Below are 115,343 nucleotides of genomic sequence, written 5' to 3' on the forward strand. Positions count from 1 at the left end.
GCGAAGGCGGTGACTCCTGCGGGAACGCACGCATAGTAAGACGCAACAGACCGCGCGTTAGCGAGGGTTGCGGCTTACGGTGTGCCCGCGGAAAGCAACCGCCGTAGCGGACATCAACAGCATAGCAAAAAAAGTGTTAGATTGACCGCAGTCAATCTAACACTTTTTTCTTTTCTCTAGCCTTTTTAACTAATTAATACCACGCATCGCTTTAGAAATAATAGGTGAAAGTACTAATAAGAGTATGCCAATAACAATTGACAATGATCCTAAGAATCCGAAATACGTGAATTCGCTTACAACTTCGTATACCTTTACTAGCTGAGCGTTAATCGCTTGAGCCGCAGCACTCGTTAAGAACCATAGTGACATTGTTTGTGCAGCAAAAGCTTGTGGAGCTAATTTCGTTGTTGCAGACAGACCTACTGGAGACAATAATAATTCCCCAACTACAACTAAGAAGAATGATAATACTAACCACAATGGACTTACTAAAGCTTGTCCATCTGAAAGATGTGCAGGAATCATCATCACTAAAAATGATAGTCCGGCAAAGAATAGTGAATAAGAAAACTTACGTGGTGTCGATGGTTGCTTATCGCCCCATTTTAACCATAGCATCGCAAATAATGGAGACATGGTAATAACGAATAATGGGTTTAGCGATTGGAACCAAGACGATTCAAGACGAAAACCACCTATATTTAATTGTGTACGCTCATCTGCATACGTTGCTAAAATTGTTGCACCTTGTTCTTGAATAGCCCAGAACATAACTGCTGCTAAAAACAATGGTATATATGCAAGAAGGCGAGATTTCTCATCTTTTGTTGTTTTCTTACTGCGATACATATAAATAAAGAACGCTGCTGGTATTAACACACCAAGAGCAGTAATAATTAAGCTAAAGACATCCATTGTTAGTACACCAGTTTTAATACCAATGCCACCTAAAACAATAATGATTAATGCTACAATACCAAATTGCGTAAAGACTTTTTTACGTTCCTCTGGTTTTAACGGGTTATTTACTTGTAAGCCCGCTAAGCCTAAATATTTTTTCTCTGTTACTTTAAAAACAATTAATCCGATTAGCATACCAACCGCTGCTAAACTGAAGCCTAAATGGAAACTATACTTTTGTCCAATTGTTCCGACAATAAACGGCGCAATGAATGCACCCATATTAATACCCATATAGAAAATCGAGAATCCTGCATCACGACGGCTATCTGTTTCAGCATAAATATCCCCTACAATACTTGAGACATTCGGTTTTAATAAACCAGTACCGATAACAATAAACGCCATTGAAGCAAATAACATTGTTACACCGCCAGGGAATGCTAGCAGTAAGTGACCGATCATAATTAACACGCCACCATAAAAAATCGTTTTACGTGTCCCTAAAAGTCGATCGGCTATCCAGCCACCAATAATACCTGACATATAAACAAGCGAACCATAAATAGCCATAATTGAATTCGCTGTACCGCGATCAAGACCTAATCCACCTTCATTTAATTCATAATACATGAAGAAGATTAGAATCGCTCGCATACCGTAGTATGAAAAACGCTCCCAAAATTCTGTGAAAAATAATGTAAAGAGCCCTCTAGGGTGTCCGACAAATCCATTTTGAGGGACAGATTTTACAATTTCATCTTTAGTAGACATACAATTTCCTCTCCCACTTTCATTATTCCTTAAAAATATTGTTCCCCATTGATAAGGATAAAAAACTATGTTTCATCATACTAAAGCGTTTTTATTACTTTCGCAAGAGTTTTAAAAAATGTTGAAAATTTGTCATTTTTCTTTATATTCAGACTCATTAAACAATATTTTATTAAATATATTGAAATATCTACGTTTTCTCACTCTTCCCTATCCTCTAAAAAATAGTATTTAATTTAAAGTTAGAAAATAGTAAATATACAGATATTTAAACAAATAAAAAATCAACAGCGATGATTGCTGTTGATTTTTCAAACAATGCTATTCAAATTGACTACCGTAACTGCAATCCAATCCGCGCATTGATTATCTTATTGCTATTTAACAACAAATTGTTGATATTTTGCGTAATCCGCTTCTTTTACTTCAATCTTAAGTAATGTGCCATTTTCTTCATATGCCGTTTCATAAATCGTTGCATTTTCATTTAAATAAGAAACTACATTGCCCTGCTCATATGGTATAAGCATTTTACATGTGACATAATCAGAAAAAATGTGCTGTCGTATAATTTGTAATAGTTCATCTAAACCATTACCCTGCTTTGCAGAAATCCAAATATTATCTCCACTAATGACAGGATACGGAACATTTGCTAAGTCTGCTTTGTTATAAACATATATAGTAGGGATTCCCTCAACGCCAACTGCCTTTAACGTTTCGTTTGTAACATCCATCATAAAACCATGCTCTGCATTTGAGACATCTACAACATGAAGCAATAGATCAGCATCACGTGCTTCTTCTAGTGTCGAGCGAAACGCCTTCACTAGATGATGCGGCAATTTACTAACAAAGCCGACTGTATCTGTTAATAAAAATGACTTCTTATCATGTAATTCAATATAACGGACAGACGTTTCAAGTGTCGCAAACAGCATATCCTTTTCAAATACTTGTTTGTGATCTTCTTGACCAATTTTAGCGAGTAGTTGGTTCATAATTGTCGATTTGCCGGCATTCGTATAACCTACAATAGACACAACAGGTACGGCATTTTTCCGACGTTGTTTTCGTTGCGTCTCTCGCTGCTCTTTCACTTGCTCTAACTCTTTTTTGATTTTTGAAATCTGATCTTCAATTTTACGACGATCTAGCTCAAGTTTCGTTTCACCAGCTCCACGGTTTTTAAAACCGCCTCCAGTACCTCCGCCTTGTCGGCTTAACGAAGCATGCAAGCCGACTAAACGAGGAAGCATATATTGAAGTTGCGCCAACTCTACCTGCATTTGCGCTTCACGTGTTTTTGCACGGCGCCCAAAAATATCTAAAATTAACATCGTACGATCGATTACTTTCGTCTCTAAATCGCGCTCTAGATTACGAATCTGGGAAGGTGATAATTCATCATTAAAAATCACCAGATTGGCTTGCACTTCTTCAAAAAAGCTTTTTATCTCTTCGATTTTACCTGTTCCAACATAATGTGAAGGTGTGACACGCTCTAAATTTTGTGTAACAACACCTAAGACTTCCACATTTAATGCTTCAGCTAAATTTGTTAACTCTTCCATAGAATACTCAAAATGCTTATCATTACGTAAATTTACGCCAACAAGAATAGCTTTTTCTAGTAAAACATCTACTTCTTTCAATTTTTCCACTCACAATCCTCCCACCAACGCCTTGGTGACGCTACAGCAAATTTTCTCCATCTTACCATATAATGCCCGAATCTGTGTCTTTTAGTCGAGTTCTTTTAATTCCACCAAAGCGCTATTTATTTAATAAAATCATTCTAGCGTTGAGTTTTAATTACTAAAAACAAATGCGCCCTAAAATTGGGCGCATGCGAACTGTAGATAAACTCTTTTTATTTTCTTAACTATTATAATGAATAAATCTACATGAAACTTTTCCACAATATTTTACGGGCTTAACCTGCATTATATAAGAAACGAACAATATTCACTCTTTAAAGTATTGTTCATCATTTCCCTCGTTCTTCTTTTAACAATGATACGCTACGATTGAATTCATCTTCAATCTCTTCATTTCTTTTATATGTCATCATACTAACAATAACGGCTACTACTAAACAAACTATGAAGCCTGGTACAATTTCGTAAAGAGCCGTTGAAAGCGATTCTATTTTTCCCCAAACAAAAGCTGTTAATGCACCCAACACCATCCCACTCAACGCTCCGTAATTCGTCAATCTCTTCCAATATAATGATAATAAAATAATTGGTCCAAACGCAGCTCCAAAGCCAGCCCAAGCAAAACCTACTAAATTCAAAATAGAATTTTCAGGGTTCCAAGCTAAAATTGCCGCAATAATTGCTACTACTAATACGGCCATTCGACCAATAAAAACATAATGTTTATCGGTAGCTGTCTTATTAAACAACGCTTTGTATATATCCTCCACAAGTGCTGAAGAAGTGACAATTAATTGCGATGAGATTGTACTCATAATTGCCGCTAAAATAGCTGCTAACATAATACCTGCAATAAATGGATGGAACAAAATTTGGCCAAGTACAATAAACACCGTTTCAGCGTCCTTTAATTCGCCAGCATTTTGCTGGTAGTATGCAACGCCTACTAATGCGGTTGCAAGTGCACCAGCAAGACTTAAAATCATCCATCCAATACCAATCCGGCGAGCCTGTTTTGTCTCCTTCACAGAACTAATCGCCATAAAACGTACGATAATATGTGGTTGCCCAAAGTATCCTAATCCCCAAGCAAGAGAAGAAATAATCGCGGCAGCAGTTGCTGTCGCAGGTAATAAACTTAAATGCTCTGGGTTAACCGCCTTAATGGACTCTACTGTTTCACTAAGTCCACCAGTTAAAAATACCCCGAATAACGGTACTGTTATAAGTGCTAAAAACATAATTAATCCTTGCAAAAAGTCTGTATAACTCACCGCTAAAAATCCACCAAACAATGTATAGGCAACAACTACGCCTGATACTATTAATAAACCTGTATGGTATTCATAGCCAAATGAACTATCAAAAAACTTGCCTCCAGCTACCATTCCTGAAGATACATAGAATGTAAAAAATATAAGTATGATTAGCCCAGAAGCAATTCGTATTAATTTCGTATTATCACGTAATCGATTATCCAAATAACTTGGAATTGTAATAGAGTCATTTGATACTTGCGTATAAACTCGTAATCTCGGTGCGACAAACATCCAATTTAAATAGGCACCGATTGTTAACCCAATTGCAATCCACGCCTCAACAAGTCCTGATACATAAATCGCACCTGGCAACCCCATTAAAAGCCAACCAGACATATCCGCAGCACCCGCACTAAGGGCTGTAACAGCAGGTCCTAACGAGCGTCCCCCTAGCATGTAATCCGTTAAATTTGAAGTTTTTACAAATGCATACCATCCGATTCCTAGCATTGTAATCATATAAATAATAATAGCGATTAGCTGATAAGTGTTGTCCGACATAAGTCTTCCTCCTATCCACAATTATTCTTTACCTTCAAAAAACTTTTCACTATAAATATACCGTAAAAATTATTAAAAATAAAATCGTTTATCTGAATATTCGGTATACCGATTGTTTAAAATTGAAAACAACAATGAATTAATAAAATTGTGTTACACTAATGCCATCTATTACACAACGAAGAAGGCGAAATAAATGACATTTGAAGAAATGAAAGCACAGCTACAAGAGCAATTTTCACAACAACAACTCGTTGCAGCTACAATCAGTCAACCTCGTATGAAGTCTAATGAAGTAAAGCGTATTAAACTAAAGCCCATCATGCTGAAAGATGCTTATCATATACAAATTGAATACCAATATGAACGTATTTTAAAACATGAGAACGTCATACTAGCTGATTTCCCTCCTAAGCTCGAACTATTTTTTGCTGACTTCCGTCAAGCACATATCGATTTTATTGACGAAAAAGTACAGGTGCAACTATCGAAAAAGAACAAAGTATTATGGAAGTCTGATAAAGTAGCTACACCAAAGGAAGTAAACTTATCACATAACCGCAAGAAAAACTATTTACTTGATGAGTCCACCCCCTACCCTTTTTTAATTCGCTTAGGTGTACAAAGTGAAGAAGGAAAAGTAAAAAAACAAAAATACGATAAATTCAAGCAAATTAATCGCTTCATTGAATTTATCGACGATGCCTTAGCCCATTTGCCAAAAGATCGCCAAGTGCGAATTTTAGATTTTGGTTCAGGGAAATCCTATTTAACGTTTGCCTTATATCATTACTTAAAAATTGAAAAAGGTTTGGATATTCGTGTCACTGGCTTAGATTTAAAAAAAGAGGTTATCGAGGAATGCTCACGTATTGCACAGGATTTAGGCTACGAGCAACTTGAATTTTTAGTTGGGGATATTAATGACTATAATGATGAATCAAATGTAGACATGGTAGTGACTCTCCATGCCTGTGATGTAGCAACAGATATGGCATTATCACGCGCAGTGAAATGGGGAGCAAGTGTTATTTTAAGCGTGCCATGTTGCCAGCATGAGCTAAACCGTCAACTTGATACACCCGCACTCGACATCATGCTACAGCACGGTCTTGTCCGCGAACGCTTTGCTGCATTGGCTACCGATTCGATTCGCGCAGAGATTTTATCGCTTGTTGGCTATGAAGCACAATTACTGGAATTTATCGACATGGAGAACACACCGAAAAATATTTTAATTCGAGCGTATTATACTGGTAAAAAGCCAAGTGCACAGCAACGTGCTAAGTACGACGCTTTTGTCACACTGTTGAATGCGAAGCCATTTTTGGCAAATGAATTAACATCTTATTTATAAACTATGAGAACCCGAGGCGCATTATGTGCCTCGGGTTCTTTTTATAGCTCTTGTCGCAATGCTTGGATAACATCGATTTTTGTTGCTTTACGAGCTGGTCGGTAGCCAGAAACCATAGCAACACCAATACTGATAGCAGACGCAATAAGAACGAGCTGCCATGGAATAAGTGAAAATGTAATATCAGACGAACCAAACGCATCTTCACCTGTTGCCGCTTTTAAAATTAACGGTAAAATCGCATTTGCTGTAAAGCTAATAGCATACGAAATCACTACGGCAATGATTGTTCCAAAAATGCCGATAAATGTACTTTCCATTAAAAATAATCGTTGAATAAGCTTTGGACTCGCTCCGATTGCCTTTAATACGCCAATTTCACGTGTACGCTCTGTAACCGCCATAGTCATCGTATTAAAAATCCCAATAGAGGCGATTAATACGGCAATTGTTCCAACAAAAATTAAGCCAATCTTTAATACAAGGAAAAATACATCCATTTGATCTAATTGCTCAGTCACTGAATACACATTGTAGCCTTTGTCTTTTAGCTTTTCCAAAATAGGCTTTACGTGCTCTAAACTGTCTGCATATATATTAAATTCCGAATTAAATACTTCATCTTCTGGTACATCATCTAATGCCGCAAAACTGCTACCTATTGCCTCTTTCTGTTTTGAATCCATATAAACTGTATTGTCAATCATCCAATCATAAGAAGGCTTCTTCGTCACACCGACAATCGTATATTTCACCTTTTCAGTTTCAGATGTTCCATTTGAATTAGATATTAAAGATAACTCAATCTCTTTACCAATGACAGACTGTTTATATCCTTCTTCATTACCATCATAATACGTTCCCTCTGCCTCAGCCTTTTTACTTTTTTCTTTAATCTTATCGCGATCAGCGTCGTTTAATAAAGTTTGGCCGAAATGATATCCAACAATAATCTCATTCGGCTTTGTTGGATACTGTCCTTGCGCAAGTTTCCCAGTTACATCTTTAAAATCTTTCATATTCGTTAAGATTAAGTTTGAATTTGCATCACGATCTTCAAAATAAGAGTGTGCACTTGCATTAACTGTAATCGTTTCAAGCACTGTGTTAACATTTTCTATCGACTTTATTTCATCTTTCTGTTGCTCTGTAAATTGTGAGCCATCATATACTTGTATTTTTGTTACATTTTCATCCGAAAGTATTTCGTTACGAATCGAATCCTGTAGTCCAAACCCTACGGATGCCAGGACAATTAAAAACGCACAACCCATTGTTGCAGCCAGCACCGTCATAAATACCCGTAATTTATTTTTCTTTATATGTTGTATAACAAAGTCTAGTTGATCTTTCCATATCATGTTATTCTACCTCCTTTACAAGCTCGCCATCATACATTCTGAAACGTCGATGAGCAATAGTCGCCACTTCTTCATCGTGCGTAATAATAACAAAAGTTAAGCCAAGCTCACGATTTAAGCTTTGAATTAGGAGTAAAATATCTTGTTCTGTTTCAGAATCCAAACTCCCCGTTGGCTCATCTGCAAGCAATATTGGAGGATTGGTAATCAATGCTCTTGCAATACTTACACGCTGTTGTTGACCGCCTGATAATTCATTTGGATAATGGTCAGCTACTGCAGTTAATCCAACCTTGTCCATTATCTTCTTCACTTTTTCTTTACGTATAGCTTTGCTAGCACCTTGCAATTTCAAAGGCAATTCAATATTCTCAAATGCCGTTAAACCTGGCATGAGTTGAAAGTTTTGAAAAATAAAACCGAACTGTCGCAATCGAAAAGCTGCACTCTCTGTTTCATTAAGTTTGGCTGTCTCTTGCCCATTCACCTTAATAGAGCCTTGTTCAGCCTTCATAAACCCTGCTAAAGTTTGAAGCAATGTTGATTTTCCCGAGCCACTTTTGCCGACAATTGCGACAATCTCTCCTTTCTTCACTTCAAAATTGACACCCTTTAATACAGGTACATGCTTTTCCTTGCCTTTTTTCCCAATTAAAAATGTATGTTGTAAGTTCTCGACTTGAATCATTTTGTCTTAATGCCCCTTTCTCGTACTTTCTAATTGTAGAAAATAATTCTTAAAAATATGGAAGGATAAAAATGAAGATATTCTTAAGAAAATAGGGAACACTATGTTTAAGGGGCGTTTCTTTACAATACCTTTACAATTCAATTTTACACGCAAGTATAATCGAGTGATTGTAAATGCTACATTCTGTACTAAACAGACTATATTTTTCTCAAAAATACTTATTATATAGGCGTTTTTCTGTACTAATAGGAATAAATACACATACAAAACAGCATATTTGTGAACAAATTGTATATTACAGGATTGTAAAGTTTTATGTAGAGAAGATAAATTTTATGTAGATAAACGAAAGATTTTGTTATGATAGTAAAGTTTAAAGGTTGATTATTTTATATACATCCAGGAGGATTTCATTTACATGCTTAACTCAAAAAAACAAGACCCTTTCTTTATAGCATTGCATAAAATTGCAGAAAACATGAGAGAGGCCGTACATTACGCAAATGATTTTCGTATTACAAGTGTAGCTGACTTAAAAGAGATTAGCATTACAATGAAGAATTACGAAACAGCTGGCGATAAACTTATTCATGAACTTATCGTGATGCTAAACAAATCATTTATGACACCGATTGAGCGCGAGGATATTTTAGAATTCGCAATCCGTATGGACGACGTGTTAGATGGTACGGAGCATTGTATCGCTCACTTTGAAATGTTCTCCTTAACAGAAGTTGACGAAGCGATGCGTATTTTCTTAGGCTATATTTCAAAAAGTGCCGACGAAATTGTTAAAGCTACTGAAGAGTTAAAGAAAAAAAATCTTATCGGCATGCGCCCACATGCAATTTTAATAAAAGACTATGAGCGCGAATGTGACGAAGTACAAAGAACTTCGATTAAGCAATTGTTTTTAAATGAAAAAGATCCAATCCGCATTATTAAGTTTAAAGATATTTATGAACAACTAGAGGATATCGCTGATTATTGTCAAAACGTTGCAAACACAATGGAAACAATTATCATGCGTAACGCGTAATTAGGAGTGGGTCACTTACAATGAATACAATAATTATACTAACCGTATTGGTCGTCATCTTTGCCCTAACATTTGACTTTATCAACGGTTTCCACGATACAGCAAATGCTATCGCAACTTCGGTTTCAACTAGAGCATTGCCTCCACGCGTTGCCATTATTATGGCGGCGACGATGAACTTCATCGGTGCTATTACTTTCGTTGGTGTAGCAAAGGCTCTAACAAAAGATATTGTAGATCCATTCTCTTTAAATGCATTTCAAGGAGATACAACAGGTTCTGTCGTTATTTTAGCCGCATTAATTTCGGCTATTATTTGGAACCTACTTACTTGGTACTTTGGTATCCCATCAAGTTCTTCACATACATTAATCGGTTCAATTGCCGGTGCAGCAGTTGCTTCTGCAGGCTTTGGCGTACTTAACTACGGTGGTTTTACAAAAATTATTATGGCTTTAGTATTTTCACCAATCATCGCGATTTGTGCCGGCTTTCTTATGATGTCTCTGTTTAAATTATGGTTTAAAAACTTAAATCTATATCGTACGAATAAAGGCTTCCGTACAATGCAAATTTTTACAGCGGCTATTCAATCGTTTACACACGGTACAAATGACGCGCAAAAAGCAATGGGTATTATGACAATGGCGTTAATTGCTGGAGGCTTACACACTGGGGATGATATTCCTTTCTGGGTTCGAGCTGCTGCGGCAATTGCCATGGGTCTTGGTACTTCTATTGGTGGCTATAAAATCATTAAAACAGTCGGCGGTAAAATTATGAAAATCCGTCCTGTTAATGGCGTTGCAGCGGATTTAGCTTCTGCTACTGTTATTTTCGGTGCGACATTAGTTCACTTACCAGTATCGACAACACACGTTATTTCTTCATCAATCATGGGCGTTGGTTCAGCACAGCGTGTTCGTGGTGTAAACTGGGGAATGGCACGTAAAATTGTGACAACATGGATTATTACAATGCCAATTTCAGCTGTTATGGCATCCGTTATTTACCTTATATTATCTTTATTCTTCTAGATGTTACGGCACTTTCTACTCACAGAAAGTGCCTTTTTTAGTGACCTTTTTTAGTGACAGGCACTCACACAATTCTCACACAATTAGGCGTAACCCTTTGCAAACATTTTTAATATCCAAGTAAAAATCCACGAAGACGGTTGCGTCTAACGTCGTGCCCGCGGAAAGCGCATTGTTTTTTACACTTTAGGAAAATTGTCGTTTGAGTAGGAGTTTTACTTTGTCACACGACAAAAAGCGACACATCCTTTACACTGGTTTAAAAGGGGGATGCTTTATTATTATGAAAACTTTTTCAGCTTTTATCACTGCACATGCGAAAGCTATCGTTGCAATTTGGGTTGTTATTTTTATCGCAATGGCTGTGTTTGCTATACAGCTTCCGAGCAAACTGCATGGAGATGGCTTTTTTGTTGAAGCTGATCATACCTATGTCACAAATGAACTAGCAAAAACATTCGACTTACCTGCTGAAACTATAATGGTTGTCTTTGACCAAGTAGACAATAAAAAAATCGAAGACACCTTACAAAAACTCGATGACATTCAAGAAATCCATTCAATCCAGTCACCATTGGATGATTCTTCGCTACAAAAGAACGGCATCGCCTATGCCATGGTACATTTTAAAAATAACATTGAAAATTTGCCCGATACAGTAAAAGAAGTTCGCACATTAGTTGAAGAGGATGGCATTAGTATTACAGGTGGACCTGTGATTTCTGAGGATATAAATGAAGCTAGCCAAAAAGACTTGGCTTCTGCTGAAGCAATTGGTTTACCAATCGCCATCGTCGTACTATTACTAGCCTTTGGTACCGTTGTAGCTGCAATTTTGCCAATTATAATTGGTGTCGTTACGGTTGTCACAGCATTCGGACTGTTGACACTACTTAGTGGTAGCGTTAACTTATCTATTTTTGTGTTAAACATTGTGCCAATGCTAGGACTTGCCCTCAGTATTGACTTCGCTCTACTATTTATTAATCGTTATCGCGAAGAACGTGGTCATTCTACAGTTGCCGATGCGATACAAATTGCAATCCAGACAGCTGGCCGTTCAATAATCTTTTCTGCTGTTTGTGTCATGATTGGTCTTGGGGCCATGATTGTTATTGACGTTGAAATTTTCCGCAATATTGCACTAGGCGGCACAATTGTCGTGTTGTTCGCAGTGTTGTCAGGTCTCACTTTATTACCTGCTACAATGATGGTGTTGGGAGACCGTCTAAATAAGTGGCGCATAATACGCGTAAAGCCAGGTGGGACAAATCGTTGGCGCAGTTTTGCTGGCTTTGTTATGAAACGACCTGTATCGATTGTCATTGTCGCATTATTGTTACTTGGTATCGGTATGATTCCATTGAAGGATATTAAACTAGCTATACCTCAAGTGGATTCTTTACCAACTAAATATGATGCACGTGCAGCGTACGATAAATTAGATGACACGTTTGGGCTCGGTGATACTTCGATTTTATATTTACTCGCTGAACGTAAAGATGGCTGGGAGGATGAGAAGGCAAGAGAGCTACTGTTTGATATACAAGAACAGCTTCTTGACGATCCACTCGTTGATCAAGTATCAACTATTTATACGGCTTCTAATATAAAATCGCCAGAGGAATTAACAGCATCTTTACAAATGCCACAAGTTGCAGAACAATTAAAACCACTTATTGATACCTTTTCGAAGGATACACAATTGTTTATCCCTATTACATTAAATGTAGCTGGTTCGTCCTCTGCCGCACAAAAATTTGCAAGAACATGGATGGACAAAGATTTACACGTCGATTTTAAACTAGGTGGACAAGGTAAATTCAATCAAGAGATTTTCGATGAAATTGCGGATAAAATTGTATTCGCTGTTTTGATTATTATCGTGTCAACGTTCTTTATTTTAATGCTTGCTTTCCGTTCGGTTTTAATTCCTCTCAAAGCAATCATTATGAATATTATTGGGTTATCCTCAGCGTTTGGGATACTCGTATATATATTCCAATATGGACATTTCGGAATAGAGGCTGGCACAATTGTCCTCATCATTCCGGTTATTGTATTTTGCCTTGTATTTGGTTTGAGTATGGACTATGAAGTATTTTTAATATCTCGAATACAAGAGGAATATCAAAAAGGTGCGGATAATACTCGTGCAACAGTAGAGGGACTTACATCTACTAGCCGTATCATTACATCTGCTGCGCTTATTATGATCGTTATTACTGGCGCATTTGCTTTTACCGACGTTATGCCTGTAAAGCAAATCGGTGTTGGTATTGCCATTGCAATCGCGATTGACGCTACAATTATTCGCCTTATGCTTGTCCCAAGTCTTATGAAGCTATTTGGCGACTGGAATTGGTGGCTACCATTTGCTAAGAAGAAGTAATTTCTACAAACAAAAAACCGAGAACGCTAATTTACAGCGTTCTCGGTTTTTTCGTTTAAAAATATTTACGATACCACTCTCTTGCTGAGTCTACTTCAGGCATTGTAAGCTGGTGACCATAGTTAAACCATGCTGTTGTTACATTAGCGCCTGCACCAGATAAAAGTGACTCTAAATCCTCTGATTCCTGTGCTGAACATAACGGATCATTTGTTCCAGCCGCAATAAATACAGGTGTATTAGCTAACACAGGTAGTTCGAATCCACGTCTTGGCACCATCGGATGATGTAGAATCGCGCCTGCCAACGCATCTTCAAAATGGAATAATAAACTTGCTGCAATGTTTGCGCCATTTGAGTAACCAATAGCTACGATACGTGTACGATCAAAACCGTATTGCTCTGCTGCTGTTGCCAAAAAGCTTTGTAATTCTTGCGTACGGAAAATTAAATCTTCTATATCAAAAACACCTTCTGCTAAACGACGGAAAAACCGAGGCATACCGTTTTCTAATACATTACCGCGTACACTTAAAACATTAGCTGTTGCATCAATTTCTTTTGCAAGGCTAACTAAAGAATGCTCGTCTCCACCTGTACCGTGTAATAACAATAAGGTAGGCTTTGTTTCATCTGTTCCTTTATGAAATATATGTTGCATGAACACATCACCTTTCAATTATCTTGAATTCGAGATAATTGTAGCTTGTGGTAAAATTAAATTCAAACTTTTTGACTTATTAACTTCACGATTTTCGCTATTTGGCTGTTCTTCATTGTTTTTATAGAAATTTTGAATCGTAAAAACTGAAAATAAGCATGCAATTACTAAAACAATAAGTACAACCCCCACCAATTTTTTACCACTCATTACGCGTTTTCCCCCATATTACTTAGTTCTTTTTACGAAAGCCTTCTTCCAATAAATATTCTTTTGCCGCATCATACGTGCCAAAGGCTTCTTCTAGATTATCTCGATGATATACATTCCATGAACGTTGTTCAAAAGCAAGCTCTAATTGATCACCTTCACGATTACGCCAAGTCTCAATAATCGGTTCTTCTTCCTCTTGTTCCTCGCCTAAATACGTAATCGCATCTTCAATAATGGTACGCAGCTGTTGCTCATCGTAATCACGAATATTGACTAATCCTTTATCATTTGCCTCATTTTCGTAGCGCAATAAATCCCCTACAAAGACAAAACCATTTCCGTTTGGATGCAATTTTTCAACGACAATCGTTTTTTCAAACAGACTGTCCATAAAATGATAATTCACTCGTTTCATCGAAATTTCTTTTCTCGTTAATTCTGAAAACGATTCAATTATCGCTTGTTTTTGTTCAAATGTTAGCATGTATATGCTCCTTTTCTTTCATTGTAATTACAAGTATAGCTTATTTTCTACACAAATTAACATATAGACATAAAATGCTCATAAAAATAACTTCAATTCATTTCGAAGTTATCTTTATGAGCCACTATGATTATATACATGCGAATTAGCACTGTTTCTTACCATACTTCATTGTTTTTCATATGCGTAATCAACTAGCGGGTAATTAAGCTATTCTATCGACTGTACATTGAATTTTTTACAAAATCTATTACATCTGCAACATACAACTCACGATATGGAACAAATTGCGCAGTGCTTACAGGTCTCACTACCCGTGCACGTTGTCCATCTGGAAAATATTCATATCCTTCAATATTCAGCGTGACGGTTTTTCCTAAAAAGAAATCTTCGGCTTCATCAAGCTTTGCTCGAACAACACCCGAAACTTCCTCATATTGCAACTCAAAAGAATCCCAATTGTCTTCAAAAGGGTACAAATAAACATGACAAAATTCATTATCAATCATTTTTTCGGATACGATACTACATGAAGTCATACCCATTTTCACGACTTCATTAATATCGATTGTTAATCCTAATTCTTCTCTTACTTCTCGTATGCCCGCTTCCACTGTCTCAATGGCTAGTAAGTGACCTGCTGCTGTAATATCAAGCAGTCCTGGATAGTCCTTTTTTTGGGCACTACGAATTTGGAAATAAATATAGTTCTCGTTGACAAGCCAGCAGTGAAAAGTCTCATGCCACAAGCCTTTTTCATGTACTTCTGCTCGTGTAGCCGTGCCAATTTGTTCATGCTGCTCATTAAAAACTTTCACAATCTCTTGTTCCATTTTTATTCGACCCCTATACAGACTTGGTAGCCTTTTTCTTTATTGCAATTCGTTTATCATAAATATTCGAAACAATAACCTTTAATACCGCATAAAAAGGAACGGCAATTATAATCCCTATGAAGCCTGCTATATTTCCTGCTGCTAAAATAATTGTAATAACCGTTAACGGATGAATATCGAGAGATTTTCCCATGACATTTGGCGTAATGAAGTTACTATCAATCTGCTGCGCAATAAGCGTAACAACACATACCCAAACAACAAGCATCGGATCCTGAATAACTGCCACAATCACTGCTGGTGCAAGGGCTATCCACGGTCCGATAAACGGTATCATATTCATAAAGAAGGCAAAAATAACGAGCAATAATGAATACTCTAAGCCAATAATTAAATATCCAACATACATAATAAGTGCTAATAAAAAGCTAATTTGCAGTTGACCTTGAATATAACTACGTAATACATCATCAATTTCACTTAACGTCTTTTTTATCCATTCCCGACGTTCACCACTAAAATATTTATAAATGGATGGCGCAAATTTCTCATGATCTTTCAACATAAAGACGAAGAAAAATGGAATTAAAATAGCTAATAAGGAAACTGAAACAATGGACTGTATAAATGATACGAGCCATTTACTTGCAACGACAGCAATACTTTGTACAGAATTAGCAAGATTATCGATAAATTCGGTTATTTGTGGAGGTAAATTATCCTTATTGCTGAACAAGCTGACCACATAATCAGTTGCATCTTGAATGCTTGATCCAATCAACGGTGCATTTTTCGCAAGATTATTAAGCTGTGTAGCTATCGGATTACCAACAACCCACCCAAAGATAACTACCATGGCAATCAGTCCAACAATAATTGTTAATATACTAGCCCATCTTGGCCATTTTCGCTTTTCTAAAAAACGCTGAATCGGCTCTGTCACATAATACAACACGCCACCAAGTAATAACGGCACAAATATCGCTTTTAAAATAATCGCAAGCGGTGAAAAAATCCAATGAATTTCTATAAAATATTTAAGTATTAGTAGAACTAGTAAAGTGCCTACTCCTACTTGAAACCATACTTTCCTCGTCACGTTCTTCACTTCCTTTTATCACAGTTACTGAAAATACTACTTATATATTAACCATTTCGCAAGTATCCTAGTATTTATTACAAACATAAAAAAAGATAACAGACTAAAAAACAACTTATATTGGACAATTTTGTATAAAAACCCTTCCGTGGTCTCCCCAAAAAAGGTTGGGACATAACATAAAATATTTTAAATGGGCAACGATGTTCATATATTGAGAGCACACTAGTTGATGGTAGCGAAGGCGGTAACTCCTGCGAAACGCATACAGCGTAAGACGTGGGCAATCCGCGCGCTAGCGGGGGTTGAGGCTTACGTGTGTGCCCGCTGAAAGCAACCGCCGTAGCTGACATCAACGGCATAGTAAAAAGTGTTAGATCGATGGCAGTCAATCTAACACTTTTTAACTGATATATGCTAATGTCCTTCTGGAGTAACTATATTAGCTCTAGAAAGATTCTATCGCAATCTATAATTTTGTATCATCTACTGAATTTAAGTAGTTTTCAATATCACCAATTACTGATTCTACACAGCCATCCTCAAATGGTGAAATTAAGCCAGCTTCTTTCACAAGCTTCGTAAAGGACATAGAGCCTCCTAAGCCACATAAATGGATATAGTCTTTCCAAGCAGCCTCAAACTCTTCACGTGAACGTTTCCAGAATTGAAATGCACAAATTTGCGCTAACGTGTAGTCAATATAATAGAATGGGCTTGCATAAATATGTGCCTGACGTTGCCATATACCACCTGATTCTAAGTAGCTATTGCCATCATAGTCACGATGCGGTAAATATGTTTCCTCGATTTTTTTCCATGCAGCTTTACGCTCAGCAGGTGTCATCGTAGGGTTTTCATAAATAACATGTTGGAATTCATCAACAGCAACACCGTAAGGAAGAAATAGTAAGCCACTGCTTAAATGTGTAAATTTATATTTCTCTGTATCTTCTTTGAAGAATAATTCCATCCAAGGCCATGTGAAAAACTCCATACTCATAGAATGGATTTCACACGATTCATATGTTGGCCATAAATATTCTGGAATGCCAATATCACGGCTTGAGTATACTTGGAAAGCATGTCCAGCCTCATGTGTTAACACATCAATATCACCTGATGTACCGTTAAAGTTCGAGAAAATAAATGGCGAATGATAATTTTCAATAAACGTACAATAGCCGCCACTTTCTTTTCCTTTTTTCGCTACTAAGTCCATTAAATCATGGTCAATCATAAAGTTGAAAAATTCACCAGTCTCAGATGATAGTTCTTCATACATTTTTTTACCGTTTGCGACAATCCAATCTGCATCACCTTTTGGCGTAGCATTTCCTGTTAAGAAGTTTAGCGCTTCATCATAAAACTTTAAGTCCGAAATGCCGATGCGCTTCGCTTGACGCTCAAATAATTTTGTTGCAACTGGCACGATTAAATCACGCACTTGGTCACGGAATTTTTTCACCATATCCGCATTATAATCAATGCGGTTCATACGAATATAGCCAAGCTCTACATAATTTTTATAGCCTAACTTTAAAGCAATCTCATGGCGTACTTTGACAAGCTCATCATACAACCGATCAAATTCCTCTTCATGCTCAGCAAAAAAGCCAAAGCGAGCTTCTGTAGCCGCTTTACGCATTTCACGATCTGTCGATTCTGCATAAGGTCCTAGCTGAGCTAACGTTAATGTTTCCCCATTAAAGTCAATTTGAGCTGAGGCAACTAATTTATTATATTCGGAAACTAGCTTGTTCTCCTTTTGCATTAAATCAATAACTTGCGGAGAGAACCCTTTAATTTGATAGGACGCTAAGTCAAATAATTGTTGGCCCCATTTTTCTTCAAGCTGCTCACGGAATGGTGAAACTATTAATGCTTTATAGTATTCTGTTGTAATCTCTTCAAGCTCTGGGCCTACTTCATCAAAATAGTCACGTTCTTCTTGATAAAACGAATCGTTCGTATCAATCGATGCTCGAATATAAACGAGATTAGCCATTGTCGCAAACTCATTGCTTAATTCATTTAACTTTTCAATCAGCTCGCTTTGCGCCTCAACAGATTGCGCTTCTTTAAATTGCTCAATTAAAGCTAATTGCTGCTCTTTCATTGCTGCCACGTTTGGACGGCTGTATTTATAATCTTTAAACGTTGTCATAGAAGTACCCTCTTTCTGTCGTTTACTCATTATATTTCTATTATATGACAAATATATTAAAGAAAGAAAGTAAATATACCATTAATGTCCTATGATATATGTTTTTAACAATGCAGCTCTTTCACGAATCCTTAACTTCGCTTCTACAGATTTTGGCGTTTTTGCAACAACGACATCCGCCTCTAGCTGAAGCTTATTCGCTAAATACTTTGCTCTTTGCAAATGGAAATCATTCGAGACGATCGTAATATGCTTAGTTCCCTCTGGAAGTAATTCTTTTGAAAATAGTAGGTTTTCATATGTCGATGTGGATTGTTCTTCCACTAAAATTCGTTCAGGATCAATCCCTTTCTCTTGCAAGTACGACAACATTGCAGAAGCCTCTGTCCTATCCTCATCTGCTCCCTGACCACCTGATACGATTACCTTTACGTGCGGATACTCATTTAGATAAGCTACAGTCTCTTCCAATCTATTTTTTAAAGATAGAGATAATATCCCACCAGGCTTTACTTTTGCCCCAAGCACTATCGCATATTGTGCGGTTCCATCAGCAACTGGCTGTGTCCCTCGTTTCATTTCTTGTCCTAACCATATATAGAGGGCACTACCTATACAAACGACAATTGTGATTCCTCCCACCAACCACTTTTTCAAATGCAACACCCCTTTTTACTTACAACGTCCAGAATATAAAAAGGATGCTTGTACAAATATTGGCTACTGTACAAGCATCTTTATTAACTATCTTATAGTAAAGCGTTGAATCGATTCCTGTAATGCTGAGATTTCGTCTGTTAAATCGTTGGAGGATTCGCTAACAAGTTGTATAGCTCTTTGTTGCTCGTCAACAGATGCTGTTACTTCCTCAGAAGCTGCTGCATTTTTTTCACTGATCATAGCGATACTTTCAATAGACTGCATCATATCATCTTTAGAGCTATTTAAATATGCCACACCTGAAGTCATGTCTCCAATAATTGCTATAATTTTTTCAACAGCTAGTTCAATTTCATTAAATGAAGATTCCATTATTCCAACTGAATTATTTTGCTCTCGAACAATAGCACTTGTTTTTTGCATTTCATCGTTCACTAAATTCGTTTCACTTTCAATACCACGTAGCGTTGTGCGTACTAAATCTGTGGCAACGGAAGTTTGGTCTGCTAGCTTTCTCACTTCCTCCGCTACTATTGCAAATCCTTTGCCATGCTCCCCAGCACGTGCCGCTTCAATCGATGCATTTAATGCAAGAAGGTTTGTTTGATCGGAAATCTCATTAATCGTTCCCACAATACCTTCAATTTCTCTTACTTTAACAATTAAGCTATTAAACACTGTTTGTACACTATTAATAAGCGTAGACGATTCCTGTGATGTGTCCTTCAAACTATTTAAATTTACAAGCCCTTCTTCATTGGAATGCTTCATAATTTGAGAAGCATCTAACATTAATTCATTTTTATCATGCAGCCCTACAATTTGCTGAGCAAATGCTATAGCTGTATGATTCGTATCTTCAGCATCTGAAGCTTGTTTAACTGCACCTCTTGAAACCTCGTTAATCGCTTTCACAATTTCATCACCGTACGCATTAGTTTCCTCAGCAACGGCTGTTAAATTAGACGAAGTAGATTGAATTTCAGCGATTGATTCTTCCACATTTGTAATTAATGTCTTCAATTGATCTACCATATCATTAAAGCCCGTGTTTAATTGGCCAATCTCATCTGTACGTTGTAGGTTTTCAATTTCCACCGTTAAATTACCTTGCGCTACTTCACGTACACGAGTCGACAATTTTTTAACAGGCAAAGCCAAATGTCTAGAAACCAATATGACGATAACTGTACCGATAATAATGGCTCCTAATAGTGTCAGTCCAATAACTAATAACAATGAATTAGCTTCCTTATTAAAATCTTGCATATATGTACCCGATGCTATAATCCATCCCCAATGTGGATCTTTTGTAGAGTAAATGATTTTATCGGCTAAAACATCCTGACCTGGAAGTGCAAATTCATATTTTGTAAAGCCCCCACCCTCTAATGCTCGTTCAGTTACATCGCGAATAAAATACGTACCACTACTATCCTGTTCATCCCACAAGTTATCCCCTTCACGAGTAGGATGTGTTGTTAGCGTCCCTTTATCGTCTAACACGTATATATACCCATATTCACCTAAATTACCAGGATAATTAATTGGTCGCTTTCCCTCACTATCCTTTGGACCAAGTAACGCTTCACGTACTTTTTCCTGCGCAACCTCCAATGGGATATCGCCTTTTTCTACACTTTCATTTGCCAGTTCGATTAATTGCAAAGTAGACTCAACGCTATTTTGAAGGACTTGTTCACCTAATCCTTCCATCCCATCCTTTGCTTTCCCATAGCTAACTATACCAATGATTAAGCTCGGCACTATTAATAATGCCATTGAAACGATAATTAATTTCCCCTGTATTGAACGTAAAAATTTCATACTTTACACCCCTTTTTACTTCTATCGTTTAATGCATTAATCATATTATGGAATGGTTTTACAGTTTACACAATGGGTAATTCACAATAAATGTGTAGAATATTCAGATTTTCGAGTAAATATGCTAATATACACATTTTTTCGCACAGAAGAAAAACTATCTTTCTACAGGGATACGTTGTGTAGAAAAATAGTTTTTTGATTTTCTTTATAATTTAAATGTATTAATCGCTTCAATTACTTCCTTTGATGTACGTTCCAAAATTTCCACAACTTCATTTAATTCTGAAACCATTGCCACCTGAAGATCCGAAGCTGCTGCTACTTCTTTAGTTCCTAGGGCACTTTGTTGTGCAATACTTTGCATTTGCTCTATTGTCGCTAATATTTCTTCTGAGCCTGCTGACATTTGTTCTATGACTGCAGAGTCATCCTGAATTTTATTATTAACAAGCACTACGGATTGTAAAATTTGAGAAAGGCTCGTACCGATACGTTGTACTGCTACATTACCTGCCTGCACATCCTCCGCACTTCGCGCCATTTCAGAAAGGGCGCGTTCCGTAATATCTTTGAAACTTATTAAATGCTTTTGAATATCATCGGCTGAAGTCTTAGACATTTCAGCTAACTTACGCACCTCGTCAGCTACAACAGCAAAGCCCTTCCCAGCTTCTCCAGCCCGCGCCGCTTCAATAGCTGCATTTAATGCAAGTAAGTTTGTTTGATCAGCGATATTTGTAATAACCTGGACCATATCTTCAATCGATTGAAATTTATTACCCATTTCTTCCACATGTCCTGCTGTACGTAAGACTGAAGATTCTACACTTTGAATTTGTGAAACAACCTCATGGGAATGGTTTACATTCGATTCGACTAATCCTGTCATCGCAGTAGAAGACTCAGCTATTTCCGAAGTTGTATCTGCTAAACGTTGAATGCCAATCGACATTTCGTTCATCGTTAACACAACCTCATTATTATTTTGCTGGTGCTGCTCACTGCCTGTTGCAATTTCGATAATACGGTCTGCAATCTTCAAATTGGATGTTTCAACCTGCTGTGATGTAGCATCTATTTTGCCTACAACATCTTGCAATGCCACAGTACGATGTTGAATAGTTTGGAATGTGTCTTTTAACTTTATAAGTGATTCCTTGAAGGCCAGTGCAAAAACTGTAATTTCATTTTTATTTTTAAAATGAATTTGTTCCACTGCTTTTGTAGCTTCCTCAATATCACCTTGCGCAAAGCTTTCTGCAGCTTCCCCTAAATAACTTAACGGTTTTAATGAACGATTTACATAACGATACACTACGTACATAACAATCGCCGTTAAAATTAACATAATTGCAATAAGAGCTGGTAAAACAGAAGATAATACGGTATTCGTTACGCCGCTTACTTGTGTTGCATCAATGTCTACACCAACAAAGGCAACGATAGTACCTGATGCATCTTTTAACGGTACTGTACCTGATAAATAATCGCCAAAATCACTATGTAATATTGCTGAATAATAACTGCCTGTAGACATTACTTTTTCTATATCTTTATAGTATGTAGAAGATGATTCCGTATTAATAATACCTGCATTTTCTTGGTCATCTTTAGGCATTCCATCTACTAAAAATTTTACTTTTTGATCTTCCTTTGGTACGGCAAATGTGTAAGCATAGAGAACGCCATTTTGTTCACGTAATCCATTTAACTCTTCTCTTAACTCCCAGTATAATTTAGACTCCGATGGGCTTTTTGAAAGTGCAATATAATCATCAACATTTAACTGTTTAGCAATGTTTTCTGCCATCGCAACTGCCTGTGTGCCCATCGTTTTATTTACAGATGATTTTGCTGTGTAAATAGTAGTTACTATAAAACCAATCAATAAAGCGACTATTGTCATTAATAACATTAAAATAATTTTATTACTTAACTTATTTGTTCTTGTCATATTATTAGCACTTTCCTTCTTCATTTTACTAGTATACTAATTACTTATTATTACTGAATATTTTATTTTTTCAACTATTTTGACTTTTATACTACGATATTATTACTAACCAAGCAATTAATGCTAGTAATGTAATGAAAAGTGTCGGTATTGTTAGTAAAATACCTATTTTAAAGTACTGCCCCCAGCTTATTTTAATACCTTTTTGTGCCAATATATGAAGCCATAATAATGTTGCCAATGAACCAATCGGTGTCATTTTCGGTCCTAGATTTGTACCTATCACATTGGCGTAAATCAGTCCTTCTTTAATTGTTCCGCTTGCACTTGTTTCAGCAATAGCCAATGCATCAATCATAACGGTCGGCAAATTATTCATAACTGCAGACAAAATTGCTGCAACAAAGCCCATTGTTAATGTCGCTACAAACAAGCCGTGCTGAACAGTAAGCTCTAACAAATCTGCTAATAAACCTGTAAGACCTACATTTTTCAGACCATAAACAACAACGTACATACCAATTGAAAAAAACACTATGCTCCACGGTGCACCTTTAATAACCCTCTTCGTATCAATGCTTTTGCTTCTCCGTGCCAACGATAAAAAGATAATTGCAACACTACATAAAATAAATGACACTGGAATAGTAAAATACTCACTCGATAAGAAACCTAGTAATAATACTGCGATAACGTACCAAGAAATATTAAATAACTTTTGATCTCGAATCGCGACATTCGGGTGAACTAATGCTTCCATTGAATACTGCTTCGGAATGACTTTTCTAAAAAAAACATATAGCACGAAAATGCTAGCGATTAAAGAAACGATATTAGGCACGACCATATGCACTGCATATTCCATAAAACCTATATTAAAATAATCCGCTGACACGATATTCGTTAAATTACTGATTACTAGTGGTAATGACGTTGTATCTGCAATAAAACCACTCGCAATGATAAACGGAAATACCCTTTGCTCTGTTAAGTTTAACTTTCTTACCATCGCTAAGACGATTGGCGTTAATATTAGTGCTGCACCATCGTTTGCAAATAATGCAGAAACAATCGCACCTAAGCAGGCTATATAGATAAATAGCCGAATCCCACTTCCTCTCGCAAGTCGAGCCATATGCAATGCAGCCCATTCAAAAAATCCGATTTCATCTAAAATGAGGGAAATAATAATAATCCCTATAAACGATAGCGTTGCATTCCAAACAATATCGGTAACTGCCACGACATCGTTAATTGTTACGACACCGAGCATTAAGGCAAATGCTGCACCTATACATGCAGACCAGCCGATAGATAATTTACGTGGCTGGACAATTACTAAAAATAACGTCACTAAAAAAATAACGATAGCTAAAAAAGTTTGCACAATTCTCCTCCTTAAATCTGCGACATCCGGTAGAACCTTTAACTAGATTCAACCACGGTCTGTATCCATCATAACTTCAGTAATAGCTCTTTACCCCTAAGTTAAAAAAACCAGTAGCAAAGGATTGCTACTGGTCTGACTTATAATAAAAAATTATTCACCTAAATCTGCGTTATGGTAAACGTTTTGTACATCATCTAATTCTTCTAATGCATCAATTAATTTTTCAAATTTCGCTACATCATCACCTGTTAATGCAACTTCTGTTTGAGGTAGCATAGAAAGCTCAGCAACAGTGAATTCTTGAACGCCCGCCGCCTTCAGTGCTTCTTGTGCAGCAAAGAATTGGTCTGGTTCCGCATAAACAATGACTGTCTCATCTTCTTCAAGAATATCACGTGCATCGACATCTGCTTCCATTAAAATTTCAAGAACTTCATCGGCAGTCTTGCCCTCTAAACCAATAACTGCTGTTGAATCAAACATATAAGCTACAGAACCACTTACACCCATGTTACCGTTGTTTTTACCAAATGCCGCACGTACATCAGAAGCTGTACGGTTAACATTGTTTGTTAAAGCATCAACGATTAGCATTGTTCCAGCTGGTCCGAAACCTTCGTAGCGTAGTTCATCGAAGCTTTCATCGCCGCCACCCTTCGCTTTTTCGATTGCTTTTTCAATAATATGTTTAGGAACACTGTAAGTTTTAGCACGTTCAAGAACAACTTTAAGAGCGCGATTTGATTCAGGATCTGGTTCGCCTGATTTTGCTGCTACATAAATTTCACGACCGAATTTTGCATTCACTCGACTTGTGCTTTGGTCTTTTGACGCCTTCTTTTCTTTAATATTGTTCCACTTACGACCCATTGTTTCCACTCTCTTTCGAAAATAAAGTTTATAAAAATCATAGATGTACAACTGCACATCTGCAAATGGTATTTAAATACTTTTCGTATCTTTACTCTGCAAATAATAACATATTGATGCTTACAAAGCTAGATATACCAATGTCTAACGTAATGTTTTCTAAACAGGTTGTTGCATGAAATATTTTAATTTTAAGGCTCTTAATCGTTCTTACATGTTCATAGCTTTTGCTCTTGCTTAATTTTTTCTAATAAAGCCCGACAGCCTTCTAGCACTAAATCATAAGTTTCCTGAAAATCCTCTGTATAGTATGGATCAGGTACATCCATCCGATGGTCCGTTAAATCTAAAAAGCGAAAAATTTTTGGAGAATCGGGATTTCCAAGCATCGTGTAAATGTTACGAATATTATTTTCATCCATTCCAATAATGTAATCGAATTGGTCAAAATCTTGCTTATGTAGTTGTCTACTTTGCATTCCTGTCGTCGAAATACCATATTCTCGCAACTTGTCTTGTGTACCTCGATGTGGAGGCTCGCCAATATGCCAAGAGCTTGTTGCAGCCGAATCTACTTTAATTTTGTCATGCAACTTCTCTTTTTCTATTAAATCTCGCATAACTGCCTCAGCCATTGGAGAGCGACATATATTCCCTAGGCAAACAAAAAGTACATTAATCATGAAAAATGCCCCCTACGACAAAGCACCCAAAATCAACTTGATTCTGAGTGCTGTCCGTATTATTTTTTATCCGCTGCAATTCGTTTATTTAATTCGTCTGTTAAGGCTATAAGCTCGTGTTCAAGATGGAGTGTAAATTCCTCACGTCCTTCTTTTCCTTTGCCTGTTACATAAAACGGCTCACCATAGATGAGATAACCTTTCCCACGCTTAAACACATCGCCAGCATTTCGCGCTCCAACGTAAGCAGCTGGAACAATCTGTGTTTTAGACAGCTGTGCAATCGTTATAGCACCTTGCTTTAAATCAGATCCTTCTGAGTTTCGAGTACCTGATGGGAAAATCCCAACAATCTTCCCTTCCTTCAGCAACTGCGATGGAACTTTAATAACACTTGGTCCTGGATTGTCACGGTCAACTGGAAAGGCGTTTAAATGGTTAATAAGCCAGCCAAGCCCCTTAATATCAAACAATTGCTTTTTCGCCATAAAGTGAATTTCACGAGGCAAGACTGCAACACCTAAGTTTAATATATCCACATACCCTGTATGTGTACATGCAATAATAAACCCACCATCTTTCGGTAAGTTTTGCTCATCATATACACGTGCTTTTGAACCTGATAATTTTAATATCAATTTGACAAGATTTGCCGTAAATTTATACACTGTTTTATTCCTACCTTATTCAATAGTTATTACCATTGTAATCGAAAAGTGTTGTATACTGCAATTGTCCAAGTCAAATCTATTTGATCCAATAAATGCGAATTAGAACATATACAACATTACCATACGTATTATCCGCTATTACTTCCACTCTTCTTTAGCTTTTTTCGATTCATTGCTATGTCATCGAAGTATTGTGTATAAACAGAATCTCCTGAGTAGGAAAGACATAGATATTGCTTCGCCCGCGTCATTCCAATATAGAGTCTTGCTACTTCCTGCTCCACATCTTCCTCTAAATACCATGGGGTGTTGTCAAGATTCACCATAAATACAACTTGAAAATCCAATCCTTTACTGCTATCAATTGTACTAATCTTTACCGATTCTTCTTCTCGCTCAAATGCACGTTTACTAACTGCTGACTCCGCAATCCAATAATATGGAATGCCAATTTCACTTAGCTGTTGCTGTAAAATTGCTACGTAATCCTGCCCCTTACTCTTTTTCACTCTATATAAAATAAGAATTTCATGATAAGGAATTTTCCTTTCAATATGTAGCTTTTGTATTTGTAATGCTACAATTCGCGCTTCCTCAAAAAAATTATTACGTCGAATAATGGCAGGTTCATCACCCTTACGTCTTGTGCTTTGTGGAGCAATAATCTCCCCATTTATCTCCTTAGAAACGACTTTATTTTTTAATACGGAAAAATGCTGATAAAAGTCCCATGCAAACTTCACAATTTGTGCAGTATTACGATAATTAATGCTAAGTACCTTTGAACGTCCTTGGAAGCTTAAACCAGTATCTTGAATATATGAACGCGTACGTTTATAAATAGATTGGGCACGATCTTCTACTAATAGAAGTGACATAGTATCAGGGTTCAATAAGTTTGCTACTAACTTAAACCATTCACTTTCAAAATCCTGCCCCTCATCTATCATGATGGCATCGTATTTCGGTAAAATTACCTCTCCCTTCTCCATTTTTTCTAGTAACAGCTGTATTTTCCCCTCTTCAGTTTTTAAATCCTGCTTTAAAAATGCATGAAAGTTACGCACCTCAATATGATGTTTCTGTGGCTTGAAGCCATCTGTGTTATTTGAAAAATCAAATTCAAATAAACTATCAGGAGTATGCATCATATGAAAAATCATTTGTTCAATTGCACGTGCAAGAGAAATATTGTAGCATAAGATGAGTATTTTCCAATCCGGATGTTGTTTTGCCAATAGTTTTGCTCTCGCAGCCAAAACTAATGTTTTTCCACTACCGGCAACTCCACGAATCAAGCGGTTTTTATCTCCGATTTGCTTCGCTAATTTCTCTTGATGTAAATCCATTGTTTTAATATCATGTAACGACAGTAATAGCTGATCCTGGTAAGGTATAGGTTCTTTAAATTCCGCACTAATTCTTACCTCAGGAAATAAATGATACCGGATACGATTGATATCTTCTGGAGTTAGTGACTCTTTTAATCGAAATGGCATACTAAACATATTTATAATCTTCTCAAACAAATTTTCCTCTGAAAAGCCTTCATAATCTGGATCAATTTCGTCTCTAGTTAAACAAAAATTTGGCTCTACTACGCTATAGAGGTCGTTCTCAATAAAATCACATTGGGTCATCCTTGTAAAAACAGTACCAGCACCGCAAGGAAATTTCAGTTTAAATTGATATTTACCTTCGAGTTGCACAAGGCTTTTATCCTTTTTAAGTGTGTCGCATATATGAAACATAAAATCTTTTGCTTGCTTATATGGACTTTTCACAGTAGTTTGTTCACCTTTTGTAGAACGAATCATCCATGTATCCTGGTTTATTTGCATTAATGTATTTTTTGTATAATCTTTTACCTCAAGTACAATTATTCCTAAATCCGGACCTAAAATTACAAAATCTGGACGTCTCCCTAAAATCTCAGGCTCATAGTACACTATATAATCATCAGGCAAATATTCCTTCAATGTCCTAAACAACAGGCGCTCTCCAGTTGTCGCAGTGGATCGAATCGTCTCCGGCATGGTCATTGCCATATAGACACCTCCATTTTCTTATACATAGCGTACTAGTTCGCCAAAAACGACAAAACTCCTGTTTTTTTCACAGGAGTTTCCAATTTTTTTGCATTTATGATTTAGACCCGACCTACTAGGACATCGACATCAATCGTGATTTCATTTACAGTCACTTCTGCATGCTGCGCCTTATGCCAGCCCATCGGCGTCATTTCAAGCAGTGCAGGAACGAGCACAGAAGCAAGTGGCACCGTATAAGTTATACGCTCTACTGTGACATTTGAAAAACTTTCACGAAAGCGTTCTACAGTTTGCTCATTGGAGTATGTTTCTTTTGCCGAATCAGCATAAAGTTGTGAACGTAATTGTTGCAAATAGCCACTTTGCGGTACCACTTTTACGACACATCCATTTGATGTAAGCAATCGTTTAAATTCTTCATAATTAGCTGGGGATAAAATATTTAGAATGACATCAAAGCTTGTCTTGGCAAAAGGACTCTTTGCTAAGTCACCAACACACCAGATTTGCTTTGGATAATGCCGAGCAGCTGCAAGAATACCCTCTTTTGCAATATCAATACCAATGCCTATCCCTTGTTTTTGCGACAGTATACGGGCTAAATGTGATCCCTCTCCACAGCCTGTATCAAGCACTGTTTTGGCTTCTCCTATTAGTTCTGCTATTTTCTCCTCTAGTGGATCATATAGACCACTATCAATAATCGTTTTACGGGATTCAAAAAGATCTTTACTATATTTAGAAGCTGCACTATGCGTCAGCATATTTACATAACCTTGCTTAGCAATATCAAAGGAATGGTTTGCTGAACATGTAAGCCTCCCTTGATCATAGACCTGCATGGACTCCTGACAAATCGGACAAGCAAATAACCCGATATTTGCATCTATTAACGCTGCTCCTGCAGCTCGTTTAGAAAGTGCTCCCATTTAATTCGCCTCCTTTTGTTCAGTAGGTGAGACAATTGCAAAACGCTCCCACTTTCGACTTTTCCATCTAAAGTATACGATAATGGCACGCATCCATTCATCTGCTGAAATAGCTAACCATATCCCTACTAGTCCCCAATCTAAAACAAATACAAATAAATAGCCAAGTGGCAAACTCATGCAGACCATCGATAAAAAGCCGATTTTCACGGGAAATCTTGCATCGCCTGAAGCACGTAATGAATTAATAACTACGATATTCATCGTACGACCTGTTTCTAATAAAATACTTAATGCTAATACAGACCCACCAATGGCTATAATCTCTGCATTATCTGTAAATATGCTCATTAACTGTTTTCTAAAAATCGTCACTACACTTACCATTAGTATTGTAAAAATAAAAGCTGAGCGCACGCTTATCCATAATTGATGATAAGCCTCATCTTTTTTACCCGCGCCTACATAGCGGCCAATAATAATAGCTGTCCCCGTACCGATTGCAACCGCAAACAAATACGTAAACATCGAAATATTCATTGCATATTGTCTTGCTGCAAGCGTTTCAGATCCTATATAAGTTGCATAATAGAGGAAGACAATTTGGCAAAATTGATAAAGCACTTGCTCAAATGCAGACGGTAACCCGATATTTAAAATTTTTCTAACATACTCTTTTGAAAATGTGAAATAGTATTCGATTTTTACACGTATCTCCATTACCTGATACAACAGCCATGCAAATACAATAACCGCAAGTCCACGACTAATAATGGAGGAAATCGCAGCCCCTTTCACACCCAATTCCGGCAATCCGAAATTACCAAAAATCAAACCGTAGTTTAACACGACGTGAACGACATTCATACCGAGTGATACATACATTGTCTGCTTCGTCCAACCATGTACACGAATAATAGCCGCTAATGCATTAATAATAGCTTGTAAAAAAATAAAACTACCAATTATGACTAAATAACTTTGGGCATATTGTAAGACATCGCCCTTCAAATTCATCATCGTCATTAAATGGCTTGAGCCTAAGAAAAACAGAGCACTCATAATAAGCCCAACAATTAAGTTCATCGTAATTGCCAACGCTGAAATCTTTGTAGCCTCTAATAATCTTTTTGAACCTAAATATTGCGAGACAACTATCGCAGCACCATTGCCTACCACTTCAAGAATTAATATCGCAATATGAATGTATTGATTTGCTGCGCCCACACCTGATACAGCGTTATCCGATAAGGCACTTAACATAAATGTATCGGCTAATCCCATCAACATAAATAAAAAAACTTCTAAAAAAATCGGCCATGTTAAATGAAATAGACTAAATTGGTCTGCCGAATGTTTCTCTCTAATCGCATTTCCCAACAACTTCACTTCTCTCTATATTACATAAAAATCTATTGTATCTTATCACAGATTTACTACTGTAAAGGATAGCTAATACAAAAATATTTTGAATAGCTTACAAAAAAATCCCTCTCACTAACTTACTGTGAAAGGGCGTCCTATTAGCATAAGCAATTTTCTTGTAATTGCTGGCGTTTTTCTGTTGTTAAACCAAACTCTTGCTCTAAAAACACTGTTTTCGAACCATAACGACTATCTATAGCATCGAAGGCAGCTTGCAAATAATCCTCACGTGCTGACATTAATGCATGGAACTGTTGTAACTCTTGGTCATTAAAAGTATTTTGTATTGCCTGTGCCATTCGTTCTACCATAGGGCGTAAATAAATATTCGTATCTAAATAGTCTTGCATAATGGTTTCCTCGGGTACATCTAATGCGAGCAAAATGAGCGCACCGCCAATTCCCGTTCGATCTTTTCCTACGGCACAGTGATGAACGAGGCCTAAATTATCTGGATTTTGAATTGTAGACATTAATTTTTTAAATGAAGCATTGTTAAATGGCATTTGTGCATAAAAATCGCGGAACATCTCTGGGCTTACAACCTTATAAAAATTGTGGCCGCCGGTATTTGTCGGCATCTCAAATGCGTGGTTGCCTTTTGCAGGAATTTGAATATACTTTGCGCCCTTGAATGTGGGGTTAGGATTATTTTGAGCCTCTTGTTGATCTCGGTAATCGAAAATTGTTTTTACTCCTAGTGCTTCAAAGCGCTCCTTATCCGCCGGTGTCATCTTACCTAGTGCAGCCGAACGATATAGCAATCCATTCTTAACCACTCTGCCATCTCGCGTCTTATAGCCACCCATATCGCGGAAATTTAAGACTGCCTCAAACGGAATAACCTTCATGTCAAACTGTGTCATCCACTACGCCTCCCTTATTTAAGCAATCATTTATATTTCTATTTTATAGAACAACTGAAGATAATACCAATTATTCACAAAACCTTTTAGTAGAGATTCAAAGTCTATGAATCACCGATTGTCTTGAAGATATCGGAGGTTGAAGACCGTGAAGCCTGTACTTAGCGGACAACAACATTCACAAGCAAAAAAGTGTTAGATTGATTGCAGTCAATCTAACACTTTATCTCTTTTGCCCAAATTTTAATAGTTGGCTTTCACCATTTATCCTTATTTAAATAATTCGGGATATACTGCTTTTGCTACCATCTCAACAGCTTCACCAATACGTGGACCTGGACGATTGGAAATATCAGTATCAATATAATTTACTGCTTTATCTTGAATAGCAGTAATTGTATTCCATCCATCACGCCCAAGAATTTCGCCTACTGAGTCTTCTACATAGTTTACTGTTGTTAAAATAACTTGAGGATTTTTTGCGATAACATCTTCCTCAGAAACTTTTACCCATCCTGTTTGATCACCAAATACATTGTTCACATTCGCTGCATCAAGAATCTCTTGTTGGAAAGTACCAGCTGCTGTTGTATAAATATCTGGCTTAGGGCTAATTTCTAAATAAACATTTTTCGGTGTTTCTACAGTTTTTACTTTTGCTTGCACATCCGCAATTTTCGCTTTAATATCTTTGTTTAATTGCTCACCTTTATCTTGAACACCCATCACTTCAGCGATTTGTTGAATATCTCCATAAACATCTTCAAATGATGCGGCTGATTTAATAACAAATACTTTCACGCCTGCATCTTCAAGACCTTTAAGGGCATCTAGTGTCTCGTCATTACCTGTGTAATAAGCAATTACAACATCAGGCTTTAGCGCTACAATTTTCTCGCTATTGAATGTTACAGAATCTGACACTCGTTCGATTTTTTTTGCTTCTTCTGGGTACGTATCATATTCAGTTGCCCCAACTACTTTATCGCCAACACCTAGTGCAAATAGAACTTCAGTGTTACTCGGTTGTAATGACACAACCGTTTTTGGTACTGCATCAAATGCTACTTCTACATCGCGATCATCTGTCACTTTGTAGCCTGTTTGCTCAGCTTGTTGTCCTGTTTTCGATGTATCGTCCTTTTTAGCTTCATTTGCTGTGCCGCAACCTGCCAATACAAGTGCTAACATTAACACTGTAAGCCATTGGAATTTAAATAGTTTCTTCACTTTACACATTCTCCTTCTTTTTCTTCATCGGATATGATTTGCTTATAAACGGTATTTCAGCAATACCAGCTTGTTGATTCATGTATACAGCCATTACAAAAAATACATTAGCTAATAATCCTAAGTAATCGAAAAGGATGGCTGGTACTTCTCTTTCCTCAGAAACTTTATGTAGAACACGGTATGATTTTTTTGCCTCACTACGACATAAATGAAGCGCAGTTGCAGCCCCCGTACCTTGTGGTAAAACAAAGTTTTGGATTTCTTCCTTTACATGCCCCACATAAAAATCATAGCGCTCGCTAAGCCATAACAAATCTTCTTCCGTTACCGCTAATTTGCCACGTACTGAGCCATTTACATGGTAGGCCATTGGCAAAATAGTCAATAAATCTGTCGCCACTACTTCAACTTTTTCAGCTTTTACAGCCGTCAATGCTACACCGACATGAGTTGTTAAACTATCCGTACGAATCTCAAAATCTACTGTAGATATTTTTTCACGCATGAACGGGTAGCAAGAATAACGGGCATCTTTTTTCATACTTAGTCCCTTCTTTCTTTCATGAACAGATTTTGCTTTACAGGTGCATAAAAAAACGCCGCTCCCTAGGGAACGACGAAAATAGCATATATAGTGCCGCCTCACGCGACATTGCCTATGTATTTGCCGTATATCCTCCTAGCTTCCGAAGAGTTTTTATACATTAAATAAAGGTCGGTCTCCTGGCTCGTACAGCTCACTACCCAATGCAGTAGCGATATCATAAAACCTTCCCATCTTGGGTCTTCACCTTTTCGACAGTGGCATTTTTTATGATTCTTGTACTTACAGTTGCGGAAACAGCTTCGGTTTTACACCGAATTCCCGATTATGCTAAAGTTAGCACCATTATTCTGCAAGAATTATTCACTTGATTAGCAGTTTATCATATATTGATTTGAAAGAGTAGTTGCGAGATTGTGGAATATTCGAATATATTTATACAAAACTTAGCACTATTTCTACATAGTGATCCGCTATTTGTTATTCCAGCCTAAAAATTCTGATTAAAATAGCTAGTTATAAAATTTTTTCAATAGCTTGCTCAATATCTAATTGTGAATCTGTTGGTTCAAAGCGCTCAACTGTATGACCTTGATTATCTACTAAAAATTTCGTAAAGTTCCAACGAATGTTACGTCCATCTAAAAAGCTAGGTGCAATTTGGATAATAGCCTCAGCTAACATCTTTTCCTGCATATTTGCCTTTCCGAATTCACGAAAATCTACTTCGTGCTTTAAATAATTGAATAACGGATGTGTCTCTTCTCCATTAACCTGAACTAGTTCAAAAATCGGGAAAGTTACCCCGTAGTTAAGTTGACAAAGTTGAGTTGTCTCAACTCCATCTTCTGGGTTCTGCTGTCCAAACTGATTACATGGGAAACCTAAAACAACGAAATTTCCCTTGTCATATTTATTATACATTTTTTGTAAATCTTCAAATTGATATGTAAAATCACATTGGTTGGCTGTGTTGACGATTAACATTGTCTTTCCACGAAATGTCTCCATTGATAAAATTTCACCATTTGGCTTTTTCACTAAATAATTATAAATCCCCATTTTCTCGACCCGACCCTTTCTTATTTACAAAAATTATACTGTTACTATGCTATATACAGTTGCAGATTTACGTGTTTCCTCTTTATAGATAGTTTCTGGCTCTCACTTATACTAAAGCTTACGTCAGTATATAAGACCTATCAAAAACTGAATCCATCCTCCTGTTTTCATTATAATCAATAACTTTTCTTTCTTCAAAATAACACACTTGGGCATAAAAATAGCCATCTCGCTATTTTAACGGATGGCTGTTTTATATTTCTTTTTGTATTTTATATCCTGCTCTTCTTCTATTAATCTCTTTGCAATATCCAGTAAGTTTTGATCATTCGTAGCATCAAACAATTTCTTGAAGGAGACAATAATATCATATCGAATACGCGATGGTTGCTTTTCATCGATACATGTTTGGAACCTTTTCGCTAAATACGAAACAATTAAATCCCTTTGAACTTGTCCAGCAAGCCCAATTTGCCAAATTGCTTGAAGAGCATGCCTTGCAGTTACTGTTTTTTCATCGTATGTTACGGCCCAAATTTTTAAAAAATCATCCAGAACACGTTCTTCCGGGTCACTTTTTGCTGCTAATGCACATAAAAACTGTGCTGCCCGTGCACGAGCATGTCCATCTGTATATGTAAGGGCTTTAATAAGCTGTTCCCAAACTGCATATGTCCAATCTACTGGTTCTTGCATAATTTTTATCAATCTTCTATACGACTCGTATTCAATCTCACGGTCACGCTCTGTTAAATTACTAAAAAGTTGCAAAATCTCTTTTTCCATGATTTATCCCTACCTTCATTCTTTCAGAACGTTTTCAAATTTTAATTTTTTTATGTTACACTTTACTTAAAAATAACGATAAAAGGAGAGCTTATGAATAGAACTATAACTCGAAAGTTGACTATACGAACTCTAGCGATTATATGCCTACTTATAGCCTTATATTTTATCATTCCTGTCTCCGTGCCAATTATTTTAGCAGGTGTTACAGCTTTTTTATTAGAACCCATTGTTATGTTTTTTAAACGAAAATGGAAAATGTCGCGAAAAATAGCTGTTGCTTTTATATACATAGTAAGTGTTATTTTTATTTCTATTATTTGTTACTTTACTATTACGCAACTAATGTCGCAAATTATTTCCATTTCAAAGCAAGCACCTTACTATATTTCTAAATTATCCGAGATGTGGGGTCATATGCAAGAGAATATTTCAAAATATACAGAAGACTTTCCAACTGAAGTGAGTGCTTCACTTCAAAAAACGACAACCGACTTCATTGAGAAAGTTGAAGAATCTTTTTTAAACTTCTTTAATTATACCAAAGTTACGACCTTCTTTTCACAAATTCCAAGCCTCTTTATAAGTCTTCTTGTTTATATGATCGCCCTATTTCTATTTATGCTAGATTTACCAAAATTAAAACAGTCAACTTACAAATTTTTAAAGCCTACAACTGAAGAGAAATTGAAAATTATTACTAATCGTTTAAAAGATGCATTTTTCGGTTTTATGAAGGCTCAGATTCTTGTTAGCTTTATTATAGCTGGGGTTACACTTGTAGGTTTACTACTTATTCAACCGAAATATGTGATAGTAATGACCATAATTATTTGGATTATTGATGTTATCCCGTTCCTTGGCTCAATTATTATTTTAGCACCTTGGGGAACTTATCACCTCCTGATGGGTAATACAGCGATTGCCATTAAGCTCTTTGTTCTTGCAGCTATTTTATTAATTATTCGCCGAACTGTCGAGCCTAAAGTAATGGGTGCACATATCGGCTTACCCCCTCTACCAACATTAATCGCGATGTTTATTGGTTTGCAATTGTTTGGCGTCATCGGCTTACTCGTAGGACCATTTGTTATCATCTTCCTCTTCGCCTTAAAAGAAACAGGGATTATCAAATTCAATTTCAAAATTTAATATAAGATTAGATTGAAAAAATATACTGCAGTAAGGGATATTCTATTTGATGGGCGTATAAATACCAAAAGGCACTCTCGGTTCTTTTTAAACAGAGGGTGCCTTACATTTTTGTCTATTTACGACTACTAGAATATGAAGTTATAAATTGATTGACTCCGCTTTCTTTAAGAAGTGTTTGATTATTACTGCTTCTTCTACACAAGTAATGTAAGCAGTTGGCGCAATCGTTTTTTTCGTGTGATTTAATTGTTTGGACCAAATTCCTTAGTGTCTGTTACAGTTTTTAAAGTATTTAAAACTGTTATACAGATTTATGTTTATAGATTTTCAAATAAAAATAGCACCCATTATCGTTACTTGATAATGAATGCTATTTTATTTAACTTTTTTGCTATTAAAATCGTCTAACTAATATAGACTTATTGAATACGACCGAAGCCTACTAAATATTGGTTCCACCAATCTAGTGACTCAATGACTACCCCTTTATTTTGAGCATCAATCATTGTGTTATTACCAAGGTAAATACCAACATGCGCTACGCCTGAGCCATAGCTGAAGAATACTAAGTCACCAACACGAGCTTCACTTGCTGAAATTCGTTTTGTTGATAAATATTGTTGTGATGCTGTACGAGGTAATGATACGCCAGCTTGCTTGTAAGACCATTGTACAAGACCTGAGCAGTCAAAGCCTGTTGTAGGATTACTGCCACCCCAAACATATGAACGACCTAGGAATTGCTTCGCTGTAGAAATAGCATCACCTGAAGATGCAGTACCTGAACCAGATCCAACTATGATTGGTTGAGGTTTGCTACCACCGTTATTTTTACCGCTAGTGTTAGTGTTGTTGTTATTGTTGTTGACATGAACTACAGGTGTAGCTGCTTGAAGTGCACGTAAACGAGCTGCTTCTTCTTCCGCTGCCTTACGCTCTGCTTCAAGACGCTCTTCTTCTTGTTTCGTTGCAATTTGTGCCTTTAATGCAAGTGATTTTGCTTGGTTTTCAGCTTTTTTCACTTCCATTTCGCTTTCTTTTTGTTGAAGCTCTTGGAATTGTTTTTGAAGCTCTTTTTGTTTTTCATCTAATGTTGCTTTTTGTTCTTCTAATTTCGCTTTGTCTGCTTCTTGTTGATTTACTAGCTCTTGGTCAGCATCCATTAATGTTTTTACCGCTACGACACGGTCCATTAAATCTGCAAAGCTCTTCGATTCTAGAACAACGCTTAAGTATACACCCACTGTGTTATCTTGTGCTTGGTATGCAGCCATACGCTCACTTAAAATAGTTGAACGTTGCTCAATACGTTTTTCAGTTTCAACAATACCTGCATCTACTTCTTTTATATCTGCTTGTACTTGGTTAAATACTTTAACTTTTTGATCAATTTCTTGTTGAAGTTGGTCTAACTCTTTTTCTAAATTTTTAACTTCTGCATCAATTTTCGCTTTTTTATCTATCATATGCTGAGACGTTTCTTCAGCGTGTGCTTCAATCGGTTGAACTGTATTAAATAATAGGCCGCCTGCAAGTGCTAATGCTAGCACCATCGACTTACGCCATTTATTACGCTTACCCATGGGTCTTCATTTCCCTTCATCTATCAATTTCGCTCTTTATTTTCCTATGTAAATACATGAACGATCAATTTAAATTCTTATGTTTTTATTAGCCTTTTAAAGTTTAGCATTATTGCCGTAACTTTTATACTATTTCCGACCGTTTTAATAGTTTAGTAAAACTCGAAATATAATTGTAACATTGTAATTAATACGACATTTTTCTACAAAACATTAATATAACGCTACAATTTACTACAAATTTCTCTAAATAGCACCTTGCACCTTGGTTATTTGTAATCTTTTTGTAATATAAAAAGGTAGGAGAATCATCCCCTACCTCAAACTGTATCCAAACTCATAGAATTAAACTACTACCATTGATTTCTGCTGCGGGCGAGCGCTTGCCGCTCCAATCAACTGAAAATGTACACTGTGAAAAACACTAGGAAATATGCGATTGACGACTTTAATTGCTTAACAAAATTGCATTGCAGCCAATGCCTACTAAATGACAAAATGCAGTAATAGTGAATTTCTTTATACTTTTAATCAGCACTTTGTAGTGTCTTCTCCTACCTCATTGAGCGTAGCGCTTGAATAGATAGTCTTACTAATAAAATTGCACATAAGAACAACCCTAGATAAGCGGCAGTATTCAAATACACTGCATACGACTCATGAATGAATTGAGAAATTGCTAGTAGTGCGACCGAGATAATACCAAATGTAATGCCGACAAGTAATAAAACAAAACGTGCAAATAGCTGGGTAATGAAACGTGAGTTATGGTCATCTGAAAAAATATCATGATGCAATATAATTTTTCCGCTTTCTACTCTTTGAATAAGCTGATCGATACGTCTTGGCATTTTTCGTAAAGTAGGAATCAGCATCGACAGTTCTTCCTGCACTCGATCTTTTGTCGCCATCGGTTCTTTAAATGGTCTTAAAAATGCAGCTCTCATATAAGATGCGGAAAAATCTTTAGCTTCTGTAAAAATATCAAATTGCGAATCAATTACACGTAATGTCCCATCTAATGTTACTAATGATCGAAGCGCTAAACCAACAGAAGGATAAAACGCAAGGCCAAAATCCCGTACGACAGTAAACAACGAATGTATCAATTCTTCAGTTGGAATACGATCTACATAGGATATTTTAAGTAATATTTGGTCCATTGCCTGTTCTACCCTACCACGATCCGCATAGTCCTTATTTTCTACTAGCAACATTAAGCCATCGTATAAAATACTGGAATCATTTTGTTGAATACCTAATAAAAATAACTTTAATCCCTCTTGTTGTGTAGCTCCTAAGCGTCCCACCGCTCCGAAATCGAGGAGAATTGGTCCCCCATCTGTCTCATCAATATAAATATTTCCTGGGTGCGGATCTGCATGAAATATTCCTGAAAATAACATTTGTTCAAAAAAGGAATACAAAATTGTTCGTGCAAATTGTCTGCGATCAATATTCAATCGTCTAAATTCAGATGAACCCTCAGCCACACTTTTACCACGAACGTATTCCATTACAATGATGTCTTCATCGCAAAACTCTGTATATATTTTAGGTATACGTACTTTATATTCACTTTTGGCAAGAGCATTCGTTACCTGTAAAGTATTGCGTACTTCAATATCTAAATGAATTTCTTCCCTTAAGCCATCTGCAAATGCTCCCGCTAATTCTCGGAAGCCTAAAGACTCTGCCCAAGTAGACTTGTTTGCAAACCAATTTGCAAATTCCTCTAAAATATCAAGATCATCACGCATAATTCCTTTTACTTCTGGACGCAATAGCTTGACTACGACTTCTTCATAGTTTTTCAGTCGTGCCTTATGTACTTGTCCAATAGAAGCTGCTGCCAATGGCTCCATTTGAAAGTTTGTAAATACATCATCTACAGACATTGGTAGGGATTCCTCTAAAATCTTTGTAACTTGCTCTTGAGGTAAAGGCTTTACACTTTGCTGTAAATGTTTTAACTCATCTATAATAATAGGAGAAAATAATTCTTTGCGCGTTGAAAGTACTTGCCCGAATTTAATGAATATCCCGCCACATTGCTCCAAAGTTGTACGTAATGCAACAGCAAGCTCCTTCTCATTTTCCCGCTGCCTTGCATATTTAATCGTTTGCACTATACCATTTGTTACTGCTATTTTTAGCACCTGACGCAATCTCTTCTGCTGACGCCAGTAGCTGCGCAATCTCAACAATATTGATTTTTGCCCATTACGGCGCTCTCCACCTTTAATCCCTATTGGATCAAACAGTTCGAATACGAGATAGAGTAGCATCGAGATAAGCAACATACTACCTATCCAAATAAGCGTACTTACCTCGGTAACGGTTTGCATCATTGACTCCGATAAAAAATCTCGATGACGCAAATAGGAGTACCAATAAACAAAGGACGTAAGTGTAACACTAATAACAACAGACAGTACTCTTCGTACAAAGTTAATATTTGAGCCTATTAAACGACCACTAACAAAATAAATAATTCCTGCAACAAATATAATTTGAATAAGTAACTTCAAGTAAATCAACAAGCGCCACCTCCCGTTGTTTTTCCTAATACTGCTAGTATACCAAATTCATGTACTAACTTTCTTTTCCGAACTACTAGGGACAGCAAGATAAGTTGGAGGCAGTTCCACTATTTTCTTTTACGCATAATAGGACTTCTTATAACGTAAAAATCCACTTCGCTTTCCGCGGGCTTTTCGTAAGCCGCAGAAATCTCCATAGATTTTCACTGACAATATTCAGAATTGTTTCGGTGCCTGGCACTTTTTTCTAATTCGTAGAAAGCACTTGCGCCCAATCAATCGTGCCATTTTTTACTTGATCGCGCTTCTCTTTATCCATTAAGTCGTTAGGACGACCACCTTTTGGCCAGTCTTTATCGTGGTTGGCCCATTCAGGACGATCCTGCGATAAAATGTAGGCAGCTAAGTCAGCAGCATCTTGATCAGATAATGTTCCACCCGCTCCAACTGGCATATTATTTTTAATGTAGCCAGCCATTTTGGACATACGCGCCATCCCCGCACCATCATTAAAGGAATTATCGCCCCATAATGCTGGACCTGTGTTAGCGCCAGTACCAGAGCCATCTGCAGCATGACAAGCAATACAAGATTGTCCGTATAATTCTTCGCCGTTCGCTACATCTGGAACAGGTATGTTTTTCATATTACTTGTACCTGCCCATTCACGCTCTGCTCCAATCGGTACTCCTTGTGAAATATAAGCAAAATAGGCAACCATAGCTTCAAGTTCGTCACTGTTCATTTCAAACTTTTTGCCGTTCATACTTCTTACCATACAGCCATTTATGCGTTCTTCAATCGTCACAATTCCTCCAGAACGAGCGATATATTGTGGGTAGTTAGCCATAACGCCAACTAAAGAAGAGGCTTGTTCATCATAGCCTGCACCTGCATGACAGCTTGTGCAAGATAACTGATTTCCTACATATTCATCCGCAGCAACGTGCGTATTATTTACAAGCTCATAACCAAATAAAATAGCTTCTTTCATCGGTCCATCAGGTACTTCTTCGATACTCGGTGGAGCGTAGACTACCTTTTGAGAAGCTGCCGTTGTTGGAATTTTTGTCTGTACTGCCGCTTCTTGCGTCTCACCATTTGCATCACCTAAAATTTTGTCACTGATCACTGCCCCAACAAAAAGTGTAGCGGCTAATAAGACTGTTCCCGCTATACCAGTAGCCATTTTCTTCATTACCAATACCCCCTTTGAATGTTAATTTTATTCTAGCAAGATAATATATGGCACGATGTGACTTTTCTCACACTTCACAGGAATAGAACCATAAAGACGATAAAAATGGAATTATTATACAAAATATTTTGTTCTATAACAATAGAAACAATCCTTAATACCTCTTGAAGTACCTAATTTTTTCTGCTAAAAACTGTGCTGTCTACATAGCAAAACCCACTGTTTTCGATAAGAAAACAACAAAAATAGTATGCCAAGAACACTTGGCATACTATAGTCTCCTATATTGTAAAAAACCACTTTGCTTTCTGTCGGGCACAAGCCGCAACCCTTGCTACGCTTGGTCTATTGCGTCTTACATCTTATGTTGTTCCCGCTGGAGTCTACGTGATTTCTACTTACATACTCACAAGTTAATAATCTGAAAATTCAAAATCGTTTCGGTGCCTGACACTTACTTAGTATTTACATTCGCCATCAGCACAGGTAGCGTCTCCATGACCAACTAGATTGAAAGTTGGTTTAATGCCTGCAATTTCTGCTGCTTGATGCAATGTACGCACGAACACTTCATTTGGCTCAGCACCTTTAATGCCGTAACGATTTTCAAAGACGAAGAACGGTACGCTTTGTACGCCAATCTGTTGTGCATCATAGCGATCTTTATCCAACTCTTCCATAAAATCGTTTGGATTAGTCAGCACTTCTTTTGCTGTAGCAACATTCAAGTTTAATTCTTTAATAACTGCTAGTAAAACAGCCTCATCATTTAAATCTTTACCTTCTATTAAATAAGCAGCCATTAAAGCCTCCGTATAAGCCGCTTCTTTACCAAATTGTTTCGTCCATTTTGCTAGTCGATGGGCGTTTTCAGTATGCACTTTTTTCATCTCAGCAAAATTATATGCTAGATTAACTTCTTTCGCTCGGTCTATTATGCCCTCAGTCATTTGCTGGGCTTCTTCAAACGTTACTTTTTGGTGTGCCATGAAATATTCATAATAATTTTGACCAACCTCTTTGGTTGCGCCCGGATCAATTTGGTAAGATTTATATTCTATGTCTACTTGATCTGTATAACCTGCCTCTTTTATTGCGTGCTCTAATTCTTTTTTCCCGATATAACAAAATGGACATGAGAAATCTGAAAACACTTCAATTTTCATAGTACCCCTCCTATAAAATATCCATCCAAATTTTCACCGCAGTAGCTAAAATCAGGACAGCCAATATTCCTTGTAATACTTTCGTATCCAAACTCTTACCTGCCTTTGCCCCCAATGGTGCCGCTATTAAACTAGCTACAATCATTATAGCCGCAGGGTAATAATCGACTTGACCCGTTATCAGTTTTCCTGTTGTCCCCCCAACGGAGGAGATCAACGTAATGGCTAAACTTGTAGCAATCGTCATACGTGTTGGAATTCTTAGTACAACAAGCATTATCGGTACAAGAAGGAATCCACCAGCTGCCCCCACAATGCCAGAACCAATACCGACGATAAATGCTAAAATAGCTGCTACTGACTTATTAAATGTAACTTCATTCATCGGCTTCTCATCAATTTGTTTTTTAGGAATAAACATCATAATTGCAGCAATGAGTGCCAATATTCCATATACAATGTTGACTCCCGCCTCCGATAAATATCGCGAACCAAAGCTACCTATAAAGCTACCAACTAAAATGGCTCCGCCCATAGAAATAATAAGCGATTTATTTAAGTAGCCACCTTTACGATATGCCCATACACCCGCAATCGAAGCAAACAAAACTTCTACAGCACTAATACCCGATACCTCATGCGCTGTAAATGCCGTAAATCCGAGTAAGGAGGGAATATACAGAAGCATAGGATATTTAATAATTGCTCCTCCAATTCCTAGCATACCTGATACAAAAGAACCTACAAAGCCAATTATAAATATTGTAATTACCCACGATATAGCCATTCAGTTTTCCTTCTTTCAAGTCTTTTACACCTTGTCCTCTATTAATTACGAGGCATATCAAGGCAAATATCCCAATGAATTTTAGAATGAAGATGAAAGGTGAGTGTCCTCATTTGAACACTCACCCCGCATTACGCTTTTTGAATAAAGAATGTAATGACGCCAGCTTCTTCCGATTTATCTAAAATCGTGTGACCTCCCGCATTAGCCCATGCAGGAATATCCGCTAAAGCTCCTTTATCCGTAACTTGTACTTCTAAAACCTCACCTGATTTCAGTGTATCAATAGCCTTTTTCGTTTTCACGATAGGCATTGGGCAAGATAAGCCCTTTGCATCTAATTGTAAGTTCGCGTTCATGTTAATCTCCTTTTAAATTGTGTGGAAATTGTGTGGGTGCCTGGCACTCTATCTAACTGCGCAGCGGTTCGGCCCGATTTCCATTTCTGTTTGTTCCTCTAATGCCGGTGTTACTTTCCCCATATTCACTTGGCGAATTTCCTGATATGCATTTGGTTGTGGCGGTAAATTATTTGTTACAATGTTGCGGAATGTCTCATCATCGTCAATATTTAAACCGTGATTTTCTGCAAATAATTCCCCTAGACGCTTCGCAACAGTACCATCCTCATTTAATTCATCAATAATCATAAAATGGGCAGGTAACACAACTAAATCATCCGATAATTCACGGTAGCGCTTATAAAGCGTTTCTCGCAAATCACCAACCCAGTCTTCTGCAAGTCCTGCTAAATCAGGGCGACCAATCGAATCGATAAATAAAATGTCACCTGTTAATAAATATTTGCCATCTACAACAAACGATGTCGAGCCAATCGTATGACCTGGTGAATAAAGTGCACCTACATCAATTTTCGATGCACCAATTTGCACAGTAGTGCCATCTACTAATGGCGTATAATCAAATACGACCTCTTCTGCATCCTTCGGAGGTAAGTAATAAGCAGCGCCTGTTGCAGCTGCGATATGACGACCACCTGAAATATGATCAGCGTGTAAGTGCGTATCAAAGACATGTTTAATGTTTACGTTTTTTTCTTTTGCAAAGTTTGTAAATACATCTGTGAAACGAACAGCATCAATAATTGCTGCTTCACCTTCCGAAATAACCATATATGATAGGCATCCTTTACCTAAACGGACGAACTGGTATAACTCGCCCCCACCAGTTAAATTGCCTACTTTAATTGGCTCTAAATATTCACTCCACGTTTTCATACCACCCTCTAAATAAGCAACTGAACGTCCAGTTTCTGATAGCATCTCAGCTATCATCATCGATGAACCTTCCTTTGCGCAAACGACTAATACATCTTTATCCGCTGGGATTTTAGGTAAAATTTCTTCAACACCATCCAATAGCGCAAAATACGGAACATTTAGGTACTCAAATTTATGCCCATCAATTTTCCAATCTGCAAATGCATCTGCATTACGTACATCTAAAATAAATAAATCATCATTTTCGATTACTTTTTTCGCTACATCAGAAGCGTTCCATTTTAATAGTGACATCAATATTACCCCCTAAGGTATTATATTACTTATTTTTTTAGCGGAAAGGACATGCCTCTCCGCTTACTTGCTTTATTGAATAAAATCATTTACCCAACGATATAATTGCATTCATTATTTCCCTAGCCCGCTTGAAAAACGCCTTTTATAATCTGTGACCTTTAACTTCCTTCAGTCGAGATTTGGGCACTACTAAATTTTCGTGCATCATGAGCATTCATCTTAAGCAAGTTAAAACGTTAATGATGGTGCTGCATCTTTAGCAAATTCTAAAAATGTAACAGCCCCACCAACCTCAATACCATCTACGAAATCTTCAATCGTTAAGCCCATGACGTCCATCGTCATCTGACACGCAATAAATTTAACGCCTAATTCCTGTGCCATTTCCACTAATTGCGGAATTGCAGGTACATTCGCTTTTGCAAATCCTTCAGCAAAATGCTCTGCTCCAGCAGGCATCGGTAAAGCATGCATCCCTTGCTTATGAATTAAATTTAACCCTTCAAATGTGAAAAAGATTGCTACTTCCTTGTCAGAAGCCGCCGCTGCTGTCGCGATATTGAACACCTTATACGCATCGAAAAGACCACCGTTACTTGCAATAATTGCTACTTTGTTTGACATAATAAATTCCTCCATTTTAAATAGTTTTGAATAATTCGCCCGTCCAAGATGTCATACCTGGTAGGACGTTAAATACTTTTGTAAAACCATTTGCCTCAAGTTTTTGCGCCGCTAAGTCACTACGCGCTCCTGTACGGCAAATTACATAAATTTCTTGTTCTTTATCTAGTTCAGAAAGTCGCGCTTCAAGCTCACCCATCGGAATCGACTTAGCACCTTCAATATGACCGAAAGCAAACTCCGCTTCCTCGCGCACATCAAGAATAAGCCCATCTCTTCCTTGTATTTGCTGCAACTCAATTGTTGATTCAAACGTTTTTTCACCGACTGCATCTTGTGCACATTTACGAATATAATGTTTCAGCACAGCATCTTCATCTATCGTTCCAATATACTGATGCCCAACAGAGTCAGCCCAAGCAGCAATATCCGCTTTCGAACCTTTATCCGTTGCTGATACTTCTAAAATTTGGCCATCTGCTAATTCCGCCATTGCCTTTTTCGTTTTTACGATTGGCATTGGACAAGATAGCCCTTTAGCATCTAGCTGAAAATCTGCTTTAATTGTCATAACTTCCTCCTTATACTTATAGGGGTATTATTTTTAATAAAAAAATATAGAGTTGGCCATTGCATAACCTTCACTACATTTTTTACCGAACTTCACCTTCCCACGCAAGCATACCACCAACCATATTTGTCACATCAAAGCCTTGGCTTTCTAAAAATTGAGTAGCTCGACCACTCCGAGCACCTGATCGGCAAACCATAATATATGTTTCATTTTTATTTAACTCATGCATTCGAAACTCCAGCAAGCCTAGCGGAATATGAATAACACCAGGTATATGACCTTCCTGCACTTCATCTACTTCACGTACGTCAATTAATTTTAAAGTTTCGCCTTGTGCCAAAGCCTCTTGAACTTCTTTTGCTGCTATTTCTTTCACGATTGTTACCTCCTAATAAGCGCTCATGCCACCACGGACATTAGTTACACGCTCATATCCTAGTTTTTTCAATTGCTTGCACGCCTGACTACTACGCATACCACTTTGACAAATAACAACAACTTCTTTGTCCTTCGGTAATTTATCGTATCCAGAGCCAAGGGGGATATTTTTAAATTGAGGAATGTTTCGACCTTTGTACTCAGCAGGTGTTCGCACATCAATAAATACTTTATCCTTATCATTCAGCATATTTTTTAATTGTGCTGTTGAAATTGACTGCACCCCTTTTGCTGGCTTCATACGCCAAATTAAAAAACCAATAACAATCGTAATAATAATCCATGTTTCCAAGTGTACTACCTCCTATCCACATACTATAAAGGGTATAATGAAATTATCTACTTTTCACAACTAAATCCATCGCTTCTTGGATGGCAGTATTCATTTTCTCTGAATCTCCATCGGCAGTCGTTACACAATCTAACAAGTTTTCACTGACGATAACCCCTATCGTCCGATCAACCGCAGAACGTACGGCGGATAGCTGTGTAATCACATCTTTACAGTTTTGACCTTCTTCCATCATGCGTAAAATTCCCCGCAATTGGCCTTCCATTCGCTTAATACGATTGGCTGTTTTAGCATCGTACGCCATTATGTGCACGTCTCCCTTCAAATTTAGTAATCCATCTTGCTTACGTGCTTTATAATATACCCCAGCAGGTATATTGTCAACACGAAAGATCTAATTATTGTTTTTCTTACTTTTTTACATAAAAAAACTCTGCTACAAGTGCACAAAATGTGGCTTATAACAGAGTTAGTTATTATTTATTAGTTTGCTAATTGCATAGCTGGACCGAAGAATTCATAGTGAATCTTTTCATCTTTTACGCCGATTTCATGGAGATTTTTAATTACTGCTTCCATAAAGCCGATTGGACCACAAATATAAACGTCCGTATTGTTCGTTACTTGCTCAGCTAATAATTCTTTTGTCAGTAACTTGTCCTCATCAGAATAAAGCGCAGTATACGATGCATTAGGAAGCATGTTTACTTTGTCTTTAATGTCATCACTGAAAGCTACTACATTTTCATTACGCGCACATTGAATGAAATTAACTTCATTTGCTGCATTATCTTTTAATGATTGCAGCATACTGTTTAATGGTGTTACACCAATACCTCCACTAACGAATGTAATTGGCGCTGCACTTTCTTGTAGAACAAATAATCCTGCAGGTACGCTTACATCTACTAAATCTCCAACTTGTAACACATTATGAATGAAGTTAGATACTTTACCGTTCGGAGTATGCTCACTTTCACGTTTTACTGAAATACGGTAGCCGTCCTCTGCACTAGCCTGTGAAAGCGTATATTGACGGTTCAATAAATATTCTTCACCAGGTACTTTCACACGAATGCTAATATATTGGCCAGGTTCGTATTCAGGAAGTGGTGAGCCATCTTCATTTACAAAGTAAATAGAAGTAACAAGGTCGCTTTCAACTTCTTTTTTCGCTACTTTTAATGGTTTAAATAAACGCCAGCCACCATTATTTTCAGCTTTTTGATATAGCTCTTCTTCTACTTGAATGAAAACATCAGCAATGACGCCATAAGCTTCAGCCCATGCATTGATAATGTCATCTGTAGCTGCATCACCTAAAACTTCTTTAATCGCTTTTAATAAGAACTCACCCACGATTGGGTAATGCTCTGGTAAAATTCCTAAACTACGGTGTTTATGAGCTATTAACATAACTGCCGGTAAAATGGCTTCTAAATTTTCAATATGAACTGCCGCTGCATAAACTGTATTTGCTAGCGCAGTTTGTTGACGACCTTTTTCTTGGTTTGTGTGGTTAAAAATATTTAATAATTCTGGATGAGCTTGAAACAAATTTTTATAGAACGTCTTCGTAATTTCTACCCCATGAACTTCTAATACGGGTACTGTCGCTTTAATAATTTGTACTGTTTCTTGTTTTAACATATCGCATACCATCCTTTCGTGATTACAATATAACGCTTTCATTTCCTTAAAGCAATATCTAAAATACATCTTTAACAAAATGGACATATTTGATGTATTTTAAATACATCTTTTAAAAAAGTAATGTATTACTATAAATTATTGTAGAAATGATATAATTATTATAGTGACAATATAGAAAGTAGGGTGTTCCAATGCGATTAACTTTATACACAGATTACTCCCTTCGGACACTCATTTATCTAGGAGCAAAAGAAGAGGGTCAGCTCTCAACCATTCAAGAAATTTCAGATGCCTATAATATATCAAAAAACCATCTAATGAAAGTGACACACCAATTGGGGCTACTTGGTTACATCGAAACAATTCGAGGCAGAGGCGGCGGCATCCGTTTAGCGATTGACCCTAAATCAATTACTATTGGTGAAATTGTACGCCATACAGAAGAAGATTTTCACCTTGTTGAATGCTTCGACAAAGAAAATAACTTATGTAAAATCGCACCAGAATGTCAATTAAAAGGTGTTCTTTATGAAGCCTTACAAGCATATATGGCTGTCCTTGATCGTTACTCCCTTGATGATTTTTTACATTCAAAGGAAAAATTAATGGCTTTATTATTTGGCAAATAAAAATACCCGCTCAACAATTGTTGGTCGGGTATTTCTTTATAATTAATACTTTACGGTATCTTTTATAGTGCCTTTGAAAATATAATCATGTCCAATGCGCGTATACCATTTTCATAAATCGGCTCAGGATAATTACTGAAAAAATCTTTCTCTATGGCTTCCATACGAAAACCCGATTTTTGATAAAAAGCAATGTTATCGATACTAGAATTGGCTGTGCCTACTATAATATTTTTAAAACCTTGCGCTTCACAAACCGCATAAATTTTGTTTAAAACTTCCTTACCGATACCTTTACCTTGAAACGCTGGCACAACAGCTATATTTTTTAATTCTACTGTTGTATCAGACTGTGCAATAAGTAATGCGACACCTGCTAATTTCTCACCACATGTAATTGCGTATAATTCACCGTCATTCATATATTGACGAACGGCAACTTCACTTTCGTCTGCTAGTAATAGATAGGACATATAGCTTTCACGATCACCCTGCACCTTTTCAATAGATGTATGGTATCGAACAAAATCCTTCCGTTCAAAAACATTTAATACACACGGTTGCTTTTCCTTCAGTTCTAACCAAGAATGTTCCTGTGGAAAATCATTTTCTACCCCAATACGAATAAATGGCAACTTTTCTTGTGCCTTTTGTGAGCGAATATTGATCTTTCTAGCTCCTGCGAAAACACGTTCAAGTCCTAAATCAAAAAAAGCGATTTCTAAAATTGCCTTTTTCGCTTCCTCATTGTAGCCTTGGCCCCAAAACTCATGACCTAACCAAGATCCAATATGACAGTTTTTATTATCATGATCTATATACATTAGTGCCGTTACACCTATGAGTCGTCCTTCTTCATTTAGCACAACGCGAGGAACAGTTTTCCCCTCTTCCTCGTCTACACATTCACGTTTTATAAAGTTAATCGTATCTTCTACTTTCCCAGCAGGTAACCCAAGAGCATCCCGAACCTGTGGCATTGAAGACAATGCATGCATTGCTTCAGCATATTTAATGTCATGCTTCACTAAAGTTACTGCCATACCCTTTTCTCCTTTTTACGCAATTAAGTTTTACTATACCAAACATGCATTGGATTTTTACCTTCATCCTCTACTGGCATATGAATCATTCGAAACTCGCGTTCTTCATCTATTTTTTGTAAATCTGCATAGACCTCGCTTGAGCGGCTTAAACCTACTGCAATGGCATCAGCTAAAGAGTTTGCAAAATAAGCCTTATCCACTCCGGCCATCGCCATCGCGCCAAAGCACATCGGACAAGGTGCCCCACTTGCATACATCACCGTTCCGCGTAAATCTGTAGAGCCTAGCTTTTCTTGCGCTCGTCTTAAAGCAAGCAGCTCGGCATGACCCGTACTATCTGGTCGTAGGTGCAGTTCATTTACACCTTCACCAATGATTTCATTATTTTTTACTAAGACAGCCCCAAATGGTTGACCACCTTGTTCTATATTTTGAAGAGCTAGCTCCACTGCTCGCTCCATCCATCGGTTCATATATACTCCCCCTGATAATTAATTATACGTAAGTTGCCACGATACACCGAAGCGATCCTGAATCCAAGCAAACTGTTTCGAGAAACCGTAATTATCCAATGGCATTAACGCTTGACCCCCGTCCAATATTTGCTCAACAAGGCTTTCAATTTCTTCCTTCGTCTCACACTCTAAAAAGATTGATATCGCTGGAGTAAATGAAAAGTTATGTTTGATTGGACTGTCATTCAACTTGATTTTCAAACCTTTTAAATCGACTTCTGCCATAGCAACCTGTTGTGTGTTTTCCACATATGTCAAAGTTTCAACCGCTAATTCTGGAAACCATTGCTTGTATTGCTCCAAGGCATCATGAGCTTGTCCTTGAAACATTAAAAATGTAGTAGCACTTTTCATTTGTTTAATTCTCCTTCATATCTATTAATCCATTCCCCAGGAGTCATTTTCGAAACGAGCTCTCCTATTAAATCATAAGGAATATTTTTTGTACTAGTAAAACGAATACAACTTTTCCCCATATTTAACTTTGTTGGCACTCGCTTGGCGTACTCCTCTTGAAACCAAGACAATAAAGCGTTGTCTGCATAAATGCCCATATGATAAACAGCTATATGTCGCTTCTGCGCTGCCAAGCTAATAAATGGTAAGGGCGTATTAGGTGTTACATGATACCCTTTTGGATATGACGTTAACGGAACTACATAACTTATCATGTCGTAATTCATTGTTTGTTCAAATCCAGCAGGAATATTCGTTGCTATAACGTCCGCAAGCTTGGCAAAACTATCACGCCATTTTTCATCTACCAGTTCAATATATGCTTCCATAACTTCCACCCCACTTTTTAAAAATGTGTCATTGCACGATTTAAAAATATTCCTTAATAGTAGTATGAAGCTTATTTATTAGCAATAGCGTAAGCTCCTTTGTTACAACATTCGACAAAAGTTTTAACAGATAACTACTACATCTGAAAATATTCTTATACTTGGCCTTCCGCTTCCGCTTTTCGATAGTGCTCCTTCGTCTTAAAGCCAGCCCTTGTAATTTCACGCATCTCCACTAAACGAGCTAGCTGCGTTTCTTGCTTTTTCGCACTATAAATGTAGCGAGCCCAATCCTTTTGATATCCTGGCGTTAATGCATCGTAAAAGGCTAAATCAATTGGATGTTCTGCAAGTTCATCTCGCAATAAAGGAACCATACTTTCATAGTCACTTACACATTGACTACTTGCTGTTTTTTTCTTTCCTCTTCCCTTTGCATCCCGTTTAATGCATACAATGGAAAACGTATCATCCAAAGACATAAGACTTGAAAATTTATAATCGCTACCCGCAATATATTTTGCCTCGTCCACCTGAATTGCTGGGAAAATGTCATCTCGGTGAATATATTCTTTGTATTTTTTATTATTTTTTTTCGGATAAACAAAAAATAAATAGCCTTGCTCTGCTAACATGTTCTGTTTAAGTGTGCTTTTTAAATACGTTAACATTTCATCAATTGTAAACACAAAAGAAATGACGCGATCGTAAGGTGCGTGTCCTACATCCGAAATCCCCTCAAATAGCATCTTGTCTGGCAAATTGTGAATTGTAATAGAAAGTCCATCCTTTAATTTGAATTTCTTCTGCATCTTTTCAGCACCCTTTTGCATTTATTTACATTAAATTTATCATAAAAAATTTTAATTTAACTCTAATTGTCCAAAATATATACAAAAAACGCTTGAACATTCTCAAGCGTTTTAGTCTTTCATAAACTTCCTGATTGCATTTTATAATTTCTATAAACCATACCGTTTGTTTTTGTCATTCCGAATTTTTCATAGTATGGTACGAGGTCATCATCACAGCATAAATCGATCATATAAATATTATCGAGTTCTATAAGCATTCGTCTTACTAACTCCTTGCCTATACCTTTATTTTTGTATTGTGGTAATACTTCTAGTAAGGGGATATAGGCAGACAGAACACCATCACTAATTGCGGTAATAAACCCTATTACTTCTTTTGTATTATCATCAATCGCCAAAACTATTTTGCTGCTTTTCTCCAATAAACGTAAATGCGTTTGTGGATTAGGTGGACTCGGCCAGTCTACAAAAAAACCGTTTAACATATCTGAAGAAATACCTTCGAGTGAATTTTTATAAATCATTTTTCTATCAACTCCTAATATTATTTAACTATTAGTTAGCTGCTAGAAATCAAAAGAATAGTAACAAAATGCGACCTCCAGTATTTGTAATTATATAAGTTATTCTATTTACGTCTTCATTCTCCTGCTCATATCGTTACTTTTTTAAAATTCCCCACTTTGGATACGGTTTACTTAATCTTCGATGAAGCAATTAAGCCTTTAACAATCGGAATACCTATACCAATTAGTACAACTGGCAAGAACCACCAACCTAATCCATCTACCTTTCCTAATGCAACAAGTACAATTTCAAAAGAGATGACTGCAAATAAAATTAAGCAAAGGTTTTTTATTTCATTCAATATTTTACGGCTATTTAAATAAAAGGCCTCGACGTTGCTCTCATTTAAACGTGCTGGGTAGTTATGCATATATGGTACTTTTTCAAGAAGTCCTAAAAATATCCACAAAAAAATTCCGATACCCGGTAAAATGAATAGTTCTATTTTCGAACCCCATCGATCCACCTCTCCCGCACCATTAAAATGTGCTGGAATTTCTTCAGGTAAGGTGTTCCATTGAGAAATAATAAATATGATGGATACAATAAATATTCCGCCACCAATTATGTCCAAAAATTTTTCATACTTCGTTTTCGGTAATTTCAAAACCGGTCTATACATTGCTCCACATCCTCGTTTATCGTTAATTGTATTTACGTTACTTCCAACAATTAGGTTTCAAACATTATATAAATCGCGTTTTTCATGATACAATTTAGTTTCTTCTTCATAAGTAAACACATAGTACATAGTGCATAAATTGCCACCTATAAGAGTCCATACTATAACTAAATTCCCTCTTATTTCATATTTTTCACTATGAATAAACTCATAATGCTTTTTAAAATACATATAATCTGCTATAAATAAGTATATATACATATTTCACTTTTTTGTAACATTTCTACTAAATTACTAGGAAGGGACTTACAATACATGCGATTTACGATTTACAAAAAATTAATTCTCGGTTTTTTTATTGTTATTTTAGTTTTAATTGGCACTATAGCTTTAAACTTTAAGCAGCTTAATTCAGTAAACGGGACTTATCAAGAGTTACTCGAAGAACAGACAAAAAAATCTATTAGCATTCAAGAGCTAAGAGTAATTGCAAAACAGGAAATTGTAAGTATGCGTGGATATCTTTTACTTGGAGATAAACAAAATCGTGATGGTAATAAATCCGCTCGTGAAGAATTTAAAGAAAAATCCGAAAGTTTAATGGCAACATTAGAATCAAAAAAATCAATTGAATTATTAGAATCTGTCAATAAAAGTGAGCAAAATGTTCAGCAATTTGCTGATCGTATGTTTGCTTTAAAGGATGCTGGCGAAACAGAACAATATGAGAAATTAGACAGCTCTCAAGGTCGACTTATTCTTAAACAATTCGACGAGCGTGTTGAAAACCTTGCCAACTATCAAAGTGAAGCTGTAGAAGCAAAAATAGCTACTACCTCAAAAGATATTGATGCTATTAAATTAAACATGATTTCACTTGGTGTGTTTGCCGTCATCATTAGTCTGATAATTGCCATGATTATGGGAACTATTATTTCTCGACCTATTAAAGGGATGGCAAAAGCAGCGCAAAAAATTGCTGAGGGTGATTTAACAGCTGAACAAATTCGCATTAAAAATCGCGATGAAGTTGGTGATTTAGCCATTGCCTTCAATCAAATGGCTCAAAATTTAAAAAGTTTAATTACCAATGTTAGTCAAAACACAGCACAAGTAAGTGCTTCAGCTGCTGAATTAACTGCAAGTGCAGATCAAACAATCCAAGCTACTGAACAAATTACATCTGCTATGCAGGAAGTCGCTAGTGGCTCAGAGGCACAAGGGAAAAATGCTACAGAAAGCTCACAAGCTATGAAAAATATGACTAACGGCATTCAGCAATTAGCATCAACTACGGCAGCTGTTTCTGAACTTGCCATTGAAACGAATACTGAGGCAAACAAGGGGAATGAGTCGCTACATCGCGTCATTTCGCAGATGGATACTATTAATACAGCAGTTTTAGAATCTGCTAACGTTGTTAAAAATTTAGGTAACCATTCTGTTGAGATTGGGAATATTATTAGTATTATTACTGACATCGCTGAGCAAACCAATTTACTAGCATTGAACGCTGCTATTGAAGCTGCTCGAGCGGGTGATCATGGTCGAGGCTTTGCAGTCGTAGCTAACGAAGTGAAAAAGTTAGCTGAGCAATCTAAAAAGTCAGCAGAACAAATTTCAGGGTTAATTTCAGAAATCCAACAGGAAACAAACCGTGCTGTTACAGTAATGGATACTGGTACACAAGAGGTTCAAGTTGGTATGCAGGTTGTTAAAGTGGCTGAGGAAGGTTTTTCAAAAATCGTTGACCTTATTGAGCAAGTGTCAAAACAAATACAAGAAGCGACAACTGTTTCTGAGGAAATGTCTTCTAGTGCTGAACAAATCTATGCATCCTTCGATGAAATAGCTACAATTGCACAAACGTCATCTTCTAACCTTCAAAATGTAGCTTCTGCTTCCGAAGAGCAGCTTGCGACAATTGAAGAAGTTGCAGCTTCTGCGGCTACTTTATCGACAATGGCTGAAGAATTGCAAACACAAGTTTCTCGCTTTAAGGTGCAATAGCTAAGCGACTGACCTTACAAAATTCAGAATTGTTTGAGTGCCTGGCACTTTAGCCCACTTCGCTTTCCGCGGGCACATCGTAAGCCGCAGCAGTCGCAAACACGCGACTTGTTGCGTCTTACTTCTTGTGCGTTCCCGCAGGAGTCTAAGTGAGTTTATTCTTGATTAAAATATTCAAAATTGTTTGAGTGCCTGACACTTTATTATTTCGATCACTGCTGTTTCTTCAGATGGCACCTGTACAGTGGCATGCTGACCTACTGGATGCTCACCAACACAAACACTCGCTAATGCTTTTTCAAACATTGCAGCATCATTTGCATCATTGCCAAACGCGATAAATTGATTTTGTAATACCCCTAATTTCGTTAAACCTGTCCATTTATCAATCCCACTGGGGCTCATATCTAAAATGTTTTCAGATGCATGTTCATATAACGAAATTGGTAGCTTTCGTAGCTGTGCCAAAATATTTTGATGGTGCTCACCAGGGAATAATACAATTTTAACAATGTCTTTTAGTTCCTCCAGTACCACTCGTTTTGCAAGCTGTAGTGGATCTAAGTTTTGATAAATCGGATGTGATTCACTACCTGTGTAGGCGTAATCCCAGTCACCATCTACTAAATACGCTAATTGATAGGTTGTTATAATTTGTTTGATTGCTTCTATAATTTCTCCATCAAATGCTGCGATTTCTTTTATATCGCCATTGTTGGCTATAAAAGCTCCGTTTCCCCCAACCATTGGAAACGTGCGCATTGACTCTGGCAATACTGGTAACATATCTCGAATCGGGCGAGCTGAAGCAAAAATAACTTCATGTCCATTCTTTAGACAATCCTCTAATGCAGCCGTTATTCCTTCACTTAAAGGCTGACCTTTAAAACAAATCGTACCATCTAAATCAAATACAAATTTCACCGTTCTACCTACTTTCTATGTATAAAATCCATCCTCATTATCTCATAAATAAATGCCTATATTTGTGAAATATACATTTTAACATTCCATCTTACTAGCTACCGTTAAAACTATAATGATTAAAACTGAAAACAATTAATTTTTAGAATATTGTTGACATACTGACAATATCAACGTATTATAGCTTTCAACAACACATTGTTAAGCAAAGATTGGAAATAGTAAAAATGCCCGTGTACTTGTAGAGAGCCGATGGTTGGTGTAAATCGGTAGGCACACATTTTGAACTCATCCATGAGCTACTCCCTGAACCAAAATGAGTCAGCACATTTCTCCTGCTCCTAAAGCAGTGAGTTGAATGCCGTTTAAAAAGTAAGGGATGTCGGTTTCCACCGTTATTGGGATAGACAGTGATAGCTGTCGATAAGGGGGCTTTTTCTTTTAAAGGGAAGGTCAATTAGAGTGGTACCGCGAGCAAATAACTCGTCTCTATATTTTTATATAGAGGCGGGTTTTTTTTATTTTATTACAACAAAAGGAGTGTTTGAAAATGGGAAGAAAAATTTGGGTGTTTGATACAACTTTACGTGATGGCGAGCAAGTGCCGGGAGCAAAACTGAACTTATACGAAAAAGTAGAGATTGCACAGCAACTCAAAAAATTAGGCGTCGATATTATCGAAGCTGGTTTCCCGGCTTCTTCACAAGGTGACTTTGATGCGGTAAAAGCTGTCGCACAAAAGGTTGGTAATACGAACGACATTATGATTACAGCTTTAGCACGAGCAGTAAAAGCTGATATTGATTCCGTTTATAACGCTGTAAAATATGCAGAAAACCCAATGATTCATATGGTGCTTGGCACTTCTGATATACATGTTGAAAAGAAATTTAGTAAATCTAAAGACCAAATACTACAAATTGGCGTAGATGCTGTGAAATATGCAAAAACTCTTTTACCACAAGTGCAATATTCAACAGAAGATGCCTCCCGCTCAGATTTTGAGTACCTATGGAAAACAATTGAAGCCGTTATGAAAGCCGGCGCAACAATGATAAATGTGCCGGACACTGTAGGTTTCGCTGAACCAGAGGAATTTGGCGCTATGATTTATAAGCTTAATGATCGTATGAAAAACTTAAACGACAGTGTTTTATTAAGTGTACACTGTCACAATGACCTTGGTATGGCAACAGCTAACACACTTGCAGCCATTAAAAACGGTGCAGACAAAGTGGAATGTACAATTAACGGCATTGGAGAACGTGCCGGAAATGCTGCACTAGAAGAAGTCGTGATGGCACTAAAAACACGTAGTTCTGTTTATAATGCAGAGACGCGCATTAATACAAGAGAAATCATGAACACTTCACGCCTTGTTTCTAGCTTTATGGGCTTAGACGTACAAGTAAACAAAGCCATTACTGGAGACAATGCATTTGCTCACTCTTCAGGAATTCATCAAGATGGTCTACTTAAATCTCGCGATGCCTACGAAATCGTTCATCCAGAAGATGTAGGTCTAGATGATATGGAACTTGTCTTAACAGCTCGTTCAGGACGCCATGCCGTAAAAAATGCACTTGAAAAGTTAGGTTTTTCTAATCTTTCTACTGAGGAATTTGAAGGCATTTTCGATGGTTTCCTCAAATTAGCTGATGCGAAAAAAGAAGTTTATGACCATGACTTATATGTGATTGTAGAAAGTTATTATGAAAAGCATGACGCAAATCATGCCAATGCTACTCATTATAGCGAGCAATTTTTTGACATTGAAGATTTACAAGTCGTCAGCAACGCAAGCTTCCCTTCTGCTAGTGTAAAAATTCGCAAAGGTGAAGAAGTATTGAAAGCAAGTGCTGTTGGCTCAGGCCCAATTGATGCATTGTATTCTGCCATTGCAGATATTGTAAAAATTGATGTGAAGCTAGTAGAGTATAATATTAACAGCGTATCACGTGGCAAGGAAGCACTTGGTAAAGTTAAAATAACGATTGAGCATGAGGGCGAAAAATATATCGCAAAAGCTGCAGATACAGATATTTTAAAAGCTAGTGCGCTTGCATACATTAATGCAATCAACAGCATTGTTGTGGCGAAATTAACGCCTGTTATGAACTAACTTTCAAAAGCAAATTAAAAAAGCTGTATAACAATAAAAGGCATCAAGTTTCTTGATGCCTTTTGTTTCGTTAATTGGAACTTAGGGCGAGTGACAGGCACTCACACAATTTGAATACGCTAGAAATCAACGGCTGCTAGTGACTGTCATTAACTAACTTCTGATATTCTTCTTCAATTAGCCCCACATCAAGTCGTTCAAATAGTGGTGTCACTTCGCCAATGCTTTTCGGTAGCTCCACTTGCTCATACCACATCAATTCTGTTATGCCTAACATGCCTCGAATTTTCTCTGTGGAGAACGGTAAAAATGGCTGTAACACTTGTCCTAAATTTGCAATCATGTAGACGCACGTTGCAAGCGTTTCATGACAATCCGCTATATTCTCCTTCACCTGTAACCACGGTTGCTGCTCGTCAAAATATCGATTGGCCGCACGGATGTAAGCAAAAATTTCTTCTAACGCTTGCTTAAAATGTCCCGCTTCAATCGCCACACCAACATCACTAAACAACTGTATCGTCTGTTTCCTTACAGCCCCATCTACATCGACCTGTGGCACTTGGCTATCAAATGATTTTTCTATAAATTTCAACGTTCGATTGACAAAATTGCCGTAAGCTCCTAGCAATTCTCCATTATGACTATAAATAAATTCTCGCCAAGAAAAATCCGTATCACGATTTTCAGGTGCATTTGTTGTTAAAAAATAACGAATAGAATCTGCATCATAACGACTTAAAATATATGGCACCCAAACCGCCCAATTTAGGCTAGTTGATAATTTTCGTTTTTCTAAAGTCAAATATTCATTGGAGACAATATGTGTTGGTAATGATTTCGCACCAATACCCATCAATATCGCTGGCCAAATAACTGTATGGAATGGAATGTTATCCTTGCCATGCACATAATAAGAAATTGTTTCTTCATTCCATAAATCCTCAATCGCAATATTATGTTGTTTTGCCCATTCCATACTTGCTGTTAAATAACCTGCAACGGCTTCGATCCACACATAAATTTTCTTCCCTTCAAAGCCAGGTACTGGTACATCAATACCGTTTGGCAAATCTCTTGTAACAGCACGGTCAGGAACACCCTCCGCTAAGTAACGTTCGGTCAAGCCTATTGCATTATCTCGCCAGCGCTTTTCCGCCTTTGCTTCAGCTACAAAAGTTTCTAGCCTTCCTTGAAATTGACTAAAAGTAAAATAAAAATGCTCAGTTTCTCGAATAACAGGCTCATTGCCACAGATTTTACAACGCTTGTCGATTAATTCAAGTGGGTCTAAAATTTTCGAACAATTATCGCACTGATCTCCACGTGCCTTTGCCCCACAATTTGGACAAACACCTTCCACAAAGCGGTCAGGTAAAAACTGTTTGTCCGTTTCACAATAAGCCTGCTCAATTTTCTTTTTGTATAAATAATTATTTGCCATCAGCTGTAAAAAAATTGTCTGTACAGCTTCATGGTGATGCTGAGCATCCGTTCTCGTATATAAATCGTAAGTAAATCCTAAATCATGAAAACATTGCGTAAATTCTTGATGATACCGATCTGCAATCGCACTTGTCGTCGTATTTTCCTGTGCAGCTCGAATCGATATTGGTGTCCCATTACAATCACTACCTGAAACATACAATACTTTGTCACCTTTTTGTCGGTAATATCTAGCCAAAATATCACCTGGTAATAATGCGGCAATATGCCCTAAATGCAATGAGCCATTGGCATATGGCCAAGCTCCTCCAATTACTATTGTCATCCTAAGTTGCTCCCCTCAATTTATTAAATTCTACTCTTAAGCTGTCGCGAAAAAAATCGGACAGCTATCAGCGGCATTCTCTTCATTCAATGGACAATAGAAATATTCCCTAGCCTCCATCGTTTTTGAAGATAAAAAAAACGCCCTAATCATGACTGATTAGGACGAGTATACCCGTGTTACCACCTATATTTACAAATAGCTCACACTATTTGCCTCAATCAGTACGTCTTGCATTCATATAAGAGATACTGCCGCTGTTGTAACGAGTGCCCATCTCGTCGTAATCTACTCACAAAAATGCTTTCGGTACGAAGCTCAAAGGTCATTTTCAAAAGGGTTCATTTACCTCATTTCCACCAACAGAGGCTCTCTATTAAATGCTTGTCCAATTTACTTTTCCTTTTCAACGCTTTGTTATAGTTTGGCACTATTTTACTCTTTCCCCTTATAAAATGCAATGTAAACATTTATCTTCGCTTCGAATTAGTGAGAAATAGTAGGTAAATGCTTTGAAATATCATATAGATTATCTATCACGATATGTGCCTTTTGTAATTCAGAGTCCTGCGCAAAATCAAAGCGTACACCTATGGAAAATAGATGATTATCCAGTGCCGCTTGGATATCAGATGCACGATCTCCGACAACAGCACCGGTTTGAATGTTATTTTCTTCGATTACACTTTTTACTAAATCGGATTTATGACCACTTGGAATAGACTGAATACTATACGTCCCTTCTATATAACGATCTAGCTTATATGTATCTACAATTGCTTGCAAATACTCTTTTTGGCCATTGCTCGCTATGTATAAATGATAGTCGTTTGCTAACGTAGCAAGTGCTTGCTCTGCATTCGGATATAATGCGCCTTTGCCATTTATTATCAGCTCAATAAGCTTGTCATGAAATAGGGCATTACTTGCTTCACGGACCTCTAAAGTATGCATAGGACATAAAGTTTCCCATACAACAGGCAATGAAACTCCCATAATTTCACGGTATTGTTCAATCGGTGTGTCCCCTTGCCATAACCCCTTTGTACGTAGCACATCAAAAGTCGCTGTCAGTGCTGGCTCCAATATAAGATTCGTTTGAAATAAAGTACCATCCATATCGAAAATAATTGCTTTTTTCATAATATAACCCCCTTAGTCATTGTTAATCATTGAAAAATTCCATATGCGTTTTTTCGTTTTTATAATACTCTAGGCGATCCTGTAACGTACCTGTATGGAACTCAAATTTATGACCATCTGGATCGGTAAAATAGATGGACTGTTTATCTCGTTCATCTCTTTGTCTGCCCTCTAAAATATTAACCTTATAACGTACAAGCTTGTCATACATTTTCTCAAAATCTTCTTCATCGATAGAAAAAGCAATATGTGTATAGGAGCGATGTATTTCGTTACGTGGAATATCCGCTTCCTCGTTTAGTGCAAGCCACAGCCCATTTAAATCGAAATAAGCAGTGCTTCTCCCTTGCACTAATAGCTTGGCATCAAAAACATTTTGGTAAAATGCTATTGATTGCTCTAGACTAGACACTGAAAATAAAAAATGGTTAATATTTTGTATAGCCATAGTACATCTCCTTTACCGATTAACTCGCTTATCAGATAGCAACTTCGCAACACGATGGCGAAGTTGCTCTTAAAAGCTTGTTAACTATTTTTTGCCCTTCTTCATGCCTTTCGCAATTTGCTTCCATTTGCGTTGCTCATTCAGCTTTGCCTGCATATTCGTTTTTCGCTCAATAAAAGCAAGCTCCTTTTGCAACTTGAAATAGCTTTGCAAACGTGATTGTTCAAGTGCTCCATCTTTAATAGCTTGTTGCACCGCACAGTATGGCTCCATATGATGCGTACAATCTCTGTAACGACATGCGGCTGCAAATTCTTCAATATCGCGGAAACTAGAAGATAGACTTTCACTTTGATCCCATAATTGCAACTCACGCATTCCTGGGGTATCGATTAAGCAGCCACCACTTGGCAATACAATTAATTCTCGGTGTGTTGTCGTATGGCGCCCTTTGGCATCATCCTCCCGAATACCTGAAACTTTCATAAGCTCTTCTCCACTTAAAGCATTCATTAAAGTGGATTTCCCTGCACCCGATGAACCGAGCAGTGCACCTGTCACCCCTTCTGTAAAGAGGTTCTGAATAGCTGTTATGCCTTCGCCTGATCGTGCACTAGTTACAAAAATATCCACACCAAAAGCTACAAGCTCGACTTCCCGTACCATGCTCGAAATATCTTCACATAAATCAGCCTTTGTCAGTACAATTACTGGCTTCGCACCGGAATTCCAAGCGGCTACTAAATAGCGCTCTAAACGACGAATATTAAAATCTGCATTTAAGCTCATTACAAGTAGCACAATATCAACATTTGATGCTACAATTTGTTCCTTTATTTCCTGTCCTGCAACCTTACGAGAAAACACGGACTTTCGGTTAAATAATTTATGAATTATCGCCTTTTCTTCCCCCGCCATTTTCTCGACTAATACCCAATCTCCAACTGCTGGATAGTCCTCTCTTGCTACCGATGTATATGCAAAATGTCCAGCGACTGTAGCTAGCCATTCACCTTCTTCAGCTAGTACACGATATGAATGCTTATGCTCCAAAGTAACTCGTGCAGGTACACAGTTCGCTAACTTTGATTCCTCTTTAAACGCAGTTACTTGCTCTTCAAAATAAGTTGAAAACCCTAATGTTGTTAATTTCAATTGTTATTCCTCCTAAATGTGTCTATCAATTACGCCTCTAAGTGCGAAACAAGCATAAAAAAACCTTGCAACTGCAATTCGGCAGTTACAAGGTTTCACAGGCACGTTTAAGGGAATACACAAATAGCCTTTGTCACATAGTAGTCGTTAACTCTACGGGCAAGGTCAAATCGCATATTTTAGGCGTGTGAAATTGAACAAACCGAATTGCAGTTCGTTAAAAACGGATCTATTCATCATGTCACATCACCTACTTCCAATTTAGATATTTCCAATATATCTATATTGTTCATAATTGTCAAATAAATTTATTGAAGCATGTACGCCCTTCCTATCTGCATACAATGTACAAGACCACTATTTGCGAAGGAGATGTTGAATTGTCAAAAATTATTTCTATCAGCACATATCAACCACCTTACACATTGCAACAGGCGAACGCAGAGGCGTTAACAAAGGAGCTCTTTTATGAAAAAATTCCAAAGTTAGAGCGTTATTTAAAAGTATTTGATAATGGTGGCATCGATACTCGTCATTTCTGTGTACCCGCTGAGTGGCACCGTAGTGAGCATACTTTCGAAGAACGTAACAATCTGTATATAGAGCTAGCAACACAATATAGCGTTGAAGTCATTCAAGCCTGTTTACAAAATGAATCTTTTTTAGAAGCACCTATTTCCCCTAAAGATATTGATGCTATTATTTTCGTGAGTAGTACGGGCATATCTACACCAAGCATAGATGCTCGTATCATGAATCAACTGCCTTTTTCTGATAGGTTAAAGCGCATACCATTGTGGGGGTTAGGCTGTGCAGGGGGAGCTGCTGGAGTTAGTCGTGCTTATGATTATTGCAAAGCGCATCCTCAAGAAAAGGTACTTGTTGTATGTGTCGAACTTTGTAGCCTAACTTTTCAGCAAAACGATCTTTCTAAAAGTAATTTAATTGGCGCCTCCCTATTCGCTGACGGTGCTGCCTGCATACTCGTTTGTGGGGACGATGTTGCAATTCCGACAAAAAAACCAATTCCTTCAATTGTTTCAACTGGTTCTAAGTGGATGCCCGATTCAGAAAATGTAATGGGCTGGAATATTAAAAACAATGGCCTTCATGTCGTTTTCCAGAAAAGTATCCCATCCATTATTACAAATTGGCTTGGTCCTTTCATTGAACAATTTTTAGTTGAACAACAACTTTACAGTGAGCAGCTTGATCATTTTATTGCACATCCAGGGGGAAAAAAAGTGTTAAAAGCGTATGAGGATACGTTATATCTTGCTGAACAAAAAACCGACATTTCTCGGGAAATATTACGTCAACACGGTAATATGTCTTCTCCTACTGTTTTGTATGTACTAGAGCAGTTTATGTTAAATGAAGGGCAAATAGATGATATTGGGTTGCTAGTCGCCCTCGGTCCAGGCTTCTGTGCAGAGGCTGTATTACTTAAATGGAGGGAGTAATATGCTTTTTTACATTATTTTAATTCTTGTTATTCTACAAAGATTAGCAGAGGTTTTAATAGCAAAACGTCATGAAAAATGGATGTTTGCAAAAGGAGCCTATGAAGTCGGTGCTTCACATTATCCCTATATGGTTGCTATGCATGTTAGCTTTTTTCTATTTTTAATTGTTGAAGTAGTTTCAAATAAAAATGGTCCATCGTCCTTATTCCCGTTATTTTTCTTATTATTCCTTATGGTGCAAGCTTTGCGTATTTGGTGTATCCGTTCATTAGGACCATTTTGGAATACGAAAATACTGATTTTACCTGGCGCAAAAGTTGTACGTAAAGGCCCTTATACATTTATGCGACACCCAAATTATGCCGTTGTTAGCTTGGAGATTCTTCTACTACCAATTATGTTCCAAGCTTATTTCACAGCATTTTGCTTTACGCTCTTAAACATTACAATGCTTTCAGTACGGATTCCTATTGAGGAAAAAGCATTACGTGATGCGACAAACTATAATCATGTATTTAAAAAGGATCTACCACAAAAATAATGTGGTAGATTCTTTTTTACGTAAATCGTAAATAAGGTCGATTTTCATTACAAATTGGCTACTTTTTGCTAGCGCGGCTTATCTCACAATCAAGCAGCACTACATTAACTCCACTCCCAATGAAAGGGATCCTCTAGCTTGCCCCACGGCTCTGTAAATTCATCAGTCGTCAATAAGCATGCATCTAGTTTTTTTGTTATTGCTTCTTTGTCTAAATCGATGCCTATAATGACTAGCTGTGTCATACGGTCACCAAATTCCTCATCCCAATCCTCCAAAACCTCTGGGCTTTGTAAAAAAACATCCTTTTGCTGCGCTGTTGGTAATGCCGCTACCCAATAGGAAACAGGTTCAATTTTTGCAGAGGAACCTGCCTGTGACAATAACAACGCTACTTCCTGATGTTTTGCGCTCCAAATAATACCCTTTGCACGCACAATGGATTGAGGCATATTATCACACCACTCAACAAAACGCATCGGATGGAAAGGCATTTTACGCTTATACGTGAATGAAGCAATGCCATACTCCTCTGTCTCCGGTGTATGATTTTCATGCCCAAGTTCTAACTCTTTTAACCAGCCAGCAGATTCTGATACTCGCTCAAAATCAAAACGTCCTGTATTTAAAATTGCACTTGGCTCGATTACACCATTAATTGTACGTATTAGCGTTGCCTCAGGTTGTAATGCACGCAAAATACGTTCTAATCGTTCAAGTTCGTCTTCTGTTACGAGGTCACACTTGTTCAATACTAAAACATCACAAAATTCAATTTGGTCAATCAATAAATCTGCCACATCTCGTTCATCTAATTCACCAACAGCTTCCTTACGCTCTAACAAGCTTTCGCCTGACTGAAAATCATGCCAAAAACGGTGTGCATCGACTACAGTCACCATCGTATCGAGTTGACAAAACTTTGTTAAATCAATTCCAAGCTCCTCATCCAAATAACTGAACGTTTGCGCCACTGGAATAGGTTCACTAATACCCGTCGACTCAATTAAAATATAATCTATATTTCCAAGCTCCGCGAGGCGTTTAACCTCTTGTAATAAATCCTCACGTAACGTGCAACATATACAACCATTGGAAAGCTCTACGAATTTTTCCTCCGTTCGAGAAATACCACTTCCACTTGCAATAAGTTCTGCATCAATATTAATTTCACTCATATCATTGACAATAACAGCCACCCGTATATTTTTCTCATTTTGTAGGACATGATTCATCATCGTTGTTTTACCTGAACCTAAATAACCACTTAAAACAGTCACTGGAATTTTCTTTGTCGTCATATTCCAACCTCCTTAAATCGTAATCATTACTATTTACAAGTTGTAATTTAATCATAGAAAAGCTGAAAATGCAATGCTTAACTTTTTGTGTAGCTACATCTTGACAATAGAAAATAAAAATAATAATGTATAAAGCGTAATGATTACTATTTAAAAGGAGTTGATAGGATGCGTGTTCAAATTATTTTAGCCTGTACAGAAACTGGAGATAAAAACTACATTACTTCAAAAAACAAACGAAATAATCCAGAAAGACTGGAGTTAAAAAAATATTCTCCTCGTTTAAAGCGCGTAACGTTACACAGAGAAACAAAATAAAAAAATTCATCGTCAACTAAACAATCCTGTCAAAGGTTTTAAAAGTTCCGCTATGTAAGATAAAAAAATTCGATATTTTGCTTCAATATAGTTTAGAAGTGAGCACTAGTAGTTCGGAGCACCTGCTCAGAACGTAAGGCGCAACAAACTACAAACTTTCGAGTGTTGCGCCTTACGTTGTGCTGAGCGGAAAGCGCCCGCAGTAGCGAAGTAACGATTACAGCAAAAAAAGCGCTAGATTGATTGTAGTCAATCTAACACTTTTTCTCTTCATACCATCCTTATAAACAGCCTGGTTTTACATAGACCTATTCACATTAATCTCCATAGCGAGCTGAGTCAATTGGTGCTCTAAGTCATCTAGGATACGAACTTTCTTCTCTAGTTGCTCCTCAAAATCATTGGATTGTGCTATTATTTTTTGTATCTTAGCATCTAGATTTAAAAGCACCTTCGAATTGACAGCCATATTTTCGCCATTTAAGCCTACAGCACTTGTGTTGTTGTTTTTAATATCCATTAACTCAAAGGACAATCTATTTATTTCATTATCTCTTTCTACTAACTCCTTAACTAAATAGTCATATACATTATTTTCGTCATGTCTCTGTATGGCTTCGACTATAGCATTCATTTTTTCATTCGCTGCTTTTGTAAATGTACTTAGCTGTATTTCAAGACTTTCAATCGCCTGCTTTTCTTCCGCTACATAATTTCTTTTAATAGCGAGCAGTTCGTTATTATTAGCGTTTGTAGTTTGCCGTAATTCTTTATTCTCAGAACGTAAATGTTCAATTTCTCTTAATAATGTATCTATCGAGGAAATGTGTTTTTTTCGTTGAATTTCCCTTCTCTGTATATCCTCATTATAAGCCTTTAATTCCTTTTCATTCGTTCTTTTTAATTTCATCCGATCCATCGCTAGCTCTTTATTACGTTTCGTCAATTGAACATTTTCCCGCTCTAGTCTAAGTACGAGTGAATAATAATCGCTATCTCTAAGTCTATTTATTTCATTTTTATATTTAGCAAGTTCTGCTCTTAAAAAAATAATCATTTGCTGGAGCTGTATAGGATCGTTATTTTTAACGCTTTGATTATCCACGTTAGTACCTCCTATCACGTTAGCTTTTCAAATAATCTATTATTTCCTCAAATTGCACTTTATTATCAGCTATTAAATCATCAAGTTCTTTTATGAGATGCAATTCAAACTGTCCAGTTATATTCTCTTCTGGTGCTCTCTTGTCGCCAGATAATAAATAGGAAAGCAGTAAATGCAACGTACTTTTTTCAAGAAATGCAAAGCTATTATCTCCCCCCTTTCTAAAGTCCGTGACATTACTAAGTTGATCCTTCATAAAATGACGAACGATTTGTTCTAAACCTGCCTCTAGTTTTTGTTCTTCTATTTCACTCATCTTGATCCTCCTGTACAACGTTAATTCCATTGAGATTAATAGGATTTAGTACGAAGACACCGTCTTGTAGCTCATCACAATATGTAAAGCCCGTTATTGTACCAGCATAGGATAAATTATGGGACCATTTAATTTGGAAATTAGTAAATGAAATCGTCTCATTTGGTTCAATTGTTGTTTTGCCTATTGGTTTAAGCCAAAATTCTGTATTGTTAGAGCTATCATTTATTCGTTCCCAGCTACCCGCGGTTTTTAAATTTTGACTAAAATGCTCATATACATATCTACCTGAGAAGGAAAACGGGGAATCTTCAGGTAGCTTTATGCACAAATAAGGATTTGTTATTGGTTGATTACCTATATTGCGAATATGATAAGAACCAAGACATAGACTCTCCTGTTCTGAATCATAAGAAATATTAAGAGAAGTCGTGAAATAACTAATAACACTTACATTTTTTTGAAAATTTTGTTCCTCCATTAGCTTTTTTATTTCACGGACATAAAACGTCGTTTGCTCTTTAAGATTCTTTATTTTTTCTTCGACAGAATCTTTATGAGTACTCATAATTAGTGCCCCCTTGCCTATATAATATGTAACAAAAATAAAAAAAGAGAGGATAACCCTCTCTTTAAGGTATGACATATGTTTATGTGTTAGCACTCTTAACCCATAGTTGGGAAAATAACGGAGCATTGCTTTGGACGAACCGTAGACGGGCATGAGAATGGTAAATCTGCTCTTGGCTCGCAGTAATTCGCTAAGAATTCCACAGTAACTGGGAATGTAGATTGAATACTTTGACAAACTGCTACTGTTATTGTCAACGCAGAAAACGTAATTGTTCCAGTACCAGCAGTAAGCGTACCCGTTGTACACACGAAGCAATCTAAATCAGTATAAAGGATTTCTACATCTGTTCCTTGAGGTGCGCATAATGTAACTTGTTCACAACGTGATACCGGAATCTCACTACTTGTTAATACAGCTCCAGTTGGTAAAGTAACAACAATCGTAAGAATGAAGTTCTTTTGAATATTTAAGTGTTGTAGACAAACTGTTGCTCCATCAATAGAAAATTGACGGTTCTCACGATTTAAAATTACGATTGGGTTTGTCGCAGCCGGAGTTACTCTACATGTGACAGTTGCACCTGTTAAAACCGTCGCCGGTGTTACGCCTGGGAAGGTAATTGCACCAGTTGGAGAAATATCAAATGACATTTCCTTTACAATCCAGTCATATACTTTATCGACGTTTATACAAATTAGTTCGCGCGCCTGGGATGGCATATTATCTTGCATCCTTTTGACACCTCCATAAGTTTTTTATCTTTCGTTTGTAGCATATGATTTTTAGCGTTAAGTGCATGGGCTAACAAATAATTTACCATGATAATTATTCAACAAGTGTTATTGCTATTTACTATTAAAGAACACTTTTCTCCCCTTTCGAGTTGGATTAAATGATTTGTAACAGAAAGTGGGGTTTTTTAATAAAATACTAATGGACTGAAAGGGGTGAAATGCAATGGAAGATTCAAAGTTGTACTCCACTCAAGACATTGAAAAATTAAAAGAAAAAATTGATAGCTATAAAGAAACGTTAACAACATTAAAAATGGGTACTTCAATCGAGGATTACTTATTTATGAAAAATGAGTTTGAGGATCTTAAAAAACAAATTGTACATTTAGAAGGACTCACAGAAACAATTGATGGTAAACACAGTATGCAAATTAAAGAATATGAAGAGCAAGTCAAACAGCTTTCTATTCATATTGAATCCCTCAATCAAGCTATTGAGGAAATGAATCAAGAAATTTTAGCCGTATTAAATAAATTAATAACCGTTGAAACCAATATACCAACAGACAATTTCCCAACAAATGTTGTTGAAAGTTCAGTAAAAAATATAGCCCTTCCTTCGAGAAAACTTCTAGAAAAAATAGAACAAACTACTGTACAACCACCATTACCTACCACTGAACCAAGTTATAAATTCCTTCAAGATTTGGCTGGTAAAGCTTTTAATATGAACAATGGAGTACCTTTTCCTCCTAATAATAATCCTGTACAAAAACAAGAAGAACGCCATTTTAACCAGCACTATTTTCAATCAATCAATACACACCCAAGTCAGATTTATAACGGTTTATATAGAAACACCACAGCAGAATCAACTTTTCATTTTAAAAATGCAGCAGACACGCAAGGAATCCCAGTAAGCGTTGTAGAAGCAAATAGTTTAACAGCTCCTATAGCAAAAGAGGAGACTACGGAAGCTATTGCTCCTACTGCTACTGACATGAACATAACAGAAGTCTCTGCTCCTCCCACAAATGAATTGAACATAACAGAAGTCTCTGCTCCTATCACAAATGACTCGGACATAACAGAAGCTTCTGCTCCTACTACAAATGAATTAGAGATAATCGAAGCCTCTGCACCTAACGCAAATGATTTGGAGATAATAGAAGCCTCTGCTCCTCTCACAAATGAATTAGAGATAACAGAAGCATCTGTTCCTAACGCAAACGACTTGGACATAGTAGAAACCTCCGCTCCTAACGCAAATGACTTGGACATAACAGAAACCTCTACATCTATAGTTCTTACATCTTCAATTATTCAAGCTGAGCCTTCATCTTTAAGCGTATCGAATGAAAACATAGAACTAGTAAAGGAAGAAAGCATTGCACAAATGGAGTTCAATAACCAAACTGAAGATATAAAAGAAGTAGTGGAGGAAGAAGTGAAGAAAGAAAAAAATTCTTTATTTTTCAATCTATTTCGGAGACGCAATTAGCTTGAAATTCTCGGAGGAAAAACAATTAAACCTTATACAATCAACCATCATTATTCCTATAGATAAATGTCCAATAAGTATCCAAAAATACATATTGGACTTTTTTACGTCCAATAATATTAGAATTCTGCTTGCAAGTATCGTTAAATAACTTTTAAGCACGGTTAACATGTAATAGTGGTTTTTCAAATTTTCACTAGTAGACAATAGACTAACCCGTAGCACTTACAGGCATTTTTCTCTTTTTCTTGTATTGTAAAAATAGCTTTATGAATGTAGTTGATAGCCCTTTTTCTTTATTCTTCTATGAATAGAATAATGAAGAAAGGAGGTGTAAATATGTTCTTATTTGACCCTATGTCTAATAGTGGATGTGGTTGCTCATCTAGATCAAACAATATGGAATGCCAAAATTTCGGCCCATTTTTAGCAATTGATGCTGCATGTATCACTCCATCACAACCTGTTATTAACGGTTCCATTATTCCATTCTCTTCTGGGGTTACACCTGTTGTGTTAACTTCTTTAGTAACTGGTTTAATCGCTACACCATCCCTTATTGGATTCGGTACTGCAATTCCTGGTGTTACGCTCGTTGGAGAAACAGTTGATTTATCTGGCGTATTAACAGAGGCATTTACTGTACCACGCGCAGGTAGTATTACAGGCCTTTCTGCATCATTCTCTGCTACGCTTGCCGTTACTTTAGTTGGTAGTACTACTGTTACTGCTACAATCTATCGTGCGCCTGCTGGAAGCACGGTGTATACAGCTACAACTGCTACTGTTAATTTAGCTCCACCATTTACAGGCTTAATAGCAATAGGTACTACAGCATTTGGTTCAGGCAGTTTTGCACCAGTTCCAGTCACTGCTGGTGACAAATTAGTAATGATCTACTCTATGACTACAGCTGGTGTAGCTGTTGCACAAGTACTTACTGGTACAGCAAGTGCTGGCATTACAATTCAATAAATTATTTTTTAACGTCCCAGTTTATTCGACTAAAAAATCCACACACATTTGAATAGTCAAAATTTTAAAAGGCGACTTTCCTCAGAAGTGAGGATAAGTCGCCTTTTTTATTTATTTTGCAAGAGCATTTTGTATATGGGCAAGATGATGCTTTCCATGCCATGCATAGAGAGCGAGTGCTTTTTCAAGCGTCATTAGCCCGTTGTCTGGATGCTGAAAAGCCCGTTGTAATTGCTCATCCGTTAAGCTTGTCAGCAAATACACCCAACGTTCATGTAAACTTTCAAGTAACTTATAGGAAGTGGCGACAGGCATATCAGAATCCGGAAGCACTGCCCAATCCTCTTCATTGTATGGCTTAATAGTCGGTGTATCTTCGGTTAAAGCTAATTTAAAGCGAATAAAACTATTCATGTGACTATCCGCCAAATGATGGACCAATTGTGTTACAGTCCAACCATTCTCTCGGTAGGATTTCGCTAATGATTGTTCACTTGCTCCACTTATTGCCTCCGCTAATTGCCTCGGCAATAGACGGATATCATCAATCCATTTCTGTACTTGCTGTGCCGTTACTACTTCTGGAAATTGAAATTGTCCAATCGGATATCGTAAATCGTTCATTTAGCTAGCCCCCGTTTCTCTTTCTAATTTCATTATACTACCAATTTAGAAGTTTCATTTCATTTAAATTTAAAATTCTATCGGCGATTGCGTGAGTTTTATCAGCGATTTGAGCACTTCTATCGGCGATTGCTCGACTTTTATCGGCGATTCGGGCATTTTTATCGGCGATTTTCCTATTTCATGCCAAAACCAACTAATGATTTCAAAGGATGTATAATCGGAATCTCGAACTCCTTTTCAAATTGTTGTGCCGCTTCGACCATCGATAGCTGGGCAACAGAAATTAGCCGACCTTCGCTCATTATTTCCCGGAAATATTGTATAATTGCATTGTTGTATGCTTGCTTTTTCCCTTGCATAATAAGCTCAAATGTATTGTTTATAACCTTCGCCTGAACGTCTATCGCTTTATCATGGAGCTTAGCATATTGGTAGAGTCTCTCCATCGTGCCATCCACCGTTGCAGGGTTTGTAAAAAGTATTATTTGTGGTTGCGTCACTTCGCAAAGTGATTGAAAAAAGGGTTCATCTATTTTAATAATTGGAATAGATAATGACAACTCTTCTTCCTTTAACAACGCAATATAATTTGTACATGTAATTAAAATGGCATCGACATTACAACTTGCTATCCACTCTACTTGCTCCTTCACCTTTAATGACAAACCACTAGTACCCTTTGCCACATGCTGAATAAGTCCCGGATCAACAAAATGCTCAAGCTCTAATTCATGTATGCTATTAAATGCCTGCTCTATGTAGTCTATATTGGAATAGTGTGCGTGCAAACAGCCTATTCTTTTCTTCAAATGCACTCCCCCTAAAGTTTCTTTTCCATTGTTACAATCGGAAGAGAAAAGCCATTACGATTTTCTCCTATCGTTTCTTTAGTGATAACATATCCTAACGAGCGGTATAACTCAATATTACGTGGTACATTCATACGGACTTTACATTCACTAATCATTTTCCCTTGTGCACGTGCATAATTTTCAAGTTCAACTATTAATGCTTTTGCCAAACCTTGCCCTTGCTTTTCTGGAACTACAGATAACCGAAAGAAATAAATGCCTTGATTACTCAACGTAAATCGAACCATTGCTACAGGTTGATCTTCCATATAACTAATAAATGCTTGCTCGCCATTATTGAGCGCCTGTTCAATTGATTCTACCGTTTCACTTAATGCACTGGATGGTGGCGTTGCATGTTCATATTCTTTAAAAGCCTGAAGCATTAATCTATGCACTACTTGTGCATCCTTACTATTTGCCAAAATAATTCCCATCTAAGTCACATCCTTTTAATTATAAATACATATTATTGCATTTTTATCCATAAGTAAACCGCATTACCAAAGATAATGCGGTTACTGAATTAATATTTATTCACAAAACGTATTGCTCTACTCATTACAGTGGGTACGACAGACGCATGATTTTCATTCAATGCTTCATAAAATTCAATACTCATTACTTGCATTAGCTCATTGGCCATTTGTCGTCCGTCATCTACCATAAATGTTTCAAGTTCCCCTACACCGATAAATAATTGTTCGTTCACTTGCTTGTGCTCTTCCATAAATACGCTTGCCTTATGGAACAATTCATGTTCATTCCACCAGATGGAAGGACTAATAGCTATATAACGTTGGAAACTATGTTTTTCATTCAATAATTGCCACAACACAAAATAGCCTGCTAAAGAGTGCCCAAATAAAGTTTGATGCTGTTCATTTATATGGAATTGTTGCTGAATTTGTGGCTTTAATTCCTCCTGTAAAAAGCGACTAAAACTCACTGCACCTCCATGCTTATCATATCCATTTCCTTTAAATCTTGCAGGATAGCTATACGTTTCGGCTGGTGCTGTAAAATCATAAAAACGTCGTTCATGCATATCAGCCCCGTGTCCTACACCGACGACAATAGCAGGTACGATGCCTGTTTTGGGCGCATTACGACTTTGCAGGCGAATTGCTTCCTTCACCAAATTGAAGTATGACGATCCGTCTAATACATATAAAACTGGAAAGCCGCCTTGAGGTATTTCCCCTTGAGGTACATAGATGTTTATTGTATACGTATAATCAGTAAACTTCGAATTCATTTCATAAGAAATAAAATCTGTTACGTTAATTGCTTGTTCTACAGTCATTTATCTTCCTCCTTTAAAACATCATAGCCATAACATACAGGAGTGTTTGTTGCTGGGTCTTCCATAATTCTTGCCGTAATATTGAACACTTTACGCATGACGTCCGCACATAAAATTTCCTGTGGTGTTCCCGTTTCCACAATAACACCTTGACGCATAGCGATTAAATGATCAGAATATCTTGCTGCATGGTTAATATCATGCAAAACCATAACAATCGTACAGCCGTGTTGTTCATTTAAATTTTTTACGATATCTAAAACCTCTAACTGATGCGCCATATCTAAATAAGTCGTTGGCTCGTCTAACAGCAAAATGCTCGTTTCTTGTGCTAATGCCATTGCTAGCCAAACACGTTGGCGTTGACCTCCAGAAAGCTGTGCAAGCTCTCGGTTGCGATACTCCAATGTATTTGTGACCGTTAAGGCCCATTCAATCATTTCTTCATCTTTTTTCGTTAAGCGATTGACATTATTACGATGTGGATAACGACCGTATGCAATTAGCTCCTCTACCTTCAACTGTCCTGGTGCAATTGGTGTCTGTGATAGGATTGCTAACTTTTTCGCAATTTCTTTCGTCGACAAATTTTGCATATTTTGTTCCTGTAAATAAACCGTTCCCTGTTGTTTCTTTAAAATACGTCCGATTGTTTTTAATAAGGTAGATTTTCCACAACCATTAGGACCGATAATAGTTGTCACTTTTCCCTCTTCTATCGTTAAGTTCAATCCTTCAAATACACGAACATGCTCATAACCTGAAGACAGATTTTCCATTCTAAATGCAGTTTGCACACTACTTCCTCCTATGCTTTTGACTTCACTAGTAAATACAAGAAGTACGGAATACCAATAATTGAAACAACAATACCAACTGCTAGCTCTGAAGGTGCAAAGACAGTTTTTCCAATAAAGTCAGCAAACACAAGCAGGCATGCACCTATTAGGGCACTCACCGGCATTACATAACGATGTTGAATACCAACAAGTTGTTTAGCAATATGTGGCGCCATTAATCCAATAAAACCAATACTTCCGGAGACGGATACACAGGCGCTCACTAAGCCTACACTCGCCAATAATAATTTAATTTTCTCTTTTTCTAGCGCTATGCCTAAGCTTGTAATACTGTCTTCTTCCAGCTGAAAATAATCGAGTAAATACGATTTACGATATACATAAAAACCTAGCAATAGGAGCCATGGCAACATCGACACGACAAAAATCCAATTGGCATTATAAATAGAACCAGCCATCCAAACTGCTGCCGATTCATAATCTTGCGCATTCATTTTCAACGATAGAAACAGCGATAATGCACCAAATCCACTATTAATAGCAATCCCTGTTAAGATCAGTCGCTGCATATCTAGGTGGCCATTTTTCATGGCAAACGAAAAAATTAAAGCTGCGGCCATCGTACCGCCCACAAAACCGAATATCGGCATGATTAAAATAGATAACCAGCTACTAATATCCGCTGTTACAAGACGGAATTGAAAGAAAAACATAAAAATAACTACTGCTGCACCCGCTCCAGCATTAATACCTAAAATTCCTGGGTCTGCTAAGCCATTTCGTGTAATGCCCTGCAGCACAACCCCTGCCATGCCTAGTCCCACACCAACAAGTGCTGCTATTACAATTCGAGGTAAACGAAATTCAAAAATAACAAGATCATATTTCGGGTTTGGCTCAATACGTAAAAGTGTTTTTAGTACATCTAATACTGACATATCAAAAACGCCATTCGTAATATGGAGATAGCTTGCCCCTAATATAAATAATAGAAGGATAGCGACAGTCGTAATGACTGCACGGGAAGTTTTTTTATGCATGCTTTTCACCTCCGTGCTTACGAACTAAGTATAAGAAGAATGGGACACCGACAAGCGCTGTTAATACACCAATTGGCGTTTCGTATGGATAGTTTACATAACGACTGAGCACATCGCAAAGTGCTAAGAAAAATGCTCCTATTACCGCTGCACATGGAATAATAAAGCGATAATCAACACCAACAAGGAAACGTGTAATATGTGGAATAACTAGCCCGACAAAAGCTATTTTTCCGACAAGTGCCACCGCTGTACCTGTTAAACATACAACTGCAAGCATACTAACAATTTTTACTGCTTTTGTTTTTTGACCAAGACCTAAGGCAATATCGTCGCCTAATGCGGTGATAGTAATAGCTCTTGCCGATAATAATGCAAGAATAAGGCCTATTAATCCGAAAGGTATTGAAAGCATGAGCATATCATTGTCTACTGTATGTACCTTAGTGTTATACCAAGCACTAACCGTTTGCGACACTTGGAAATACATTGCTATTGCTGTCGCTATACTACTCAAAAATGTCCCTATTACTGTTCCAATAATTGCTAATCGAACTGGGGAAAGCCCATTCCGTATTAGCGAGCCAAACCCGAAAACGATACCTGCTCCCATTGCAGAGCCGAGCATAGATAGTAAAATCATTTGGTAATTTGGAAGTCCTGGAAAGAACACAAGCGCCAATGTAATGACAAATGCGGAGCCATCATTAACGCCCATCAATGATGGTGATGCTAAATAATTTCGAGTAATACCTTGCATAACCGCCCCGGCTACTGCCAAAAACGCACCTACTAGTAATACGGCGCAAATTCTAGGAATACGACTAGTCCTAACAATTTGATGATCAATATTTCCAGCATCAAATGCCGTAAGTGCTTGCCATACGGTTAAGCTGCTAATATCCTTTGTACCGTACATGACAGAAATTAAAGCCACAATTGCAATTAAGAAAGGTGAAGCTACTAATATAGAAAATGATACTATGTTTGTTTTTTTCAACTGCCACACCTTTTTCTATTTAATCTTTATCTTATAAAAGGCTGGTAATAGCCCGGTGCTTGCACCAATTCTACTACCAGCCTACTTCTTCTATTTAAGTAATTTTTCCGCTGCAACATCTAGGAATTTAACCTTAGACCAAGCAGTACCACCTTGAGCAAGTGGATCAATTGCATTGACGAAAATCTGTTCATTTTTAGCTGCCTTTAAGCTTGCAAAAATCGGATTCTTTTGTAAATCTTCTAATGCTTTCGGTGCATCCGTATTTTCAGATTCCTCAAATTGTAGGAAAATCGAGTCTGGGTCGATCTCGGCTAACGTTTCAAGTGAAAGCTCTGCTTGCGCTTTTGTCGCGTTTAAAATTTCAGGTACTGGAGCACCTAAATCTTCATACAGCACAGGATTTAAGTAAACGCCTGCAGGATAAATATACATTACGCCGCCACGTAAGCGAATAATTAATACTTCCTTGTCCACTAGTTGCTCTTTTGATTTAACCTGAGCGTCCGCTACTTTGGCTTCATAATCTGCAATAATTTTTTTAGCATCATCTTCTTTGCCAGTAAGCTGTGCAAGAAGTGTTAAGTTTTCTTTCCAATTTGTTGAAATATGAGAGTAAGGAATCATTGTTTGAATTTTATTTAATTTTTCAGCCGTTTCCTCAGGGAATTTTGAAGTACCGATAATAACATCGGGGTCAAGTGCTAAAATTGCCTCCGCATTCGGCTCCATTTTATTTCCTACTAGTGTTGCACCCTCTAATTCCTTTGTAAGATATGATGGAATTTTGCCACCAATATCAAGTACACCAACTGGCTTGATACCAAGCATTGCAGCATCTTCCATTGATTCTAAGCTTGCAGCTACAATGTTTTCCACCTTTGCAGGCAGTTCATACGTTTCACCTAAATATGTAATACTTTGTGTTTTTGCTTGTTCTGTTTGTGTTTCAGTTGTACTTGTTTCTGCTGCTTCGTTTTTGACAGGTGTGGACTCCTCTTTATCAGTACCACACGCCGCAAGGGATAGTGCTAAAAGTGCAGGTGCACACATTTTGATATATTTATTCACAATGAATCTCTCCTCATTATTTTCATCTACTTACGATAATGATAATCATTTTCATTTATAAGTCAATAGTAATTAGCTATTTAATTGATAGTCATTATCATTTACGATTACTATCCTACCAAAGAGAAAAATAGTTGTGAATGGACAATTTTATTTTCTATATGGACTTTTGCCGAAATTATTTTAAAAAAAGATGCTGATTCATAAGAAAAAAAGTGTTAGATTGACCGCAATCAATCTAACACTTTTTCGCTATACCGGTGTCGTTACTGGCGATTTACGAGTTTTTATCGGCGATTTCTCTCATCTTACTGGCGATTCACTGGCTTTTATCGGCGATTTCCCTCCCCTTACTGGCGATTCACTGGCTTTTATCGGCGATTTCCCTCCCCTTACTGGCGATTCACTGGCTTTTATCGGCGATTCTCTCGTCCCCTAAGCTTCTTCCATCATTATTTTTCGATATGCTGATGGAGACATTCCGGTGCATTTTTTAAATACCCTGCTAAAGTAAAAACTATCAACATAGCCTACACATTCTGCAATTTCAGTTACTGTAGAATCGCAATATCGTAGCAAGTCCTTTGCCCGTCGCATGCGATATTCTGTTAAATAGCTACTAGGATTCATACCTGTGTGCTGTTCAAAAAGATATGCAAATCTTCGACGCTCCATACCGAATTCCTGTGCAATTTTAGACACTGATAATGGTTTCGAATAATGCTCGTGAATGTATTGTATTACCTGCTCCATCATTTCATTTGCTGTATCAAGAACCTTCATTTTTGCCGAAATTAAAATCGTTTCCACTAAATTCATAAATATCGACTTTGATTTAAATGTTGCCATACTTCCTGGCATTGCATAACTTTCTATTAGCTGTTGTACAAGATTAATAATTTTTGAGTTTTCACCTGTATTGATTAAGAAATGCTGCGTTGCTAATGGATTAATAGCCGCCTCGTCAGCAGGTACATGATAATGGACTACCGCATACTCCCACACTTTATCACCAATCGTATGTATCTCTATTGGCATTTGTGGCCCCGCATGAACAACCATTCCAGGCTCCATGATATAAGGAGTACCATTAAAGCTAAAAGACGCACTGCCTGCCAGTGGAAAGACTAAACCACATTTTCCTGGCGCTGTTGTACGCCCGATATCCTTTCGATCTGGTTCCATTTTATTCGTAAAAATATCAACAAAATTCACAGTTGCCTGTGCATAATAATCAATCATTTGATTTATATTTATTTCCATTCCATCTCACCTATAACATTTTGGATTTGTAAAAAATGATGCAAATCATGTTCTACTAGGCCACAAAAATAACTGTAAAGTGTAAGCTCAGAGTGCCCTATTTTAAAGCTCTGCTGCCACAATTCATCTGGTAAAAGCGCAAGGGCATCTAACAGTAAACACCTATTATTCAGTAACGCTTGTAATGTGTGCTCCATACTTAGTAAACCACTACTACTCGCTGCTTCAGCATTCATCTGTTCCACATCGGGCCCCTTAGGTAACTGCTCTTTTGAAAATAGAAATGGAATGCGCTTATGCAATACAAATTCATCCCACGGAATTAAATGTCCAATCACTTCGGCAACTGTCCACTTCCCCTGTTGTATTGGTGAACGCCACTGCTTGTCCGAAGCATGCGAAAGTTGCTCTAGCCACAGTATAGATTTTTCATAATGCATAAGTATTTGCTTCTTTTCTGGATGCAATTCTGTCAGCTCCTTTAGCTATACTGATGTTACAAATACTAGTTTTGGCCAAATATTTTGCCATCGTTTGTTATGTATCCTCTTTTGATAAATGTCATGCAATTGAGTCTTTTCATCAAAATAAGGTGTAGGCGTAACAATACCCGACAGCAAATGTTGTATGCCATAAGGCGCTGCAATTTCTAGTGCACCTTGTGTAAGCCGTACGCCAATCGCTGTAGGTATTTCAGGAAAATGCGCAATGCCATCAACAGAAGATTGATACGGATTACTATTGTTTACGACATGCATTCTAGCTTGATTTTTCACAGACCACGGTTCTTTTGGTAAGAGTTCTAATAATCGCTGTTCATATTGCTTCTCTAGTTGTTCTGAAATATGCTGATTATCGAAATAAATGACATCAATATCACCTAATGGCGTTCTCTCTTTATAATCATGCAAATAATCCCACACCTTTGAACGAATAAATCCAGCACATACCCAGCCGTCCAGTAATTGTAGCTGCTCGACACAGCGTAAAATTTCCATCATCCATCTATCTGACTCAATTAAAGTTATTAAATCTCTTTCTGTTAGTAACCGCTCCATTCAACCAAACCCCTTGATATATCTCTATTTTAATTGCTTATTAAAACCGGTACATTTTCCTTCAAAGCCTTATTGTCTGTAGAAATGGTATGCTATCTTTCGTTCTTCACGATTACCACCGTTTAACACAAGTGCAGAAGCACGCTGTTCCACTGCCCAGTATTCTATCGCTTCGAGCAACTTCTGTCCAATGCCCTTTCTACGATAATGATGATCTACGACAAAGGCTTGAATTCGTACATAACATCCATCATGCTCGTAAAATAAGCTATGTCACGATCCTGCCATCCCAACTACGTGGCTATCCATTTCTGCAACTAATGGTTGATAACTTGGATTTGCTGCTAAAGCTTGAAATCTTAACGTCATTTTCTCCTCTGTCGTTGGATAGCCAAGCTGCTCCATCAACAAAGTTAAAGCTTTGATATCATGTATATCAGCGGATCTAATTTGCACCTTTATTGCCCCTGACATAAGTTTATTATTGCTTATTAATGTTTCCATTTATTACAATAATAACTGTATGCATTTATTTTTCAAAGGAGTGTGAGTATGAAAATTATTTCTGTACGGCAGGAGCCTAGCTATGCCGAATTGGCGACCCCCTATATACAAAGCAAATGGGCAAGTGAGGAAAGTATGATGCTCTACGAGGACTGCATTTCACATTGCATTAATGCGCAAGCACCACTTCCGCAGTGGTATTTATTAATGGACAATGATGAAATTATTGGCTGTGCAGGTTTAGTAACGAATGATTTTATTAGTCGTATGGATTTATATCCTTGGGTATGTGCGGTGTATATCGAAGAAAGCCATCGCGGGCATGCATACGGAGCATTGCTATTAGAGCAAGCTAAAAAGGATGCCCAGCGACACGGATTTCCACAACTTTATCTTTGTACAGATCATATTGGCTTATATGAACGCTATGGCTTTTCACATATCGGTACTGGCTACCATCCTTGGGGAGAAAGTTCACGCATTTATGCGGCCAAGCTAGATTAAAAAGGGTGCGCCAAATGCCAACTGCGTTAGCTACTTAAATGTTCATGAATAAGCTTCCATTCATAATTTACTACAGTAAAAACATTTGTCGCTCTCCCGCTCCCTGATACAAATGTGCCATTATGATACCCTTCGTAATGGTATGTATAAATACATGTAGCGGTAGTTGCATCCGCAGTAAGCCACTGAACATTTGTCGCCCGATAAACTTCATCTTTTATGACGTGCCATGCATGATTAAAATAAGCTCCTATCTCTTCTAGCGTTGTGCATGTTTGATCAGTAAACCAATAAACTGCTTGTGTGTGTAATAGCGCTTTGACGTTGTTAAAATCATGTGTATTTGTTGCTTCAATGTAATGTGTTAAAGCTTGTTGATAATCCATTTCCATTCCTCCTCTTTTCATCTAATATTAGCTAAAGAACCGTATTCTCACAATTTTATCTAAAACTTAATTAGTCTGGAAAGATTATTTAGTACTACAATTTGAAAGACCTTAAATTCAAGGAGGATATTTATGCTCGCTACAATTCACAAAAACCAAACCGGCTATATCGCGCAAATTGAATGCCCACTGGCATATTCAATTTGCGAAGTTTGGGCGGTACTAACAGAGAATGGCAAACTTCAAAAATGGATGAACAATTTAGAAATGATTGAGCCTAAAAAGAATGGTAAAATGCGTTTCAATATGAATGACGGAACTGATGCCTTTATAGACATCGCTATTACGGATTATATTGAGCAGGAGGTACTGGAGTTTGAATGGGGCAAGGATAGTGTACGCTTTGAGCTATTACCGACTAGTGATGGTTCAATATTAGTATTGCACGAAAAAATCGGTCAACTGACTGATCATACGCCTAAAGATTTAGCGGGATGGCATATTTGCTTAGAACTCCTGTCTGATTTGTTAAATGACACAGTGCCTGGAGAATTTCCAATGGAAGCATGGCAAAAAAGGTTGGCAGAATATACGCTACTAATACATGAAGCTGAAAAGTAAACAGCAAAAAAAATTCCCTGAGCGGATTGCCACTCAAGGAATTTTATTTATTGATTAAAGGCTGTTGCAATTGCTAGTGCCTTCATTGGGTCCTTTATCGAATCAAGTGTATAGACAAGCTTTCCATCCTGCCATACGATTAAGTTTCCTGATTCATAAACGTCTAAATGCACCATGCCGTTTTCATGTGGAATCGGAAGCGTATGGGATTCTAAATATTCTACTGCTTGTTTCGCTAAGTCTACTCCAGCGGCTGGGTTATCTGTTCGGGTACGGGCTGCTAATGCCCATCTCCCCTCATTCCAGCCAGTCCATAACGAGCCAGCACCTGCATCCTGATAGCCATTAATATTGTATCCGAGCGGTACTTGTTGCCCGCCATTTTTACTATAATCTTCATAAGCAATCTGTTCCTTTGCCTCATCTATACTGTCGAATAGCTTTACAGTAAGCTTGGCAATTGGCGTTGCATTAGAAGCATTTTTCAGCTTCACATCATTAACAGGAATATACTCTTTACTTTCTAGAAAAAGAACTTCAGCTTGTTTGTCTGAACCTGTTGTTGTAGCCGTTAGAAAAGTCCCTTTTGTTAGCGGAAGGTTATTTGGCATAACAACCGCTAATTCTGTTCCAATCTGCTCTTTTATCGTTTTCAATGCTTCTGCTTGCGTTATAGAAGATACAGTGTCTTCAGATTTAGTTTCAGTTGTAGCATTCTCATTTTCATTCGATTGCTGCTCTTCTTGCGTATGGTCTTGCTGTGTATGGTCTTGCTCGCTCACTTTCTCTTCATCTGTAGTACATGCGCTTAGCATACTAATTGTGAGTAAGCTTGTAAAAAGTAATTTTTTCATCTAGACACCCCTCTTTTGGCTTTATATCAATAACGGTTTTGACGTTTTTTCAATCCTGCTCTAAAATCTTGTGACATTAGCTAGGTTTCCCCACATTATAAAAGTGGAGAATTTTTGTTGAATCAAGTTTATTTTCCCCACTCTTTTCTCTCTTAAACGTGAAACTAGCGAAGATCATTAATTTGCTTAGTCAATTCATTAAACTTTCGATCAAGCACTGCATATTCCTTATCCTTTGCAGTTAGAAAGCTAAGTTTGCCGAGTATTTCTTGTCTTTCATTTTCAAGCTTTAGTCGTAGTGCACTCGTATCATTTACTTGTGGTGGTGCGCTCTCTTTCCATTTTTTCTCAATGCCGTTATTTTTAAGCTCCCAAACAATGTTCGTCGTTTTTTCTAAAAAATAACGATCATGTGATACAACGAGCAATGTACCAGTATACAACTCCAATGTTTTCTCCAACTGCTCTCTTGAAGGCAAATCTAAATGGTTCGTTGGCTCATCTAAAATGAGAACATTTTTTTCCTCTAGTATATATGCCATAAGCTTACACTTCACACGCTCACCCATACTCATATTGCTAATAGGTGCTGTCCAATGACTCGCTGTAAACCCTAAATGTTTCATGACATTGCGGACTTTACCTCTTTCCTCGAACGTCTCCTTGTAAAAATATTGCTCTGGCGTCAGTTCAAGCGGCAAATCAAATACGTCCTGCGTTAAATAGCCGATGTTGGCAGCAGGAGAAATCCATATATCGCCATCTGCTTTTTCTTGCCCTGTCAGCACTTTCAATAAAGTCGTTTTCCCGCTACCATTTGGGCCAGTAATAGCAATCTTTTCACCAAATTTAATCGTCATAGTTACATCTTTAAATATAAGACGATGCTGAAAAGATTTTGTTACATGCTTACACTCTAAAAATCGTTTTCCTACCCGTTGGTTTGACTCTACTGAAAATCGCACTTCCTCTTCTTGCTTAAGTTGTTCAACTTTCGTTTTTGCTAGCTCCTTTTCCAAGCGTTTTTTCTTTGATTTTACTTGTGCATCCATTCGTTTAGCCTTTACTCGATAAAACTCTTTTACACCCTCTTGCTTAGTCGATTGCGCATGTGCCTTCTGCGACCAAGAAGAAAGCTCATTCATCTGTGCTTCAATACGTTCAATATTTTTCTGTTGTTTATCATATGCACGTTGCTGCGCTAACCTTTGTTGCTCTCGTGCCGCTATATAACTTGTATAATGACCACTATGCTCTATCAGTTTTCCGTCTTCCAATGACCATATTTTTGTGGCAACTTCGTCTAAAAAATAACGGTCGTGGGACACGACAATAATTGTACCGCCATATTTTTTTACGTGGGCGATTAGCAGTGCAGTACTTGTTTCATCTAAGTGATTTGTCGGTTCATCTAACAATAGTAATTGCGCATGTTGTGAAAAGCCTCTTGCTAGTCGTCTTTTCAGCTTTTCGCCACCACTTAAAGCAGTAAACTCTGTGTTTGGCACATGCCATTTCGCTAGTAAATCTGCTTCCTCTGCACTTACTTCCCCATTTTCAATAGCTGCTTGCTCTTGTTCTACATAAGCAATGTTGATTCGCTGTAACCACAATAGCTGCCCTTTTGTAGGAGTTAGTATGCCTTGAATGAGCTGTAATAATGTCGATTTTCCAGCACCATTTTTACCTATTATGCCAATGACTTCACCCTGTTTTACTGTAGCGGTCGCATTATCAAAAATAACTGTGTCACTCACTTCATACTGTACATTTTGTATTTTTAAAAGTTCTTTCATTACATCCGTTCCTCTCCGTATAGAGGGATAAAAAAAATCCCTCCAATTATTTTGGAAGGATTAGTCGCGAAATATCATGCATAAAAAAGCTCCAACGTAGAGCCTTATTTATGCGATGATCCAATACTAAAAAAGCTATACCCCACTAAAGAATTTCTAGCGGGAAAATATGCGTTTAAAGTATGCGTTTAACGATAGTCGGCGTTAAACCTATATCGTTGCACTTATGGAAAATGGGCAGACTAATCCTATTTTTGGTTCATTGAAATATACATTTCATGTGCAAAAAATAAGATTAGTTAATCATTAGCCACCCATCGTCCCTTCATCTTTAGTTACAATAATTGTAACATCAATTGCTCAAAAACAGAATATTAATAATAAATATCTCTCCATATTTTCGAAAAAGGAGCTATGTCCACAAAAATAAAAAGGGAATTCATCGCAGTAAATCGACGAATCCCCCGCAATAAAGGCCCCTTATCTAAAACATTCGAATGCGAGTATGTTATCTCTCAAGATTGTACTGAAACGCCAGCCAGATCTATTGCTCCAGCGGAATCCTGCAATAACGTCCCTGCCAATAACCGTCGGGAAAAACCAAAAACTTCTTCCGTTCCTCGTCCATATAAATGTATTCCTAAATAAACATCTTTGAATACCACTAGAACCTCCATGCCACGCAGGCATAGCTGGCGAAAAACTTGGTGGAGCACTCGTCGGCATTTGGCCAGTTGATGGTGGGCCGTAATTTGGTGGCGGACCGAAACTTGGTGGACCAAAGTTAGGTGGACCCATATTCGGCGGACCGAAATTTGGTGGACCAAAGTTAGGTGGACCCATATTCGGGGGGCCCATATTTGGCGGACCGAAGTTAGGTGGACCCATATTTGGCGGTCCGAAATTTGGTGGACCAAAGTTAGGAGGGCCCATATTCGGTGGGCCAAAGTTAGGTGGTAGACGTCTTTCCCCTAAGTCATCACTTGGAAATAAATTCAATATAAAATCCCCCTTTTACATAATTCAATATATGTATAAGGGGCAATAGCTGATTGAGCAATTAGCCTACTCATCAATTTAGTCTTCACTTGACCATTCACCTTTTCCTAACGAAGGCCGAGTTCATAATTGTGAGCCTTTATTGTGTTATATATGATTGCATCACTCGCCAATCCTCGAGTTTTTCATCAAAGGATTTAATATTTTTGCCAGGTATCGGGCTAGTCGATGGCATTTTTTGATATGCTCGCCCGTCTAAAACATCAAAGCCAATATGTTTTTTAAACACTTCAAATGCCTTACCACCATTAAAAAGCACAAGTTCAATTTTTGGATAATGTATAAAAAGCGTTTTAAAATCATTCGGTTTTTCATTTCGAATGGCCGAATCTAAACTGCCCTTCCGCTCACATGATTCAATTGTATCCCAAAGACCAATACGGTTTTCCTTTAACAACTCTATTCGCTGACCATAATCTACAGGAATCTCTCTCTTTAATATTTCTCCAATAATAGGCCAAAAGTGATTGCGTGGATTGCCATAATACTGTTGCTTCTCTAACGATAGCTTTCCTGGCATTGAACCAACGATAAGCACTTTTGTTGCTACATCAATAATAGGAGGCAGTACATTTTTCACTTCATCTGACACAGCCATCACTCCTTTCTTTTATTGTAGCGTAAAGTTTTAAAACGTTGCTTCAAAGCTGATTATTGTCGTTGGCAAAGCGGAAGGTACTCACTATTTAATTACAAAACCAGTTGTCGATTCAAATATCGACAACTGGTTTTTCGTAGCTATAAAGGAAATACAGAGCCCGTAAGTATATTTTTTGAACTTTTTTTAAGAAGCTCTTTAGCCGAGTGACTTTGAATATATGTCCTTACAATTTCATAACCAATGCAATACCCTATCCACGGTGGCAATTTTCCACCATATAAAAATTCAACATGGTTATTCAAGTCTTGAATATTTATATTGGGCAAAAATTGAGTCTTCCAAATGGCTAGCATCTTTTCCGAAGAATAGTCTCCCAACCAAGGTGCCAACCATTTAGAGCCGTAAATTTCCTCTACGGCACATTCTGCTAAACCTTCTAAAATTAATGAATCTAATAGCGTTACTTCCCGTAACGATTTGTTTAAGTAGCGCAGTCGACAAACATGGTTGTATTCATGTGCAAATAATGCTTTAAGTTCTTCCCTTTCAAGTTCTCCTATAAATAAAAATAAAGCATCTGGATATGCAACACCATTTTTATTTGTAATGTTTTGCTCCTGTGTTAGTGGAAAAATATAGATTGGTATATCTGGCCCGCCCCAACGCTTCTTTAAATAAAAATATTCTTCCTGAACAATTTCCCAAGTATTTTGATCCTGTAGCTTTTTAATATTAATGTTTTCATGTGCTCGAAATAGCCCTTGTTGCTGTAATTCAAACTGTATTTCATGTGGTGTTCCACCATTAAAATGTTCTACTAATCGGCTACAAAGAATAGTACGTTGCAAATCTTCAAAATCTCTACTGTTATTTAACTTTTGACTAGTCTTTAACTCGTAAAGCCAATCATCAGTTGATATGACTGACATACGTTCACCCCCATGCAATAGCATATGTTTCCAATAGACATTCGGCTAGTGATGGTTGTATCCAACGGCATATATTATCTTGTAAGGACTAAGAAAGGAGGAGATTTCTGTGAATCCAGCTGAATGCTATAATCTTTGCTGTAAATATCACGGTAAACGTGTAAAAATTACTGATACATCTGGGAATGTTCATGTCGGAGAAATAACTAAAGTGGATAGAAGACAGGTATGGATTCTACCTGATAGACAAAACAGAGGATATGGATTAGGTTTTTGGGGTTGGGGCTTTAGACCAGGATTTGGCGCTGGACTTGGCATTGGTTTCGCATTTGGAGCAATTGCCGGTATTGCTTTAGCACCTATATTATTTTTCTAGTTTAAATACGTAGAATATCCGTTGCTCTTAGGAAAAAAAGCCATTTCATTTATTTTGAAATGGCTTTTTTCTTATTGGACTTTCTCTTGATTCTGTTTTCTTTCAATTAATTCCGATACTGTTACAAATGTATAGCCCTGTTTTTTTAATGTAGGTATTATTTCTTCTAGGGCTTTAATTGTTTGTGTGCGGTTGCCGCCTCCGTCATGAAACAAAATAACATCCCCTGGCTTTGTTCCACCGAGCACCTTTTGGACTATTTTATTTACGCCTGGTTCTTTCCAATCTTGTGTATCTTGATGCCAAGACCACATGACGACTTGATAACCATTTTTTACGGCAGTATTAATTATTTTATCGTTATAATTACCACCTACAGGACGAAATAAAACAGGTGAAAAACCAGTAATATTATTAATCATTTCGTTTGTCCGCTGTAGTTCTTCCTGTAATTTAGATACAGAAACTTTGAATGGGTGTGTGTAAGTATGGTTGGCTAGCTCATGACCTTCTTTATAAGTTCTTGAAACAACATCTGGATACTTTTCTGCATTTTGACCAATAATAAAAAAGGTCCCCTTTGCTTCATACTTAGCTAAAATATCTAGCACCTGTGAGGTATACTTCGGATGTGGGCCATCATCAAAGGTTAAGGCAATGATTTTATCCTTTGTGTTAATATCCCACACAACTTCACCAGTCTCCTCATATTCACTACGCCCTTTTTCTGCAGAGGTATTCATTCCTGTAAAACAGATAGAAATGAATAAAAAGCAAACCGTCAAAAACAATACATTTTTACGTATCACCGTATCACCTCCCACATTTTATTGCATATTACAGCTCATCTTACTATTTACGAAACACGTTGAATTATACTTCACAAAGACTACCTGATTTTACTTATGCCTGCTAAAACCTTTATGCTAAAAAACCATTTAACAAACTGTTTCTCTATACTTTAATAACCTGTTTAATGAAATTTTTTCAATATCCTTATTTTTAAATAATTCCCACAAACGTAGCGTCAATTTTGAACGAAATGTGAAACCTTTCATTTAACACTTTATTTTTAAAAAAATCGGTGTAAAATAAGGTGCATAAACTGATATATAACAACTACAACATATTCGATTACTGTTATATTACAAATTTACATACAAAGGGGATTTTATAATGTGGGTTATTACTGTTTTTGAACAAGATTCATACCGTATGTTCGAGTACACTACGCAAGATGAGGCTAAACTAGCGTTAAAAAATATACAACAAACTGCATTGCTTTCTTATACAAAATAAGTGCCAGGCACACATACAATTCTCAAACAATTAACGTCACACACACTTTTTTAGTGGAAATACCGAACACCTTTTTATCTATTGCCATATGTATAGATAGAAAAGGAGTGTGATGTTCATGGTGACAATTGAACCTATTATGATTAAAGGTCATTTTTTCACTGCTGTAATTGTACATTTACCAAAAACGACACTACTAACTATTTCAAATGATACGGGCTACATCATGTGTGGTGCATTAGATGTCGGTCTTTTAAATAGTCGCTTATTAGATCGAAAAATTATCGCAGGTCGAGCGGTTGGAGTGAAAACAATAGATGAGCTGTTAACAGCCCCACTAGAGTCCGTTACATTTGAGGCAGAGCAACTAGGCATATTCGCAGGAATGACTGGAGTAGAAGCATTGTTAAAAATGATTTAAAACACTACTAGAGACCAGTCGGGAGGTGGTATTAAATGTATCACACACATACCAATCCACATTTGCTCCCTGCATCGCGAATTATGACTGTCACAGGAAATGGAAAAGTAGTAGCGAATGCAAGTTATGTTCAGCTTCAAATTGAGGTAACTACGCAAGGGGAAAATGTGCAGCAAGCACAGCAGGAAAATGCTAGCATTATGAATCGTGTAATTCAATCCATCATGGCACTAACTATTCCAAAGGAAAATATTCAAACTGCCACCTATACGATAGCGCCTATTTATGATTATGTAGATGGCAAACAGGTATTTAAAGGCTATGAGGTGGCAAATGCAATTACGGTAAAAATACCTGATATAAATCTTGTAGGGGTTGTTATTGATACGGCTGTGGAAAATGGAGCAAATCGTATATCCTCTATCCAATTTAAAATTGATAATGCAGATGCATATTACCAGCAGGCGCTTAGCCTGGCACTTCATAATGCTCAAATGAAGGCTAATACGATAGCACAGACAATGCAATTATCTGTGCATCCTCAGCCGATAGAAATTGTTGAAGAAAACGAAAGTGGCCCTGTGCTATATAAATCGATGGCAATGGCAGATTCGTCAATGGTAACACCTATTGAACAAGGGCAAATCACTATTAGTGCCGCTGTCCGCGTTACATTTCAATACTAAATATATTTTCCAGAACGTAAAACAAAGCCAGACTCCATTTATCATAATGTAGTCTGGCTTCTTGTCTTCTATTATTGTGCATCCCAAATACGTTCGATAACCGCTTCGTTATGAATATAGCTTATTTGATAGACATCTGGATTACTTAGCCTTTGCCAAAACATAAAATCTACGTCACTTTGATAACTCTTTAATAGTAAGGAGATTAGATTACCATGACTGACGATAACTGTATGTTCAGTTCCTCTCTCAGCCACTTCTTTTACAACGTTCTTAATGCGATCCATTGCCTCCTGACTGGACTCCCCACCCTCGTATTTTAAATCCAAATTAGTAAAAGTTAATTTTAGTTTTTCATACCAATCCGGTAAATTATCTGTGCTTAATATACGTTCTGAAAGGCGTTCATCTATCTCAATTTTTTTGTTTGTTGTTTTACTTAATAGTTCTATCGATTGGATGGCACGTAAAAAAGGACTCGAAATGATTCGGTCAATTTTATAAGCATGAAAAAAGTCAGCTAAACGCATTGCCTGCTCGTGCCCTTTTTCTGTTAAAGGCGCATTTGAAGATTGCCCTTGTGCTTCGCAATGTCTAATTACATAAATCCTCTTCATTTCGCTCCCCCCTACAAATTGAAAAAAATCGCTACGTTTATTTCTAACATTTTACCATTTATAACAAATATGAGTAAAAGTAATTACTCATGAACTACAAATAACCATCATATATTTAGTCAGTATAAAAGATGATGCTTAAAGGAGGATATGATGCAAGCGGAAAACAAACGCCTTCGGAAAATCCAACATCTTGCTCATGAAATAATGGATGAGATGAACGCAGGGAAAGAATTGAAAGAACTCGAAACATTAATACCTGTCATTGATAATTTATCTCGTGCAATCGGTGATTTAACAGACGCATTTGGCAACTATTCATTAGATTATGTAGAGGAAAAAGTGAAAAATGCTCATACCCTATTGTTCAAGAAAGACAAAGTAGATATGTACCAGTTATGACATAAAAAAAGGGTAGCCCCCTAAAGGGTTACCCTAACGCCATTAATGCTCTTCAGGTGTAAATGTTTTGCAATCTGTTTCTTCACTTTTGGATGCATGCTGACCTTTTTGACTTACAACGTAAATAGCTTCTGCTGTACATTTGTTACCAGAGCCCCAATGCGTGCAGTTATTGACTTCACATAGAATCTGTTGTGCCATCGTATCACACCTCCTCTTTTGTTATCCTTAACAAATTCGGGGTTTTCAATACTTAACTTAAACATAAAACCTTAATATAGCCTAAAATCATAATCGTGCCTGTTTTTTCTTTATTATCTTCTAACAGCGACTAATTTATTTGCTGCGTGACAATGTTTAATATTGTTGTCATGCTGATCTTCAAATTGGTAGGAACGATAATATTGAATAGACCAACTATGATATAAATCTTTGATTTCGCCTTCTTTACATATTCCTTTAACAAATGGTGCTAAATCGTCTGGAATATCTACTTCGTCTGTAAATACTGTAATAATATTGATGCCTTGTGTCTTCGTATGTATTTGCATTGAATGAATAATGCTATGCCAAGCTTCACGCTCTAAAAAGTGGAACAAGCCATGTGAAATAATACAATCATAGGAATGTTTAAACTTATAAGTAGTAACATCTTGCACAATAGCCTGTAAGTTATGTAATTGGTGCAACGCTTTATATTTATTGATTTTAGCAATACCTGCCTCCGAAATATCGATGGCTTCAACCTCAAACCCAAGCTGTGCTAAATAGACTGCGTGCCGACCATCACCACACCCTATATCTAAAATACGCGCCCCAGCTTGTAATGTTTTTGCCCATTCAACCACCTCATCACTTGGGTTACCAAAAGCATAATGCGTATCCGCTAAGTAATCTTTCTCCCAAAACGGTTTCACTATACCATCTCCTCTATCGGTTAATTTAAAAAAACGTGCTTTGACAAAACTTCATCAAAGCACACTGACAATCTATTGCGTAATAATTAACATGTCATTTTCATCAAATTGCCACATATCACCGTGTGCAACTTCCCAATAAAAGCCGTTTGGGTCTTGGAAATAACCGCTATAGCCTCCCCAAAATACTGTTTCAGGCTCCTTTACAATATTCGCTCCAGCTTTTTTTGCTAACAAAAATACTTCATCGACTTCTTCTTTAGACTTTCCATTATAGGCAAGTGTAATGCCATTAAAGCCATTCCCTACAGCAGGTGGATTCGCTTCATCAATATCCTTTACTAAGCGCTCAATTGGGAATAAAGATATTTTTGTTCCTGCATTATTAAAAAAAATAACATCTGGATTTGTTTCATCCCCATAAACGACTACTTCAAACCCAAGCCCATCACGATAAAATGCCAGCGATTCTACCATATTTTTCACACCCAATGTAATTAAGTTTAAACGATTCATCCCATCTGCCCCTTTTCTACGGTATCTAATACTTATTCTACTTTTTTAATTAATTTCCCTTTATCTCACGTTCCATATAAAAGATGTTCTTCAACACAAAACATAATGCCGCTACATAAGATACACTAAGATATTAGCCATGGATTGGAGGAATTCTGCTGTATTACAATCCTTATCCGTATTATGTTTATCAATATCCACATTGGGGCACTTCTAATACGCCTTTACCGCATCATTTGCCGGGACAGCTTGCGATGCCCACATCCCCAAACCCAAATCCGTACCCGCCTATTAATACGTTGAAGTTGAAAACATCTGCCAAACAAATTCAGCCAATTATGCAGCAGGCCCAATTACTGACAGAGAAAATTGAAGGGTCTGATCAATTTGCACATGATCTTAAAAATGCCGCACAGCTTTCCAAGCAAGATGAAGTACAAAAACTCATTTCTTCAGCTGGCGTTACGGCGAAGTTTGAAGCGAAATATACGCCAGATAATATTCGAATTGTATTATCAGAAGGTGGGTGCTGTAGTATAGCGGTAATTTTATATTGGTAAGGGAAAAGCTTCTTATTTTTTATAACCATGCACTCCTATAGAACTTGTAAACTTTTTATGATTATGCTAAAGTATTTGGTATTACTATTTCTGAAAATTCATATATTTTTCTTATCAAGAGAGATGGAGGGATTGGCCCTATGAAGTCTCAGCAACCAGTCTTAGGCATGGTGCTAATTCCAATTTGCGAAATTCGCAAGAAGATGAGGAGACTGACTTCAGTTACACGAGAGTCCTCTTCTACAAGGAGGGCTCTTTTTTTATTTTATTTTAAACAAGAGTTAATTTCATAATAGTTTTTCTAAAAGAAATCACGAACATTTTAATGGAGCAAAAGGCGGCTCGGGGCTTGCACGTGGAAAGCGTCTGCCTAAAGCGTAATTTTTATCTCTTCAATGTTCGTATGTAATGATGAAATTAATTCACTACTCATAATAAAGAAAGCAGGGAATAAAAATGACAAATGAACTTTTACAAGCATTGCAGTTATTAAAATCTAAGCAATGGGTTGACTTAACACACACATTTGGACCTAACTCGCCTCATTTTTTTATGTTTGAAGATGCCAAATTTGAAACGCTCTTTTCGCATAATGACGGCTTCTTTGCACAACAATTTACGTTTCCCGGGCAATATGGAACACATATCGATCCACCTATCCACTTTGTTTCAGATACACGCTACTTAGACGAATTAGAATTAAAAGAACTTGTCCTACCGCTAATTGTTATTGATAAGTCCAAGGAAGCTAAATCGGACAATGACTTCACGTTAAGTGTACAAGATATTTTAGATTTCGAAGCAGAATATGGAGAAATTGAAGCAGGTACATTTGTTGCTCTGCGAACTGATTGGAGTAAACGCTGGCCTGATAAGGATTTATTTAATAATAAAGATAAAGATGGTCATAACCATATTCCAGGTTGGGGATTAGAAGCGTTGCAGTTTTTATTTACAGAACGGAACATCAATGCAATAGGTCATGAAACGTTCGATACAGATTCAGCGGCAGATTTCCGTAAAAATGGAACGCTTGATGGCGAATACTTTGTACTAGATCAGGATACATATCAAATTGAACTGATGACGAATTTAGATAAGCTACCAGCAAAAGGAGCAGTCATTTTCAATATTGTGCCAAAGCCTGAAAAAGCATCTGGATTCCCTGTACGTTCATTTGCTATTTTGCCTTAATTCAATACAAAAATGGTCTGCCTCAAATGTCATATAACATTTGCAGCAGACCTTCTTTTAACATGCGATATTCATTTAATCGTATTTCTTTTTTTAAAAATATAGTACACAATCAGCATTATTACTATAAACAGCAATATAGCAAAGAGGCTGTATTGGGATAAATACATACCAACAAAACGCCACTTATTTCCTAGCTCTTTCCCTAAAGTAATAAATGTGAAAGTCCATACTATTGCACCTGCATACGCATAAACAGCAAACTTTTTATAAGGATAATTATTAATGGCTGCAATATATGCTGTAAGGTGACGAACGCCAGGTATAAAGTATCCAATTAATAATAATACAGGCCCTATCTTTTCAAACAATTTTTTCGTAAACTCAATTTTTTGTGCAGTTATATAAATTTTTGGCCCATATTTTTGTAATAACGGCAAACCGAATCGACGACCAACAAAGTAGCTGAGGGTGATGCCTCCTGCAGCTCCCACCGCAGCACTTATTAATGCAGGAATATGCTCTAAATTTTCTCGATAAACATTATACCCTACATAGGTTAAAAAAATTTCATCAGGAAGTGGCAGCCCGACAATCCCTCCAACTAGTATAAGAATAATCCCAAAATACCCGTAATGTTCAATAAGAGATTGCACGTGATGCACCATTTTTTACCCCACCTAAAGCCTTAATTTTCCCATTATCTTAGCTTAACATAAGCCTCTTAAAGTCAATTATTTCTAACAATCACTTTTGCATAGGTTTAATCATTATTACATGTATATCAATATTGTACAATCAACAGAACTTTATTTTTGTTAAATTCAGTTTTCAACAAAAACCCGCTTTACCGTATCTTCGTATCTCCTTCAGCGCTAATTTCTATTGATGATGACTCCATATCCCTTACTGTAGACTACGTCAAAACGACTTGTTAGTAACTGATGAGCTGACTAAAAAACAAATACATACGACAATGGCAACTAGAATAGCTACTACAATCATTATTTATAATTTATTCATACAATCTGAGAACATTCCCCTATAGAAGCGATTGCAATATTATTTCATTCTTTATCATATTTATTACCTTAGATAAGCTGTAGCTTGCGCAATGCATAATCTATGCCACCTTCATCTGATTTCATCGTGATATAATCAGCGATATTTTTTAATGCGACACTGCCATTTCCCATCGCAATACCATATCCAACTTGCTTTAACATATCAATATCATTATCTCCATCTCCAAAAGCAATTGCCTCTTTCGGAACTAGGTTGAAATATTTTAGCACTGCTTCAACTGCGATGGATTTTGATACATCATCTTGTAGCACATTTATAATCGTCGGATGCCATCTCTCAAACTTCAAATTCGGAAACTGTGTTATGTACTTTTTCTCTTCTTTTACGTTGGCATATAAACACATTAAGTAAACTTCCTCGTTTAAAATATTATTATTAGTAGGAGGATACTCATCTAAAGATAATGTCTCCTTCATTGCTTTTAATGTTGCAGGATGGCGAACATTATTCATGAATAGTTGATCAGTGAAAAATGATAGACTATTGTTATTGTCATCAGCAAAAGCTTTTACGTTTTCTACGATTTCTTGTGCGATAGGAATGGTATGGATTATTTGATCACCATGCCGAGTATAAGCACCATTAGCAGTAATAAATGTATCAATACCTAGTTCTTGCAAATCATGACACATAGATAATGGTCTTCCTGTTGCAGCTACTAATCGAATTCCTTTGTTTCTTAATAGTTGTAACGCGTTCTTCGTACTACTTTCAATACAACCATCGTCATAGTTGATGAGCGTACCATCCACATCAAAGAAAATAATTTTACAGTCCAATTCAATCTATCCCCTTTTAAATTAAATAGAAAAATATAGTGATTATCGTACTTTGAAAATAAAAAAAAATAGCTTTCTACCAGCTTAAATCCCTTATCAATATGCATATTATTGAATAGTAAATTTATCCTATATGTATTATAATAAAACTACGACAATTTTTTATAAAAAAGAGCATTCTAAGTATGTCAGATTTAATTTAATAAAGTAGACTAAAACATTTAACTTTTCCCTATGCACCACCGATAAATACTATTGCCAGTATATTTAAACCATGCATTCCCTTTACATATAAAAAATTAATGTTTTTTGGGTACTACTTTAATCATACTGAAGGAGTATACCAAAAAACATAGAATTGCTAAAATAGTAGAAAATCCATTAAATATATTGAACGAGTATCGCCCTTATTTAAATAGAACTAAAGAAATGTTAAAAACTCGACACAGAGGAGTTGGTTCATATGGGTTTTAATATTTACTACTACGAAAGTAATGTGGATTGTAAATTTTGCAAAAAACAATATACAACATATAAAGTACGACCAAATCGTTTTAAAATAATCGAAGAACAAACGGATTTTATGCCCGTTTATGAAGGCTTAAATCCATTACTTTATGAAGTTGCTGTATGCCCGCATTGCGGATATGCTTACCATAAATCTATGACGAGAACGTATGGACCGTTCTTGCTACTAATCGATGAATTGTATATTAAAGAACTACATAAGCCAATGGACATCTGTCGCGAACGCACGATTGATGATGCTATCGTAAGCTATAAATTGGCCTATCTCGTAGCAAAGGCATCAATGGAAGAGGCACTTTTAATGGCTAATATCGCCCTAAAAATAGCTTGGCTGTATCGTTTGAAAAATGAAAGCGAATCTGAAACGCACTACTTGTATGCAGCAAGAGACTTTTACAGTAAATCTTTTGCATCCAATCAAGAAGGCAGCGAGCGAATTCAATTTTTACATGCCGAATTAAGCCTTCGACTCGGCGATATTGTAGAAGCAAAAAAAGGATTTTCTAGATTAATTGCAGATCGCAATGTTTCCAATAAATATCGCAAACTAGCACGTGATCGTTGGGAAAACTATAAATATAACGAACACCCTAACTATGTCACTGAAAATAAACAAGAAATCATCAAATAATTGAGAAGGGAGAGGAATCGAATGCTGCTGTTCGGAAAAAAAATAGACGCTCGAGAAGAGGATATTTTTTCGGAATTACATCATTTTTTATTAAGAAAAAATAATCGGCACTTAACGAATGATGAAATTGTTGCATTAACAGGCATTTCATCGGACTTACTTTTTAAATGGGTGAAGACAGGAAAGTTAAAAACCTCTATCTTCCCTAATCTTGGCGCACCATGTGAACGATGCGGTAAAATTACACAAGCAAAAATTTGTGTTAACTGTTCCTCATCCATCGTTAATACCTTACAGCAAGAAGAAAAAGATCAAGCATGGTTTAATAAAATTCAACGCAATAATTCAAGAGCGAGCACTTACCATTACAAATAAACCTTTGAATACAAGAATCTACGACATTGCATGAGTAGCCACAATGTCGTAGATTCTTTTTTATGCAAAACTACTTTGCCCTTTTAACAATTTCCATCATAATTTTCGTGACATAATCCTCCTCCCGATTTTTAATAACAGCATCATAAATATATTCTTCATATACGTACTGCCCTAGCTCGTAGCCATTTTCATCCATGACCTTAAATAATCGTTCATATGTTTGGCCTAGCGTCGTTGATAATCCTATATGGTAACCAATAATAAAATCTCCTTCAATCGCCTTAAAATATGGATGCCCTTCTTGAGGATGTGGTTGTTCCATATATAAGTAACAATAATTATCATAGTTCCCAGCTAAAATTTGCTCTCTTTTTGTGATGCCCCCAATTGGATAGCCTGTATCAAGCTGCGAGCGATCCAATTCATCGATAAAATCTGAGACCGCCTTTACAAACTGTTCCTCTGTGGAATCTTCAATATTTTTGCTTAAATATAACGTCTCTTCTGGGAAATGGCCGATCGTAATGCTGTCAAAATCTATATGCATCGCTTCTTCTGTTGTCTCGATTTTTACCTTAATAATACTTTCAATCATTTCAAGCTCTTGCCTTTTTTTCGCCACAAGCTCTTTTTGCTGACGCATCAAATCTAAAAAGTTTTCTGGTGATTTATCTGCCATATACTTTTGAATTTCTTTTAAAGACATACCAAGTGTTTTTAATAATTCAATAACACTAAAAAAATCATATTGAGCGATGGAATAATAACGATAGTCTTTACTATCTTTCATAATTGGTGATAGAAGGCCAATTTGATCATAGTAAATGAGCGTTTGTTTATTCACCTTACAAAGCTTGGCAAATTCTCCTGTTGTAAAATATTTTACGTTTTTATTAAGCATTTTAAGTTTCCTTCCTTGACTATATAGTTACTATATACTTTAGATTGTACCTATTCACAATAAATTTAGAAAGGTTTTGACATTATGTTCACGGAAATACGTGACATCACAGCTTTAAACAAAGAAGAAGTATTAGCTTTACACATCGCTGACAATCAGCAGGACTTTATTGAAAGTACACAACAATGCTTAGACGAGGCAAAAGACGATCGACGATTTATTCCAGTTGGTTTGTACAAGGAGGATATCCCGGTAGGCTTCGCAATGTATGGTGTATTTCCTCACGAGGACGATACACAACGCGTTTGGCTAGACCGCTATTTAATTGATGAGCGTTATCAGCATAAAGGACTTGGAAAGTACTTTTTACAGCAGCTTATCAGTTTCTTACAAACAAAATACAATTGCCAAAAAATATTTTTAAGCGTCTATGACAACAATAAAGTAGCCATTCAGCTCTATAAAAAGTTTGGATTTGCCTTTAACGGTGAACTAGATGAAAAGGGCGAAAAGGTCATGGTAAGAGAGGTAGTTGCTCATGACGACAATTAATTCAATTGAAACAAGACCGTTAAAGCCATTGTTTTTATCCTACTTATTCCCAGCGATGATTGGTATGCTACTCATGTCTGTAAACATCTTAGTTGATGGTATATTTGTCAGTCATGGGGTTGGCCCAACTGCTCTAGCAGGTGTCAATATTGCCGTTCCGATTTTCTCCATCTTACTATCAATTTCTCTGTGGATTGGTATGGGGGGTGCCACTTTGTACTCCATTTCACTTGGAGAAGGCAATAAAAAACGAGCACATCAGATTTTCACACTCGCATTTACAACGATGCTTGCAGTAGTTTTAACGTTGGTGCTATTACTTTTAGTAAACTTAAAGGAAATTGCCTATATTTTTGGGGCAAGTGATGTTACTTATCCTTATGTGCAAGAATATTTACATGTAATTTTGATATTTGGTGTCTTTTACACAATTGAAAACTTATTAAGTATTTTTATTCGCAATGATGGAAATCCAAAGCTTGCAATGATGGGTTTAATCACTACATCCATTTTAAATATATTATTAAACTACGTATTTATTTTCGTGCTCCATTACGGTGTAAAAGGTTGCGCTTTAGCGACAGCAATCTCTACAATCATTGGCATGTCGGTGCTATGTCTCCATTTCTTCAGAAAGCAATCTGAATTAAAATTTGTATCTTCATTTTTCAGCCTATCCGATTTAAAGAAAATATTTTCCATTGGTTTACCAAGCTTTATCGTAGAAGCTTCCATGGCGATTATCGTTATTTTATATAATGTATCATTTTTGCATTACCTTGGCGCAAACGGCGTAACAGCATATGCAATGGTTAACTATATTCATACAGTATTATTAACCGTATTTTTAGGTATTGGTATGGCTCTACAACCTCTTGTCAGCTACCACCATGGTGCCAGATTAACAAAGCGTTTAACAGCGCTATTGAAAATTGGCTTAGCAACCGCTCTTATTCTCGGTTTAAGCATTGCCATTATTGCTATGCTATTCCCTTCACAGTTAATAGCGTTATTCGGCGATAGTACGTTTGAAATTCGCCAAATAGCAACCCAAGGATTTGTTCAATTTGCAATTGGCTATGTCTTCTTAGGCTTAAACATGGTACTTGCAGAGTTTTTCCAATCTATTGAAAAAATTCGCCTTGCAACAACTATTATGTTACTGCGCAGTATTATTTTATTTATTCCAGCGCTCTTATTGCTACCTAAATTACTAGGAGCACAAGCAATTTGGTGGACTTTCCCCGTCGCTGAAGGTATTACTGCATTGCTGATTTTCTTATATATCAGAAGAAAGCCACGTGCGGTTTTTTCAAACTCTGTGGGATTTCAAAAATAATAAATACTGCCATTGATCTCTGCTACGGGCGGGTGCTTTCCGCAAATTGTTTGAGTGCCTGGCACTTTGTATAGATCCCTGCACCTAAATCGAAAAAATCCACTACGCTTTTTGCGGGCACCTTGTAAGCCGCAACCCTCGCTGTCGAGTGGTTTGTTGCGTCTTACATTACGTGCGTTCCCGCAGGAGTCTACGTGGATTTTTCCTTGGCGAGACATAGGGAAATTGTTTGAGTGCCTGGCACCATAAAAAGGAAGCATACGCATAAAGCGATGCTTCCTTTTTTGATTTTACTTATTTACTTTTATAGCTACAGTTTGTTTAGGTTCTCCCTCAGAGGACGTAACACCTAGAACATCGAGCAGGAACATAAACAACGGAATCCCGATAATTAGCCCCCATACTCCAAGGAATTGCTCAGAGAACAGGATTACGATAAATGTATAAAAAATAGGAAGATTCGTTTTGGCAGACATAAGCTTCGGATTTAAGAAATATGCCTCAATCGCATGTAGTACCACTACAATAATAAGAATGTAGACAATGTACATCGGACCACCAATACTATAGGCAATAATGCTAAGTGGAACCAATGAAATAATAACCCCTGCTACAGGAATTAAACCTAAGATGAAAAGCATTATTCCGAGTGCAATTAAATGTGGGAAGCCCATGATAGAGAGAGCTATAACAGATAAAACACAATTTACAGCAGCAATGATAAATTGCGCTTCAATTACTTTACCAAAAGAACGAATAAATATTCTAGAGAAATACGTTAACTCATCGTAAAGCGGACCAATTTTACTATCTTTAAATTTTGCAGTAAATTCAATAATTCGTTTCTTCTCCAGAAGAATGAACAAACTCAAAATAAGCGCGATGAAAACGTGCAAAATGACTTTACCAATGTTTGTTAAATTTTTAAGTGTAATGTCTACGCCTTGCTCTAAATATTTTCCGAGTTCAATCTTCTCAAATGTCGGAGCTAAATATCTCGCAATCTCGTTATCATTCGGATTGAGATTAAAAGCTGCAATCAAATCAAAAAGCTGTGTAATCTGTTGGGTCACAACTGGCAAATACTTATAGATGACAGCAATAATCCCGGCAACAAGTAGAAGATAAAGCGCAACTATCATCGCTTTTTCATTGATTGGCGCAATACGTCTAAACTCTTTAGTCGCCTTAGTAGAGAGCTCATTCATTAAGTAAGTCATAATGAATGTGAGAAGAATAAGGTTAATCATACTGCGCATTAAATATAATGCAACAGCGATCCCAGCTAGAATAATAAAACGTTTAAATCCATTACTTCGAAAAAAATTACTCATGCATTCGCTCCTTCCACAAAACAGCTTCGCCTCAACTGCCAACTTACAAAATATGATAATATTAAGCAAGCAGACAACATATTAGTTATCAATATATATAATTTTCATGTCATTATTTGAGCTTAAAGATAGAAGAGTATTTCTATTTCCCATAAAATAAAACAATATGGCGTTATCTTACTCATAACAATCTAATCCAAGAAGTAAATCCATATACATTAGATTTTTTACACTTTTCGAATTAAAATGAAAGACACAATACTATTAATCATAGTGTATTGAAAGCTATACCAGCGTTAAAGCCTGAATTTTATTAATTCTATTATAACCCTATAAACTGCGATATCAAAAGCAACTTATTTGGTAAACAGCATCTAAATAACGTTTTTATGTTAATTTTCGTACGATATTTTAGAAGTTTCACTAAATTCGTCTAGATAAGGATTGATTATATGAAAATCTCAAGAAATCCCAAGGAAATTCATCCACCTGTTGCTCCTTACGTTCACCAGATTGAAATAACGGGTCCAACTAAATGGCTAACATTATCTGGACAAATAGGGATGACGGTAGACGGCACTGTGCCTGAAGATCCAATAGCTCAATTAAAATTAGCACTTAACAATATTAAAAAAAATCTTGAAAGTGCTAGCATGACTGTTGATGATTTAACAAAAGTGGTTTTTTACTTAGTCGGGGATTTTGACTCAACAGAAAGAAAAAAAGTGATGAATGACTTTTTTGGCGATCACGTCCCATGTATGACGATGTTGTATGTAGTAGCACTTGCTGCGCCAGCATTCAAGGTAGAGATTGATGCTTGGGCATGTCAGGAAATGAAATAATAGAGGTAAGTATTCAAGAAGGATAATGCTCATGAATGGAGGTCCGTTGATTTCTCGTACGCTCCATTCACAAGCATATCTTTTTTAATTAACTTTTCTGTCTGACTATATAGGACGTTCTATTTCAAAAAGATCTCCTATTTTTGCATAACTCGATCCCGCAAGCCTACTAACTGCCTTTAGTGCTCTTGGATCTATCTTTCCTTCACAATAAATGGCATCATCTAAATGAAATTGTACGACCTCACCGATAAATAATTCACCTGTCTGCTCATCCCCATTTAGCAAGGGGATTGTCTGTACTAAGCGACACTCCATCCGAACTTTCGCCTCTTTAACGCCAGGAACGTTAATACAATGACTGTCTACCACTGTAAAGTTGGCTTTTTCAATCTCACTTTCAGTTACAGGCAACGTAGCCGCTGTTTCATTAACCTGGCTAACATTATCTTCATCTACAATATGCACAACAAATTGCCCTTGATACTGAATATGACGAGCAGTATCTTTTAAGTACCCTTTCGATCTTTGAATTGCTAATGAAATCATCGGCGGGTTTGCTGATACGATATTGAAATAACTAAACGGTGCGCCATTCATAACACCTTGCTCTGACTTTGTCGTCACAAAAGCAATAGGTCTCGGAATAATACTACCAGTTAATAATTTATAGTTTTCACGTTCTGTATTTTTTTTAGGATCAATCGAAATCAAAAGTTTCGTCCCCCTTTTTATCAATCAACCGAACGAACTTTAATTGGTATTAATGTTCTTTCCAGTTGTTCACGATGTTGCTCATACTGCAATGGTAACATTAATTGACTACCCATTGTTTCAAATGTTTCATCATGTGCGAATCCTGGTGGATCTGTCGCAATTTCAAATAAAATTTCACCTGCTTCACGGAAATAAATAGCGTTAAAATAATTACGGTCCTTTACTTCCGTTACATGTTGCCCACGATTCATTACATACTCTTGCCACTCTATGTGATCTGCATTGTCCTTTGCTCGCCAAGCAATATGATGGACTGTTCCGACACCCATTTGACCACGTATGCCCGGTACAGTTTTTAAGTCAATAATATTTCCGATATCGGCACTTGATTGAAAGCGTACATATTCGCCTTCTGTTGCTATTTTTTCAAGCCCCATTACATCTGTTAATACCTTCTCGGTTTCTTGTGGACGACTTGAATAAAGTGTTGCGCCACCAAAGCCTTTGATTGCAACCTCTGGTGTAACCTCGCCAAATACCCAATTATTTAAATCGCCTTCTGCACGTGCTACTAATTCAATATGAAGTCCATGTGGATCATCTAATTGAACGACTTGCTCTCCAAAGCGTTCGGCTTTTTTGAATGGAATAGAAAATTTTGCAAGACGATTAATCCAAAAAGGTAATGCCCCCTCTGGTACAACATATGTTGTAACGCCTACTTGCCCATCACCGATGCGTCCTTTATAAGCGTTTGCCCACGGGAAAAATGTAATAATGGTACCTGGTTTCCCAGCATTGTTGCCAAAATAAAGATGATATGTTCCTGGGTCGTCAAAATTGACCGTTTTTTTTACTAAGCGTAAACCTAAAATTCCAGCATAAAAATCAACATTCTCCTGTGGATGCCCAACAATTGCTGTGATATGGTGTATACCTTCTGTATGTTTTTTCATAATGACGATTCTCCTTCACAAATAATTTATTGCTTATTCTTGTTTATAGTTTCTAACTATGTGCTACTTCAAACTTCTAACAATGAACAATTTATAGACGTTTGTTATTATCTCGAATTAATTTATCTTGAATTCGAGATAATTATAACACGTTATTTTTTATTTCGTCAATCGCCCTGCTAACAATTGTTTTTCTTGGCATGAAAAAAAGCAAAGTTGCAATATATCAACAACTCTGCCTATCATTCATAATTTATTATTTGCTAATGACCATAACCCTCTTCTGCTGCCACTGCATCTGCTTTCGTAGCATGAACAGTTCCAAATGGGTGGTTAGGAGGCGCATAGATTGAAAACAGCTTTAATGGCCCATTCCCTGTATTGGTTACATTGTGCCATGTTCCAGCAGGGACCACGATGGCATAATCATCATAGACATTTCTAGTAAAGCTTAAATGATCTTTACTAGCGCCCATTTGAGCAACCCCCTGCCCTTGTTCAATATATAAAAACTGATCGACATGCGGATGCACCTCTAAACCTATATCGTCACCAACATTTACAGTCATTAATGTAATTTGCAAATGATCTCCTGTCCATATAGCAGTACGGTACGTATTATTGAGCTTAGTTGCCTCCTCCATATTAACAACAAAGGGTTTTTGTCCAAAATCGGTTGTCATTTGATTGTGATTACCGTAGCCAGCTTGATTTGCAAGCACTACCTCATGAGGAACAGGCCAGTGAATAGGCTGATTGCCATAGCTATACATTGGTAGATTTACATAATAAGGAACATAGTACATTTTCTCAATCCTCTCACAGATTATAAAATTATCCTATGCTACTTTTTGTTGAAATGTCCCCCATTGTAGGAAATGTCCCCGCATAATCAGTGAAAGCATAAATATCCTACCTTTTACGTCCCAAAAAGCTGAGCCAAATAAATAATCCCATAGATAGGAATTGCTATGGAGGTAAGTAGATACATCACCATTTCACCCTTCGAAAGCTTCCTTTTCCATTTCGTTAATTTAAGCTGCCTATGATAAACAAAACTCGAAAGTAATATGATTAAAAAAGTTAAATCTTTTACGTTCTCTAACAAGAGTTGCAACTCATTCTCCCCCTTTGTTGTGCAAAAGATATCTCTATTATAGTAAATGACTAAATAGCAAAAAAAAGAATCTAGTATTTACTTTTTATGTTGCAGTAAACTCCAAAATACTATGACCTCTTAAGAGCAAAGTAATTTGAAGATCTCATCTCATTTTCTTACATATGTAAAACCATCAAATCCTCGTCACAATACTGCCCATTAAATTTGAGGGCATTCCGTTCTACACCATACACTTTAAAACCTAAAGACATATACAACTTCTTGGCTGAAATATTGTCAGAGACAACTGTTAATTTAATTTGCTCCAAACCTTCACAACTTTTTGCCTTCTCTATTAGTTTACGCATAAGTAATTTCCCTACGCCCTGACCTCTTCCTTCAGGTGCTACATACATTCCGAAAACATTTCCTTTATGGCGAGTTTTCACAGTGCTTTCGCGCATATAAGTGACAATTCCAACTAACGAATTGTTGTCATTGAAGGCACCAAGGACAAATTTATCGTTCGTTGGTTCTAATCGCCCTGCTATAGTTTCTAATGAAAAGTTTACTTCACACTCATATGTTGAACCAAATGCCTCTGGATTGATTTGTAACGCACTTAATCGAACTTCTTGATACAACTGAGCATCTGATTTATTTAAAATTCGAATTTCCATAGTGTATCCCCTTACGTCTGTTATTTTAATAGCGGTCTCTACGGTCTCCATGTTTTTTACAACATATTGATTTTCCGTAACTTCTTATTCTCCTAACACAATTACAAATGGAATGTTGTCACGATTCACTTTATTCATCGCTTTTCTTAATTTTTTTTATTATGTGCGGCGAATTTTACGACGAATAAGCTCTTGCTCAGGTAAATAATCTTGTGTTTCTCTAACATTTTGATCATCCATTTTCTTCATCATCGTCTCTCCTTTGTTTTTAAGAAAATAAAAAACCGTACAAACATAAGCTCCAACATCGGCTTAGTTATACGATTTCATGAGAAATAGTCGTCCTATTCAATATTAATAAATTAATACAGATAGCAAGACTAATGGGTATGATGATGTGTAGTTGTTGATATTAGATGCTTTAAAACCCGCATAGAATCTCCTCCATTCAATTATTCGTTACTTTAAATCATATGATAATATTTGTCAATTTATTATTTAAAAAAGGTAGCTACAGGACTGCATTGTTAAATTACTTTTATAGAACAAAAAGCAGTTACTCTGTATAGACTAACTGCTCATTAAAACTTGAATTTATAGTAGCTTTTGATAAAGTTCGAATTTATCTAAACCATATTTACTGTATCCTAAATCAATGGCATCAATATACTCAAAACCATATTTTCTATAAAGTTTTATAGCTGGTTTATTTTTTTCATATACATCCAGACGAATAGCTTTTATGTTCATTTCCTTACTATGTTGAATAATAAAATCCATAAGTCTTGTTCCAATTCCTTTATTAAGGTATGTAGGATGTACAGCAAAAGTGTTAATAACCAATATTTCTTCATCATCGAAATCATGATACCAATTAGCTTTAGAATAAGCTGCTTCTTGCTCATGTCTTAATATGACAGTGCCAACAATATGTTCCCCATCTTTCATCACATATAAATTGCCTTCCTGTATACCATGTACTGCAGTTTCTTTTATAGGATAGACACCTTTTTTCCATCCAGGGTAATTTATATGCGCATCAAGATAAGCATTTAAATCATTATACAAAGATTCAATTTCCCCGATATTATTTTCCGTTCCCTTTTCAATCTTCATAATTTCTTCCTTTTCTATTTAGGTAATTAAGAACCCTAAATTATATGAATATTATACCTTGTTAATAATTGGTAAACGATTCCTCATGGTGAAATTTTGAATAAGGCAACCTTTAATGCTTCGCTTCAGAGGTTGGGTTTTTCGGCAGAACGGGTATAGGACACTACTGCTAGGAGAGGAAATTTAGCGAAGTTTGAATCAATTTTACGTGAGTGCTATAGGCTCTTAAACTATGAACTGAAATATTACCAGAGAGGATACGTCATTCGTATCCTCATTTTGCTTAAAAAAATTTAAATACAATACGTGGAGGAGTTGAATTTATGACATATGTAAATATTGGCTCGAAGTTATTTTTTGGGTTCATTGCTTTATTAATTGTGACGCGTTTGTTGGGCAAAAAAGAAATATCGCAGCTCACCCCCTTTGATTTTATTTATTCCATTGTACTTGGTGGCATATTGGAAGAAAGCATCTATGATAACAAAATTTCACCGCTTCATGTCTGGTTCGCAGTGACCGTTTGGGGAGTAATGTTATTTATTATCGAAATTTCATCACAGCGCTACGATAAATTAAGGGTTCTTTTGAAAGGGGAAACGTCGATTTTAATCAAAAATGGCGAATTCAACTTAAAAGAACTAGAAGCGAATCACTTGGAAATGGAGCAATTACGCATTATGTTAAGGCAACAAGGGGTATTCTCACTGCGTGAAGTTTGTGATTTGTACTTGGAGCCTGGTGGTACTGTCAGCTTAAAAAAATATGCAAAATTCGATATGGTCACACCAGCCATGCTCAATTTAAAGCCAAAAGACGAGTCAATTAATTTCCTTTATGTAGATGAAGGAGAAATCAACGAAGAAATCTTAAAATACACGGGCAAGTCAAAAGAATGGCTATACGATGAACTGCTAAAGGAAGGCTATACGACTATTCAAGATATTTTGTATGCGGAATGGTCAGAGACTGACGGATTTTTCATCAAAACCTATGCGGATACCAATGATGATATACGAAAAGTGAATTAAAAAAGGTAGCACACAATCTACAAGCTAATCTAAACGAAAATGTATACTAAAGTAGTTATTTGGATTTGACAATGCCGAAGATTCAATTAAAGTTAATATTATTTGATAAAAACCACCCGTTTATTCCGTAGAACATTTCTGTTCACAGTTAGGCTATTCATCTTACACATGTAAAATAGATTTGTTATTTGGAAGATTTAAAGGTAAGTTATATATTGAATAAATTTAACAAGATGGAAGTTAGAGGAAAAATATGAGAAAAAAAGTTATTATGTCATTAATGTTAATGACTTTCCTTTCTGCTGTAGAAGGAACAATTATTAGTACAGCAATTCCCCGTATAACAAGTGATTTATCGGGTGTCGAACTCGTTAGTTGGGTCTATGCAATTTATATGCTTGCCACTGCTGTTTCGACTCCAATATACGGGAAACTGGCGGATTTATTTGGTCGAAAAAAAGTTTTACTTATTGGGGCTACAATATTTTTAGTTGGCTCTGCTCTTTGCGGTGTCGTGACATCGATGGAACAGCTCATCGTCTTTCGTGCCCTTCAAGGTCTAGGCGCTGGCGCTATTATGCCAATAACAATGACCATTATTGGCGACTTATATAGCGAAGTGAAAGACCGTGCAAAAGCACAGGGGTGGATTAGTGCCGTTTGGGGTATCTCTGGTGTTATCGGACCTCTCGTTGGCGGATTTTTAGTTGACTCTCTTTCTTGGCGCTACATCTTTTTCTTAAACGTTCCATTTGGAATTATCGCTTGTATAATGATTGTCATTTATTACAAAGAATCTATTAAGCCCGCTAAGCATCATATCGACTATCTTGGCGCAACAGTCTTCTCATTAAGTGCAATCGCTCTACTTTACGCGTTATTAACAGGTAGCAGTAAAAACAACTGGGGGGACATGACAATTATAGGTCTATTACTCTTTGCAGTTGTATCATTCGTTATTTTCTTATTTATTGAGAAGAAATCTCCGGAACCACTAATTCCGCTAGCACTTTTCTCTAACCGTACATTATCTACTATTAATATACTAACACTTATTTCGGGTGCAATGCTTATTAGTATTACGATGTATTTACCAATTTGGAGCCAAGGTGTATTAGGAAAAAACGCGACAGATGCTGGACTCATTTTAATGCCGCTTCCTGTTATGTGGACAGTCGGGACTATTTTTTCAGGTAAATTAGTTGGACGCTTGAATACGAAACAAATCATCCTCATTGGGGTTAGCGTTCTGTCAGTTGCTGCCTTTACTTTATTTACATTGTCAACAGATTCCCTAGCGTTCCTTATTTATGTTGGAGTTGGGTTATTCGGACTTGGGATGGGACTTGTTTCACCTATTTACATGGTAACAATTCAAACAGCTGTTTCAAATCAAACACGTGGGACAGCAATTGGCTTAAATACATTTATCAATACGTTTAGCCAAACATTAGGAGCTGCAGTTTTCGGGGCGCTTTTCAACACGATGATCCATGCACATGGTATTCAGCACCTTGATCTTGTTTCATCTGGTGGTCATGGAGGAGCTACAGCCAACGTCGTAACCAAATCGCAAGAGGCATTAGCTTCTAGTGTACATTACATTTATATGGGTACTTTTATATTAGCACTACTAACTTTGTTAATTGTTTGGTTCTTTTTAAAGCCAGCCACTCAACTCGTGAGCGAGCATAAATAACGAATAAATAAGCTATAAAGAGATTACTCTTTATAGCTTATTTTTATTTACTTATAAATCGTAATGCTTCTATTTCATTGTAGTGTTTACATTGTGTAAACATCTAGAGCAAACTAGCCCGTAATGAATCAAAATAAGCCTCAATTAGTTCCCTTAACTTTTTATAGATGCCTACCCTCAGATACCCCTTCACCAATTAAATACAAACTAATAAACAAACAGTTAATTAAAACGTTTGATTTATAACAAACAAAACAATATAATGTTTGATATAAATCGTTAAATAATTTGAAATAAAAAAGGATCTACGAAAGGAGTCGCTATGACAGAGTTTGAATTCATTTCATACACCGAACCAACACAACGCGCTGGCATGAGATTCATGCAACGAGGCATTGAGGGTAACATTGTCATGCTGAATCTGCTGCGTTTTCGTAAAGTTGCCGATTATACAGCACACCCTGAGCTAGCACCAGAGGTCCCAATTAGTGGTGCAGAAGCTTTCAATCGCTATATTGAGCACACCCTCCCATTTCTCCATGAAAGCGGAGGTGAAGTGATGTTTCTTGGCGACGGCGGAGAGTTTCTGATCGGGCCCGAAAAGGAAAGATGGGATTTTATCATGATGATTCGTCAGAGCAGTGCGGAGTCGTTTCTTGCTTTTTCAAATCATCAAGAATACATGACCGGTATCGGACATCGAACTGCCGCGATCGAAGATTCACGCCTTCTGCCTATAACAGAACTTCCGACATCAAAATAAAAGGAGGAGAACATAATGATAAATATCCTAAAAGTCAACGACGTCGAATTGGCCTATGACAGTTTCGGTAACGAGAACGACGAGGCTGTTATCCTAATCGCTGGGCTTGGAACCCAGATGATCCGATGGACGGATTCGTTTTGCCGGATATTAGCAGCGCGGGGCTTTCGTGTAATCCGCTTCGATAATCGCGATGTCGGTTGCTCGACCCACTTTAGCCATTATCCGACGCTGAATTTTGACGCTCTTGCGACTGCTCTCATGTCAGGACAGCGACCGGACATCCCTTATACTCTCGATGACATGTCCAACGACGCTATTGGACTGCTCGACGCCCTATCAATTGATTGTGCACATTTCGTAGGCAGATCGATGGGCGGAATGATCGCCCAAATTGCAGCCAGTGAGTACCCTAAACGTGTGTTATCACTTACATCCATTATGTCCAGTTCCGGTAATCCCGCTCTTCCGCAAACCGCACCAGATGTCATGGCAATGATGACTAAACCGGCGCCAAACCCATTTGAGGATGAAGCAGGATTTTTGGCGCACAGCCTCTCTTTTGCCAAACGCATCGCAGGCACAGGCTATCCGTTTGAAGAAGAAGCTTATCGGGCGCTCATTTTGGAGGAGGCCCATCGAGCATATGATCCAGGTAGCGTCGGACGACAGATTGCTGCTATCGCTGTCTCTGGTGATCGTCGTCCGATGCTGGCGAACATAAAAGTACCAACACTTGTCATTCATGGGGTGGACGATCCCATGTTCGTCATGGCGTGCGGTGAGGACACTGCTTCTGCCATCCCAGGTGCCGAGCTAATGTTGGTTGACGGCATGGGTCATGACCTGCCGCACCAACTGTACAAAGTAATCGTTGATGGTATAGAGCAAATGGCTCGTCGCAATTGACATCGCTACATGGATAAGGGCTATGATTGAGCAATAAAAAACAGAGTTAAGTTCTATAAACATCACGACTTATGTACATGTTTAGCGAAATCAAAGTCGGGTACTTTAACGGGTTCCCTATTGATGTGCAAACAGTACATATTACATCAATAAAAGCAAAAAAGGGATAGCAATTATGCTATCCCCTTTAATTCTCTATTAACTCCTGTTCGTTAATCAGATTTATTATCTGTTTTTATTCAGTATCTTCATCGCCTTTATACTCCAAAATATCACCAGGTTGGCAATCTAAAGTTTTACAAATCGCTTCTAATGTTGAAAAACGAACCGCTTTTGCTTTCCCATTTTTTAGAATAGAAAGATTCGCCATAGTAATTCCAACCTTCTCCGAAAGCTCCGTTACGCTCATTTTTCGCTTCGCTAACATTACATCAATATTAATAATAATCGCCATATCATCCACCTCAGACCGTCAAATCATTTTCTGATTTTATGTTAATCGCTTCTTGTAAAAGCCGTTGGAGAATAGCAGCAAAAACGGCAATTACGAACGATGCAAAAATGATAATAAGTCCTATAAATCCAACAGGAGGATCAACTTTCTTCGCAATAAAAGAGAAGAGTGGCATACCCAATATATACAAACTACTGATTATAATCGCACAGCGCTTAATATTCTTTAATGCTTCTACTGATAATTCCGAGAACGCTGTATTCTTCTCGATGTACCGTAAAAGTTTAAAGGCCTGATAGAGAGCAACGTAAAAAGGTACAGCCGCTCCATACATTACGATGAAAATGAGATATTTCATCGGTGAAATATCTGGATACAATTCCGATGCAAAATTCGCTATATGGGGCACTAAAAATATACATAAAGCAAGAACTGCAATTCCAGCCAGAAAAATAATTACCTTTAAAAAAGTGGTTGAACCGCGTTTAACATTCATAGTAAGCACCTCAGTTATTTAATGACAAAATAAATTTAACATAAAATTTATCGTTTTACAATAAATATAGATTGTTTTTCGCTATAGTATTAGGGTATCTTAACATCCTTATAATTTTGACAAAACGTATATTAGTTTTCATAATAACTGAAGTACGATCCCTACATGATTATTAAATAATTACTTAATAGCAACAATAATTTTATGAAAAACAACATAAATATATTGATAAACGATAAAAAATAAACTATCATCGTATTAAAACTTATTATTATTAAATCAGTGAGGTGCTTCAAATGATTGTTAAACTAAGTTCAACTTTTTTCTTAAAGACCGTAGCTTTTCTTATTGGCGTTGCGGTACTTGCTGTGTGTATATATTGGTTACCTCAAGCTGCTATACGAGATGCGAAAGTACATCCAGGAGATTACTCGATATATCCATTGCTAATAAGTGCCTATGGAGTATGCATTACGTTTTCTGTTGCGTTGTATCAAGCATATAAATTATTGAGTTATATCAATATAAACAATGCGTTTTCTGAGGTATCCCTTAAATCCTTGAAGGTTATAAAAAAGTGTGCTTTTATAATTATTATCTTCATTTTGTTTATAATAGTTTACTTAAGGGTTTTTGCTATGTTCACGGGTGAAGACGCAGCAGGTCCGATAGCACTTGGTCTAATAGGAATTTTAGTAACAGCTATCATTGCTGCCATTATAGACGTACTTCAAAAGCCCATAAAAAATATACTAGAAAAAATGTAGAGGTGTTTACTATGCAAGTATAGTAAATATTATCCCTACTGCATTATGACCCAGCGCCTATCTTTTTTGATATGACACTAAAACACTATATTAAGTTAAGGATTGAATTCGGTATTGTACCGAGCTCAATCCTTTTAATTTTACTTATATACGTTTGTAATTATAGTGTTCAATATACAGTTCAAGTTCACGCTTATAACTCAACAATATAGCCCGATTGTGGAATAAGAAAAGATCCTGCATATTATAGCAGGATCTTTAATGAATATTTTTTATAAAACTACAACAAACACAAACTCTCCAGCCCTACTCTACAGTTACTGATTTAGCTAAGTTACGAGGTTTGTCAACGTCGCAGCGGCGGTGTAATGCGGCATAGTAGCTAATTAACTGTAATGGTACTACTGAAACGAGTGGTGTTAAGTATTCATTGACATGCGGAATGATTAAACGGTCGCCGTCTTCGTCTACGCCAGCCATTGCGATAATACATGGATAAGCGCCACGTGCAGCTACCTCTTTAACATTGCCGCGAATATTTAATGCTACCGCTTCCTGTGTTACAAGGGCGAATACTGGTGTTCCTTCTTCAATTAAAGCAATGGTACCGTGTTTGAGTTCGCCACCTGCAAAGCCTTCAGC

Annotated in this window: 123 protein-coding genes, 1 pseudogene, 2 riboswitches and 2 other annotated features (1 of these 128 only partly in view); of the genes and pseudogenes, 33 read left to right on the forward strand and 91 right to left on the reverse strand. The window is 37.0% G+C overall.

Annotated features, from left to right (window positions below; genetic code table 11):
- Positions 1-189: 189 nt before the first annotated feature.
- The 3 genes from ACIQXW_RS20960 to putP form a co-directional block, all read right to left on the reverse strand.
- A complete protein-coding gene (locus tag ACIQXW_RS20960) occupies positions 190-1,677 on the reverse strand; it encodes a peptide MFS transporter (RefSeq protein WP_401021646.1) in 1,488 nt (495 codons plus the stop codon).
- A 377-nt stretch (positions 1,678-2,054) separates the two neighbouring features.
- Complete coding sequence (hflX, locus tag ACIQXW_RS20965; protein ID WP_402765217.1) at positions 2,055-3,341, reverse strand: GTPase HflX; 1,287 nt, start codon at positions 3,339-3,341, stop codon at positions 2,055-2,057.
- A 326-nt stretch (positions 3,342-3,667) separates the two neighbouring features.
- Positions 3,668-5,158 (reverse strand): sodium/proline symporter PutP, encoded by a 1,491-nt coding sequence (gene putP, locus ACIQXW_RS20970; RefSeq protein ID WP_402765220.1) that lies wholly within the window; start codon positions 5,156-5,158, stop codon positions 3,668-3,670.
- Positions 5,159-5,354: 196 nt separating this feature from the next.
- Between putP and ACIQXW_RS20975 the strand changes: the two genes are divergently transcribed.
- A complete protein-coding gene (locus ACIQXW_RS20975; RefSeq protein ID WP_402765223.1) occupies positions 5,355-6,515 on the forward strand; it encodes a class I SAM-dependent methyltransferase in 1,161 nt (386 codons plus the stop codon).
- A 41-nt stretch (positions 6,516-6,556) separates the two neighbouring features.
- On the opposite strand, the gene ACIQXW_RS20980 is transcribed toward ACIQXW_RS20975, so the two are convergent.
- Both ACIQXW_RS20980 and ACIQXW_RS20985 read right to left on the reverse strand, forming a co-directional pair.
- Positions 6,557-7,876, reverse strand: coding sequence for an ABC transporter permease (locus ACIQXW_RS20980; RefSeq protein WP_340821973.1), 1,320 nt, complete (start codon positions 7,874-7,876; stop codon positions 6,557-6,559).
- A 1-nt stretch (position 7,877) separates the two neighbouring features.
- A complete protein-coding gene (locus ACIQXW_RS20985) occupies positions 7,878-8,564 on the reverse strand; it encodes an ABC transporter ATP-binding protein (protein ID WP_340821971.1) in 687 nt (228 codons plus the stop codon).
- Between the two features lie 421 nt (positions 8,565-8,985).
- On the opposite strand from ACIQXW_RS20985, the gene ACIQXW_RS20990 reads away from it, so the two are divergent.
- The 3 genes from ACIQXW_RS20990 (at position 8,986) to ACIQXW_RS21000 (ending at position 13,035) form a co-directional block, all read left to right on the forward strand.
- Positions 8,986-9,606 (forward strand): DUF47 domain-containing protein, encoded by a 621-nt coding sequence (locus tag ACIQXW_RS20990; RefSeq protein WP_173479367.1) that lies wholly within the window; start codon positions 8,986-8,988, stop codon positions 9,604-9,606.
- Positions 9,607-9,626: 20 nt separating this feature from the next.
- Positions 9,627-10,643 carry an inorganic phosphate transporter gene (locus tag ACIQXW_RS20995; RefSeq protein ID WP_340821968.1) on the forward strand — a complete coding sequence of 339 codons (1,017 nt, stop codon included), beginning with the start codon at positions 9,627-9,629 and terminating at the stop codon, positions 10,641-10,643.
- A 283-nt stretch (positions 10,644-10,926) separates the two neighbouring features.
- Positions 10,927-13,035: an MMPL family transporter gene (locus ACIQXW_RS21000; RefSeq protein WP_402765228.1), complete on the forward strand. Its 2,109-nt coding sequence runs from the start codon at positions 10,927-10,929 to the stop codon at positions 13,033-13,035.
- Between the two features lie 55 nt (positions 13,036-13,090).
- Here ACIQXW_RS21000 and ACIQXW_RS21005 read toward each other — a convergent pair whose 3' ends face one another.
- From ACIQXW_RS21005 to ACIQXW_RS21105, 21 genes are all read right to left on the reverse strand, one after another.
- Positions 13,091-13,696 (reverse strand): alpha/beta hydrolase, encoded by a 606-nt coding sequence (locus tag ACIQXW_RS21005; RefSeq protein WP_402765231.1) that lies wholly within the window; start codon positions 13,694-13,696, stop codon positions 13,091-13,093.
- Positions 13,697-13,714: 18 nt separating this feature from the next.
- Complete coding sequence (locus ACIQXW_RS21010) at positions 13,715-13,906, reverse strand: hypothetical protein (RefSeq protein ID WP_401021631.1); 192 nt, start codon at positions 13,904-13,906, stop codon at positions 13,715-13,717.
- A 22-nt stretch (positions 13,907-13,928) separates the two neighbouring features.
- On the reverse strand, positions 13,929-14,393 hold the full coding sequence (locus ACIQXW_RS21015) for a hypothetical protein (protein WP_340821963.1): 465 nt from the start codon (positions 14,391-14,393) through the stop codon (positions 13,929-13,931).
- A 215-nt stretch (positions 14,394-14,608) separates the two neighbouring features.
- Positions 14,609-15,226 (reverse strand): NUDIX hydrolase, encoded by a 618-nt coding sequence (locus ACIQXW_RS21020; RefSeq protein WP_401013104.1) that lies wholly within the window; start codon positions 15,224-15,226, stop codon positions 14,609-14,611.
- Between the two features lie 13 nt (positions 15,227-15,239).
- Positions 15,240-16,328: an AI-2E family transporter gene (locus ACIQXW_RS21025; RefSeq protein ID WP_340821960.1), complete on the reverse strand. Its 1,089-nt coding sequence runs from the start codon at positions 16,326-16,328 to the stop codon at positions 15,240-15,242.
- Positions 16,329-16,797: 469 nt separating this feature from the next.
- Entirely contained in the window at positions 16,798-18,495 is a 1,698-nt protein-coding gene (locus ACIQXW_RS21030; RefSeq protein ID WP_402765236.1) for a M3 family oligoendopeptidase, read from the reverse strand.
- A gap of 81 nt (positions 18,496-18,576) precedes the next feature.
- Positions 18,577-19,152, reverse strand: a complete 576-nt coding sequence (locus ACIQXW_RS21035; protein ID WP_402765238.1) for a YdcF family protein — start codon at positions 19,150-19,152, stop codon at positions 18,577-18,579.
- 87 nt (positions 19,153-19,239) lie between these two features.
- Positions 19,240-20,982, reverse strand: a complete 1,743-nt coding sequence (locus ACIQXW_RS21040; RefSeq protein ID WP_340821954.1) for a methyl-accepting chemotaxis protein — start codon at positions 20,980-20,982, stop codon at positions 19,240-19,242.
- A 208-nt stretch (positions 20,983-21,190) separates the two neighbouring features.
- Complete coding sequence (locus ACIQXW_RS21045) at positions 21,191-22,939, reverse strand: methyl-accepting chemotaxis protein (protein ID WP_402765242.1); 1,749 nt, start codon at positions 22,937-22,939, stop codon at positions 21,191-21,193.
- A gap of 91 nt (positions 22,940-23,030) precedes the next feature.
- Positions 23,031-24,326, reverse strand: coding sequence for an arsenic transporter (locus ACIQXW_RS21050; RefSeq protein WP_340821951.1), 1,296 nt, complete (start codon positions 24,324-24,326; stop codon positions 23,031-23,033).
- Positions 24,327-24,479: 153 nt separating this feature from the next.
- A complete protein-coding gene (locus ACIQXW_RS21055; protein ID WP_340821949.1) occupies positions 24,480-25,199 on the reverse strand; it encodes a YebC/PmpR family DNA-binding transcriptional regulator in 720 nt (239 codons plus the stop codon).
- 218 nt (positions 25,200-25,417) lie between these two features.
- Complete coding sequence (locus ACIQXW_RS21060; protein ID WP_402765247.1) at positions 25,418-25,882, reverse strand: low molecular weight protein-tyrosine-phosphatase; 465 nt, start codon at positions 25,880-25,882, stop codon at positions 25,418-25,420.
- 59 nt (positions 25,883-25,941) lie between these two features.
- Positions 25,942-26,550 carry a lysophospholipid acyltransferase family protein gene (locus ACIQXW_RS21065; protein ID WP_340821947.1) on the reverse strand — a complete coding sequence of 203 codons (609 nt, stop codon included), beginning with the start codon at positions 26,548-26,550 and terminating at the stop codon, positions 25,942-25,944.
- 131 nt (positions 26,551-26,681) lie between these two features.
- Positions 26,682-28,601 (reverse strand): 3'-5' exonuclease, encoded by a 1,920-nt coding sequence (locus ACIQXW_RS21070; RefSeq protein WP_402765250.1) that lies wholly within the window; start codon positions 28,599-28,601, stop codon positions 26,682-26,684.
- A gap of 101 nt (positions 28,602-28,702) precedes the next feature.
- Positions 28,703-29,533, reverse strand: a complete 831-nt coding sequence (locus ACIQXW_RS21075) for a putative RNA methyltransferase (protein ID WP_340821945.1) — start codon at positions 29,531-29,533, stop codon at positions 28,703-28,705.
- Positions 29,534-30,913, reverse strand: coding sequence for an MATE family efflux transporter (locus tag ACIQXW_RS21080; RefSeq protein ID WP_401021616.1), 1,380 nt, complete (start codon positions 30,911-30,913; stop codon positions 29,534-29,536).
- 143 nt (positions 30,914-31,056) lie between these two features.
- Positions 31,057-31,824: a tyrosine-protein phosphatase gene (locus ACIQXW_RS21085; protein ID WP_340821942.1), complete on the reverse strand. Its 768-nt coding sequence runs from the start codon at positions 31,822-31,824 to the stop codon at positions 31,057-31,059.
- A gap of 270 nt (positions 31,825-32,094) precedes the next feature.
- Positions 32,095-33,054, reverse strand: coding sequence for an ABC transporter substrate-binding protein (locus ACIQXW_RS21090; protein WP_401021613.1), 960 nt, complete (start codon positions 33,052-33,054; stop codon positions 32,095-32,097).
- Position 33,055: 1 nt separating this feature from the next.
- A complete protein-coding gene (locus ACIQXW_RS21095; RefSeq protein WP_340821939.1) occupies positions 33,056-33,598 on the reverse strand; it encodes a hypothetical protein in 543 nt (180 codons plus the stop codon).
- A 155-nt stretch (positions 33,599-33,753) separates the two neighbouring features.
- Positions 33,754-33,963, reverse strand: a riboswitch (cobalamin riboswitch).
- 154 nt (positions 33,964-34,117) lie between these two features.
- Positions 34,118-34,663 (reverse strand): glutathione peroxidase, encoded by a 546-nt coding sequence (locus ACIQXW_RS21100; RefSeq protein ID WP_402765254.1) that lies wholly within the window; start codon positions 34,661-34,663, stop codon positions 34,118-34,120.
- Positions 34,664-34,900: 237 nt separating this feature from the next.
- Entirely contained in the window at positions 34,901-35,449 is a 549-nt protein-coding gene (locus tag ACIQXW_RS21105) for a hypothetical protein (protein WP_340821937.1), read from the reverse strand.
- A 93-nt stretch (positions 35,450-35,542) separates the two neighbouring features.
- Between ACIQXW_RS21105 and ytvI the strand changes: the two genes are divergently transcribed.
- Positions 35,543-36,601, forward strand: coding sequence for a sporulation integral membrane protein YtvI (gene ytvI / locus ACIQXW_RS21110; protein WP_402765257.1), 1,059 nt, complete (start codon positions 35,543-35,545; stop codon positions 36,599-36,601).
- Between the two features lie 422 nt (positions 36,602-37,023).
- Here the strand turns inward: ytvI and ACIQXW_RS21115 are convergent, their stop codons facing one another.
- From ACIQXW_RS21115 to hmpA, 13 genes are all read right to left on the reverse strand, one after another.
- Positions 37,024-38,187, reverse strand: a complete 1,164-nt coding sequence (locus tag ACIQXW_RS21115; protein ID WP_402765260.1) for a C40 family peptidase — start codon at positions 38,185-38,187, stop codon at positions 37,024-37,026.
- Positions 38,188-38,741: 554 nt separating this feature from the next.
- Positions 38,742-40,727, reverse strand: a complete 1,986-nt coding sequence (locus ACIQXW_RS21120; protein ID WP_340821932.1) for an ABC1 kinase family protein — start codon at positions 40,725-40,727, stop codon at positions 38,742-38,744.
- A 250-nt stretch (positions 40,728-40,977) separates the two neighbouring features.
- Positions 40,978-41,928 carry a c-type cytochrome gene (locus ACIQXW_RS21125; protein ID WP_402765264.1) on the reverse strand — a complete coding sequence of 317 codons (951 nt, stop codon included), beginning with the start codon at positions 41,926-41,928 and terminating at the stop codon, positions 40,978-40,980.
- Positions 41,929-42,386: 458 nt separating this feature from the next.
- Entirely contained in the window at positions 42,387-43,094 is a 708-nt protein-coding gene (locus ACIQXW_RS21130) for a DsbA family oxidoreductase (RefSeq protein WP_402765266.1), read from the reverse strand.
- 10 nt (positions 43,095-43,104) lie between these two features.
- Positions 43,105-43,881 carry a sulfite exporter TauE/SafE family protein gene (locus tag ACIQXW_RS21135; RefSeq protein ID WP_401021603.1) on the reverse strand — a complete coding sequence of 259 codons (777 nt, stop codon included), beginning with the start codon at positions 43,879-43,881 and terminating at the stop codon, positions 43,105-43,107.
- 131 nt (positions 43,882-44,012) lie between these two features.
- Positions 44,013-44,240 (reverse strand): sulfurtransferase TusA family protein, encoded by a 228-nt coding sequence (locus ACIQXW_RS21140; protein ID WP_340821927.1) that lies wholly within the window; start codon positions 44,238-44,240, stop codon positions 44,013-44,015.
- A 48-nt stretch (positions 44,241-44,288) separates the two neighbouring features.
- Positions 44,289-45,416 (reverse strand): MBL fold metallo-hydrolase, encoded by a 1,128-nt coding sequence (locus ACIQXW_RS21145; protein ID WP_402765269.1) that lies wholly within the window; start codon positions 45,414-45,416, stop codon positions 44,289-44,291.
- A gap of 231 nt (positions 45,417-45,647) precedes the next feature.
- A complete protein-coding gene (locus ACIQXW_RS21150) occupies positions 45,648-46,043 on the reverse strand; it encodes a DsrE/DsrF/DrsH-like family protein (RefSeq protein ID WP_402765272.1) in 396 nt (131 codons plus the stop codon).
- A 16-nt stretch (positions 46,044-46,059) separates the two neighbouring features.
- Entirely contained in the window at positions 46,060-46,614 is a 555-nt protein-coding gene (locus ACIQXW_RS21155) for a sulfurtransferase TusA family protein (RefSeq protein ID WP_401021597.1), read from the reverse strand.
- 82 nt (positions 46,615-46,696) lie between these two features.
- Positions 46,697-46,993, reverse strand: coding sequence for a rhodanese-like domain-containing protein (locus tag ACIQXW_RS21160; protein WP_340821922.1), 297 nt, complete (start codon positions 46,991-46,993; stop codon positions 46,697-46,699).
- 12 nt (positions 46,994-47,005) lie between these two features.
- Positions 47,006-47,347, reverse strand: a complete 342-nt coding sequence (locus ACIQXW_RS21165) for a rhodanese-like domain-containing protein (RefSeq protein WP_402765275.1) — start codon at positions 47,345-47,347, stop codon at positions 47,006-47,008.
- A gap of 43 nt (positions 47,348-47,390) precedes the next feature.
- Positions 47,391-47,651, reverse strand: coding sequence for a metal-sensitive transcriptional regulator (locus ACIQXW_RS21170; RefSeq protein WP_173479334.1), 261 nt, complete (start codon positions 47,649-47,651; stop codon positions 47,391-47,393).
- 179 nt (positions 47,652-47,830) lie between these two features.
- Complete coding sequence (gene hmpA / locus ACIQXW_RS21175) at positions 47,831-48,997, reverse strand: NO-inducible flavohemoprotein (RefSeq protein WP_401021590.1); 1,167 nt, start codon at positions 48,995-48,997, stop codon at positions 47,831-47,833.
- 194 nt (positions 48,998-49,191) lie between these two features.
- On the opposite strand from hmpA, the gene ACIQXW_RS21180 reads away from it, so the two are divergent.
- Positions 49,192-49,629: an RrF2 family transcriptional regulator gene (locus tag ACIQXW_RS21180; RefSeq protein ID WP_069508058.1), complete on the forward strand. Its 438-nt coding sequence runs from the start codon at positions 49,192-49,194 to the stop codon at positions 49,627-49,629.
- A 62-nt stretch (positions 49,630-49,691) separates the two neighbouring features.
- On the opposite strand, the gene ACIQXW_RS24230 is transcribed toward ACIQXW_RS21180, so the two are convergent.
- The 7 genes from ACIQXW_RS24230 to ACIQXW_RS21220 form a co-directional block, all read right to left on the reverse strand.
- Complete coding sequence (locus ACIQXW_RS24230) at positions 49,692-50,672, reverse strand: GNAT family N-acetyltransferase (protein ID WP_483869809.1); 981 nt, start codon at positions 50,670-50,672, stop codon at positions 49,692-49,694.
- 23 nt (positions 50,673-50,695) lie between these two features.
- Positions 50,696-51,148 carry a nucleoside deaminase gene (locus ACIQXW_RS21195; RefSeq protein ID WP_340821917.1) on the reverse strand — a complete coding sequence of 151 codons (453 nt, stop codon included), beginning with the start codon at positions 51,146-51,148 and terminating at the stop codon, positions 50,696-50,698.
- An 18-nt stretch (positions 51,149-51,166) separates the two neighbouring features.
- On the reverse strand, positions 51,167-51,544 hold the full coding sequence (locus ACIQXW_RS21200) for a VOC family protein (protein ID WP_340821916.1): 378 nt from the start codon (positions 51,542-51,544) through the stop codon (positions 51,167-51,169).
- Positions 51,541-51,975: a DUF1801 domain-containing protein gene (locus tag ACIQXW_RS21205; RefSeq protein ID WP_401021585.1), complete on the reverse strand. Its 435-nt coding sequence runs from the start codon at positions 51,973-51,975 to the stop codon at positions 51,541-51,543. The genes ACIQXW_RS21200 and ACIQXW_RS21205 overlap by 4 nt, the downstream gene beginning before the upstream one ends.
- A gap of 155 nt (positions 51,976-52,130) precedes the next feature.
- On the reverse strand, positions 52,131-52,787 hold the full coding sequence (locus ACIQXW_RS21210; RefSeq protein ID WP_402765282.1) for a YdeI/OmpD-associated family protein: 657 nt from the start codon (positions 52,785-52,787) through the stop codon (positions 52,131-52,133).
- Positions 52,788-52,906: 119 nt separating this feature from the next.
- Positions 52,907-53,314 (reverse strand): GNAT family N-acetyltransferase, encoded by a 408-nt coding sequence (locus ACIQXW_RS21215; RefSeq protein WP_402765285.1) that lies wholly within the window; start codon positions 53,312-53,314, stop codon positions 52,907-52,909.
- Between the two features lie 170 nt (positions 53,315-53,484).
- A complete protein-coding gene (locus ACIQXW_RS21220; protein ID WP_402765288.1) occupies positions 53,485-53,979 on the reverse strand; it encodes a DUF1648 domain-containing protein in 495 nt (164 codons plus the stop codon).
- Between the two features lie 315 nt (positions 53,980-54,294).
- On the opposite strand from ACIQXW_RS21220, the gene ACIQXW_RS21225 reads away from it, so the two are divergent.
- Positions 54,295-55,989 carry a methyl-accepting chemotaxis protein gene (locus tag ACIQXW_RS21225; RefSeq protein ID WP_402765291.1) on the forward strand — a complete coding sequence of 565 codons (1,695 nt, stop codon included), beginning with the start codon at positions 54,295-54,297 and terminating at the stop codon, positions 55,987-55,989.
- Between the two features lie 174 nt (positions 55,990-56,163).
- On the opposite strand, the gene ACIQXW_RS21230 is transcribed toward ACIQXW_RS21225, so the two are convergent.
- Positions 56,164-56,913, reverse strand: coding sequence for an HAD-IIB family hydrolase (locus tag ACIQXW_RS21230; protein ID WP_402765294.1), 750 nt, complete (start codon positions 56,911-56,913; stop codon positions 56,164-56,166).
- A 199-nt stretch (positions 56,914-57,112) separates the two neighbouring features.
- Positions 57,113-57,407, forward strand: a binding site (T-box leader).
- Between the two features lie 56 nt (positions 57,408-57,463).
- Here ACIQXW_RS21230 and ACIQXW_RS21235 point away from each other — a divergent pair.
- A complete protein-coding gene (locus tag ACIQXW_RS21235; RefSeq protein ID WP_401021575.1) occupies positions 57,464-59,035 on the forward strand; it encodes a 2-isopropylmalate synthase in 1,572 nt (523 codons plus the stop codon).
- Positions 59,036-59,171: 136 nt separating this feature from the next.
- Here ACIQXW_RS21235 and metG read toward each other — a convergent pair whose 3' ends face one another.
- The 4 genes from metG to rsgA all read right to left on the reverse strand — a co-directional run bounded on the left by metG (position 59,172) and on the right by rsgA (position 63,552).
- Entirely contained in the window at positions 59,172-60,806 is a 1,635-nt protein-coding gene (metG, locus tag ACIQXW_RS21240; RefSeq protein WP_340821903.1) for a methionine--tRNA ligase, read from the reverse strand.
- 157 nt (positions 60,807-60,963) lie between these two features.
- Positions 60,964-61,225, reverse strand: a binding site (T-box leader).
- A gap of 67 nt (positions 61,226-61,292) precedes the next feature.
- Positions 61,293-61,949 (reverse strand): HAD family hydrolase, encoded by a 657-nt coding sequence (locus tag ACIQXW_RS21245; protein ID WP_402765298.1) that lies wholly within the window; start codon positions 61,947-61,949, stop codon positions 61,293-61,295.
- Between the two features lie 22 nt (positions 61,950-61,971).
- Positions 61,972-62,397, reverse strand: coding sequence for a FosM family fosfomycin resistance protein (fosM, locus tag ACIQXW_RS21250; protein ID WP_402765301.1), 426 nt, complete (start codon positions 62,395-62,397; stop codon positions 61,972-61,974).
- 84 nt (positions 62,398-62,481) lie between these two features.
- A complete protein-coding gene (rsgA, locus tag ACIQXW_RS21255; protein ID WP_402765304.1) occupies positions 62,482-63,552 on the reverse strand; it encodes a ribosome small subunit-dependent GTPase A in 1,071 nt (356 codons plus the stop codon).
- Between the two features lie 380 nt (positions 63,553-63,932).
- Here rsgA and ACIQXW_RS21260 point away from each other — a divergent pair, with 380 nt between their 5' ends.
- Together ACIQXW_RS21260 and ACIQXW_RS21265 are read left to right on the forward strand one after the other, a co-directional pair.
- Positions 63,933-65,015, forward strand: coding sequence for a type III polyketide synthase (locus ACIQXW_RS21260; protein ID WP_340821898.1), 1,083 nt, complete (start codon positions 63,933-63,935; stop codon positions 65,013-65,015).
- 1 nt (position 65,016) lies between these two features.
- Positions 65,017-65,559: an isoprenylcysteine carboxyl methyltransferase family protein gene (locus tag ACIQXW_RS21265; protein ID WP_340821897.1), complete on the forward strand. Its 543-nt coding sequence runs from the start codon at positions 65,017-65,019 to the stop codon at positions 65,557-65,559.
- A 104-nt stretch (positions 65,560-65,663) separates the two neighbouring features.
- On the opposite strand, the gene ACIQXW_RS21270 is transcribed toward ACIQXW_RS21265, so the two are convergent.
- Positions 65,664-66,860, reverse strand: coding sequence for a GTP-binding protein (locus tag ACIQXW_RS21270; protein WP_402765308.1), 1,197 nt, complete (start codon positions 66,858-66,860; stop codon positions 65,664-65,666).
- Between the two features lie 168 nt (positions 66,861-67,028).
- On the opposite strand from ACIQXW_RS21270, the gene rpmG reads away from it, so the two are divergent.
- Positions 67,029-67,178, forward strand: a complete 150-nt coding sequence (gene rpmG, locus ACIQXW_RS21275; protein WP_340821894.1) for a 50S ribosomal protein L33 — start codon at positions 67,029-67,031, stop codon at positions 67,176-67,178.
- 298 nt (positions 67,179-67,476) lie between these two features.
- On the opposite strand, the gene ACIQXW_RS21280 is transcribed toward rpmG, so the two are convergent.
- The 4 genes from ACIQXW_RS21280 to ACIQXW_RS21295 form a co-directional block, all read right to left on the reverse strand.
- Positions 67,477-68,283 carry a hypothetical protein gene (locus ACIQXW_RS21280; RefSeq protein ID WP_402765311.1) on the reverse strand — a complete coding sequence of 269 codons (807 nt, stop codon included), beginning with the start codon at positions 68,281-68,283 and terminating at the stop codon, positions 67,477-67,479.
- A gap of 19 nt (positions 68,284-68,302) precedes the next feature.
- Positions 68,303-68,599 carry a hypothetical protein gene (locus ACIQXW_RS21285; RefSeq protein WP_402765314.1) on the reverse strand — a complete coding sequence of 99 codons (297 nt, stop codon included), beginning with the start codon at positions 68,597-68,599 and terminating at the stop codon, positions 68,303-68,305.
- Positions 68,592-69,167, reverse strand: a complete 576-nt coding sequence (locus ACIQXW_RS21290) for a hypothetical protein (protein ID WP_402765317.1) — start codon at positions 69,165-69,167, stop codon at positions 68,592-68,594. The genes ACIQXW_RS21285 and ACIQXW_RS21290 overlap by 8 nt, the downstream gene beginning before the upstream one ends.
- Positions 69,168-69,265: 98 nt before the next feature.
- Positions 69,266-69,904, reverse strand: a complete 639-nt coding sequence (locus tag ACIQXW_RS21295; RefSeq protein ID WP_340821889.1) for a BMQ_0737 family morphogenetic spore coat protein — start codon at positions 69,902-69,904, stop codon at positions 69,266-69,268.
- Between the two features lie 226 nt (positions 69,905-70,130).
- On the opposite strand from ACIQXW_RS21295, the gene ACIQXW_RS21300 reads away from it, so the two are divergent.
- Both ACIQXW_RS21300 and ACIQXW_RS21305 read left to right on the forward strand, forming a co-directional pair.
- On the forward strand, positions 70,131-71,408 hold the full coding sequence (locus ACIQXW_RS21300; protein ID WP_402765320.1) for a hypothetical protein: 1,278 nt from the start codon (positions 70,131-70,133) through the stop codon (positions 71,406-71,408).
- A gap of 339 nt (positions 71,409-71,747) precedes the next feature.
- Positions 71,748-72,383, forward strand: a complete 636-nt coding sequence (locus tag ACIQXW_RS21305) for an exosporium glycoprotein BclB-related protein (RefSeq protein WP_401021556.1) — start codon at positions 71,748-71,750, stop codon at positions 72,381-72,383.
- Positions 72,384-72,494: 111 nt separating this feature from the next.
- On the opposite strand, the gene ACIQXW_RS21310 is transcribed toward ACIQXW_RS21305, so the two are convergent.
- The 8 genes from ACIQXW_RS21310 to ACIQXW_RS21345 all read right to left on the reverse strand — a co-directional run bounded on the left by ACIQXW_RS21310 (position 72,495) and on the right by ACIQXW_RS21345 (position 79,078).
- Complete coding sequence (locus ACIQXW_RS21310) at positions 72,495-73,007, reverse strand: YfiT family bacillithiol transferase (protein ID WP_401021555.1); 513 nt, start codon at positions 73,005-73,007, stop codon at positions 72,495-72,497.
- 176 nt (positions 73,008-73,183) lie between these two features.
- Positions 73,184-73,825, reverse strand: coding sequence for a hypothetical protein (locus ACIQXW_RS21315; RefSeq protein ID WP_402765325.1), 642 nt, complete (start codon positions 73,823-73,825; stop codon positions 73,184-73,186).
- A 5-nt stretch (positions 73,826-73,830) separates the two neighbouring features.
- The gene (locus tag ACIQXW_RS21320) at positions 73,831-74,298 is read right to left on the reverse strand and encodes a GNAT family N-acetyltransferase (protein ID WP_402765328.1); all 468 of its coding nucleotides are present in this window, start codon (positions 74,296-74,298) and stop codon (positions 73,831-73,833) included.
- Between the two features lie 89 nt (positions 74,299-74,387).
- Entirely contained in the window at positions 74,388-75,167 is a 780-nt protein-coding gene (locus tag ACIQXW_RS21325; protein WP_402765331.1) for an alpha/beta hydrolase, read from the reverse strand.
- Positions 75,164-75,946 carry an ABC transporter ATP-binding protein gene (locus ACIQXW_RS21330; RefSeq protein WP_401021749.1) on the reverse strand — a complete coding sequence of 261 codons (783 nt, stop codon included), beginning with the start codon at positions 75,944-75,946 and terminating at the stop codon, positions 75,164-75,166. Before ACIQXW_RS21330 ends, ACIQXW_RS21325 begins: the two co-directional genes overlap by 4 nt.
- Before the next feature lie 29 nt (positions 75,947-75,975).
- Entirely contained in the window at positions 75,976-77,007 is a 1,032-nt protein-coding gene (locus ACIQXW_RS21335; RefSeq protein WP_340821880.1) for a FecCD family ABC transporter permease, read from the reverse strand.
- Positions 77,000-78,007: a FecCD family ABC transporter permease gene (locus ACIQXW_RS21340; protein WP_340821879.1), complete on the reverse strand. Its 1,008-nt coding sequence runs from the start codon at positions 78,005-78,007 to the stop codon at positions 77,000-77,002. The genes ACIQXW_RS21335 and ACIQXW_RS21340 overlap by 8 nt, the downstream gene beginning before the upstream one ends.
- 90 nt (positions 78,008-78,097) lie before the next feature.
- Positions 78,098-79,078, reverse strand: coding sequence for an ABC transporter substrate-binding protein (locus tag ACIQXW_RS21345; RefSeq protein ID WP_402765336.1), 981 nt, complete (start codon positions 79,076-79,078; stop codon positions 78,098-78,100).
- A gap of 223 nt (positions 79,079-79,301) precedes the next feature.
- Here ACIQXW_RS21345 and ACIQXW_RS21350 point away from each other — a divergent pair, with 223 nt between their 5' ends.
- Positions 79,302-79,517: a hypothetical protein gene (locus tag ACIQXW_RS21350; protein ID WP_402765339.1), complete on the forward strand. Its 216-nt coding sequence runs from the start codon at positions 79,302-79,304 to the stop codon at positions 79,515-79,517.
- Here the strand turns inward: ACIQXW_RS21350 and ACIQXW_RS21355 are convergent.
- From ACIQXW_RS21355 to ACIQXW_RS21375, 5 genes and pseudogenes are all read right to left on the reverse strand, one after another.
- The gene (locus ACIQXW_RS21355; protein WP_402765342.1) at positions 79,514-80,341 is read right to left on the reverse strand and encodes an AraC family transcriptional regulator; all 828 of its coding nucleotides are present in this window, start codon (positions 80,339-80,341) and stop codon (positions 79,514-79,516) included. The two genes, ACIQXW_RS21350 and ACIQXW_RS21355, sit on opposite strands and share 4 nt — an antisense overlap.
- The gene (locus ACIQXW_RS21360; RefSeq protein WP_402765345.1) at positions 80,332-80,808 is read right to left on the reverse strand and encodes a DinB family protein; all 477 of its coding nucleotides are present in this window, start codon (positions 80,806-80,808) and stop codon (positions 80,332-80,334) included. The genes ACIQXW_RS21355 and ACIQXW_RS21360 overlap by 10 nt, the downstream gene beginning before the upstream one ends.
- Before the next feature lie 18 nt (positions 80,809-80,826).
- Positions 80,827-81,399, reverse strand: coding sequence for a nucleotidyltransferase family protein (locus ACIQXW_RS21365; protein ID WP_402765348.1), 573 nt, complete (start codon positions 81,397-81,399; stop codon positions 80,827-80,829).
- Positions 81,400-81,468: 69 nt separating this feature from the next.
- Positions 81,469-81,639: pseudogene (locus ACIQXW_RS21370) on the reverse strand (GNAT family N-acetyltransferase); the annotation flags it as partial.
- A gap of 33 nt (positions 81,640-81,672) precedes the next feature.
- Positions 81,673-81,855, reverse strand: coding sequence for a GNAT family N-acetyltransferase (locus tag ACIQXW_RS21375; protein ID WP_402765351.1), 183 nt, complete (start codon positions 81,853-81,855; stop codon positions 81,673-81,675).
- 96 nt (positions 81,856-81,951) lie between these two features.
- Here ACIQXW_RS21375 and ACIQXW_RS21380 point away from each other — a divergent pair, with 96 nt between their 5' ends.
- Positions 81,952-82,407: a GNAT family N-acetyltransferase gene (locus tag ACIQXW_RS21380; protein ID WP_402765354.1), complete on the forward strand. Its 456-nt coding sequence runs from the start codon at positions 81,952-81,954 to the stop codon at positions 82,405-82,407.
- A 26-nt stretch (positions 82,408-82,433) separates the two neighbouring features.
- Here ACIQXW_RS21380 and ACIQXW_RS21385 read toward each other — a convergent pair whose 3' ends face one another.
- A complete protein-coding gene (locus tag ACIQXW_RS21385) occupies positions 82,434-82,793 on the reverse strand; it encodes a YybH family protein (protein ID WP_402765357.1) in 360 nt (119 codons plus the stop codon).
- Between the two features lie 132 nt (positions 82,794-82,925).
- Here ACIQXW_RS21385 and ACIQXW_RS21390 point away from each other — a divergent pair, with 132 nt between their 5' ends.
- Positions 82,926-83,414, forward strand: a complete 489-nt coding sequence (locus ACIQXW_RS21390) for an SRPBCC domain-containing protein (protein WP_402765360.1) — start codon at positions 82,926-82,928, stop codon at positions 83,412-83,414.
- 47 nt (positions 83,415-83,461) lie between these two features.
- On the opposite strand, the gene ACIQXW_RS21395 is transcribed toward ACIQXW_RS21390, so the two are convergent.
- The 4 genes from ACIQXW_RS21395 to ACIQXW_RS21410 form a co-directional block, all read right to left on the reverse strand.
- Positions 83,462-84,268, reverse strand: coding sequence for a hypothetical protein (locus ACIQXW_RS21395; protein ID WP_402765363.1), 807 nt, complete (start codon positions 84,266-84,268; stop codon positions 83,462-83,464).
- 164 nt (positions 84,269-84,432) lie between these two features.
- On the reverse strand, positions 84,433-86,064 hold the full coding sequence (gene abc-f / locus ACIQXW_RS21400) for a ribosomal protection-like ABC-F family protein (protein ID WP_402765366.1): 1,632 nt from the start codon (positions 86,062-86,064) through the stop codon (positions 84,433-84,435).
- Positions 86,065-87,202: 1,138 nt separating this feature from the next.
- Complete coding sequence (locus tag ACIQXW_RS21405) at positions 87,203-87,721, reverse strand: DNA-deoxyinosine glycosylase (protein WP_340821866.1); 519 nt, start codon at positions 87,719-87,721, stop codon at positions 87,203-87,205.
- A gap of 140 nt (positions 87,722-87,861) precedes the next feature.
- Complete coding sequence (locus ACIQXW_RS21410; protein ID WP_402765370.1) at positions 87,862-88,653, reverse strand: DUF2268 domain-containing putative Zn-dependent protease; 792 nt, start codon at positions 88,651-88,653, stop codon at positions 87,862-87,864.
- A 109-nt stretch (positions 88,654-88,762) separates the two neighbouring features.
- Here ACIQXW_RS21410 and ACIQXW_RS21415 point away from each other — a divergent pair, with 109 nt between their 5' ends.
- Positions 88,763-89,029: a hypothetical protein gene (locus ACIQXW_RS21415; RefSeq protein ID WP_401021502.1), complete on the forward strand. Its 267-nt coding sequence runs from the start codon at positions 88,763-88,765 to the stop codon at positions 89,027-89,029.
- A gap of 71 nt (positions 89,030-89,100) precedes the next feature.
- Here ACIQXW_RS21415 and ACIQXW_RS21420 read toward each other — a convergent pair whose 3' ends face one another.
- Positions 89,101-89,772 carry a polysaccharide deacetylase family protein gene (locus tag ACIQXW_RS21420; RefSeq protein WP_402765444.1) on the reverse strand — a complete coding sequence of 224 codons (672 nt, stop codon included), beginning with the start codon at positions 89,770-89,772 and terminating at the stop codon, positions 89,101-89,103.
- Positions 89,773-90,205: 433 nt separating this feature from the next.
- On the opposite strand from ACIQXW_RS21420, the gene ACIQXW_RS21425 reads away from it, so the two are divergent.
- From ACIQXW_RS21425 to ACIQXW_RS21435, 3 genes are all read left to right on the forward strand, one after another.
- Entirely contained in the window at positions 90,206-90,328 is a 123-nt protein-coding gene (locus ACIQXW_RS21425; protein WP_401013313.1) for a hypothetical protein, read from the forward strand.
- A gap of 118 nt (positions 90,329-90,446) precedes the next feature.
- Positions 90,447-90,749 (forward strand): YunC family protein, encoded by a 303-nt coding sequence (locus ACIQXW_RS21430; RefSeq protein ID WP_173479305.1) that lies wholly within the window; start codon positions 90,447-90,449, stop codon positions 90,747-90,749.
- Positions 90,750-90,784: 35 nt separating this feature from the next.
- The gene (locus ACIQXW_RS21435) at positions 90,785-91,435 is read left to right on the forward strand and encodes an SIMPL domain-containing protein (protein WP_402765375.1); all 651 of its coding nucleotides are present in this window, start codon (positions 90,785-90,787) and stop codon (positions 91,433-91,435) included.
- A 71-nt stretch (positions 91,436-91,506) separates the two neighbouring features.
- Here the strand turns inward: ACIQXW_RS21435 and ACIQXW_RS21440 are convergent, their stop codons facing one another.
- Positions 91,507-92,052, reverse strand: coding sequence for a histidine phosphatase family protein (locus tag ACIQXW_RS21440; protein ID WP_402765378.1), 546 nt, complete (start codon positions 92,050-92,052; stop codon positions 91,507-91,509).
- 153 nt (positions 92,053-92,205) lie between these two features.
- On the opposite strand from ACIQXW_RS21440, the gene ACIQXW_RS21445 reads away from it, so the two are divergent.
- A complete protein-coding gene (locus ACIQXW_RS21445) occupies positions 92,206-92,454 on the forward strand; it encodes a group-specific protein (RefSeq protein WP_340826400.1) in 249 nt (82 codons plus the stop codon).
- A 42-nt stretch (positions 92,455-92,496) separates the two neighbouring features.
- Here ACIQXW_RS21445 and ACIQXW_RS21450 read toward each other — a convergent pair whose 3' ends face one another.
- The 3 genes from ACIQXW_RS21450 to ACIQXW_RS21460 form a co-directional block, all read right to left on the reverse strand.
- Positions 92,497-92,655 (reverse strand): DUF1540 domain-containing protein, encoded by a 159-nt coding sequence (locus ACIQXW_RS21450; RefSeq protein ID WP_401021495.1) that lies wholly within the window; start codon positions 92,653-92,655, stop codon positions 92,497-92,499.
- 113 nt (positions 92,656-92,768) lie between these two features.
- Entirely contained in the window at positions 92,769-93,371 is a 603-nt protein-coding gene (locus ACIQXW_RS21455; protein ID WP_402765384.1) for a methyltransferase domain-containing protein, read from the reverse strand.
- 72 nt (positions 93,372-93,443) lie between these two features.
- Positions 93,444-93,887: a VOC family protein gene (locus ACIQXW_RS21460; protein WP_340821856.1), complete on the reverse strand. Its 444-nt coding sequence runs from the start codon at positions 93,885-93,887 to the stop codon at positions 93,444-93,446.
- A 254-nt stretch (positions 93,888-94,141) separates the two neighbouring features.
- Between ACIQXW_RS21460 and ACIQXW_RS21465 the strand changes: the two genes are divergently transcribed.
- Entirely contained in the window at positions 94,142-94,447 is a 306-nt protein-coding gene (locus tag ACIQXW_RS21465; RefSeq protein WP_340821855.1) for a YuzC family spore coat inner layer protein, read from the forward strand.
- Positions 94,448-94,555: 108 nt separating this feature from the next.
- Positions 94,556-94,657: riboswitch (SAM riboswitch) on the forward strand.
- A gap of 246 nt (positions 94,658-94,903) precedes the next feature.
- Positions 94,904-95,641 (forward strand): cyclase family protein, encoded by a 738-nt coding sequence (locus ACIQXW_RS21470; RefSeq protein WP_401021489.1) that lies wholly within the window; start codon positions 94,904-94,906, stop codon positions 95,639-95,641.
- Positions 95,642-95,712: 71 nt separating this feature from the next.
- Here ACIQXW_RS21470 and ACIQXW_RS21475 read toward each other — a convergent pair whose 3' ends face one another.
- Both ACIQXW_RS21475 and ACIQXW_RS21480 read right to left on the reverse strand, forming a co-directional pair.
- Positions 95,713-96,309 carry a DedA family protein gene (locus ACIQXW_RS21475; protein ID WP_340821853.1) on the reverse strand — a complete coding sequence of 199 codons (597 nt, stop codon included), beginning with the start codon at positions 96,307-96,309 and terminating at the stop codon, positions 95,713-95,715.
- A 423-nt stretch (positions 96,310-96,732) separates the two neighbouring features.
- Positions 96,733-97,506 (reverse strand): Cof-type HAD-IIB family hydrolase, encoded by a 774-nt coding sequence (locus tag ACIQXW_RS21480; RefSeq protein WP_340821852.1) that lies wholly within the window; start codon positions 97,504-97,506, stop codon positions 96,733-96,735.
- 463 nt (positions 97,507-97,969) lie between these two features.
- Here ACIQXW_RS21480 and ACIQXW_RS21485 point away from each other — a divergent pair, with 463 nt between their 5' ends.
- Both ACIQXW_RS21485 and ACIQXW_RS21490 read left to right on the forward strand, forming a co-directional pair.
- On the forward strand, positions 97,970-98,665 hold the full coding sequence (locus ACIQXW_RS21485) for a DUF2225 domain-containing protein (RefSeq protein WP_340821850.1): 696 nt from the start codon (positions 97,970-97,972) through the stop codon (positions 98,663-98,665).
- A gap of 21 nt (positions 98,666-98,686) precedes the next feature.
- Positions 98,687-99,040, forward strand: a complete 354-nt coding sequence (locus tag ACIQXW_RS21490) for a hypothetical protein (RefSeq protein ID WP_340821849.1) — start codon at positions 98,687-98,689, stop codon at positions 99,038-99,040.
- Between the two features lie 70 nt (positions 99,041-99,110).
- Here ACIQXW_RS21490 and ACIQXW_RS21495 read toward each other — a convergent pair whose 3' ends face one another.
- Entirely contained in the window at positions 99,111-99,944 is an 834-nt protein-coding gene (locus tag ACIQXW_RS21495) for a MerR family transcriptional regulator (RefSeq protein ID WP_340821847.1), read from the reverse strand.
- Between the two features lie 84 nt (positions 99,945-100,028).
- Here ACIQXW_RS21495 and ACIQXW_RS21500 point away from each other — a divergent pair, with 84 nt between their 5' ends.
- Both ACIQXW_RS21500 and ACIQXW_RS21505 read left to right on the forward strand, forming a co-directional pair.
- Positions 100,029-100,496: a GNAT family N-acetyltransferase gene (locus tag ACIQXW_RS21500; protein WP_402765391.1), complete on the forward strand. Its 468-nt coding sequence runs from the start codon at positions 100,029-100,031 to the stop codon at positions 100,494-100,496.
- Positions 100,483-101,835: an MATE family efflux transporter gene (locus ACIQXW_RS21505; protein ID WP_401021482.1), complete on the forward strand. Its 1,353-nt coding sequence runs from the start codon at positions 100,483-100,485 to the stop codon at positions 101,833-101,835. Before ACIQXW_RS21500 ends, ACIQXW_RS21505 begins: the two co-directional genes overlap by 14 nt.
- A 290-nt stretch (positions 101,836-102,125) precedes the next feature.
- Here the strand turns inward: ACIQXW_RS21505 and ACIQXW_RS21510 are convergent, their stop codons facing one another.
- On the reverse strand, positions 102,126-103,169 hold the full coding sequence (locus ACIQXW_RS21510; protein WP_340821842.1) for an AI-2E family transporter: 1,044 nt from the start codon (positions 103,167-103,169) through the stop codon (positions 102,126-102,128).
- Positions 103,170-103,621: 452 nt separating this feature from the next.
- Between ACIQXW_RS21510 and ACIQXW_RS21515 the strand changes: the two genes are divergently transcribed.
- Positions 103,622-104,014 carry a RidA family protein gene (locus ACIQXW_RS21515; RefSeq protein ID WP_402765396.1) on the forward strand — a complete coding sequence of 131 codons (393 nt, stop codon included), beginning with the start codon at positions 103,622-103,624 and terminating at the stop codon, positions 104,012-104,014.
- Positions 104,015-104,119: 105 nt separating this feature from the next.
- Here the strand turns inward: ACIQXW_RS21515 and ACIQXW_RS21520 are convergent, their stop codons facing one another.
- From ACIQXW_RS21520 to ACIQXW_RS21540, 5 genes are all read right to left on the reverse strand, one after another.
- Entirely contained in the window at positions 104,120-104,728 is a 609-nt protein-coding gene (locus tag ACIQXW_RS21520; RefSeq protein WP_340821840.1) for a flavin reductase family protein, read from the reverse strand.
- A 20-nt stretch (positions 104,729-104,748) separates the two neighbouring features.
- Entirely contained in the window at positions 104,749-105,687 is a 939-nt protein-coding gene (locus ACIQXW_RS21525) for a ring-cleaving dioxygenase (RefSeq protein ID WP_402765399.1), read from the reverse strand.
- A 263-nt stretch (positions 105,688-105,950) separates the two neighbouring features.
- The gene (locus ACIQXW_RS21530; protein ID WP_402765402.1) at positions 105,951-106,493 is read right to left on the reverse strand and encodes a cupin domain-containing protein; all 543 of its coding nucleotides are present in this window, start codon (positions 106,491-106,493) and stop codon (positions 105,951-105,953) included.
- A gap of 469 nt (positions 106,494-106,962) precedes the next feature.
- The gene (locus tag ACIQXW_RS21535; RefSeq protein WP_402765405.1) at positions 106,963-107,466 is read right to left on the reverse strand and encodes a GNAT family N-acetyltransferase; all 504 of its coding nucleotides are present in this window, start codon (positions 107,464-107,466) and stop codon (positions 106,963-106,965) included.
- Between the two features lie 594 nt (positions 107,467-108,060).
- On the reverse strand, positions 108,061-108,582 hold the full coding sequence (locus ACIQXW_RS21540) for a GNAT family N-acetyltransferase (protein ID WP_402765407.1): 522 nt from the start codon (positions 108,580-108,582) through the stop codon (positions 108,061-108,063).
- 323 nt (positions 108,583-108,905) lie between these two features.
- Between ACIQXW_RS21540 and ACIQXW_RS21545 the strand changes: the two genes are divergently transcribed.
- The 4 genes from ACIQXW_RS21545 (at position 108,906) to ACIQXW_RS21560 (ending at position 112,984) form a co-directional block, all read left to right on the forward strand.
- Positions 108,906-109,613 (forward strand): DUF421 domain-containing protein, encoded by a 708-nt coding sequence (locus ACIQXW_RS21545; protein WP_402765410.1) that lies wholly within the window; start codon positions 108,906-108,908, stop codon positions 109,611-109,613.
- A gap of 253 nt (positions 109,614-109,866) precedes the next feature.
- Positions 109,867-111,312, forward strand: coding sequence for an MDR family MFS transporter (locus ACIQXW_RS21550; protein ID WP_402765413.1), 1,446 nt, complete (start codon positions 109,867-109,869; stop codon positions 111,310-111,312).
- 322 nt (positions 111,313-111,634) lie between these two features.
- Complete coding sequence (locus tag ACIQXW_RS21555) at positions 111,635-112,075, forward strand: DUF1330 domain-containing protein (protein WP_402765416.1); 441 nt, start codon at positions 111,635-111,637, stop codon at positions 112,073-112,075.
- An 18-nt stretch (positions 112,076-112,093) separates the two neighbouring features.
- Positions 112,094-112,984 (forward strand): alpha/beta fold hydrolase, encoded by an 891-nt coding sequence (locus tag ACIQXW_RS21560; RefSeq protein ID WP_402765447.1) that lies wholly within the window; start codon positions 112,094-112,096, stop codon positions 112,982-112,984.
- A 235-nt stretch (positions 112,985-113,219) separates the two neighbouring features.
- Here the strand turns inward: ACIQXW_RS21560 and ACIQXW_RS21565 are convergent, their stop codons facing one another.
- Together ACIQXW_RS21565 and ACIQXW_RS21570 are read right to left on the reverse strand one after the other, a co-directional pair.
- On the reverse strand, positions 113,220-113,438 hold the full coding sequence (locus ACIQXW_RS21565) for a helix-turn-helix domain-containing protein (RefSeq protein ID WP_401021465.1): 219 nt from the start codon (positions 113,436-113,438) through the stop codon (positions 113,220-113,222).
- 10 nt (positions 113,439-113,448) lie between these two features.
- Complete coding sequence (locus tag ACIQXW_RS21570) at positions 113,449-113,934, reverse strand: DUF2975 domain-containing protein (protein WP_402765419.1); 486 nt, start codon at positions 113,932-113,934, stop codon at positions 113,449-113,451.
- A gap of 296 nt (positions 113,935-114,230) precedes the next feature.
- On the opposite strand from ACIQXW_RS21570, the gene ACIQXW_RS21575 reads away from it, so the two are divergent.
- Positions 114,231-114,701, forward strand: coding sequence for a DUF2975 domain-containing protein (locus tag ACIQXW_RS21575; protein ID WP_402765422.1), 471 nt, complete (start codon positions 114,231-114,233; stop codon positions 114,699-114,701).
- A 306-nt stretch (positions 114,702-115,007) separates the two neighbouring features.
- On the opposite strand, the gene glmS is transcribed toward ACIQXW_RS21575, so the two are convergent.
- Positions 115,008-115,343, reverse strand: the end of a protein-coding gene (gene glmS, locus ACIQXW_RS21580) for a glutamine--fructose-6-phosphate transaminase (isomerizing) (RefSeq protein ID WP_340821812.1). It continues 1,467 nt past the right edge of the window; the window shows 336 of its 1,803 coding nt (coding positions 1,468-1,803); its start codon lies off the right edge, out of view; its stop codon occupies positions 115,008-115,010.

This window comes from Lysinibacillus sp. NPDC097162 (assembly GCF_044762185.1).
Taxonomy (GTDB): domain Bacteria; phylum Bacillota; class Bacilli; order Bacillales_A; family Planococcaceae; genus Lysinibacillus.

Bases quoted from the DNA above. Each gene is read 5' to 3' on its own strand.
- ACIQXW_RS21150 (WP_402765272.1), bottom strand. From the start codon at position 46,043: ATGTCAAACAAAGTAGCAATTATTGCAAGTAACGGTGGTCTTTTCGAT.
- ACIQXW_RS21115 (WP_402765260.1), bottom strand. From the start codon at position 38,187: ATGGGTAAGCGTAATAAATGGCGTAAGTCGATGGTGCTAGCATTAGCA.
- ACIQXW_RS21130 (WP_402765266.1), bottom strand. From the start codon at position 43,094: ATGAAAATTGAAGTGTTTTCAGATTTCTCATGTCCATTTTGTTATATC.
- ACIQXW_RS21550 (WP_402765413.1), top strand. From the start codon at position 109,867: ATGAGAAAAAAAGTTATTATGTCATTAATGTTAATGACTTTCCTTTCT.
- ACIQXW_RS21155 (WP_401021597.1), bottom strand. From the start codon at position 46,614: ATGACAATTAAAGCAGATTTTCAGCTAGATGCTAAAGGGCTATCTTGT.
- hmpA (WP_401021590.1), bottom strand. From the start codon at position 48,997: ATGTTAAAACAAGAAACAGTACAAATTATTAAAGCGACAGTACCCGTA.
- ACIQXW_RS21515 (WP_402765396.1), top strand. From the start codon at position 103,622: ATGAAAATCTCAAGAAATCCCAAGGAAATTCATCCACCTGTTGCTCCT.
- ACIQXW_RS21040 (WP_340821954.1), bottom strand. From the start codon at position 20,982: ATGAAATTTTTACGTTCAATACAGGGGAAATTAATTATCGTTTCAATG.
- ACIQXW_RS21310 (WP_401021555.1), bottom strand. From the start codon at position 73,007: ATGAACGATTTACGATATCCGATTGGACAATTTCAATTTCCAGAAGTA.
- ACIQXW_RS24230 (WP_483869809.1), bottom strand. From the start codon at position 50,672: ATGGCAGTAACTTTAGTGAAGCATGACATTAAATATGCTGAAGCAATG.
- abc-f (WP_402765366.1), bottom strand. From the start codon at position 86,064: ATGAAAGAACTTTTAAAAATACAAAATGTACAGTATGAAGTGAGTGAC.
- ACIQXW_RS21425 (WP_401013313.1), top strand. From the start codon at position 90,206: ATGTGGGTTATTACTGTTTTTGAACAAGATTCATACCGTATGTTCGAG.
- ACIQXW_RS21380 (WP_402765354.1), top strand. From the start codon at position 81,952: ATGAAAATTATTTCTGTACGGCAGGAGCCTAGCTATGCCGAATTGGCG.
- ACIQXW_RS21525 (WP_402765399.1), bottom strand. From the start codon at position 105,687: ATGAAAAAACATACAGAAGGTATACACCATATCACAGCAATTGTTGGG.
- rpmG (WP_340821894.1), top strand. From the start codon at position 67,029: ATGCGTGTTCAAATTATTTTAGCCTGTACAGAAACTGGAGATAAAAAC.
- ACIQXW_RS21495 (WP_340821847.1), bottom strand. From the start codon at position 99,944: ATGCTTAATAAAAACGTAAAATATTTTACAACAGGAGAATTTGCCAAG.
- ACIQXW_RS21215 (WP_402765285.1), bottom strand. From the start codon at position 53,314: ATGATTTATAAAAATTCACTCGAAGGTATTTCTTCAGATATGTTAAAC.
- ACIQXW_RS21270 (WP_402765308.1), bottom strand. From the start codon at position 66,860: ATGACGACAAAGAAAATTCCAGTGACTGTTTTAAGTGGTTATTTAGGT.
- ACIQXW_RS21300 (WP_402765320.1), top strand. From the start codon at position 70,131: ATGGAAGATTCAAAGTTGTACTCCACTCAAGACATTGAAAAATTAAAA.
- ACIQXW_RS20960 (WP_401021646.1), bottom strand. From the start codon at position 1,677: ATGTCTACTAAAGATGAAATTGTAAAATCTGTCCCTCAAAATGGATTT.
- fosM (WP_402765301.1), bottom strand. From the start codon at position 62,397: ATGGCTATACAAAATATTAACCATTTTTTATTTTCAGTGTCTAGTCTA.
- ACIQXW_RS21075 (WP_340821945.1), bottom strand. From the start codon at position 29,533: ATGGGAGCACTTTCTAAACGAGCTGCAGGAGCAGCGTTAATAGATGCA.
- ACIQXW_RS21570 (WP_402765419.1), bottom strand. From the start codon at position 113,934: ATGAATGTTAAACGCGGTTCAACCACTTTTTTAAAGGTAATTATTTTT.
- ACIQXW_RS21135 (WP_401021603.1), bottom strand. From the start codon at position 43,881: ATGGCTATATCGTGGGTAATTACAATATTTATAATTGGCTTTGTAGGT.
- ACIQXW_RS21390 (WP_402765360.1), top strand. From the start codon at position 82,926: ATGCTCGCTACAATTCACAAAAACCAAACCGGCTATATCGCGCAAATT.
- ytvI (WP_402765257.1), top strand. From the start codon at position 35,543: ATGAATAGAACTATAACTCGAAAGTTGACTATACGAACTCTAGCGATT.
- ACIQXW_RS20990 (WP_173479367.1), top strand. From the start codon at position 8,986: ATGCTTAACTCAAAAAAACAAGACCCTTTCTTTATAGCATTGCATAAA.
- ACIQXW_RS21290 (WP_402765317.1), bottom strand. From the start codon at position 69,167: ATGAGTACTCATAAAGATTCTGTCGAAGAAAAAATAAAGAATCTTAAA.
- ACIQXW_RS21100 (WP_402765254.1), bottom strand. From the start codon at position 34,663: ATGGGGATTTATAATTATTTAGTGAAAAAGCCAAATGGTGAAATTTTA.
- ACIQXW_RS21305 (WP_401021556.1), top strand. From the start codon at position 71,748: ATGTTCTTATTTGACCCTATGTCTAATAGTGGATGTGGTTGCTCATCT.
- ACIQXW_RS21540 (WP_402765407.1), bottom strand. From the start codon at position 108,582: ATGAAGATTGAAAAGGGAACGGAAAATAATATCGGGGAAATTGAATCT.
- ACIQXW_RS21205 (WP_401021585.1), bottom strand. From the start codon at position 51,975: ATGGAAGCATATATTGAACTGGTAGATGAAAAATGGCGTGATAGTTTT.
- ACIQXW_RS21005 (WP_402765231.1), bottom strand. From the start codon at position 13,696: ATGCAACATATATTTCATAAAGGAACAGATGAAACAAAGCCTACCTTA.
- ACIQXW_RS21195 (WP_340821917.1), bottom strand. From the start codon at position 51,148: ATGAACCGATGGATGGAGCGAGCAGTGGAGCTAGCTCTTCAAAATATA.
- ACIQXW_RS21000 (WP_402765228.1), top strand. From the start codon at position 10,927: ATGAAAACTTTTTCAGCTTTTATCACTGCACATGCGAAAGCTATCGTT.
- ACIQXW_RS21125 (WP_402765264.1), bottom strand. From the start codon at position 41,928: ATGAAGAAAATGGCTACTGGTATAGCGGGAACAGTCTTATTAGCCGCT.
- ACIQXW_RS21420 (WP_402765444.1), bottom strand. From the start codon at position 89,772: ATGAATACCTCTGCAGAAAAAGGGCGTAGTGAATATGAGGAGACTGGT.
- ACIQXW_RS21055 (WP_340821949.1), bottom strand. From the start codon at position 25,199: ATGGGTCGTAAGTGGAACAATATTAAAGAAAAGAAGGCGTCAAAAGAC.
- ACIQXW_RS21500 (WP_402765391.1), top strand. From the start codon at position 100,029: ATGTTCACGGAAATACGTGACATCACAGCTTTAAACAAAGAAGAAGTA.
- ACIQXW_RS21530 (WP_402765402.1), bottom strand. From the start codon at position 106,493: ATGTACTATGTTCCTTATTATGTAAATCTACCAATGTATAGCTATGGC.
- ACIQXW_RS21395 (WP_402765363.1), bottom strand. From the start codon at position 84,268: ATGAAAAAATTACTTTTTACAAGCTTACTCACAATTAGTATGCTAAGC.
- ACIQXW_RS21085 (WP_340821942.1), bottom strand. From the start codon at position 31,824: ATGACACAGTTTGACATGAAGGTTATTCCGTTTGAGGCAGTCTTAAAT.
- ACIQXW_RS20995 (WP_340821968.1), top strand. From the start codon at position 9,627: ATGAATACAATAATTATACTAACCGTATTGGTCGTCATCTTTGCCCTA.
- ACIQXW_RS21405 (WP_340821866.1), bottom strand. From the start codon at position 87,721: ATGGCTGTGTCAGATGAAGTGAAAAATGTACTGCCTCCTATTATTGAT.
- ACIQXW_RS21320 (WP_402765328.1), bottom strand. From the start codon at position 74,298: ATGGGAATTATTTTGGCAAATAGTAAGGATGCACAAGTAGTGCATAGA.
- ACIQXW_RS21145 (WP_402765269.1), bottom strand. From the start codon at position 45,416: ATGTCACTATTAAAATGGAACGCTTCTGATGTAGCGAAAAAAGTAATC.
- ACIQXW_RS21010 (WP_401021631.1), bottom strand. From the start codon at position 13,906: ATGAGTGGTAAAAAATTGGTGGGGGTTGTACTTATTGTTTTAGTAATT.
- ACIQXW_RS21220 (WP_402765288.1), bottom strand. From the start codon at position 53,979: ATGTATAGACCGGTTTTGAAATTACCGAAAACGAAGTATGAAAAATTT.
- ACIQXW_RS21265 (WP_340821897.1), top strand. From the start codon at position 65,017: ATGCTTTTTTACATTATTTTAATTCTTGTTATTCTACAAAGATTAGCA.
- ACIQXW_RS21575 (WP_402765422.1), top strand. From the start codon at position 114,231: ATGATTGTTAAACTAAGTTCAACTTTTTTCTTAAAGACCGTAGCTTTT.
- ACIQXW_RS21385 (WP_402765357.1), bottom strand. From the start codon at position 82,793: ATGGATTATCAACAAGCTTTAACACATTACATTGAAGCAACAAATACA.
- ACIQXW_RS21245 (WP_402765298.1), bottom strand. From the start codon at position 61,949: ATGAAAAAAGCAATTATTTTCGATATGGATGGTACTTTATTTCAAACG.
- ACIQXW_RS21355 (WP_402765342.1), bottom strand. From the start codon at position 80,341: ATGGAAATAAATATAAATCAAATGATTGATTATTATGCACAGGCAACT.
- ACIQXW_RS21030 (WP_402765236.1), bottom strand. From the start codon at position 18,495: ATGACAACGTTTAAAGATTATAAATACAGCCGTCCAAACGTGGCAGCA.
- ACIQXW_RS21545 (WP_402765410.1), top strand. From the start codon at position 108,906: ATGACATATGTAAATATTGGCTCGAAGTTATTTTTTGGGTTCATTGCT.
- ACIQXW_RS21440 (WP_402765378.1), bottom strand. From the start codon at position 92,052: ATGAAGAGGATTTATGTAATTAGACATTGCGAAGCACAAGGGCAATCT.
- ACIQXW_RS21235 (WP_401021575.1), top strand. From the start codon at position 57,464: ATGGGAAGAAAAATTTGGGTGTTTGATACAACTTTACGTGATGGCGAG.
- ACIQXW_RS20975 (WP_402765223.1), top strand. From the start codon at position 5,355: ATGACATTTGAAGAAATGAAAGCACAGCTACAAGAGCAATTTTCACAA.
- putP (WP_402765220.1), bottom strand. From the start codon at position 5,158: ATGTCGGACAACACTTATCAGCTAATCGCTATTATTATTTATATGATT.
- ACIQXW_RS21060 (WP_402765247.1), bottom strand. From the start codon at position 25,882: ATGATTAATGTACTTTTTGTTTGCCTAGGGAATATATGTCGCTCTCCA.
- ACIQXW_RS21285 (WP_402765314.1), bottom strand. From the start codon at position 68,599: ATGAGTGAAATAGAAGAACAAAAACTAGAGGCAGGTTTAGAACAAATC.
- ACIQXW_RS21325 (WP_402765331.1), bottom strand. From the start codon at position 75,167: ATGACTGTAGAACAAGCAATTAACGTAACAGATTTTATTTCTTATGAA.
- ACIQXW_RS21505 (WP_401021482.1), top strand. From the start codon at position 100,483: ATGACGACAATTAATTCAATTGAAACAAGACCGTTAAAGCCATTGTTT.
- ACIQXW_RS21435 (WP_402765375.1), top strand. From the start codon at position 90,785: ATGTATCACACACATACCAATCCACATTTGCTCCCTGCATCGCGAATT.
- ACIQXW_RS21490 (WP_340821849.1), top strand. From the start codon at position 98,687: ATGCTGCTGTTCGGAAAAAAAATAGACGCTCGAGAAGAGGATATTTTT.
- ACIQXW_RS21020 (WP_401013104.1), bottom strand. From the start codon at position 15,226: ATGGAACAAGAGATTGTGAAAGTTTTTAATGAGCAGCATGAACAAATT.
- ACIQXW_RS21510 (WP_340821842.1), bottom strand. From the start codon at position 103,169: ATGAGTAATTTTTTTCGAAGTAATGGATTTAAACGTTTTATTATTCTA.
- ACIQXW_RS21015 (WP_340821963.1), bottom strand. From the start codon at position 14,393: ATGCTAACATTTGAACAAAAACAAGCGATAATTGAATCGTTTTCAGAA.
- ACIQXW_RS21225 (WP_402765291.1), top strand. From the start codon at position 54,295: ATGCGATTTACGATTTACAAAAAATTAATTCTCGGTTTTTTTATTGTT.
- ACIQXW_RS21140 (WP_340821927.1), bottom strand. From the start codon at position 44,240: ATGAACGCGAACTTACAATTAGATGCAAAGGGCTTATCTTGCCCAATG.
- ACIQXW_RS21105 (WP_340821937.1), bottom strand. From the start codon at position 35,449: ATGGAAAAAGAGATTTTGCAACTTTTTAGTAATTTAACAGAGCGTGAC.
- ACIQXW_RS21565 (WP_401021465.1), bottom strand. From the start codon at position 113,438: ATGGCGATTATTATTAATATTGATGTAATGTTAGCGAAGCGAAAAATG.
- ACIQXW_RS21465 (WP_340821855.1), top strand. From the start codon at position 94,142: ATGCCCACATCCCCAAACCCAAATCCGTACCCGCCTATTAATACGTTG.
- ACIQXW_RS21200 (WP_340821916.1), bottom strand. From the start codon at position 51,544: ATGAAAAGTGCTACTACATTTTTAATGTTTCAAGGACAAGCTCATGAT.
- ACIQXW_RS21445 (WP_340826400.1), top strand. From the start codon at position 92,206: ATGCAAGCGGAAAACAAACGCCTTCGGAAAATCCAACATCTTGCTCAT.
- ACIQXW_RS21170 (WP_173479334.1), bottom strand. From the start codon at position 47,651: ATGGCGTACGATGCTAAAACAGCCAATCGTATTAAGCGAATGGAAGGC.
- ACIQXW_RS21210 (WP_402765282.1), bottom strand. From the start codon at position 52,787: ATGCAGAAGAAATTCAAATTAAAGGATGGACTTTCTATTACAATTCAC.
- ACIQXW_RS21365 (WP_402765348.1), bottom strand. From the start codon at position 81,399: ATGGAGCGGTTACTAACAGAAAGAGATTTAATAACTTTAATTGAGTCA.
- ACIQXW_RS21430 (WP_173479305.1), top strand. From the start codon at position 90,447: ATGGTGACAATTGAACCTATTATGATTAAAGGTCATTTTTTCACTGCT.
- ACIQXW_RS21470 (WP_401021489.1), top strand. From the start codon at position 94,904: ATGACAAATGAACTTTTACAAGCATTGCAGTTATTAAAATCTAAGCAA.
- ACIQXW_RS20985 (WP_340821971.1), bottom strand. From the start codon at position 8,564: ATGATTCAAGTCGAGAACTTACAACATACATTTTTAATTGGGAAAAAA.
- ACIQXW_RS21095 (WP_340821939.1), bottom strand. From the start codon at position 33,598: ATGAAAAAAGATGCCCGTTATTCTTGCTACCCGTTCATGCGTGAAAAA.
- ACIQXW_RS21045 (WP_402765242.1), bottom strand. From the start codon at position 22,939: ATGACAAGAACAAATAAGTTAAGTAATAAAATTATTTTAATGTTATTA.
- ACIQXW_RS21335 (WP_340821880.1), bottom strand. From the start codon at position 77,007: ATGCATAAAAAAACTTCCCGTGCAGTCATTACGACTGTCGCTATCCTT.
- ACIQXW_RS21330 (WP_401021749.1), bottom strand. From the start codon at position 75,946: ATGGAAAATCTGTCTTCAGGTTATGAGCATGTTCGTGTATTTGAAGGA.
- ACIQXW_RS21450 (WP_401021495.1), bottom strand. From the start codon at position 92,655: ATGGCACAACAGATTCTATGTGAAGTCAATAACTGCACGCATTGGGGC.
- ACIQXW_RS21410 (WP_402765370.1), bottom strand. From the start codon at position 88,653: ATGTCAGTCATATCAACTGATGATTGGCTTTACGAGTTAAAGACTAGT.
- ACIQXW_RS21070 (WP_402765250.1), bottom strand. From the start codon at position 28,601: ATGGCAATGACCATGCCGGAGACGATTCGATCCACTGCGACAACTGGA.
- ACIQXW_RS21295 (WP_340821889.1), bottom strand. From the start codon at position 69,904: ATGCAAGATAATATGCCATCCCAGGCGCGCGAACTAATTTGTATAAAC.
- ACIQXW_RS21460 (WP_340821856.1), bottom strand. From the start codon at position 93,887: ATGAATCGTTTAAACTTAATTACATTGGGTGTGAAAAATATGGTAGAA.
- ACIQXW_RS21485 (WP_340821850.1), top strand. From the start codon at position 97,970: ATGGGTTTTAATATTTACTACTACGAAAGTAATGTGGATTGTAAATTT.
- metG (WP_340821903.1), bottom strand. From the start codon at position 60,806: ATGACAATAGTAATTGGAGGAGCTTGGCCATATGCCAATGGCTCATTG.
- ACIQXW_RS20980 (WP_340821973.1), bottom strand. From the start codon at position 7,876: ATGATATGGAAAGATCAACTAGACTTTGTTATACAACATATAAAGAAA.
- ACIQXW_RS21180 (WP_069508058.1), top strand. From the start codon at position 49,192: ATGCGATTAACTTTATACACAGATTACTCCCTTCGGACACTCATTTAT.
- ACIQXW_RS21475 (WP_340821853.1), bottom strand. From the start codon at position 96,309: ATGGTGCATCACGTGCAATCTCTTATTGAACATTACGGGTATTTTGGG.
- ACIQXW_RS21555 (WP_402765416.1), top strand. From the start codon at position 111,635: ATGACAGAGTTTGAATTCATTTCATACACCGAACCAACACAACGCGCT.
- ACIQXW_RS21535 (WP_402765405.1), bottom strand. From the start codon at position 107,466: ATGGAAATTCGAATTTTAAATAAATCAGATGCTCAGTTGTATCAAGAA.